Consider the following 115,343-nt stretch of genomic DNA (forward strand, 5'->3'; position numbering starts at 1 on the left):
GCGGCTGTTCGAGGAACACGGCTACCACGCGACGTCCGTCCAGGAGATCGTGGCCGGGGCCGGGTTGACGAAAGGCGCGTTCTACCACCACTTCGACACCAAAGAGGACGTCCTGCACGAGATCCACGACCATTTCGTGGACCACCAGCTCGACCTCCTGCGCGGCGTCGTCGCCAGCGGCGGCCCGCCGGACGAGCTGCTGCGCCGCGTCATGGTCGAGGTGCTGATCGAGCCGATCAGCGTCTACCGGGCGGAAATCGCCATCTTCATGCAGGAGTACCGGTTCCTGTCCGGCCGGACGTTCGCGGAGATCCGGCGCAAGCGGACGGAGTTCGAACGGCTGGTCACCGAGGTGCTCGAAAAGGGCATCGCGAACGGCGACTTCGCCGCGCCGGTGCCGCCGAAACTGCTGGCGTTCGCGGTGATCGGCATCGGGGCCTGGGCGTACCACTGGCTCGATCCGCAGGGGGCGGTGACACCGCGGGAAGTCGGCGAGGCGTTCGGCAGCCTCGTCGTCGACGGCCTGGGCGCCGCCGCTGTCCAGGAAAGCCGTCGGGAGATCTGACTACCAACCGGTTGGTTCATTGACCGGCCAAGGCAACGAGAACGAGGTCACTATGGGTTCTGCAACAGCACAGCGTCCGGAGCCGCGCCAGTTCGTCGGCGGGCAGTGGCGCACCGGAAACGGCGCCGAAGCCATCGCCGTCTTCGATCCGGCGACCGGCGCGCGGCTCGGCGAGGTCGCAGCGGCCAGCGAGTCCGATGTGGACGACGCGGTCCAGGCCGCGGCGGACGCGTTCGGCCCGTGGTCGGCGCTGTCGCTGAGCCGCCGGGTCGCCTACGTCAACCGGTTCAAGGCGTTGGTGCAGCGCGATGCCGAGGCGCTCGCCGAGACCGTCTCGCTCGACCAGGGCAAGACGCTGGACGAGGCGCGCGGCGAGGTCACCCGGCTCGTGGACGCGATCGAATGCGCCGCGGCGGCACCGATGATCTACCAATCGGCCAGCGGAAATGTCGCGGCCGGCCTCGACGCCCGCCGCGTGCGAGTCCCGCTCGGCGTGTGCGCCGCGGTCACCCCGTCCAACTTCCCGGTGATGAACCCCGGGCAGTTCGCCGCCTGGGCGCTCGTGTGCGGCAACACGCTTGTGCTCAAAGTGTCCGAACAGGACCCGTACGCGTCGACGCACCTGATCAAGATCCTCGAAGAGGCCGAGCTGCCGCCGGGGGTGCTGAACCTGGTGCACGGGCGCGCCGACGCGGTCAAGCGGCTCATCGCCAGCCCCGAGGTCGCCGCGGTCTCCTGCATCACCTCGACGCCGACGGCGCGGTCCATCTACGCGGCCGCCGCGGCCGAGGGCAAACGGGTCCAGGCGAACGGCGGCGCCAAGAACCCGATCGTGGTGGCCGAGGATGCCGACCTGGAACGGGCGGCGGCAGGCATCGTCTCGTCGGTCTTCGGGATGGCTGGGCAGCGCTGTCTCGCCGATACGCGCGTCATCGCCGCCGAGAGCGTTTACGACTCGCTGGTGGAGATGGTCGTCGCGCGGGCGTCGGAACTCGTTGTCGGCAGCGGTCTCGATCCGCGCACGACGATGGGGCCGGTGGTGAGCGCACAGAGCAAGCAACGTCTCGAAGCGACAGTGGACGCGGCGATCAGCGGGGGAGCGAAGGCGGTTTTGGACGGCCGGGGCGTGCGGCCGGTCAGCGGCACGCCGGACGGGTACTTCCTCGGCCCTACGGTGCTCGTGGACGTCGAGCCGGGTTCTCCCGTCGACCGCGACGAGACCTTCGGCCCGATCGTCAACATCCACCGGTCCGCCTCGTTCGAGGACGCGGTGGAGCTGGCGAACGACACCGAGTTCGGCAACGCCGCGACTGTCTACACCCGGTCGGGCTCCATCGCCCGGGAGTTCGAGCAGCGCTCGACGGCGGGCAACGTCGGCATCAACACGTTCCCGGCCCCGCCGATGAACTTCACCATGGGCGGCGCCGGTTCGTCGTTCTACGGCGACCTGCACATCTGTGGCGACGGGCCGCTGGACTTCTACACCGACCACAAGCTCGTCCTGTCGCGGTGGTGAACCAGATGAAGGTGATGGCGGTCAGCTGCTCGCCGAGCGTCGGCGGGCGGACCGCGGCAGCGCTGCGGGCAGTACTGGACGGCGCGGCGAGCGTCGGAGCCGGCACCGAGCTGGTCCAGTTGGCAGAACACAAAGACCCGGCTGAAGTCGTGGCGCGGATGGCGGACGCGGATGCCTTCGTCTTCGGCGCACCGATGTATCGCGCGTCGTACGCGTCGCCGTTCAAAGCACTCCTGGACGTCACGCCGCGGGGCGAATACGGCACCGAGGAGGCACCACTCACCGCTCGTGCCGTCGCGATCGTCGCGACGGCAGGCAGCGACCACCACTTCCTGGGCTTGCAGGCGATGCGCGGAGTGCTGGTGGATTTCTTCGCCGCGCACGTAGTTTCGCCCGGCTTGTACCTGAACGCCGACAGCTACACCCCGGACCAGACCCTCACCGCGGATACGGCCGGATCGGCCCGCACCCAGGGAATCGCGCTCGTGGAGCTGGCCAGGGCGATCGCATCGTCCGAAGGGCTCCGCAACGTCACCCCGAACGCCTGACCACCGACTGAGAGGCGAGCAATGCGACAGCTGCTCAGCACCAACGCCGCCGGAATAGCGGCGGGAACTGTTGCCGGGAACATGGTTTTCACCGCGGCGTCGGCCATCGACGTCGCCACGATGAAGCGAGTGTCCGAAGCGGACACCATCAAGGACGAGACCCGCGTGATTCTCCAACGGATCGAACGGACGCTCGCCGAAGCCGGCTGCACGCTGCGGGACCTGGCGAAGGTGACGTGCTTCGTCAGCGAGGAGGAACACCGGCTCGACTTCGCGGCGGCGTGGCGCGATCTCCTCGCGCCAGGGCCGTATCCGTCGCGCGCGATGGTGCGCATGGACCTGGTGAGCGACTGCCGGGTGCAGGTGGACGCGATCGCCGTACTCCCGGCGGGCGAAGGAAAGGACCGACGGTGACTGCTTTTCTCACCTACCCCGGCAGTGACCCGGAGTTGCGGCGCAAGTTCGGTCTCGGCGGCGCGGCGGTGATCGGGGATCTGGTCTTCCTCGGCGGGATGGCGCTGGACCTGACCACGCTTACCCGGCAGCCCGAGGCGGTCACCATCGCCGACGAACTGCGGATCTGCCTTGCCGGGATCCTCAAGACGCTGGAACAGGCCAACGGCACTCTCGCGGACATCGTGAAGGTGAACTGTTACCTCTCCGACGACCGGTACCGCGCGGAGTTCCGCGAAGCGTTCAAGGAGGTCTTCGCGCCAGGCCCCTACCCGAAGTGCCTGACGATCGTCGCCGGGCTGGCCGGGGACTGCCGGGTCGAGATCGAAGTGGTGGCGGTCAAACCGCCGGGCGGACGGGCCGCGGTGAACCCCGGCTTCTTCGACAGCGACCGGTTGGGTCGTTCGATGGGCGTGACGGCGGGCGGTCTCGTGTTCGCCGAAGCCGCCGCTCTGGACTGGGCGACGGGCGACCGGCTGCCCGAGGCGACGACGCTGGCCGAGGAGACCGGGATCTGCCTCGACCGGCTGTCCGCCGCGCTGGCGGAGGCCGGATGCACGCTCGCGGATCTCGTGAAGCTCAACTGCTACCTCGTCTCCGACAACGACCGGGCCGAGTTCTGGACCGCGTTGAACGAGCGGCTCGCACCGGGCCCGTATCCGCCGCGCATCACCCAAGTGACCTGTTTGGACGGTGCGGCCCGGGTCGTCGTCGACGCGGTCGCAGCGATCCCGGAAGCCAGGAACACGAGCGCGTAACGGGTCGGCGGCCGGGCTCCCCGAAGCGTTGACACCTGCGGAAACGCCCAGTAGCTTCGTTCAAACCAACTGGTACGTATGTAGTGCCTCGCCGCGATTCCCGGCCGCCGGTTTCCCGTCCCGCCGCAGCTGCGCCGGACGTCCCCACCATGGGAAGGACCCGCCGATGAAGCGAATGCTGGCGGCGCGAGTGCTTTTCGCGCTGCTCACCCTCGTGATCATCTCGATAGTCGTCTTCGCCGCCACCCAGGCGCTTCCCGGCGACGCCGCGCTCGTCCAGCTCGGCAAGCAGGCCACCCCCGCGGCGCTCGAAAGCCTCCGCGCCCGGATGCACCTCGACCAGCCGCTCGTCGCGCAATACTGGCTGTGGCTCACCGATCTGGTGCACGGGCACCTCGGCAACTCCCTGGCCACCAACATGAGCGTCGGCGCGCTGATCGGCGACCGGGTGGCCAACACGCTCGTCCTGCTGGTCGTCACCGGGGTCATCGCGCTCCCGCTGGCGACCGCGCTCGGCATCCTGACCGCGATCCGCCGGGACCGCGCGGCGGACCACACCGCGAGTGTCGTGATGCTGGTGATCGTGGCGATCCCCGAGTTCGTGTTCTGCCTGTTGTTCGTCGCTCTCTTCGCGACGAACGTGCTGCACGTGCTGCCGGCGGTGTCGCTGATCGATCCGGACCAGCCGCTCTTGTCCCAAGCCAGCGCGTTCGTGCTGCCGGTGCTGACGCTGGTCATCGTCAGCCTGCCGTACATCGCCCGCACAGTGCGCGCCTGCATGCTCGAGGCGCTCGAAAGCGACTACGTGGCGATGGCGCGGTTGAAGGGCGTGCCCGAACGGCAGGTCATCGTCAAGCACGCGCTGCCCGCGATCGCCGGTCCGGTGTTCCAGGTCAGCGCGCAGACCCTGGCGTATCTCGCGGGCGGGATCGTGGTGGTGGAGACCGTGTTCCAGTTCCCGGGCATCGGATTCGCTTTCGTGCAAGGGATCCAGAGCCGCGACCTGCCGGTGGTCCAAGCACTGGCGCTGATGCTCGCCGCGGTCTACGTGATTTTGAACAGCGTCGCGGACCTCGGAACTGTCGCGATGACACCGACCCTTCGCAAGGGGGCACGATGACGGACGTCGAAACGGCCGAAGCCGCGGTCGGCGAGCGCACCAGGCACAAACAACGCGGCGGATTCGGCCTGCTCGTGCGAGCCGCGTTGCGCCGCACCGAAGGACGGATCGGCCTCGCCCTGGTGGTTCTCGTCGCGGCGGTCGCATTCCTGGGGCCGTTCTTCAGCCCGCACTCCGCTTCGGAACTCATCAGCGCGCCGTATGCGCTGCCCGGCGACGGGACGGTCCTCGGTGCGGACGGGCTGGGCCGGGACGTGCTGAGCCGATTTCTCAACGGCGGCAACGTGATCCTCGCGCTGGCACTGCTCGCGACCGCGGTCGGCGTCGGGGCCGGAGTGGTGCTCGGCCTCATCGCGGGCTACCGCCGCGGTGTCCTCGGCCAGGTCATCATGCGGATCCTCGACATCGTGCTGTCGTTCCCGTCGCTGCTGCTGGCACTGCTGTTCCTGTCCATCATCGGCGTCAACTGGTGGATCATCGTCGTGACCATCGCGATCTCGCACATCCCGTATGTGGCGCGCGTGGTCGAAAGCGGTTCGCTGGCGGTGATCGGGCGCGGATTCGTCCAGTACGCCGAAATGATCGGCGTGCCGCGGCGGCGGATCCTCGTCCGGGAGATCCTGCCGAGCATCGTCGCGCCGCTCACCGTGCAGTTCGGCATCCGGGTCACGTGGTCGATCGGCATCATCTCGTCGCTCGCCTACCTCGGCTTCGGCCGCCAGCCGCCCTCGGTCGATTGGGGAATGATGATCAGCGAAAACCAGTCCATGCTTCTGTCCAACCCGCTGCCGGTGCTGCTGCCGGTCGCTGCCATCGCGGTCATCACCGTCGGGGCGAACCTGCTGACCGACGCGTTCGGGCAGGCCGCCGGCCTCAGCGGACGGCGAGGGCAGTCGGCATGACGGCGGTCGCGGAGACGGTGAAACAGGCGATCGAGGTCGCGGACCTGCGGGTGGATCTCGCGGACCGGGACGTGAACGTGGTGCGGGACATCGGGTTCAGCCTCCGGCCCGGCCAGATCCTCGGCGTCATCGGCGAATCCGGGTCCGGGAAGACGACGGTCGGCTCGGCGCTGCTCGGCTACGCGCGGCCCGGCACCCGCATCACCGGCGGTTCCGTCGTGGTCGACGGGGTCGACGTCCTGTCGCTGCGCGGCCCGGCGCTGCGCAAACGGCGCGGCGAGCTGATCTCCTACGTGCCGCAGGACCCGTTCTCCTCGCTCAACCCGTGCCGCCGCCTCGGTGCGCAACTGGCGGAAACGCTGGCCGTGCACGGGGTCGATTCCAAGGCGGAGCAACGGGAACGGATCGAGCGCATCCTCGAAGACGTGCGCCTTCCGTCCACTAAGGAATTCCTGCGGCGCTATCCGCACGAGATCTCCGGCGGGCAGCAGCAGCGGATCGTGATCGCGATGGGCTTCATCTGCAATCCGAAGGTCGTCGTGCTGGACGAGCCGACCACCGGCCTCGACGTCACGACCCAGGCGCACGTGCTGCGGATGGTGCGGGAGCTGTGCGAACGGCACCGCACCGCCGGGATCTACGTCAGCCACGACCTGGCGGTCGTCGGCGGACTGGCCGACCGGATCGGGGTGATGTACTACGGACGGCTCGTCGAGGCGGGACCGGCCGATGCGATCGTCCGCGCCGCCGGGCATCCCTACAGCCGCGGGCTGATCCAGGTCATCCCCGATCCGCACCGGCGGCGCGTGCTGAGTTCAGTGCGCGGCAGGGTGGCCCCGCTGGACGAACGGCCCGACGGGTGCGTTTTCGCGGCCCGCTGCGACCTGGCGGAACCGGAGTGCCGGACCGGCGAGATCCAGCCGGTGGCACTCGAATCCGGCCACGTCGCGATGTGCCGCCGGACCGAGGTCGTGCGCAGTTCGCCGCCCGCCAACGCAGCCCTCGCCGCGCGCGTAAGCGCTCCTGCGGAAGCCGGTCAGGGCTTCCTGTCGGTGCGCGAGCTGACCGCTTCGTACTCCGGCTACCAGGTGCTGAAGGACATCGGCCTGGACGTGCCGCGCGGCTTGGTGACCGCGCTGGTCGGCGAATCGGGTTCCGGCAAGACGACGCTGGGCCGGTGCATCGCGGGACTGCACGAAGAGGCGACCGGGGCGATGACCGTCGGCGGGAGCCCGTTGCGGTTCGGCGCCCGGAACCGGTCTCGCGAGGAACGCCGGACGGTGCAGTACATCTTCCAGAACGCGTCCGAGGCGCTGAACCCGCGCCGGTCCGTCCGGGACTCGATCGCCGAACCGCTGATCACGCTCGGTTCGGTCGCCGGTTCGGCCGAGCTGGACGAGCGGGTGGACGCCTTGCTCGACGACGTCGCGCTCAACCCGCGGCTGGCGACGAGGCGTCCGTCCGAGCTCTCCGGCGGCGAACGGCAGCGGGTGACCATCGCGCGCGCCCTCGCGACTGATCCGAGCCTGCTGGTCTGCGACGAGATCACGTCCGCGCTCGACGTTTCGGTCCAGGCGTCGATCTTGCTGCTGATCGAACGGCTGTGCGCGGAGAAGAACCTGACGTTGCTGTTCGTGACGCACAACCTGGCGGTCGTCCGGGCGATCGCGGACCGGGTCGCGGTTCTCGATACCGGGGTCATCGTGGAGGAGGGCGCGGTCGACCAGGTGCTGGACTCGCCGCAGCACGCGTACACGCAAGCTCTGTTGAAGGACACTCCGGCGCTGGATCTGGACTGATCGCGACTATCGGCGTGCGCGCCGCGGAAAGCGGGATTTCATGCAAAGAGGTGTTTCGGCGAGACTCAGCCGTCGCGGCTTTCTCGGCGGGATGGCGGCGTCGGCGGTCGTGCTGGCCGGGTGCTCCGGCGGCGCGCCGGAGGCGGATTCCGCGGCGTCAGGGGTGCCGAGCGGGCCGCGCAAACGGGGCGGCACTTTCCGCTTCGCCAGCGCGTCGTTCAACGAAGCGACCGGAGCGGACCCGGAACTGCTGGGCGGCGGATCGAGTTTCCCGTGCTACGACCAGCTGGTGAAGTGGGACGCGAACCAGCGTCTCCAGCTGGAGCTGGCCGAGGAATTCGCGCCCGACCCCAAGGACGCCTCGACGTGGACGATCCGCGTCCGCGACGGCGTCGAATTCCACAACGGCAAGACGCTGGGCGCGGACGACGTCATGTTCACCATCAACCGGATCCTCGACCCGAAGCTCGGCGCCGCGGCGGCCGCGCTGCTGGGCGCGATCGACCCGGCCGGCCTGAAGAAACTCGACAAGCGCACGGTCCGGCTGAAGCTCAAGTACCCGAATTCCCAGCTGCCGGACGGATTCACCAGCTTTTGCGGAGTCGTCCCGGTCGGCTTCGACCCGCGCAACCCCGTCGGGACCGGCGCGTTCCGGCAGGAGAGCTTCATCCCGCACCAGCAGTGGGCGGGCACCCGGAATCCGCACTACTGGCGGCCGGATTCCGCGCCGTACCTGGACCGGGTCGAGCTGATCGGGCTTTCCAGCCCGGTGGCCGCGGTCAACGCGATGCTGAGCGGTCAGGTGGACGCGATCGACACCGTGCTGATCTCGCAGCTGCCGCGGCTGAAACAGCGCAAGGACCTGGTGGTGGTCGAGTCGCAGACCGGGTCGGTCCAGTTCGTCTCGATGAACTGCCGCAAGGGACAGCTGTTCGAGGACCCGCGGGTGCGCAAGGCGTTCAAGCTGATGCTGGACCGGCAGCAGCTGGTGAACACCATCTACTCCGGACACGGAGCGATCGGCAACGACGTGGGGGTGTTCCCGCAATGGGATTCGGCCTGCGATCCGGGCCTGCCGCCGCCGGCGCAGAACCTCGACCAGGCGCGTGCCCTGCTGCGGGAAGCGGGAAAGGAGGGGATGACCGTCCCGCTGCGGGTGGCGGAGCTGCTGCCGGGCATGACCGAAACGGCGCAGGTGCTGATCGAGCAGGCGAAGAAGATCGGCGTGACGATCACCCTCGACCAGGTCCGCGACAACGCCCAGTTCTACACCGGCGAATACTACAAAGCGCAGCTCCAGATCGATTACGCGTCGACCATGTCGATGTACGGCGGCGCCGAGTACTACTGGCTTTCCGACGCGGGGTACAACGCCGCGGGATATGCCGATCCCGAGGTGGATTCCCTGTTCAAACAAGGGCTGGCGGCCACCGGCGCGGGATACGACGCCCCGCTGCGGAAGGTGTCGCGAATCATCCAGGACGAAGGCCCTTGGCTGGTGTGGGGACGGCAGAACGTCTTCAGCGCCTTCACCAGGAAATTCACCGGGATCACGGCAGGCGCGGGCGGCGGTTCGCTCAACGAATACGGGCTCTGGAACGTCTCGCTGGCTTGACCGGCGCGGCAGCGGACAAGGAAGGGACACGCTTCGCATGGCTGGTCGGCTGACCTTTCACGCATTCACCGAACTCGGCTGGACCGACGGCGAGGGAGGCGCGTGGCGCAACCCGGCATTGACCCCGCCGCGGACGGTGCCGGAGCTGGAGTTCTGGACAGGACTGGCCAGGGTCGCCGAGCGCGGCCGCCTGGACTCGTTCTTCTTCGCCGACGCGATGGGGATGGGCGGATTCACCCCGAGCGACCAGGAAAGAGAGGTGCGCGACGGCCGGCTGATCCTGTGGGACCCGGCGGTCGCGATCCCGGCGCTGGCCGCGGCGACCGAGCACATCGGATTCCTCTTCACGAGTTCGATTCTTCAGGAGCACCCGTTCACCTTCGCGCGCAAGGCGAGCACGCTCGACCATCTCACGAACGGACGAGTCGGCTGGAACATCGTGACGTCCTACAGCCCGAACGTCGCGCGGAACTTCGGGATGGACGACCTTCCGCCGCGCGAGGAGCGGTACCGGTGGGCGGACGAGTACGTGGACGTCGCCTACCGGCTGTGGGAAGGCTCCTGGGAAGAAGACGCGGTGGTGGCCGATGCCGCGACGGGCGTCTACGTGGATCCGGCCAAGGTGCACCCGATCGACTACGCGGGGGAGCGGTACCGGGTCCAGGGACCGCACCTGACCTACGCCACGCCGCAACGGACGCCGCTGCTGGTACAGGCGGGCGGCTCGCCCGCCGGACGGGCATTCGCGGCCCGGCACGCGGAAATGCAGTTCATCACCGCGCCTGATCCCGAGTCGGCGGCGAAGGACATCGCGGCCGTGCGCCTGCTGGCCGCGCGAGCGGGCCGCAGACCTGACGACATCTGCTTCACCATCTCGACCGGCTTCGTCGTGGGCAGCACCGAGGAAGAGGCCCGGCGAAAAGCCGACGATCTCGACAGCTACGCCGACTTCGCCGGGAAGGTCGCGGCCATCAGCACATCGATCGGGGTGGACCTGACCGGGCTGGAACCCGATGCCCCGGTGGCCGAGCTGCTGGCCGGTGCGACGTCGAGCGGCGGCATGTCCGGGGTGCTCAAGTCGCTCATCGGCTCGCTCCCGACGGACCGTCCGCCGACGTTGCGCGATCTGATCCGCCCCCGCGGCGAACGGCACGGGGGAGTGGGCACGCCCGAGCAGATCGCCGACCAGCTCGAGCGCTGGCAGCGGGCCGGGGTCGGCGGCGTCGCGGTGGGCATGGACGTCCGCCCCGGTTCGCTGACTGACTTCGTCGACCACGTCATCCCCGTGCTGCAGGACCGCGGCCTCGCCCAGCGCGAGTACGCATCGGGGACGCTCCGGCAGCGGGTGCTGGGCTACGGCGACCGGCTTCCGGACCGGCATCCGGCCGCGCGGCACCGCCGCGGTTCGCGGACGGCAGGTGAGCGACATTCGTGAGACCCGACGCACCGGTGAACCGCCCGGACGACGCGCGCAGGTCTCCGCCGCTGGCCTGGCTGATCTGTGCGGTGGTCTTCACCGAAACCACGCTGCTCACTCTCGTCACCCCGCTGATTCCGCGCTATGCGGCCGATTTCGGCATGTCGCACGCGGAGGCCGGGCTTTTCGTCGCGCTCTACGCGGCCGGCTCCATCGCCGGTTCGGTGCCCGCCGGGATGCTGGTCGCCCGGCTCGGCGCGCGGACCACCGTGCTGATCTCGCTGGCGCTCGTCGCGGCCGGAAGCATCGGCATGGGCTACGGCAGGCAGCTCGCGCTCCTGGACATCACGCGGTTCGTCCAGGGCGTCGCCGGCACGCTCGCCTGGTCGGGCGCGTTCTCGTGGCTGGTCGAGGTCGCGCCAGCCGGGCGACGGGCGCGGACCCTGAGCATGGGACTGGCCGCCGGTTCCCTCGGCGGCATGCTCGGCCCGGTGGTCGGCGGAGCAGCCGAACTGGTCTCGCTGCAGCTGGTTTTTACCGTTCTGGCCGGCCTTTTCGGCGTTCTCGCGATCGGTGTCGGCAGGCAGCCCGCGTCCGGGAGAAGCGACCGGCAGCGGCTGCGGGAGCTGGTGTCGGCGGTCGGCAGACCGGAGGTCGCGGTGCCGGGGTGGCTCGTCGCCGCGGCCGGGGTCGCGTTCGGGACCGTCGCCGTGACCGGACCGCTCAAGCTGGCCGGTCTCGGCGCGGGCGGAGCGGTGGTCAGCGCGACGTTCCTGTGCGCGGCGTTCGCCGAGGTGGTGGTTACCCGGCTCGCCGGCAGCGCGTCGGACCGCCACGGTCACTTGGCCCCGATCCGCGTCGGTCTGGTGCTGGCCGCGGCGCTCGCTGTGCTGCTGGCGGTTCCGGCCGCCGTTTTCCCGGCCGCACTGGTGATCGTGGCGCTCGTCGCGGCGATCTCGCTGTTCCTCGTTCCGGGGTTCGCGCTGCTTTCCGCCGGGGCGCAGCGGATCGGACTGCAGCAAGGACTCGCCTTCGGTTTGACGAACATCTCGTGGGCCGCCGGAAACCTCCTCGGCGCGCTCGCTGGAGGAAGCCTCGCGGGGATCGGCGCAGTGGTGCCCGGGGTGGCGGTGGCTGTGCTGCTGGCGGTCTCCCTCGGCATCGTCCGGCGGCGCGGGCAGACCTGAGACAGCAGGAGAGGACGCGCTTGCGGAGCGGTCTGCCTACCAGCGGAAAGCCCGGAATCGCGGGTGCTGTCCCGGCTTGACTCCCCAGGTGCGCGCGGCTACCTTCTCAGTACCGACCGGTCGGTGTGAAGAGGGGACCGGGTGCCGCGAGCGGTTCGCCGGGCACGCCGAAACACCGCGAGCCTGGTCGCGGGGGGTGCACAAAGCTCATCGCCGCGCGATGAGCGTCGCCGATCGAGAGGTGAAACCCATGCCTGAACCGTTTTCCGCCGGACTGACCCGTCGGCAGGCGTTGCGTCTCGGGGCGCTGGGGGCGGGCGGGTTGCTGCTCGCCGGCTGCGCCGGAACCCCGGCGGTGCGGACCGCCACCGCGCCGACCGGGCCCCGCAAGCGCGGCGGAACCTTCCGCTTCGCCCCGATTTCGACGGCAGGCACCACGTCGGCCGATCCGCTGTCGATCAACAGCGGCTACGAACTGCGCTTCGCGATGTTCGATTCCCTGGTCGCGCCGGACCATCAGAACCGGGTGCAGCCCGCGCTGGCGGAGCTGCTCGAACCCGAGGGAACCGACCAGTCGGTGTGGACGATCCGGCTGCGCGAGGGCGTCGAGTTCCACAACGGGAAGACTCTCGACGCCGACGACGTGCTCTTCAGCCTGCAGCGGATCCTGGACCCCAAGACCCCGAGTTCGGCGTCGAACCTCCTGAAGGCGATCGACCTGAACGCGATCAAGAAACTCGACAAACGCACGCTGCGGCTGAAACTGACGAGCCCGAACTCGCAGCTGCGCCGGGCGTTCGCGCCGTCGGAGGCGGCGATCATGCCGGTGGGGTTCGATCCGAACCGCCCGGTCGGCACCGGCCCGTTCAAGCAGGTGAACTTCACCCCCGGCCAGCGCTGGACCGGCACCCGCAACGGCAGCTACTGGCGCGAGGGACGGCCCTATCTGGACGGTCTCGAGTTCATCGGGTTCGCCGACACGACCACCGCGCGGACGAACGCGGTGCTGTCCGGGCAGATCGACGGCATCGACGGGCTGCACCCGGCGCAGCTGCCGCAGATCTCCGCGCGCCCCAACCTGAACGTCCTCATCTCGCAGTCGGGTGCCTACCAGGTCTTCGAGATGCGGTGCGACAAGGGCGCGGTGTTCGAGGACCCGCGGGTGCGCAAGGCGTTCAAGCTGCTGGTCGACCGGCCGCAAATGGTCAAGGTCGCCTGGAACGGCCAGGGCGCGGTCGGCAACGACACCGGTGTGTGGGCCGAGTTCGACCCGGCGATGGACGGCTCGCTGCCGCAGCACGCACAGGATCTCGACCAGGCCCGGTCCCTGCTGAAGGCCGCGGGCAAGGACGGGATGACCGTCACGCTGCGCACCTGCCAGCTCGCGACCGGCCAGGTGGAATCCGCGAATGTCCTCGTCCAGAACGCGAAGGCGGCCGGGGTCACGGTGAACCTGGACGTGGTCGCGAACCGGGCCCAGTACTACGGGGGCCAGGACTACTACACCTCGCAGTTCAAAGTGGACTCCGACTCGACCGAGACGATGTTCGCCAACACCGCGTACTGCTTCACCGGCAAAGGGATCTACAACAACACCGGCTACGACAACCCGAAAGTCAACTCGCTGTACGTGCAGGCGCTGGCGGCGACTCCGGAGAAGTACCAGGAGCTGATGCACGAGGTGTCGCGGCTCGTCTGGGACGACGGCCCGTGGATCTCGTGGGGACGGCAGAACACGGTCCACGTCTGCAGCAACAAGTTCACCGGAGCCGTGCAGGACGCGTCGGGCCGGTTCAACGGCTACCAGTGGAGCGACATCTCGCTCGCCTGACAGCCGGGTCGACCATCGAGACGGTGCCGGGACGACGCGGTCCCGGCACCGGGAGAAGGCGGGCACATGCACGAGAACCTGGTCCCTGCCATGACGAGGCGGCGGCTGCTCGGCGCGGCCGCCGCCGGCGCGGCGGGTCTGGCGCTGGCCGCGTGCTCCGGCGGGCCGCCCGGCGAATCGGCGGTCGAAGCCGGGGACGCGGCGCCGACCGGACCGCGCAAGCGGGGCGGGACTTTCCGGTTCGCTCCCTCGGATTTCGCCGGCACGGTGTCGATGGACCCGCAAGCCTCGGACTCGTCGTTCGCGCTCGCCACGGCGCTCACCGACACGCTGATGGCCCGCGACCACTCGTGGCGTCTCCAGCCGGGGCTGGCCGAGGAGTTCGAGCCCGCGCCGGGAAACTTCAAGACCTGGACTGTCCGGGTCCGCGACGGCGTCACGTTCCACAACGGGAAACCGCTCGGCGCGGACGACGTCATCCACACCATCCGGCGCAACCTCGACCCGAAGAACCCGGGCTTCTCCGCCGGGCTGCTGGCCTCGATCGATCCGAACGGTCTGTCCGCTGTGGACAAACGGACGGTGCGGCTGGAGCTGAAATCCCCGAATTCGCAGCTTCGGGACGGGTTCGCCGAGGCGCCGACCGGCATCGTCCCGGTCGGCTTCGACCCGAAGAACCCCGTGGGGACCGGGCCGTTCAAATACCGGAGCTTCCAGCCGGAACAGCGATTCGTCGGCGTCCGCAACGAGAACTACTGGCGCGAGGACGGCCCGTACCTGGATTCGCTCGAACTGGTCGGGTTCAGCGATCCGATCACCGCGCGGACGAACGCGTTGATCAGCGGCCAGATCGACGGGATGGACCGGGTGCCGGCGAACCTGAGCGCACAGATCCGGGCGAGGAGCGATCTCGCGCTGATCGTGTCCGAGACCGGGGCGTTCGAGTTCACCGGCATGCGGTGCGACCAGGGCGCGCAGTTCGCCGACAACCGGGTCCGGCAGGCGTTCAAGCTGATGCTGGACCGCGACCAGATGGTGAAGACGCTCTACTCGGGCTTCGGCGAGCCGGGCAACGACATCGGCGCGTGGGCGCGGATCGACCCCGCGGTGGACGGCTCGATCCCGCAGCGGCGCCAGGACCTGGACCGGGCCAAATGGCTGCTGAAGCAGGCGGGAATGGAGGGCATGCGCGTCACCTACCGGGTCGGGCAGGTCGAGCCGAGCGCGATGAGCACGGCCACGCTGATGGTGGAGTACGCGAAGGCGATCGGGGTCGATCTGACCATCGAGCCGGTACAGAACCTGTCGTCGTTCTACGGTCCCGGCTACTTCAGCTCGCAGCTCAAGAACAGCTACGACTACACCCAATCCCTCTACGACAACGCGTCCTACTGCTGGCTGCCCACCGGCGGCTTCAACGGCGAGCATTTCGACCACCCGAAGGTCAATTCGCTGTACGCGCAGGCGATGACCACGACGGGCGCGAAATACACCGAGCTGATGCACGAACTGTCGCGGGTGATCCACGACGAGGGGCCGTGGCTGGTGTGGGGGAGGCACAACATCCCCGACGCCTGCCGCAAGAAGTTCACCGGAGCGCGCAAAGACGCGTCCGGACTCGGTTTCAACGGCTTCCGCTGGGACGAGATCTCGCTCGCGTGAACCTTTCGCACACGACCTGAGGAGGCGATCGGCCATGGCCGGCAGGCTGACCTTGCACGCGTTCACCGCACTGGGCTGGCTCGACGGGCAGTTCGGCTTGTGGCGGCATCCGGAACTGGTCCCGCCGCGCGCCGTCCCGGACCTGCAGTGGTGGAGCGACCTGGCTCGCACCGCCGAACGCGGCTGCATGGACTCGATGTTCTTCGCGGACGCCATGGGCATGGGCGGCTTCACCGCGGACGACCGCGAAGCGGAGGTGCGCGGCGGCCGGATGATCCTGTGGGACCCGGCGGTGACGATCTCCGGGCTCGCCGCGGCGACCGAACACCTCGGATTCCTGTTCACCAGCTCGATCCTGCAAGACCATCCGTTCACGTTCGCGCGCCGCGCCAGCACGCTCGACCAGCTCACCGGCGGCCGGGTCGGGTGGAACATGGTCACCTCCTACAGCCCGAACGCGGCCCGGAACCTGGGGTACGCCGACTTGCCTTCCCGCGAAGAGCGCTATGCGTGGGCCGAGGAATACGCGGACGTGGTCTACCGGCTCTGGGAAGGATCCTGGGAGGACGACGCGCTGCTCGCCGACGTCGCGTCGGGGGTGTACGTGGACCCCGCGAAGGTGCATCCGATCGACTTCGCGGGGGACCGCTACCGGGTGCAGGGTCCGCACCTGACTCATCCGACCCCGCAGCGCACGCCGCTGCTGGTCCAGGCGGGCGGCTCGCCGGCGGGCCGGGAGTACGCCGCCCGGCACGCCGAGATCCAGTTCATCGCGGAAACGGACGAGCGCGCGATGGCGGAGACGGTCTCCGGCGTCCGGCGGCTCGCGGTGCGGTCCGGAAGGCGTCCGGACGACATTTCGTTCGTCGTCTCGTCCCGCTTCGTGGTCGGCAGCACCGAGGCGGAGGCGCGCCGGAAGGCCGGCGAACTGTTCGAGCGCGCGGACTTCCCCGATCTCGTCGCGCACCTCAGTTCCGCGATCGGGAAGGACTTCTCCGGACTGGGCCCGGACGATCCGGTCGACCTGCTGAACGACCCGGCCGGGAGCGGCGGCATGTCCGGCAGTCTCCAGGCGCTCGTCGACGGGCTGCCGAAAGACCGGGTCCCGACCCTGCGGGAAGTGGTCCGGGCCAGCCGGAACCGCGGCCGGGTCGTGGGCACTCCGGAGCAGATCGCCGACGTGCTGCAGCGGTGGCGCGAGGCCGGGGTCGGCGGCGTCACGGTCTCCATCGAGTTGCGGCCGACGTCGCTGGTCGAGTTCGTGGAGCACGTCATCCCGGTGCTGCAGGACCGCGGGCTCGCCCAGCGCGAGTACGCGCCGGGCACGCTGCGCGAGAAGCTGATGGGATACGGCGACCGGCTGCCGGACCGGCACCCCGCCGCTCGGCATCGCCGGTGACCGTCCGCCGCGGACCGGGTTCCGCGGAACCCGGTCCGTTTTCGGAAAATCAGCCCGCCGACGCGATCACATCGATTTCCACGCGGCACGCTCCCGCGAGGCCCGCTACCGCCACCGACCGGATCGGCAGCGGACCGCCCGAGAAATAGTCGTCGAAAGCGGCGAGCATTTCCGGAATGTGCTCGGCCGCGCTGACATAACAGGTCGCCTTGAGCACTCCGGACAGCGCGCCGCCCGCCCCCTCCACGACCTCCCGGATCTGGTCGAGGACGACCTGGGTCTCGGCGGAAACCGTTGCAGTGCCGGGAAGCCGGGCGAACGTGTCCAGGTCGAGAGCCATGCCGCCGGCGAAGACGAGGCCGCCCGCGACCGCGGCTCCGGAAAGACCGAACCGGTCGGCCGCCGCCGGATCTTCGGTGAGGAAAGTGGGCATGGGATACCTCCTGCTTTCTGCGGGGGAACGGAAGGAAAACAGCCGGGATTCTCGACATCATACCAAACGGTAGGTATGTTGAGAACGGCACCGAGACCAGCAAGCGTCGGGAGTTGTGCATGGCGGATTGTTTCGAACAGCGAAAGCATCCGGGTTCCGCTGGCGGTTCGGCGAGCGGGGATTTCGCGTTCGCCTCCGGAATCGCGATCGACCCGGCGACGATGCGCCGGGTCCCGGAGGCGGGCACCGTCGGCGAGGAGACCCGCGTGGTGCTGGCCTTGCTGGAAGACCAGCTCGCGCAGGCCGGCTGCGGCCTGGGCGACATCGTCAAGACCACCTGCTACGTCCGCGAGGAGACCGATCGGATGGAGTTCGTTCAGGCTTACCGCGACGTGTTCGCGCCCGGTCCGTACCCGGCTCGCTGCACGGTCGCGCTCGGCGTCGCGGGCGACTGCCGCGTGCAGATCGACGCGATCGCCTACCGGGGAGCGGAATCGTGAGAGTCGACCTTCTGCACGCGCTGGAGAACAAGGACGACGCGCGGCCCTGGCACGAAGTCCTGGAACAGGCGCGACGACGATTCGTCCTCGCCGACCAGCTGGGCATCGACGGGATCTGGATCGGCGAGCACCACTTCGACCACATGGGCGTCGACCAGTCGCCGAACCCCGCGCTGCTGCTGGCCGACCTGGCGAGCCGCACCAGCTGGATCCGGATCGGCATCGCGGCGGTCATTCTCCCGGCGTGGCACCCGATCCGGCTCGCCGAGGACCTGGCGATGCTCGACCAGATGACCGGCGGCAGGCTGGACGTCGCGCTCAGCCGGGGCATCCTGCGAGCGGAGATCATCAACCTCAACGCCGAGGCGGACCGCTCCGACGACGCCCGCAGCAAGGCGATCTTCGCCGAACGCCTCGGCCTCCTGCGCGCCGCCTGGGCACAGGATCCGCTGAAGTGGAGCAGCGAGCGCTTCGAATTCCCGCATCCGGACACCAAATGGCCAGGCGGCCCGAGCGCGTACACGGACGAGAACGGCAAGGCGACCGGCATGGCCGTCATCCCGCGCCCCCATCAGACAGGCGGTCCGCCGCTCTACAGCGTCACCGACACCACCGGCGGTTTCGTCTCGGCGGCCCAGCAAGGATTGAAGACCATCACCTGGTTCCCGACCCGGGGGATTCTCGACGGACTCAACGCGTCCTATCGGGACGAAGCGGAGCGCGGCGGCGGAACCCCGCTGCAGAACGGATCGGCGGTGCTGCGCGGATGCCTGATCGCCCCGACCGATGCCGAAGCGCGCGAACTGGCCGAACCCGAGGTGACCAGCTCGTTCGCCTACATCGAGAAGGTGCGCGGCATCAAGGTCTGGCTCGACGAGGGCGAGGACCCGGACGATCCGGCGATCCGCGCGACCCCGCCGTTCGACCTGCTTTTCGAACGCGACCATCTGCTCGTCGGTTCGCCGGACACGGTGGCCGAGAAGATGATCCAGTCCGCGCGCGCGAACAACGCGGCGCACTGGGTCCTCGCACCGTCGCTGACCGAGAACGACCACTGCGTGGAGCGGACCATGCGGCTGCTTGCCGAAGAGGTCCTGCCGAAGGTGAGGGCAGCCGTCGATGACTGACACTGCGGCATTCGAAGTGCGTTCCACCGGCGAGTTCGCATTCGTGGGCTCTCCCGTTCCCGAGCCGCACCCCGGCGGCCGGTCGCTGGCCGAGGAAATCCGCGCGGCGATGGCAGGCGTGCAGGCCGGTCTCGAGAGTGTCGGCTGCGCGCTGACCGACGTCGTGAAGGCGACCTGCTACCTGGCCGAGGATTCGTACCGCGGCGACTTCTGGGGCGCCTGGGCGGAATGGTTCCCGGCGGACGCGCACCCGGTCCGGCTCACCCTGGTCGCCGCGCTCCCGCACCGGGACCGGGTGCGGCTCGAAGTACTGGCGGAGCGGGCATGATCCTCGAACGCTCCGAATGGGGCGACCCCGAAGCACCGCCGCTCGTCTGCGTGCACGGCGTCGGTTCGCACGCGGGGGAGTTCCGCCGCGTCGCGACCAAGCGGTGGGCGCGGCGATTCCGGGTGATCGCCTTCGACCTGCGCGGGCACGGCCGGTCCGGCTGGAATCCGCCGTGGACACACGCCACCTGCGCCGACGACCTGATCGAGTCCGTCGACGCGCTGGGCCTGGACCGGCCGGACTGGCTCGGCTTCTCCTTCGGCGGCAGGCTGCTGCTGGACCTGGCGGCGCGGCGGCCGGAGAAGATCGGCCGTGCGGTGCTGATCGAGCCGGTCATCCGGATCTCGCCGCAGCTGGCACAGCACCGGGCTGAGCAGGAGCTGACCGGCGACGTGTGGGATTCGGTCGAGGACTTCCTGGGCAGCCGGGAGAACACCGGCGAGCGGAAGATCGACCCGGAACTGCTGACCGAGGTCGGGACCCAGTTCGACCGGCTGCCGGACGGCCGGATCAAGCGGCGCACCAGCCAGGCCGCGATCGTGTCGATCTTCAGCGAGTTCGCCGCGCCCGCACCGCCGCCGGAGACCCTGACCCGCCCGGCGCAGCTGATCTACGCGCCCGAGTTCGGCCTGGTGACTCCCGAGCAGCGCGCGGCCTACGAGCCGTATCTGGCCGACATCGTGCAGGTGCCCGGTCAGCACGCGGTTTTCTGGACGGCGTTCGACGAGACCGCTGCCGCGGTGGAGCGTTTCCTGTCAACGTGAAAGGGCGGTTCGATGGACAAGTTCGACTTCGTCGTGGTCGGCGGCGGATCCGCCGGCTGCGTCGTGGCCGCCCGGCTGAGCGAAGACCCGGGCGTTTCCGTTCTGCTGCTCGAAGCGGGCGGCGACGAACGGCGGGCTGACGTCATGGATCCGGCGCGCTGGGAAGAGCTGCAGGACACCGACGCGAACTGGGGCTTCGAAACGGTGGTGCAGGCCGGGACCGGCCGGGCGCATCCCGCACCGCGCGGCCGGGTGCTGGGCGGGTCCGGCTCCATCAACTGCATGACCCATCTGCGCGGGCACCGGCTCGATTTCGACCACTGGGCAAGCCTCGGTGCGAAGGGCTGGGACCACGCGGGCGTGCTGCCGTATTTCCAGCGGTCCGAGCACGTGCCCGGCGGCGATCCCCGCTACCGCGGAACCGGTGGTCCGTTGCGGCCGCGAGCGCCCGGCGAGCCGCATCGCCTCGGCGAGGCGTTCGTCCAGGGCGCGCTGAGCGCGGGGCACCGGCGAACCGGCGACTTCAACGCCGCGGAGATGTCCGGCGTCGGCCATCCGGAATCCCTTGTCCTGGACGGTTCTCGCGAGAGCACCGCCACCGCGTATCTGCGACCCGCGATGGCTCGGAAGAACCTGACCGTGCGCACCCAGTCGACCGCGCTGCGGCTGACCGTCCGGGACGGGCGTTGCGACGGCGTCGAGTATCTGCGTGACGGTGTCCGCGAGTCGGTGTCGGCGGGCGAGGTGATCCTGTGTGCCGGTGCGGTCGGTTCGCCGCACCGGCTGCTGCTCTCGGGGATCGGACCGGCGGACGAACTCGCGGCCGCGGGCGTCGAACCGGTGTGCGACTTGCCGGGTGTCGGCCGCAACCTCCAGGATCACATCCTGCTGGCCGGGATCCGTTACCACGCGCGGCGACCGCTCACGGCCACCGGAATGGACGGGGCCACCCTGCTCGCCCGCACCGACGGCGCCGACCACGGACCGGACCTGAACCTGTGCGTGATGAACTTCGACTACCACCTGAGCTGGCAGCAGCCCGCCCCGGACAGCTTCACTTTCGCGATCGGGCACATGCGCCCGGCGAGCCGGGGTTCGGTGCGGCTCGCGTCAGCTGACCCGCTGGCCGCGCCTCTGATCGACCCGGCCTACGTCCGGGAACGCGGCGACCTGGACGAACTCGTCAGGGGAGTGGAGCTGGTCGACGAGATCGTGCGGACGGGCGCGTTCGACGAGTGGGACGGCCGGTCGGACACGACCGCGATGCTGGGCCTCGGCCGCACGGAGCTGGAGCGCGCCGTGCGCGAGTCGATCAGCAGCTACTTCCACCTTTCCGGCACCGCCCGGATCGGGACCGACGACGAAGCGGTCGTTGACCCCGACCTGCGCGTCCGCGGAATCGACGGGCTCCGCGTCGCGGACGCCTCGGTGATGCCGACGGTCGTGTCCGCCAACACCAACGCGGCCAGCATCATGATCGGCGAGAAGGCCGCCGACCTCGTGCGCGGCCGATGCCTGCGCGCCTCGTCGGTCCGTTGACCGATGCTCCGGCGAGTTTTAGGTTCCAGATACCAACCGGTCAGTCTTAACTGAGGAGGCAGCATGTCCCAGCGCCCGCCCGGTGCCCGGCCCGGCACCCGTGCCGAACTCCTGCGCGGCCCGTTCGACCCGGGCGGTCAGCCGGAACTGCACCGCGACAAGCACATGCACCTGTCGCTGTTCGCGTGGAACGTCAGCAGCGGGCTGTCGGCGAGCAAGGCCGTGCTCAGCGACCCGGAGCGGCACCAGGAGTTCTGGAAGTGGCCGTCCGCCGCGAAGCTGCTGCGCGCGACCGAGGAGGCCGGGTTCGACAGCCAGCTGCAGTACGGGATGTGGAGCGGCTACGACGGGGCGACCCGCTGGAACAACTCGCAGCTGGACTTCGCGACCGCGGCGACCGGCTCGGCGGCGATCACCGAACGGATCGGCATCTACACGACGATCCACGTGGGATACCAGATCCCGCCGCTGCTGCTGGCGAAGATGACCGCGTCGATGGACCACCTCTCCGGCGGCAGGCTCGGCGTGAACATCGTCGCCGGGCAGAACGCCGTCGACTACGCGCAGTTCGGCTTGGTCGGCCCGCCGTCGCAGCAGGTCCGTTACGCGATCGCGGACGAACTCGTGACTGCGCTGAAGCATCTGTGGTCCTCGGAAGAACCCGTCGACTTCGAGGGCGAGTACTTCCAGTTCCACGGCGCGCAGATCGACCCGCTCCCGACGAGCCGCCCGCGGCCGCTGCTGATCTGCGCGGCCGGTTCCGACATCGGTCTCGACTTCGCGACGAGGCAGTGCGACGCGCTGTTCATCACCGCCGACGACAAGGATCTCGACGGCTACGCCAGGCGTGCGGCGAAAATTCACGCGATGGCCGCCGAACACGGGCGCAAGGTACGGATCTGCGCGATGTGTTACGTCGTGATGGACGAGACCGACGCCAAGGCCGCCGAGACGACCGAATGGATGCGAAGCCAGATCGACCGCGACGCGCTGGAGGTCTGGCTGACGCGCAGCGGGCACATCATGAACAGCGAACGGCAGGAGGTCACCGAGGACCAGTTCGGCGAGGGGCGCGCGAAGAGCGGCGCGAACCAGGACCCGTACCTGGGCATCGGCAAGGAGCACTACGAGGGTCTCGGCATGGGGATGGGTGCCTACCAGCTGTTCGGTTCCTACGAGACGGTGGCCGACCAGCTGATCGACCTGTACGAGTCCGGAGTGGAGCAGGTCGCGCTGTGCTTCTTCGACCCGCACAAGGGAGTTCAGCAGATCCGTGACCACGTCCTGCCGCTGCTGCGCAAGCGCGGCTACAACCTGTGACGCCGCGGTCGGGGCCGGTCGCGATCGTCACCGGCGGCGGAAGCGGCATCGGCCGCGCCACCGTCCTGCACCTGGCCGCCGAGGGATACCGGGTGGTGGTCGCCGACCTGAACTCGCGCGCCGCCCAGGAAACGGCCGAGTCGGCGGGCGGCTTGGCCGTCCCCGCGGACGTCAGCCGGGAGCCGGATGTCGCCGCCGTGGTGGCGGCCGCGATCGACCGCTTCGGGCAGGTGGACGTCCTGGTCAACAACGCCGGGCTGGGCGGTGCGTTCGGCCCGGTCACCGAGATCGAGGTCGAGGACTGGGACTTCACCTTCGCGGTCCTGACCCGCGGCACCTTCCTCGGGATCAAGCACGCAGCGCGGGTGATGACCGCCGGGGCGAGCATCGTCAACATCGGCTCGGCCGCCGCGTACAGCGGCGCGACGCTCGCCTCGACCGCGTACTGCGCCGCCAAAGCCGCTGTCCTGAACCTGACGATGTCCGCGGCCGTCGAACTGGCTCCGCAGCGGATCCGGGTCAACGCGGTATGCCCAGGGCTCGTCCGGACCCCGCTGCTCGAGTCGGCCCGCGGCGACGCGTTGGCGGCAGCCAGCCCGCCCGGCCAGCCGTGGCCGCGCTGGGGCCGGCCCGAGGACATCGCCCGCGCGGTCGGCTACCTGGCAGGCTCGGCGGCGGAATTCGTCACCGGCCAGACGCTCGTTGTCGACGGCGGCCTCACCGCGGCGGGTCCGGGACCGGATTTCCCGGCGGCGTTCGGTCTCGATCCGCGCGCACAAGGCCTGGTCGGGGTGAACCGCGGGACGACAGGGCAACGCAGCCAGGTGCGCCGCCGGATGTCCTGACCCTTGACATCCGGCGACTTGCATATGAAATATTCCGTACGCGTCGGCTGTGTGTGGTCCCCTTGCCGGTTCCCTTGTTGGAGGGTGAACGTGAGCTTCGAACTCCCTGGCCCGACCGTCTCTTCGCTGCTGCAACGGACTTACGACGTCCATTCCGGACAGACCGCGCTCGTGCACGCCGACGGGACGGAAACGTCCTTCGGCCGCCTGCGGGACCTGGCCGCCGGCCTCGCCGGAGGGCTCGCCGGGCTGGGACTCGGCCGCGGCGACCGGGTCCTGATCGCCGCCCGCAACTGCGCGGAGTACGTCGTCGTCGACCATGCCCTGTTCTGGGGAGGTTTCGTCCGGGTCGCGGTGAGTTTCCGCTTGCATGCCCGGGAAATCGCCGAGATAGCCGAGGACTGCGCGGCTCGCGTGGTCTTCGCCGACGCGGACCGTGTCACCGAGTTGGACGAAGCGCTGCGCGCGGTCGGTGTCGAGGCGAAAGTCGTCAGCACGATGTCAGTCGGCGAGCTGGCCGCGCACGATCCTGTCCCTCCCGCTCCGGCGGAGCGGGAGGACCTGGTCTGGATGCCGTACACGTCGGGAACGACCGGACGGCCCAAAGGCGTCATGCACACGCACCGGAGCCTCCTCGCCACGATCCGCAACATGATGGTCGAACTGCCGCCGATCACCGATCGGGACACCATGCTGCAGATCGCGCCGCTCAGCCATCTGGCCGGCTGGTACGGGCTGGTGTACACCGTCCGCGGCGCCCGGCAGCTGTTCGCCGCGGAGTTCGACGCGCGCGAGGCGGTGGAAGCGATCGGAAAGTACCGGGTGACCGCCATGCCGATCGTGCCCACGATCCTGGCGATGCTGACCGACGAACTCGAACACGGCGACCACGGTGACCGCGCTGTCAGCTCGATGCGAACGATCATCTACGGCGGCTCGGCGATCGCGCCGGCGAAGCTGGCGCGCGCGATCGCCGCGTTCGGCGACGTGTTCGTCCAGAGCTACGGGCTCACCGAACTGCCCATGCCGGTGTCCAGCCTGTCGCAGGAGGACCACAGATTCGATCCGGCCGAGCCCGCGCCGGAACGGCTCGCCTCGGCGGGCCGCGTCACCCCGTACATCGAGGTGCGGATCGTCGGCGCGGACGGCAACGACGTGCCGCCGGGGGAGAGCGGCGAAATCTGGATCCGCGGCGACATGATGATGACCGGCTACTGGCGCCAGCCGGAGGAAACGGCGGCGTTCCTGCGGCCGGGTTCCTGGGCGAGCACCGGCGACATCGGCCGGATGTCCGACGGCTACCTGTACATCGTGGACCGCAAACGCGACCTCATCGTTTCCGGCGGGTTCAACGTTTTCCCGAGCGAGGTGGAGAAAGTGATCGGCGCGCTGCCCGGGGTCGCCGAGACCGCTGTGGTCGGGGTCCCGGATCCGCGGTGGGGCGAAAGCGTCCTCGCTGTCGTCGTGCGGGAACCGGGCAGCGATCTGACCGAGGAACAGGTGCTCGCCGCCTGCCGGGGGTCGATCGCGGGGTACAAGAAACCGCGCCGTGTCGAGTTCGCGGACGCACTGCCGAAGAACTCGTCCGGCAAACTGCTGCGGCGGGAACTGCGCGCGAAGTACTGGGCTGGACAGACCCGCCTGGTGGACGGCTGAGGCACTTCGGTTTTCCCGAAGCACCGCTTCGGGAAACGGAAATTGACCGCCCCGGCAGCGGCGCTTAACGTCGCCGGAGACCCGTTCCCGGACGAAGCTCTTGGTCGCTCCGATCCGCCGAGAAACCTATAGCGAGATGCGCGCGCGTTCACCGACACCGACGGGGAACTGCCCGTGCGAGGCAGCTCGCCGCCGGTGGCTGCGGTGTCAGCTCTGCCAGGCTGGCGGAGGTCGGCGAGTCCCATCCGGGTTCCGTGCATGTGAGTTGGGTTGATCTCAGCTGGTGCGTGTGTCGGTCCAGACCTGGACCTGCTGGAGCACGGCTAGCGGATCGGGCGCGGTTGAGTGCACGACGATCTCTGTGTAGTCGTCGTGCACGATCGGCAGGCCTGGGAGCGGATGTTCGCGAAGGCGGGCGACAAGGTATCCGGCGGCAAGGAGATCGAGGGATTTAGCGGTGTCGATCTCGGTTTTGTCGGCGTGCCAGTAAGAGCCGTCGTATTCGATCGCGATCGTGCGGCCGCTGCCGAGGTCGGCGGTGATGTCGACCAGCCATCGTCCTCGTCGGGTGAACGCGTCGTGGCGAATCGGCTGTCCGGATGCCGCGTTGCCGAATACCGCCTGAGCCGCGGCATGATGGTCGAGTTCGACCTTGGATTTGCCGGTTTCGCGGCAGTTCGGGCAGCTGCTGCCGGATGCCCGGGAAGTAAGGGTCGCGTTCCATTCGTGGCCGGTGTCGTTGCGGCAGATCCAGCTCGGGACGAAGGCTGTCTGGCCGCTGGGGCGCACTTGCCATGCTGACAAGGGGTTGGCCGGTGACCACTCCGCGGCGATCTCGGGGTAGTGGTAGGCGAGCGAGTCGAGGATCGTGCGGCACAGGGGGCAGCGGAGCCGCTGGCCCTTTTGCCGGTCGGCTGGGCTCTCCTGCCACTCGTGGCCGCAGCTCGGTTCGCGCCACCACACGATTTTCCGCGAGTTCGGCGACACGGTTTCCAACCGCGTGGTGCGGTTCTTCTCGGGGTGCCATTGGGCGGCGATTTCCCGGTTCATCCCGAATGCCGTCGGGTCGGCTTCGACCTGCGCGAGCCGAGCCTGACGGGTTTCGTTGCCGCGGCAGGACGGGCACCCGGATTGAAGATAGCTCTGCGGCCGCAGGCGGGGGTGATGTCCGTGGGGGCAGCGGAAACGGTAGTACCAGCCGTCGCCGACCATGATCGACGACGGGTCCGCCTCGTCGGCCCAGGCGGCGAGCAGCTCCGGCACTGCGGCGACGGGCGTGCGCTCGTACCTCTTGTTTTCGGCTTCCCAGGCGGCGTGACGTTTGAGTTCGCAGTCCGGGCATTGGCGGTGGGTCACCATGTCCCGGACACGGCGGACAAACCGCAACCCGCAGTCGGGACAGCGCCAGTGGGCGTCGCGGTTGCCCCGCACCGTGACGCTCGCCCACGCCGCGGGGTCGTTCCGTTCGTGGTCCCACCAGTCCAGGACGGGCAGTCCGGAGTCCTTGAGCAGATTTTTGTTTTTGGGGCCGGAGACGTTCGTTGTTTGCCGGTCCCGGCGGGGGTTGCTCTGGCAGCTGCAACCGAAGGAGATGTCGCCGGTGCGCTGGGCCGAGATGCGCCCGCAGTAGCGGCAGCGGACCCGGTGCGGATCATCCGCGCGCACCACGGCCGTGAGCGGTTCGAGATACTCGAAACCGTGTTCCTCCGCGAGTTTCCGCGCCGCTCCCGGCTGGGCCTCGTCGCAATGGAACGGACTGCCGGATCGCTGGCGGACCATTTCAGCCCAGTCCCGCCAGAAGCACGCTCGGCAAGTGGGTTCTCCGTACCGGTTCTTGTCGAGCGTGTATTCCAGCCGGTAGTGCGCCTCGCAGCCACAGGCCAGACATCGGGTGAGACGCCACGCTGCGGGCTTCGTGAACGGCTCGAGCGGTTCGAGGCCGCCGAGGCGCAGGATCTCGGTGATGTGGGGATCACACCAAGCCGGCCTCGTCTTGGTGGCGAACGCCGCATTTCGGGTGCACCCCGGTTCCGAGCACTCCTGCGTGGCCACGGCCATCACCGAACCGTTTCATGAGAACGGACGACTGAGCCGACCGGCCGCGCTTGCCGGGCTCCGACGAGCAGGTGATCTCGCATACACGGGACAGGGTTCACGGCATACAAGATCGCTTACGGTCTCCTGAGTGTTATCAGCTCAGCGGATATCGGATGTTGACCTGACGACCTGCTGAGACTTGGTACACCTCTGCTTCGAACTGCATCTGGCGCAGTCCCGGGTGTCTGGTGTTCCACGCTGATCGAAGCCAGCTGCTGCGGTCGGGGTCGAGGTCGGGCAGGGGCATGCCGTCCATCGTCGCGGTGATGGTGAATCCGGTGCGGGTCAGGACTGTCCATGCGGAGGCGGCCTGGGCTTGCCCCATGCTGGTGTGGCCTTGTCCTCGTGGCGTGACCGAAAGACCGTGCTCCGCGGCGAAGGTGAGGACGGCGCTGACGTCTCGCGGCGAGCCGACCCGTGCGACGGCCAGCGGACTGTGGGAGACGATGCCGCCGAAGTCGGTTGCCGCGTAGGCGATTTCTTGGGGATCGGTGGACAGCGTGCCCTCGAGTCGCAGTCCTGAGAAGGATTGTTCGGGCATTCACTGCCTCCCGCTGTCGAGGTCGTCGAGCCGTGCACGAACTTCCGCTTCAGCCGGTTCGCCGCGCTGGCTCAAGATTGTCACTGCCTGCTGCAGGTATTCACGTGCAGTATCGCGGTCGCCGGTGGCGGTCAGCACTTCATTCAAAAGCAAGAGCGTGTCAGCCTCTCCCTTGCTGTCCTGCGCGGCTCGCTGGCTCGCAAGCGCCTCCTCCAGATGCTGCACTGCGGCATCGAGGTTTTCTCCCGCGAAATTCGCTTTGCCTATCTGATGAAGCGCGAGACCTTCGCCGTACTGGTCCCCGACCGTGCGGCAGAGCGACAACGCACGGAACGCGTACTGGACTGCATCCTCATGGCGTCCTTCTTCGCCGCACACCTCGGCGAGGTGCATGAGCGTGACGGATTCGCCATGCAGGTCACTCTGCGCCTGCTGAATCGCGAGTCCTAGTTCGAACGCCTCCCTGGCCTCGGCATGGCGTCCGGCTCCCGCGTAGGCGAGGCCGACGCCGACGTGGCACCAAGCGATACCGTCCGGGTCGGGATGGTTTTCGAGTTTTTCCAGGGCGCGCAGAAAGAAGTCGAGACCCTCGTCATGCATGCCCAGCCCCAACCGGACAAGGCCTAGCCCGGTGAGCATTTCCGCTTGGGCACTGGGGTCGAGCGCCTTGTTCGAGCCTTCGAGCCCGAGTTGATAGATGCGGTCCCAGATCGTCCAAGGCTTGCGAAGGTGCAGGAACGGAAACAACGCCTGCGAGATTTGCCAGCCGATTTCCGGATACTCGCCGCGGAGCGCGCTCGCGATGACGGACGGGAAGTTTTGCAGCTCAGCTTCGCTCCACCGGAAGGCTTCTGCGTAGTCGAGTTCCACGGTGGCGACGCCGGGTTCTCGGTAGGGCGCGAGAGCCTGCGCCGCGGACCGGCACATTCGCAGGTACCACGAGAGTTCGCGCAGTTGCGCGGCATCGCGTTCGGCCGGAGGCTCTTCGTCGAGCGCGCGCTCGGTGGCGTAAACCCGGAGAAGGTCGTGGAGACGGAAGCGGTCACGGTCGATCTCGGCGACGAGGTGCCCGCCAGCGAGGATGCGGAGGAGCTCACCGGCGCGCGCGACCGGTAGGTCTGCCAGCGCGGCGACGGCCTCGACACTGATGTTCTTGCCGGGATGCAAGCCGATCAGCCGGAACACGCGAGCGGCATCGGCGGCGAGTGCTCGGTAGGACCACGAAATCACCGTTCGTACGTTGGTGTCCTCGTCCTCGACCGTCAGCGCGCCGAGCCGATTGCGTTCTTCCGCGAGGTCCTGGGCGAGATCCGACAGGCGGAGGGGGTGTGCCGCGATGCGTTCCGCGGCGACTGCGACGGCCAGGGGCAGGTGCCCGCACCGGTCGAGAACGTCCCGCGCGGCGTCTGGTTCCTGATCGACACGCATTCCGACTACGTCGCGGAGGAGCCGGAACGAATCATCCGGCGAGAAGGGATCGAGGCGGAGTTGAGTTGCTCCCGGGCGCACGGAGAGCCCGGTGAGGACGCGCCGCGTGGTCACCAGAACCATGCTGGTCGCGTCGCCGGGCAGGAGCGCTCGGATCTGCTCCGAGGACACGGCGTTGTCGAGGACGATCAGCAAACGGCGTCCGTGCGTCATCGTCCGGAACAGCGCGGACCGCTCTTCGGCGGTCGCCGGAACGTCGGATGGCGAGAGGCCTAAGGAAATGAGGAATTCCTCCAGGATTTCAGCCGGTTCGACTGGATCGCGATGGCGCGAGTACGCGCGGAGATCGGCGAAAATCTGGCCGTCCTCGAAATGGTCTGTGTGCTGATGTGCCCAGTGCAGGGCGAGCGTTGTTTTCCCGACGCCAGGAGGGCCGTGCAGGACCGCGACCGAGAGTTGGTCTTGCTGCGTTGAGAGCGCGTCGATCGCCGCGAGATGCTCGATCCGTCCGATGAAGCGGCCCGCGGCCGCGGGCAGTTGAGCCGGACGCATATGTGGTTTTGGAGTGGCGGATCGTTGTTTTGGGATGAGCGCTTTGAGTTCGCCGTCCGCGCCGAGCGCGTTGTCGCAAGCTTCGGCGAGTTCGAAACTCGCCGCTTTTGTGCCGTGCTCGACGTTGTTGAGATGGCCTCGGCTGTAATGGACTCGCTGCGCCAGATCTGCCAGCGAAAGTCCTTGAGAGGTACGCAACTCGTGAAGCTTCTTCGCGAATTCGGTTCGCATTCGCTCGGGCTGCCTCGAGTTCGTCTTCTGTATTCCCATCATGAGAAGACGGAAACCCCCTAGTCATACCCGTGCCCGCATTCGATCCTGGACGGAGTGAAGGCGAGCATCCCCCTCGCACGACCCCTCGTCTCTAGAGGGTAGCGCGACAGGACTCGGCTCACATGCGGCTTCCGGCGTTCACTCGAAAGGAGCTGGAACCAGTGGCTATCTGTAGCCGAACCGGCAGGGGAGGCCATCAGATGTCCGTGAGGGAGCGTCAGCAGGCCGCTTGATGATCACTAAGTGTGGTCGCGGTGAAACGCATGCATTTTTATCGGGGAGGAACTATGTCCATGTCCGGAACGATCAGACGTGTCGCGCTGACAGCGCTGGCCGTACTTGCGCTGAGTATGGGTGCCGCTTCGGAAACCTGGGCACGTCCGGCAGCAGTCCGGCTGCCATGCGGCTACCTCGATCCCGGGATGTACCGCCACTGCGACGGCGGCTCCGGTTCGACCGTGATGCTTGACGTCCAGGACATTTTCCGGAATCTCTACCACTACTGCGTTGGACCAGGCATCACGAATGTGCAGCCCGTCGTCCGACTGCGCGTGATCGACGCCTGGTGGAACGGCGGCGTTGGATGCCAGCCCGGCTATTACGGCCCGGCCTGACCCTGCCCGCTGCGTCGGGCCGATCGGGCTCGCCGCACCTCCTATCCCATGGAGACCCTGATGACTCAGCTCAGGTACCCGGCTGTCGGACTGATGATCGCAGGCGTCGTGCTCGCTGGATGCTCCGATGTGGCCCCGACGCGGCCTCCGGCACCGGCAACTGCCGCTGCGCCCTCGTCTCCCTGGATCCCCACACCCGAACACGAAATCGCGCCGAAGGCGTTGGCGGTCTACCGCCAATACTGGGAACTGAGCGAACAAGCAGAGGCGGCACCGCGGTCCCAGGATTGGCGTCCAGCGCTGACTCGGTTGATGGCGGATCCCGCTCTGACGTCGTTCGTCGACGAGCTGGCCAATCTGGCTTCGGTGCCTGCTCATTCGGTCGGGCAGTACCGCCGGGCTCCTTCGGTCCGCTCGGTCAGCGTTGCCGAGCCGGCTCGTGTCGTGATCGACGACTGCCTGGATGCCTCGAACGAACACCTGGTCAGCGACCGGGTGGGGGAGACGGGCAAGTACCTCGACAGCCCTGGGCAGCCTCGGCGCTATCGGCTGGAAGCCGAGGTGGTCCGGTATCCAGCGCCGTCCCGGTGGCTGGTGCAGATCGTGCGGCCGCACGTGGACCAGCCATGTTGAGCCGCGCCATCGGCGTGCTTCTGCTGCTGATTCTCCTTCCGACTCCGGCTGCCGGACAGGAGGGCGGGTGTACGTCGACCGGCACGCGCGGGCGCTGCTGGGTCTCCGCGACCGACCCTGGCCGTCCGGGTGGTCCCGCTCCCGCGCCAAGTCCTCCATCACCCGGCACCGGAGGGCAAGGGCCGCGGCCGAAGTTCACCTGCGTCGAGCGGCCGTGGGCTCAGCAGCCTCCTCCGGGAGATCCGATGTGGGGTGGGCACGACCCGCGCGAGGGGTCGCTGAAGTTCCAGATGTGCCGAGGCGACGGAGCTGCGCTGCCTTGGCCGCGGGTGGTGTTCGCTCCCAACGGCCAGCCTGCCGCCGCTCCGCAGGTTTCGCCCGCGGAACTGGCCCGGCAGGCGATCGCCGAACTGGGGCTCGAGGCACCTGATATCCAGCTCGCACCGCCGGGAGACTCGCCGCACGGCGCGACCGTCGGGTTCCCGGTCTGGATGTGGACGGCCCGTCGACCGTCGACGACTGGCCCGGTCTCGAAGACGGCAGCCGCCGGCGGGATCTCGGTGAGCGTGACTGCCGCGCTGGAGTCGATTACTTGGGCGATGGGCGACGGCGCGACGATCACCTGCACGGGCCCGGGCACCCCGTTCACCGACGACCAGGCTGGCCGACCGTCTCCGACCTGCGGGCACGTGTACTCGCGATCGTCCTCGGCCGGGTTCTCCATCGCCGCGACTGGGCACTGGCGGATCCGCTGGTCCGGAGCCGGGCAGGGCGCGGCCGACTCAATGGACCTGACGTCCCGTGCGCAGCTGGCGGTCCGGGAGATCCGGACTCTCAACACCGACGTTCGGGGAGGCTGAGATGACCGTCAAGCCCGTGCCGGACCGCCCGGCACCGCCAGCTCCGACGCCTCTGCACCCGCCGCGGCGGCACCGGTCGAAGCTGCTGATCCTCGTCGGCGTGGTGCTCGCGGCGATGTGCGCTGCAGGAACCGTTGCCGTGTTCCGATCGACCAGCGGCACGATCGCAGCCGTCGGCGTCGCTGCGCCGGTTCGCTTCGGCGAAGCGGTGACCGAGGCCGCTCTGAGGGAGGTCGAGGTCCATCCGACTGCTGGGCTTGATCCGATTCCATGGGACGACCGGGCGGAAATCATCGGTAAGCCCGCTACCTCGGACCTTGTCGTCGGCAGTCTGGTGACGCGAAGCCAGGTCGAAGGTCCGTTGCTTCCTGTCGTCGGGCAGCAGCTGGTCGGCGTCCCGTTCAAGGCCGGGCAGATGCCGGGAGGCACACCGACCACTCGATCGCTCGTCTTGCTGGTCTCGGCCGAGGCCGACGGTTGGCAGCCGGTCCGCGCGACGGTGTTGCGGGTCGGTACGCCCGACGCCAGTGGAATCCGCGTGGTCGACGTCGTCGTGCCAGCCGCGGACGGTCCCCGGCTCGCAGCCAAGGCCGCCGCCAGCGCGGTAGTGCTGATCATGCTTCCGATGGGGGCTGGATGACATGCTGATCTCGTTCTTCTCGCTGGCTGGCAGCCCGGGGGTCTCCACCGCAGTGCTGGCCCTCACCTGGTCGTGGCCGCGCGACGCTGTCGCCGTCGAGGCAGACCCGACCGGCGGGCACGCGCTGGCGGTGTTCGACCCAGACGGCGCTCTCGGCCGTCGCGGCCTCTTGGAGTTGACGGTGGCCGCCCGCAAAACCCCGCTGCACCACGCCATGTCGGCGCAGCTGGTCACCTTGCCGGACGGAACCGGCCGCCACCATCTGCTGCCAGGGTGCCGCGGCCCGTTGGAATCCGACGGCGTTCCCTGGACCTCTCTCGCGGGCCTGTTCCGCGAGTTCAAGACGGTCGATGTCCTCGTCGATTGCGGTCGGATCCGGGCGCACGGCGCGCCGCGCGCAGTCATGGCCGCCTCCGACCTGGTCGTGCTCGTTCTCCGCAACGACCGCCATTCACTGGCCCGTGCGGTGCGTTCGTTCGAACTCGTCCAGCGCGAAGCTGGGCTCACCGCGTCCGGCGACGGCAGCCTCGTCGCTGTGGTCGTCCCCGCAGTGTCTCAAGGCTTTCCGCCTGCTGAAGTCGCGAAAGTGTTCGCGGCGCACGGAGTGCCGTTGGCAGGTGTGCTCGCTAAAGACCCTGCTGCGGCCGCGCAGTTCGCCGACCAGTTCCAGCCGTCGCGGCGATTCGCTGCTTCCCCGCTGTTGTCGTCGACTCGCGCGGTCGCGCAGGAACTGGAGAGGCGCGCCTCGACACGGGAAGCCCTGTTGCGCTCCACCAACGTCGTGCGGTTCCCTCCCCGCCCCGGGCCTCCGTCGGTGCGCATGGCACCGGTGCCTGCGGTGCGGCCGATTCCAGTGCCAAGGCCGAATCACGGTGGGGAGCCAGATGATGCCGGGTGATGCGGAGATATTCGAGGGTGCTGACGAGCTGGTCGATCTGGTGCAGGAACGGTTGGCTCCGCGAGTCCAGAACGCGCTGAGGCAAGGGAGCCACGCTCCCGCTGACGAACGAGCAGTCGCCGGGAACCTTCTCGACGAAGTACTGAGCGAGGTCGGAAAAGAGTGGATCGCTCGCGGCAGGGCGCTTCCGGATCCGGATCAGGATTGGGCGATCCGGCAAGCCGTCATGGCGGAGATGTTCGGCCTCGGCCGTCTCGAACCTTTGCTCGCGGACGACGCGATCGAGAACATCGACGTGATCGGCAGCGATGCCGCGTGGCTGTCCTACAGCGACGGCCGCGTCATGCGCGGACCGCGGCTCGCACCCACCGACGACGCGCTGATCCGCTGGCTGCAACGCATCGCCGCACGCCACGGCCGGACCGAGCACGCGATCAACGCGACGCATCCGCTGCTGAACATGGAACTGCCCGGCGGCGAACGCCTCGCCGCGACCGTCGGCGTCACCGACCGGCCGCACGTCTCGATCCGCCGCCACCGGCTCGGCGCTGCTGACCTTGAGGCACTGCGCGACCGCGGGATGATTTCCACCGCGCAACTGGCATTGCTGCGCGCCGCAGTCCGCGCGGAGAAGAACATCGTGGTCAGTGGACGGCAGAAGGCAGGCAAGACGACGTTGCTGCGCGGCCTGTGCTGGGAGATTCCGCCGACTGAACGGTTCGCCACGCTGGAGACTGAGTTCGAACTCGGCCTGCATCGGCATCGCGACCGGTTCCCCGCCGTGGTCGCCTTCGAAGAACAACAGGGAAACGCCGAGCACCTCGAGAACGGTCATACGGCCGGCGGCGTCAGCCTGATGCAGCTCGTGTGGCAGGCCCTTCGCATGCACACAGCCCGGATCGTCGTGGGCGAGGTCCGCGGCAAGGAGATCGTCCCGATGCTCAACGCCCTGTCCTCAGGCGGTGCTGGGTCTCTGTCCACTGTGCACGCCCGCAGCGCGGATCAGGCGATCCAGCGGATGGCGTTGCTGTGCTTGGACGCGAATTCCGCGTGGACGCCCGAGTTCGCGCGCGACATGGTTGCGCAGTCGGTGGACCTGATCGTCCACGTCGACCTCGTTGCTCGTGATGGTGCACTCGACCGGTCGGTGTCGGAGATCGTCGCCGTCGAACCAGGAGAACACGGGCACCCGGCGCGCACCCACCTTTTCCGACGCCCGACCGGAGCCCTCCGCGCCGTCCCGACTGGGAACCTCCCGACCGAGATCGCGGACCTCGAAGCCTGCGGCTTCGACCGGAACTGGCTCACCACCAGCGGCGACGGCGACTGGATGCTCCGTCTTCCGGAGGGTCGGTCATGAATGAGCTGCTCGTCGCGCTCACTGGTCTCGGATTCGCCGCCGGACTGACCGCAGTGGTGGCAGGTTTCCGCGGAACCACGGGCCGCTCGGTGCGGTCCCGGCATCGCCGTCTGCGGTTCGCCCGACGCCACCTGGTCGCAGTCGGTGTCGGGGGAGTGCTGTGGTTGGTATCCGGGTGGCCGATCATGGGCGTCGGTGGTGCCGCGGTCGTGACCTTCCTGCCTTGGCTCGTGTCTGCCGGTCGTGTATCTGCCGCGCGCATCGCTCATTTGGAGGCGATCGAGACCTGGCTCCGCCGTCTCGCCGACCTTCTTGGTCCCGGTCACATCGGCCTGACGACTGCGATCCAGGCATCCGCTCGCGGAGCGCCGCCGGAAATCGCCTCCGAGGTGCGCACTCTCGCCCAACGGTTGCGGATCTGGGAGTTCCAACCGGCGCTGCTGGTGTTCGCCGACGACCTCGACGACCGAGTCGGCGACATCGCCGCCGCAGGCCTGTGTGTAGCCCACCACTACGGGGCAGGCGCTGCTGAACTGCTCAACACGCTGGCACGCCAGGTATCCGACGAGGTCGGCGCGCGTCGCACTGCCGAGGTCGAACGGGCCCGGCGGCGCTCGACCGTGCGAATCCTGCTCGGCATCTGGGCCATGATGTTACTCGGCTTCACCGTGCTCGGCGGATCGACCTACACCGGCGTCTATGACTCTGTCGGCGGTCAGGTGGTGCTCGCCGCTGTCCTGGCCCTCGTCGGTGCCGCGGTCGCGTGGTTGCGTCGGCTCGGCGTCGAACCGAAGCCGCCGCGGTTCCTCCGCTCGGGAGCACCACGATGACCTCCCTCTCGCTGCTGATCCTCCTGTCCATCGGTTTCGCGGCCGGCGTGACGACGGTGGCCGCTGCGTTCGTCCGAGCCCGGCCGCGGCTGGTCGACATAGTCGGCGAGCCCAGCCCTAAGAGCAGTCCAGCGCGCTTCGCATTCCTCGCAGCTCCGCTCGCCGATCTGGAGCTGGCAGGGCAGAAGCCGGAAACCTTCATGCTGCACCGGGTCGTGTTCGCGGCGATCGGTGCACTCTGGGTTCCGCTGCTCGCCGTCGTTCTCGCGCTCGGCAACGTGGCCCCGCCCGTGGTTCTCACCGGCACGCTGTCGCTGGCCACGGCCGTGATCGGTTGGATGCTCCCGGCCGCGACGCTCAAATCGAAGGTCGCTCGCGCACGGACGGAACTGCGCGGCGCACTGGCATGCTACTGCCGTCTCGTCGCGCTCGGCAGGATCGGCGACCGCGGTCCGGTCGAAGCACTCCGCTACCCCGCGAGCTTAGGCGAGGGCTGGACGTTCCGCCGCATCCGCGACGCAATGGACGAGGCCGCCCTGCTCGGCGAGATGCCCTGGGACGGCCTGCAACGACTCGGCGCCGCGACCGGCGTCCGCGAACTGAGCGACCTGACCCACGTCGTCGCCAGCGCCGGACACGACGGCGCGAGCATCATCACCTCATTGCGCGCCAAGGCCGACTCCATCGAGCAGCAACTGTCCGCCGAACGCAAAACCGGCGCGGCAGTGCGTTCCGACCGCATGGACCTCCCTCTCGCCCTCCTCGGACTCGCGTTCGTCGTCTTCCTCGCCTTCCCCGGCGTCGCCACCATGCTCACCACCTAAGGAAGGAAACCCGTCATGCCCCGGTTCGTCCTGACCTGCTGGTTGTTCGCCCACGAGCTGCTCTCCACTCGGCTGCAGGAATTCCGCCGCGACAGCGAACGCGGCGACGAGAACATCACCAAAGCGCTGTACGCCGCGCTCGCCGTCGGCATCGCCACCCTCATCGCCGGCGCGATCACCGCCTACGTCAACGGCAAGATCCCCCTGATCGGCGGACACTGACATGAGCCGCGCCGAACAGTTGCGAACAGGGGAGCGGGGCGACGACACGATCACCGCGGTCCTGGTCATCAGCACCCTGATCATCGCCGCCTTTACGGTGTTCCAGCTCGTCGCGGTCTTCCTTGGTCGCACGATCGCGCTGGAAGCCGCCCGCGACGGTGCCGATCATGCCCGTATCCCGCCCGTCAACGTGACGGGAGCCGCTCAGCAGGCTGCCGCCTACGCCCGCGTCGCCACCGGTACCTGGCTGTCGCATGTGGACGCCAGCGGACGCTCGGACGGAAACGTCGTCCGGGTAACGGTCAACGCTGAGGTCGCGTCCTTTGTGCCGTTCATGACCGTGCGGATCAGCCAGACGGCCGCCGCGCCGATCGAGCGGATCACGCCATGACAACCCGCCTCGCCGAACTGCGCACCGAGCGCGGCGACATGAACATCGAGGCCGTTATCGGCATCTCCGGCCTGATCGCGCTCCTCGGCCTCGCGCTGCTGGGTATGCGGATCGAAACCGCCCAATCCGCGGTCGACGCCGCTGCCCGGGCAGCGGCCCGCCAAGCATCGCTCGCCCACGACGGCCGTGCTGCCGCGTCCGCAGCAGAGCAGCAGTCCCGCGCCGTGCTCGCCGAGCAGTCCATCACCTGCGCACCCCTAACTGTCGGCGTCGACGCCAGCGAATTCGCTCGCCCCGCAAGCACCAACGGCACCGTCACGGCGTACATCCACTGCGACGTCCCGCTTGCCGACCTCCTCCCTGGACTGACCGGGACCAGGCCAGTCGAAGCGACCTTCAGTTCGCCGATCGACCGATACGGAGCCCGCCGATGAACCTGTTCCGCGACGAACGCGGCTCCATCTCCGTGCTGATCCTCGGACTCAGCCTCGCCCTGACCATCGCCATCGGCCTCGCCGTCGACGGCTCCCGCAAAGCACTCGCCGCCTCGCGGGCCACCGCAGTGGCCGAAGAAGCCGCCCGCGCCGGTGGCCAAGCCCTCGACCCACATGCGCTCGCTGCCGGAGGGGCCGCGCACGTCGACCCGGACGAAGCTGCTACCGCGGCGAAGCGCTACCTGGCGGCATCCGGCATGACCGGAACCGTGCAGGTCCGTTCCGGCCACATCGTCGTGGAGACGACCGACTCCCTCCGCACCGTGTTCCTCGGCGCTATCGGCATCTCCGAACTCATCGTCCACGGTCGCGGCGCGGCGGACCTGATTTCCGCCGACTGACCACGAAGGAGTCGATCATGCGTCCCGTCACCAGCATTGTCCGGTTCCTCGGCGGATTGCTCGCCTTGACCGCGATCCTCGCCGGGCCGCCGACCGCCTTCTGGACCTTCCGCGACATCCTGCTCCCGAACCACGTGCACACCATCGCGGACGTGCTCGCCGCACTAGTGACGCGCGATAGTGGCCAGGTTTTCCTGGCCCTGCTCGCCTTCGCTGGCGTCGTCGCCTGGCTGCAGCTCTCCGCCGCGATCATCGTCGAATGCGCCGGCCATCTTCGCGGGCTCCCGGTACGCCGGGTCTCCGGCCTCGGCTGGGCTCGGAAGATCGTCGCCGGAATTCTGCTGCTGATGATCGGCACCGCGACCGTCGCCACTGCCGCCGAACCAGCCGCCATGTCCCAGTCGCGCACGACCGGCTACGTCGTGCGACCCGGCGACAGCCTGATGCGCATCGCAGCCGAACAACTCGGCGACGAACGCCGTTACACCGAGATCTACGCACTCAACCACACGCGCCGCCAACCGGACGGCGAAACCCTCCGCGACGTCGCCCTGATCAAACCGGGATGGTGCCTCGACCTGCCCGAGAAGTCGGCCGTCAACGGGTACCGCGTACGGCAGGGCGACACACTGACCTCGATCGCCCGCGACCGGCTCGGCAACGCCAGCCGCTACCCGGAGATCGTGCGGCTCAACAAGAACGTGGAGAGCCCGGACCGCATCCGCGCGGGCGAGACGCTGCAGCTGCCGACCACGCCGCCAACCATCCCCGCACCGCGGCCCCCGCAGCCTCAGACGCCACCCCCACCCGCGATCACGCCGTCGGCGATGCCTCCGGCGGCGAACCCGATGCCTTCGCCGCCGATGAAGCAGGAGAGCAGCGCGCAGGCAGCCCCGCCGCCCGGCTCGACCGTCAACGCCCCGATTGTCATTGCCGGAGCCGCCGGACTCGCGGCCGCGGCGGTACTGAGCGCACTCGGCGTCCGGCGTCTCCGCGCAGGGCGCGGGCAGAGCGTGGGCGAAGTGGAAGCTGCCTTGGACCCGATCGACACTCTGGACCGCGCCTTGCGCCAGCTCGCGAACCACGCCGAAAGCCAGGGGAGCAAGCTGCCGCAAATCCGGATGGTCCGGCTCGGCCGCGAGGACGCCACCGTCTGCCTGGACGAACCCGCGGAACCGCTCCCGCCGTTCACGGCCACCGCGACCAGCGCTGAATGGCACCTGCCCGATTCCGTCCCGCTGGCCGACGAGGCCGCCGGGGAAGCTCCGTACCCGTTCCTGGCCGGCCTCGGCCACGACACGGACGGCGCCTTGATCTTAGTGAGCCTCGACCACGCCGGAGCACTTCTCCTCGACGGAGACCCAGACGACATCGCCGAGGTCGCCTCAGCCATCGCTCTCGAAATCAGCAGTTCGCCGTGGACGGAGGAGGTGGCCGTCGATCTCGTCGGAGCCGGCCAGGTGCTCCAGGACGTCAACCGCATCGAACACCATCGATCCGTTGACGACCTCCTAGAACATCTCGCCGGTGCTACCGATCGACGCCCGCACGTCGTGATCGTCCCGAAGCCGCTGGACCCGGACGATGCTGATCATCTCGCGACCAGCGACGCCGCCGCAGACATCGTGGCAGTCGTCGCAGGTGCCGATCCGGATACAGACATCCCTGGCGCATGGGAACTCGACCTACGCCAGGACCCGACCCCGGTGGAACGGCTCGACGTCCGCATCGCGTTCCAGCGCCTCCCACGAGATGAGCGACCGAAGGAGACCGGGACCGCCGGTCCCGATCCCGATCCCGTCGAGACTGTCTCCCGTCCATCACGAGCGGACCGAGGCGAGCCCGAGACACCTGGCCAGACTGGTCTCGAACCGGCGGTCCCGGAGCTGCGGCTCCTGGGCCCGGTCTCGTTGGGCGGGGTGGACTACAGCCGTGTGGAGGGAAAGAAGGTCAACCGCCTCACCGAACTGGCCGCGTTCCTGGCTCTCAACCCGGGTGTCCACGCCGACGAGATCTCGCAGCAACTGGGAACCGCGACCCAGCCGTGGTCGGCCGCCACCAGGCAGGGCTACGTCTCTCGCCTGCGAACCTGGCTCGGCCACGACCCGAACGGTGCCCTGTACCTGCCGAACGTCGATTCGAAGAACGGCGGCTACCGGCTGGCCGGCACCGTGCCCTGCGACTGGTTCCGATTCCAGCAACTTGTCGAGAACGCCGACGGCGAGGACCGGCTCGGGCAACTGCAAGAGGCGCTGGATCTGGTCGAGGGCATGCCTTTGAGCAACGTTCCCAAGGGGCGCTATGAATGGAGTTCCTGGCATCAACGGGACATGATTGACCAGATCGTCGAGATCGCCCACGGCCTTGCCATTGCCTATCGCGATGCCGGTGATCTCACGCGCGCACGCCGAGCCGCTGCTCGCGGATTGCGTGCAGAACCGGTAAGTGAATTGCTCAGCCGTGACTTGCTGCAGACAGAACTGTTGGCAGGCAACCGAGCCGCGGCGGCTGCCATCGTGGAGCGACTCCGGCAGACCAGCCTTTCGCTCGGAGTGGAGCTGGAGGACGAAACCAGCGAACTGCTCGCACAAGTTATGTAGCAAGCGGGACGCGGGCGGGATCCACCGACTGTGGAGCCCGCCCGCGTCTCAAGCCGTGGATTGGCTAGTGGGTCAGGCGGCGAGGATCCTCGGCCGCTCCGGTTCTTTCTCCAATTGGGCGATCCGGCCGGTTGCTTTCCAGCCGCGCAGGATGCGGCGCCCGTAGTTGTGGGTGTTGGCCACGCGATCGAGTTCCGCGCCTGTCGGCGCGCGGCCCCGGGCATGTTCGTGAACGAAGTGCTGCCACATTCGTTCCTCGGCTGTCGGCTGTTCGGTCTCGGACTCGAATTCCGGGCTGTGCACTGCGGTCTCGCCGGACGTCTCGGCTGTCTCGCCCGGCTGCGCGGAGCTGCGGTGCAGCGCGCGGTTGAACAGTTCGACCGCGAGGAGGAGCGCGATGGGCGGGCTTGCGGCGACGATGACGCTAAGGACAGTGAGGTTCTCGGCGGCACCGATGTTCGCGCAGAGCGAGAGCGAGATCCCGAAGCCGAAGGCAGCCGATGCGGTCCGGCGGCCGGTGTCAGCGGTGCGTTTCCAGAGTTCGACGGTCGCGATGACGAGGAGGCCGTCGACGATGCCCGGCCAGATCGCGGCGGTCGTCTGATCAGCGCCGAAGCGGAGCGCGAAGGTGCGTCCGTGTCGGTAGGAGGCGTAGGCGGCGCCGAGCGCGACGAGAGCGGTGCAGGCGCATTGCACGGCGAGGGAAGCGGTCCATCGCGGGGTTCGGGTCATGACCTGCCTCCCGGAATGTTTCGGTGGGCCAAGGGGTGTGGCTCGCCGGTGAGGGCGGCCAGAGCGGCGGCGACGTCGTGGATGGAGGCTTTGATGTAGGTGACGGTGGAGTTGTCGGAGGAGTCGAAATGCCCGGCGTAGGCGTGGGCCACGCCGAAGCCGAAGCGGCGTTCGACCCAGGTGAGGGTGGTGTGGCGGAGCCAGTGGGTGGAGATGTTCTGGTTGCGCACGAACGGGAGATGCTGCCCGGTCCGTTTCCAGAGGTGGTCGTAGCGGCGTTTGGTGATCGGCTCGCCGCTGCGATACCGCAGCAGCTGCCCGTCGGGGTGCGTCGAGCCGCGCTGGGAGCCGTGGTCGAGAAGAAGCCGCATCAGTGTCGGCGACACCGGCTGGAAGCGGCTGGTGCCTTCCTTTTCCCGGAGGTAGACGAGACATTCGTCGGGTTCGAGGTCTCGGGGGCGGAGCGCGAGTGCGCCGCCGCGGCGGCCGGCGGTCTCGGTGTGGAGGCGGAGCAGGAGGGTGTCGAGGTCGGGGTCGTCGCCGGTCTCAGCGGCGACGATGTTGATGTCGGTGAGTTCCTCGGTGGTGAGGGCTCGGCGTGGCGAGGGCAGGCGTCGGGGTTTCGCGACTTTGAGCGCGGGGTTCTGGAGTTCGGTGATGAGTTCGTCGTCGACGGCGTGGCGGTAGAGGCAGCGCAAAGCGGCGATGAAGTTCTCCATCGCGTACCTGCCGCCGCGGGAGTTGCTCCGCACCAACGCCGTCGCCCGGGATCTCTCGGCGAGCGCCTTGATCTCCGACGGGGTGGGTTCGTCGATCCGCCGGTTGCCCCACGCTGCCTCGGCCTGTGCCCAGTAGCTGGAGTAGGAGCGTGCGGTGGCGGGGGACACCGAGCGCGCCACCACCGGGATGTAGAGGGAGAAGGTCGGCATTTCGGCCGTTGGTTCCGGTTGGTTGAGCAGGTCGGCCGGGGTGAGGCCCATTTTCGAGAGCAGGAGCCGGGCGGCGTCGAGTTCGGCTTGGCTAGTGGTCATCGCCGCTGCCTCCGATCAGGGAGGCGTGCCGGGCGAGGACGATCTTGTCGAGTGCGGCAGTCGGGTGAACGACCAGGATGTTCTCTCGGGTGTCGGCGACGAGCAGTGCCTGGTCGCCGGTGTGAAGGCGGCAGGGGCGGCGGAGCCGGAGCGGGACGACGACTTTGCGTTTGGGGTCCAGGGCGAATACGCCGTGCCGGTCCGGGCGGAACACCACAGAGGTCCCGACGACGGTGGCGGCGAGCCGGACCGAGGTCCGCCACTGGAGCCGCGCGAGGAGAGTGGTCGCGGACAGCCGTCCGGAGGCATCGAGACGGGACAGCGCGTAGACCAGCTCCGCCTGCCGGGCAGGAGCCGGGGGAGCAGGCAACGGGAGCCGTTCGTTGTCCGGAGCAAGCGCCGCGAGAGTCCCGGCGGGCCCGGCTCCTGGGATGAGCCGTGGTACGACGGCGGTCATGCGGACCACCGTCCCGAGACCGTGACAAGGCTGGTCAACGAGGAAAGCCGACCACCCTTGTGCTGGGTGATCGGCTGCTGCGAGACTTGGGGAAATCTCACCAGTTTTGGTGTCCGAGGGGGGACTTGAACCCCCACGTCCGTTAAGGACACTAGCACCTCAAGCTAGCGCGTCTGCCATTCCGCCACTCGGACTTGCTGATGAAGAGAGTATACGACGCCGGAACCCATGTTTTCAGGGGGGTAGGTAACCATCGTGACGGGTGGCGTGAAATAATCATATGTTCGGATCATCCGCGAGTCTCCGCAAGAATTACCAGGTCAACCGGCCTTTGGTGATCGTTTGCGCCTGGGCGGAGGCTACGCCCGCTGTCCGCACCGCGTGGGCAGAGCATCTTCAGCGAGGATCTCGCTGAAGATCAGGTGCCCGTTGTCCGGGATGCGGCAACCGCTAGGCGCGACGCAGCAGTTGAGCCCGCGTGAGGTCCTCCACCGAGATGATTTCCGGGTGCGCGGGCTTGCGCGAGCGGACAACGCGCTCCGGCGCTGCCTGACGGAACCGCACCACTTTTCCGGCCGCCACGTCCTCCGGGTCCACCGGCATCTCCTGTTGCGTCCAACGAAGTCCTTCGCTGTCGTCGGCCGCGCCTGGTTCCGGCCCTTCGACCAAGTCGGCACTCACCGGGACTCGAACCGCGGCCGCGGCGGCGTGTCATCCATCAGCTTCCCGTCGAGCATCGGGTCCGCGCACAGCGACAGCATCTGGCGGCGAGGGCGTCGGAGACGCTGAAGAACTCCCGCCCAAGGCGGACACCTCTCCAGAAGAGGAGCCGCCGCTGGTACCCCCGGTTCTAGGCTGACCCGACCTGTCGACCGCCAGTGCCGACGGCGAGAATCGTCTTTCGGACTTGCCTTTGGAGCGCTTTCCGGAGATCTGCATTCGAGGGCGGCGGACCGGAACGAGACGCCCGCGCCGACATCGACCGGCGTGTCCGCGATCAGGCAACGCCTCGACGGCTCGTGCCGATCAAGCCCCGTTCGCCGCCGGCTCCGCAACGCCGGCTTGCCTCATCGCGCGTACTGGCCAATCATCGCGCCGTCGCGGGGAGGGAGAACCTCGGCGGCCCGAGCCAGGTGACTGTGCTGAACCGGCGATCTGATCAACAGTGGTGCCCCGTAAGGAGTTCCTTGTTCGGCGGCCCCGCGCTCCGGGGACCGGCGCCTCGGCCGTCGATCGTGCGCCGCCGCCCCTAGCGAACCCTCTAGGGGTGGAGTTCAAAACGTACTGATCGGTATGTTTTGCCGGGTTTCGGAACACACCGCCCGGGGGTATGGCACATGGGGATTTCCGAGGGCGTCGCGGTGGTCGGGATGTCCTGCCGGTTCCCGGGGGCTTCCGATCCGGACGCGTTCTGGCGGCTGCTGCGGGCGGGCGCCGACGCGGTGACCCCGGTGCCCGACGGCCGGGTGGACCCGGGGACGGGGCGGGGCGGGTTCGTGGACCGGGTCGGGGACTTCGATCCGGCGTTTTTCGGGATCTCTCCGCGCGAGGCCGCGGCGATGGACCCGCAGCAGCGGCTGATGCTGGAGCTGGGCTGGGAGGCGTTCGAGGACGCGGGCCTGCTGCCGGGCGGGGACGCCGGTGTCTTCGTCGGCGCGATCCGGGAGGACTACGCGGATTTGCGGCGTGCGCACGCCATCAGCGCGCATTCCATGACCGGTCTGCAGCGCGGGATGATCGCCAACCGGGTCTCGTACGCGTTGGGGCTGCGCGGTCCCAGCTTCGTGATCGACGCGGCGCAGGCGTCGTCGCTGGTCGCAGTGCACACGGCCTGCGCGAGTCTGCTGGCGGGCGAGTGTGCGGTGGCTCTCGCGGGCGGCGTCACGCTCAACCTGAGCGCGGACAGCGCGCTGACGGCGGTGCGGTTCGGCGGGCTTTCGCCGGACGGCCGGTGTCAGGTGTTCGATGCGCGGGCCAACGGTTACGTGCGCGGCGAGGGCGGCGGGCTGGTCGTGCTCAAGCGGCTGGCCGACGCGGTGGCCGACGGGGACCTGATCCGCTGTGTGATCCGGGGCAGTGCGGTGACCAACGACGGCGGAGGTGCGAGCCTGACCGCGCCGGAGCAGGGTGCGCAGGAGGAATGTCTTCGGCTGGCTTGTGAACGGGCGGGCGTCGACCCGGCCGGGGTGCGTTACGTGGAGTTGCACGGCAGCGGCACCAGAATCGGCGATCCGGTGGAGGCGGCGGCTCTTGGCGCGGTATTCGGCGCGGGGCGCGAGCAGCCGTTGCTGGTGGGGTCGGTCAAGACCAACATCGGGCATCTGGAAGGCGCGGCGGGCGTGGCCGGTCTGCTCAAGACCGTGCTCGGACTTGAGCGCGGAGAGCTGCCGGCGAGCCTGCACTTTCGCGAGCCGAATCCGGAGATTCCGCTGGAGGCGTTGAAGATCCGCGTCCAGGACCGTGCGAGCGCCTGGCCGGGGGCCGGGGTGGCCGGGGTGAGTTCGTTCGGCATGGGCGGCACCAACTGTCACGTAGTGCTGGAGAAATGGACCGGGGCCGCGCCGCCGTGCGGGTCGCGGGTGGCGCCGTGGGTGCTTTCGGCCAAGACCGGTCAGGCGTTGCGGGATCAGGCGTTGCGGCTGCGGGAGCACCTTGAGGCGCATCCGCAGCTGGACCTGGCGGCTGCGGCGCGGTCATCGGCCACGACGCGGTCGGTCTTTGACCATCGCGCGGTGCTGATCGCGCCGGACCGGGACCGGGTGCTCCCCGGGTTGGCCGCTCTTGCCGAGGGTGTTCCGTTTCCGGGGCTGACGACGGGAGTCGCGCGGCGCACGGGCAAGGTGGCGTTCGTCTTCCCGGGGCAGGGCACGCAGTGGGCCGGGATGGCCGCGGAGTTGCTGGACTCGTCGCCGGTTTTCGCCGGGCGGATGCGCGAATGCGCCGACGCGCTGGCACCGCACGTGGACTTCTCGCTTCTCGACGTGGTTCGCGGCGAAATGCGGGACGTCGAGGTCGTCCAGCCTGCTCTGTTCGCCGTGATGGTTTCGCTGGCCGCACTGTGGCGTTCCCTCGGCATCGAGCCCGATGCCGTGGCGGGCCATTCGCAGGGCGAGGTCGCGGCGGCTTGTGTGGCGGGGGCCTTGTCGCTCGAGGACGCGGCGAAGGTCGTGGCTTTGCGCAGCCGGGCCGTTCGTGACCTCTCCGGAGAGGGGGCGATGGCGGCGGTGGCGCTGCCGGAGCGGGAAGCGGCGCGCAGGATGACCGATCGCCTCTGGATCGCCGCGGTGAACGGGCCGGACTCGACGGTGGTGACGGGCGACGTGGCGGCGGTGGAGGAGTTCGCGGCGGCTTGTGCGCGCGAGGGCATCCGGATCCGGCGGGTCGACGTCCGGTATGCGTCGCATTCGCCGCTGATGGAACCGCTTCGCGAGCCGCTCCTCGACGCACTGGCCGGCATCCGGCCGGCGGACACGGACGTCGCGTTCGTTTCGGCGGTGACCGGCGGCGTGCTGGCCGGTTCGGAGCTGGACGCGTCGTACTGGTACCGGAACCTGGTGCAGCGGGTCGAATTCGAGCAGGCGACCCGGTCGTTGACGGCGCTCGGTTGCGACATCTTCGTCGAGTCCAGCCCGCACCCCGTGCTCACCGCACCGGTGCAGCAGGTCGCCGAAGGCGCGCTGGCGGTCGGTTCGCTGCGCCGGGACTCGGGCGGGCTGGAGGAGATCCTGGCCTCGGCCGCCCAGCTCCACGTGCGCGGGCAGGCCCCGGACTGGGGCCGGGCGTTCGACGGGGGCCGGGTCCGGCTGCCCACCTACCCGTTCCAGCGCCAGCGGTACTGGCTCGGCGAAGCCGCGTCCGAGCCCGAGGCGCACGAGGCGCCTCGGGACACGCTGGGTCTCGTGCGGGCGCACACTGCCGCGGTGCTGGGACATCCGGCGCCGGATGCCGTCGCGGTGGACGCGACCTTCCGGGAGCTGGGAATCGATTCGCACCTCGCGGTCGAGTTGCGCAACCGGCTCGCCGCGGACTCCGGAAACGACTTGCCCGCCACGGTCCTGTTCGACCATCCCACCTGTGCCGACCTGGCGGCCCACCTGGCCGGCGGCTGCGGCGAGAACGCGCCCGCGGTCCGGTCGGCGGCGGAGGACGATCCGGTCGTGGTGGTGGGGATGGCCTGTCGCTTTCCGGGCGGCGTGGGTTCGCCGGAGGACCTGTGGGACTTGGTGGCCGAGGGCCGGGACGCGGTGTCCCCGTTCCCGGCGGATCGGGGCTGGGGCGAGGGGTCCGGCGGTTTCGTCGACGACGTGGCGGGGTTCGACGCGGACTTCTTCGGGATTTCGCCGCGCGAGGCGCTGGGGATGGATCCGCAGCAACGCCTGGTTCTGGAGTGTTCCTGGGAGGCGCTGGAGCGGGCCGGGATCGATCCGTCGTCGGTGCGGGGCAGCGATCTCGGCGTCTTCGTCGGGGTGATGGGCGGGGAAGGCGCGGGGCTCACCGGGCGCGCCGCGAGTGTCGTGTCCGGGCGGGTCGCGTACGTGCTCGGGGCCGAAGGCCCGGCGCTGTCGGTGGACACTGCTTGCTCGTCCTCGCTGGTGGCGTTGCATCTCGCGGCGCGGTCCGTGCGCGACGGCGAGTGTTCGACGGCGCTGGCCGGCGGCGTGACCGTGATGTCGTCGCCGGAGCTGTTCGAGGAATTCGCGCGCAACGGCGGCTTGGCGGGCGACGGGCGGTGCAAGTCGTTCGCGGACGCCGCCGACGGCACCGGGTGGGCCGAGGGCGTGGGTTTGGTGGTGGTGGAGCGGCTTTCCGAGGCCCGCCGCCGCGGCCATCGGGTGCTGGCGGTGATCCGGGGGAGTGCGGTCAATCAGGACGGCGCCTCGAACGGGCTGAGCGCGCCGAGCGGTCGTGCGCAGCGGCGGGTGATCCGGCAGGCGCTGGCGAACGCTGGTCTGTCGCCTGCCGAGGTGGATGTCGTGGAGGCGCACGGGACCGGGACCCGGCTGGGCGATCCGATCGAGGCGCAGGCGGTGCTGGCGACCTACGGCCAGGACCGCGACCGGCCGGTGTTGCTGGGGTCGGTGAAGTCGAATATCGGACACGCGCAGGCGGCCGCGGGCGTGGCCGGTGTGGTCAAGATGATTCTGGCGATGCGGCACGGTGTGGTCCCGGCGAGTTTGCACATCGACCGGCCGTCGTCCTTTGTGGACTGGGAGTCGGGCGCGGTCGAGTTGGCGGGGGAGCAGGTGCCGTGGCCCGAGGCGGGACGGGTGCGGCGGGCGGCGGTGTCTTCTTTCGGGGTCAGCGGGACCAACGCGCATGTGATCCTCGAGCAAGGGCCGGTCGCTGAGGTCGCTGACCGGCCGGACGGTGGCCTGGTGCCGTGGGTGGTGTCGGCTCGGTCCGCGGATGCGTTGCGGGAGCAGATTCGGCGGCTGGCCGGGTGCCTGGGGCCGGCGCTCGATGTCGGTTATTCGCTGGTGCGTGGTCGTGCTGTTTTCGACCATCGCGCGGTGCTGCTCGGGGAGCGGGTGGTCGAAGGCGTTGCCGGGCCGGTGGCCAAGACGGTTTTTGTTTTCCCGGGGCAGGGTTCGCAATGGGTGGGCATGGCGGCGGAACTGTGGGATGCGTCCCCGGTTTTTGCCGAGTGGATGGATCGCTGTGCCGCCGCGCTGACGCCGTGGGTTGACCTCAGGGATGCGCTCGGCAGTGAGCGGGTCGAGGTGGTTCAGCCTGCGTTGTGGGCGGTGATGGTTTCCCTGGCCGGGTTGTGGCGGTCGTTTGGCGTCGAACCCGACGCGGTGGTGGGCCATTCGCAGGGTGAGATCGCTGCGGCTTGTGTGGCGGGGGCGTTGTCGCTTGAGGACGGCGCGAAGGTTGTGGCGGCGCGGAGCCGTCTCATCGCGGAGCGGCTTTCGGGCCGGGGTGCGATGGCGTCGGTGACGCTTCCCGAAGGCTACGTCCTGGACGACCGGTTGTCGGTGGCGGTGGTGAATGGCCCGGCTTCCGTTGTGGTGTCGGGCGATCCGGCAGCCATCGACGAGCTTCTCCGGACCGTTCCGGGCAAGCGGATCGCGGTGGATTATGCGTCGCATTCGGCGCAGGTGGAGTCCGTGAGGGATGAGCTTCTCGCCGCGCTGCAGGGACTTACCCCGGGTCGACCGACGATTCCGTTCTGCTCCACCGTGTCCGGCACTGCGGCCTTCGACGCCGAGTACTGGTATGAGAATCTCCGTCGGACGGTGCAGTTCGAGCAGGCCGTGCAGTCGCTGGGCGACGGTGTGTTCCTGGAGATGAGCCCGCATCCGGTGCTGACGATGCACATCGAGGGCACCGCGATCGGCTCGCTGTGCCGCGGGGACGGCGGGCTTGAGCGTTTTCTGACCTCGTTGGCCGAGGCGTACGTGCGGGGCGTCGACGTCGACTGGACGCCCTTGGTAGCGGGTGGACAGCTGGTCGAGTTGCCGGCCTATCCCTTCCAGCATCGCCAGTACCGGCTCGACGCCAGGCCGGCGACCGGCTCGGCACACCCGCTCCTGACGACCGCGGTCGAGCTGGCCGACGGAGCCGGATCCTTGTCCACCGGCCGGATCTCGCTGCGCGCGCAACCCTGGCTCGCCGACCACGTCGTGGCGGGAACCGTCTTGTTCCCCGGCACCGGTTTCCTCGAACTGGCGGGCCACGCGGGCGCCGGGCTGGGCGCGGCGACCGTTCGGGAGCTGACCGTCGAGGCGCCGCTCGAACTGTCCACAGAAGACGTCGTGGACGTACAGGTGCTGGTGGGCGCGGTCGAGGACTCCGGCTGCCGGTCGGTGAGCGTGCACGCGCGGCCGGCCGGCGACGCGGAGTGGCGCAGGCACGCGAGCGGGTCGCTGGCCGTGACCGAGCCGCCGCGAGGGTTCGCCCAGCCGGTGTGGCCGCCGGAAGACGCGGTCCCGCTGGAGATCCGGTACGACGTGCTGGCCGAGACCGGCTTCGAGTACGGAGCCGCGTTCCGGGGACTGCGTTCGGCCTGGCAGCGCGGTGAAGAGCGGTTCGCCGAGGTCGACCTGCGGCCCGAGCCGGGCGGGTTCGCCTTGCATCCGGCGTTGCTCGATGCGGCGCTCCACCCGCTGCTGCTCGACGGCGACGGCTTGCGGGTGCCGTTCGCATGGGGCGGAGTGCGTTGCGCGGCAACGGATGCGACCACCCTGCGAGTTCGGGTGACACCGGCGGGGGAAGACGCCTTCGCCGTCGTCTTGACCGACACCGGCGGCAAGCCGGTGGCCGCCGTCGACTCCTTGACGCTCCGCCCGATGGGCCAGGCCCGTCGCACTCTGTACGAAGTGGACTGGAAGCCCGCGCCGTCCGCCGGGAAACCGGCGACAGCCGAGGTTTTCGTGTGCCCGCAGCCGGACGAAGAGCTGGGGCCAGCGGTTCGCGAGGTGCTGACGCGGGTCCTCGGCGCGATCCGGGACTGGCTGGCGAACGAGCACTCGCCGGACGAACGGCTGGTCCTGGTGACCCGGAACGCGACGGGCGCCGACCCGAACCTGGCCCACGCCCCGGTGTGGGGGCTGGTCCGCTCGGCGCAGGCCGAGCACCCCGGCCGGTTCGTCCTCCTCGACCTGGACGAGTCCGCCGCCGTGCCGGACGCGGTGCGGCTGGACGAACCGCAGCAGGCTGTCCGCGACGGCGCGGTCCTGGTGCCGAGGCTGCGGAAGCTGATCGCCGAGCCGGGTCCCGAGCTGGACGGGACCGTGCTGGTGACCGGTGCGAGCGGAACGCTGGGCGGCTTGCTCGCCCGGCATCTCGTGACCGCGCACGGCGTCCGGCGGCTGGTGCTGGCGAGCCGTACCGCGACGGCCGGGCTGGGCGCCGAGCTGGCGGAACTGGGAGCGGCGGTCGAGGAAGTCGCCTGCGACGTCTCCGATCGCGACCAGGTGCGCCGATTGCTCGCGGACCATCCGGTCGACGCCGTCGTCCACGCAGCCGGCGCGCTCGACGACGGCCTGATCGAGTCGATGACACCGGAGCGGCTCGACGCGGTGCTGGCTCCGAAGGCGGACGCCGCCTGGTATCTGCACGACCTGGCGAAAGACGTCTCCCAGTTCGTGCTGTTCTCGTCGATGGCGGGGGTGGTCGGCACGGCGGGACAGGGCAACTACGCGGCGGCGAACGCGTTCCTGGACGCACTCGCGGCCCATCGGCGCGCCCGCGGCCTGCCCGCGGTGTCGATGGCCTGGGGCCTGTGGGACCAGCGGAGCGGCATGACCAGCGGGGTAGGCGAGATCGAGCGCCAGCGGCTGGCGCGCGACGGAATGGCGCCGCTGCCCACCGCGCGGGCGCTGGAGCTGTTCGACGCCGCACTGGGCGCCGGTCGCGCCGCGGTGGTCGCCACCAGGATCGATCCGCGCGCCTTGCGCACGGACTCGGCCGTGCTGCGCGAACTGGCCGGACCCGCGTCGGCGGACCGCGGCCGGGCGCTCGCGGACCTCCCCGAGGACGAGCGGTACCAGGCCGCCCTCGACCTGGTCCGCACCCACGCGGCCGCCGTGCTGGGACACCCGTCGCCGGCGGCGCTGGCGCACGGACGTCCGTTCCGGGAACTGGGATTCGACTCGCTGACCGGGGTCGAGCTGCGGAACCGGATCGCGGCGGACAGCGGCATCTCGCTGCCCGGCACGCTGGTCTTCGACTGCCCGACGCCGGAGGCGGTCGCCGACCGGCTGCTGGCCCGGGCGCCGGACGAGAAGCCCGCCGTGCGCCGGGCGTCCGACGAGGACCCGGTCGTCCTGGTGGGGATGGCGTGCCGTTTTCCGGGCGGGGTGGGTTCACCGGAGGACCTGTGGGATTTGGTGGCCGAGGGCCGGGACGCGGTGTCCCCGTTCCCGGCGGATCGGGGCTGGGGGACCGGCTTCGGCGGCTTCCTCGACGACGTGGCGGGCTTCGACGCGGAGTTTTTCGGGATCTCGCCGCGGGAAGCACAGGCGATGGACCCGCAGCAGCGGCTGGTCCTGGAATGCTCCTGGGAGGCGCTGGAACGGGCCGGGATCGATCCGTCGTCGGTGCGAGGCAGCGATCTCGGCGTCTTCGTCGGCGCGATGCGGGGCGACTACCGGACCGACGGCGACTACGGCTTGACCGGCGGCGCCGGGAGCGTGGTGTCCGGCCGGGTCGCGTACGTGCTGGGGGCCGAGGGACCGGCGGTCTCGGTCGACACGGCGTGCTCGTCGTCGCTGGTCGCGTTGCATCTGGCGGCCGAGTCGGTCCGGCGCGGCGAGAGCACGGCGGCGCTGGCCGGCGGGGTGACCGCGATGGCGTCGCCGGTGCTGTTCGAGGAGTTCGCCCGGCAGGGCGGGCTGGCGGCGGACGGCCGGTGCAAGTCGTTCTCCGGGGCCGCCGACGGCACCGGGTGGGCCGAGGGCGTCGGGGTCGTGGTGGTGGAACGGCTTTCCGACGCGCGCCGCCGCGGTCACCGGGTGCTGGCGGTGCTCCGGGGGAGCGCGGTCAATCAGGACGGCGCGTCCAACGGGCTGACCGCGCCGCACGGGCCGAGCCAGCAGCGGGTGATCCGGCGGGCGCTGGCGAACGCCGGGCTCCGTCCGTCCGACGTGGACGTGGTCGAGGGACACGGCACCGGGACCCGGCTCGGCGACCCGATCGAGGCGCAGGCGGTGCTGGCGACGTACGGCCAGGACCGTGATCGGCCGATGTTGCTGGGTTCGGTGAAGTCGAACATCGGCCACGCCCAGGCCGCCTCCGGGATGGCCGGCCTGATGAAGATGGTGCTGGCGATGCGGCACGGAATCGTCCCGGCCACCTTGCACGTGGACGAGCCTTCGCCGGTCGTGGACTGGGAAGCGGGCGCGGTGACGCTGGCCCGGGAGCCGGTCGCGTGGCCCGAGGCGGGGCGGCCGCGCCGGGCTGGGGTGTCGTCTTTCGGGATCAGCGGGACGAACGCGCATGTGATCGTCGAGCAAGGCCCGGCTCCCGAGGAGGGCGACCGGCCGGACGGCGGTCTGGTGCCGTGGGTGGTGTCGGCTCGGTCGGATGTCGCTTTGCGGGAGCAGGTTCGGCGGTTGGCCGGATGCTCGGGGAGCGCGCTCGATGTCGGCTATTCGTTGGTGCGTGGTCGTGCTGCCTTTGATCATCGCGCGGTGGTGCTGGGGGAGCGGACCGTCGAGGGCGTCGCGGGGCCGGTGGCCAAGACGGTTTTTGTCTTTCCGGGTCAGGGTTCGCAGTGGGTCGGGATGGCGGCGGAACTGTGGGATACGTCGCCGGTTTTCGCCGGGTGGATGGATCGGTGCGCCGCCGCGCTGACGCCGTGGGTTGACCTCAGGGATGCGCTCGGCAGTGATCGGGTCGAGGTTGTTCAGCCTGCCTTGTGGGCGGTGATGGTGTCGCTGGCGGGGCTGTGGCGGTCATTCGGTGTTGAGCCGGATGCGGTGGTGGGTCATTCGCAGGGTGAGATCGCGGCAGCCTGCGTTGCGGGTGCGCTGTCCCTAGAAGATGGCGCGCGGGTGGTGGTGGAGCGGAGCCGTCTGATCGCGGAGCGGCTTTCGGGTCGGGGTGCGATGGCGTCGGTCTCGCTCCCGGACGGTTACGTGCTGGACGACCGGTTGTCGGTGGCGGTAGTGAACAGCTCGGATTCCGTTGTGGTGTCCGGGGATCCGGACGCCGTTGACGAGCTTCTGCGGACTGTTCCGGGCAAGCGGATCGCGGTGGATTATGCGTCGCATTCGGCGCAGGTGGAGCCGGTGCGGGACGAGCTTCTCGCCGCGCTGCGGGGAATCACTCCGAAGACTCCCGAGATCCCCTTCTGTTCCACGGTATTCGACACGGCGGCTTTCGACGCGGAGTACTGGTACCAGAACCTGCGCCAGACGGTGCAGTTCGAGCGTGCTGTGCAGTCGCTGGGCGATGCGGTGTTCCTGGAGATGAGCCCGCATCCGGTCCTGACGATGCACATCGAGGGCACCGGCTCGTTGCGCCGGGGCGACGGCGGGCTTGAGCGGTTCCTGACCTCGCTGGCCGAGGCGTACGTGCGGGGCGTGGACGTCGATTGGATGCCCTTGCTCGAAGGCGGCCGTCAGACAGACCTGCCCACCTACGCCTTCCAGCACCGGCGTTACTGGCACCGAACCGAATCGTCCACAGTGGACGACTGGCGGTACCGGATCGTCTGGCGGCAGGTGCCCGAAGCGCGGCACGCCTTCCCCGGACGCTGGCTCGCCGTAGTGTCCGAGGACGGTGCCGACCTGGGGCCGGACGTGGAGACCGTCGCGCTGAGCGAGCTTTCCGAACGGCTGGAGGCGGGCGAACCGGCCGGTGTGCTGTCGATGCTCGGAGTGGACGACACCCTGACGCTGGTCCGGGTGCTGGAGGACGAGAAGGTCGACGCGCCGCTCTGGCTGGTGACGTCCGGGGCCGTCGCGGCGGCGCCCGGAGACGTCGTCCGCCAGCCGGAACAGGCGCAGCGCTGGGGTCTCGGGCTGACTGTCGGGCTTGAGCACCCCCGGCGCTGGGGCGGCCTGGCCGATCTGCCCGAGGACGTGGACGACCGGGTGCTCGGCAGGCTGGCCGCGGTGCTCTCCGGCGACGAGGACCAGGTGGCGGTGCGGGCCGGCGGGACCTACGCGCGGCGTCTCGTGCGCGCACCGCGTGCCCAGCCGGGGCGCGTCTGGCGGCCCCGGGGAACCGTGCTGGTCACCGGGGGAACCGGCGGGCTCGGCGCGCACGTGGCCCGGTGGGTGCTCCAGAACGGCGCCGAGCGGGTGGTCTTGGCCGGACGCCGGGGTCCCGATGCCCCCGGCGCGGGCGCGCTCGCGGCCGAACTGGGCGAGCAGGTCGCCTTCGCCGCCTGCGACGTGGCCGACCGGGACGCGGTCCGGGAACTGCTCGCGTCGCTGCCGGATCTGACGGCTGTGGTGCACGCCGCCGGAGCCGCCCAGCACAGCACGCCCGTGACCGAGATCGGCGACGCGGCCGAGGTGATGCGGGCGAAGGTCGACGGCGCGGCGAATCTCGACGCCCTGCTGGACCACGACAACCTGGACGCCTTCGTGCTGTTCTCGTCCGGCGCGGGCGTGTGGGGCGGCGGCGGGCAGGGCGCCTACGCGGCCGCGAACGCCTACTTGGACGCGCTCGCTCAGCAGCGCCGGGCCGCGGGCGGCAACGCCACCTCGATCGCCTGGGGCACCTGGGCGGGCGACGGAATGGCGCGCGGCGGTGTTGGCGAGCAGTTCCGGCGGCTCGGACTGTCCGAAATGGACCCGCAGCTGGCGGTGCGCGCGCTCCAGGAGCTGGCCGAACCGTGCCAGGTCGTCGCCGACATCGACTGGCCGGTCTTCGGGCCCGCCTACTCGGCCGCCCGCCAGCGTCCCTTGCTGGCCGAGGTCTTCGAGGAGCCCGAATCTCCTCGCCCGGTCGTCGGCGACGCCCTCCCGCTGGTTCGCGCGCAGGTGGCCGCCGTGCTGGGGATGGATTCCGGCGACGCGGTCGACGTCCGGCGTGCGTTCCGGGAGCTGGGGTTCGACTCGGTCACGGCCGTCGAACTGCGCAACCGGCTGAACCACGCGACCGGGCTGAGCCTGCCGCCGACGGTCGTCTTCGACCACCCGAACTGCGCCGCGCTCGCCGCCCACCTGACCGGGACCGGGCCGGAACCGGCGACGGCCGCCGCGCCGGTCGGCGAGCCGATCGCGATCGTGGCGATGAGCTGCCGGTTCCCCGGCGGAGTCGAGTCGCCCGAGGATCTGTGGCGGCTGGTCTCCGAGGGGACCGACGCGATCTCCGGCTTCCCGTCCGACCGCGGCTGGACCGTCTCCGGCAGCGGCGGGTTCCTCTACGGCGCCGCCGAATTCGACGCGGGCTTCTTCGGGATCTCCCCGCGCGAGGCGACCGCGATGGACCCGCAGCAGCGGCTGATGCTGGAGTGCTCGTGGGAGGCCTTCGAGCGGGCGGGCATCGATCCGGCGTCGGTGCGCGGCAGCCGGACCGGGGTGTTCGTCGGCGCGCTGGCCCAGGACTACGGCCCGCGGATGCACCAGGCGCCGGCGGACTTCGCGGGGTACCTGGCCACCGGCAGCACCGGGAGCGTCCTCTCCGGCCGGATCGCCTACACCTTCGGGCTGGAGGGCCAGGCGGTCACCATCGACACCGGCTGCTCCTCGGCGCTGGTGGCGTTGCACAACGCCTGCCAGTCGCTGCGGCAGGGCGAGTGCTCGATGGCGCTGGCCGGCGGCGTCACGGTGATGTCGAGTCCCGGCGCGTTCGCGGAGTTCGCCAGGCTGGGCGGGATCGCCGCGGACGGCCGCTGCAAACCGTTCGCCGACGCCGCCGAGGGCACCGGCTGGAGCGAAGGCGCGGGCATGCTGCTCGTCGAGCCGCTGTCCGAGGCCCGCCGCAACGGGCACCCCGTGCTGGCGGTGATCCGGGGCAGCGCGGTCAACCAGGACGGCGCGTCGAACGGGCTGACCGCTCCGAGCGGGTCGGCGCAGCAGCGCGTGATCCGGCAGAGCCTGGCCACTGCGGGTCTTTCGCCTGCCGACGTCGATGTCGTGGAGGGACACGGGACTGGGACCCGGCTGGGTGATCCGATCGAGGCGCAGGCGGTGCTGGCGACGTATGGCCAGGATCGGGCCGAACCTGTGGTGCTGGGGTCGGTGAAGTCCAACCTCGGGCACACCCAGGCCGCTGCGGGGGTGGCCGGAGTGATGAAGATGGTGCTGGCGATGCGGCACGGGGTGGTGCCGGCGAGCTTGCACATCGACCAGCCTTCGTCCTTTGTGGACTGGACGGCCGGTGCGGTGTCGTTGGCGCGCGAGTCGACGGGGTGGCCTGAGGCCGACCGGCCGCGCCGGGCGGGGGTGTCGGCCTTCGGGGTCGGCGGCACCAATGCGCACGTGATTCTTGAGCAGGGGCCGGTGGCCGAGGTCGCTGAGCGGTCCGGTGGTCTGGTGCCGTGGGTGGTGTCGGCCCGGTCCGCGGATGCGTTGCGGGAACAGATCCGGCGGCTGGCCGGGTGCTCGGGGTCTGCGCTGGATGTCGGTTACTCGCTGGTGCGTAGTCGTGCCGCTTTTGACCATCGCGCGGTGGTGCTGGGGGAACGGACGGTAGAGGGTGTTGCCCGGCCTTCGGGGAAGACGGTGTTCGTCTTTCCGGGGCAGGGTTCGCAGTGGGCAGGGATGGCGGCGGAACTGTGGGATACGTCGCCGGTTTTCGCGGGGTGGATGGATCGGTGTGGTGCGGCACTGGAGCCGTGGGTTGACCTGCGGGACGCGCTCGACAGCGATCGGGTCGAGGTTGTTCAGCCTGCCCTGTGGGCGGTGATGGTTTCACTCGCCGGACTGTGGCGGTCTTTTGGTGTTGAGCCGGATGCGGTGGTGGGTCATTCGCAGGGTGAGATCGCCGCTGCCTGTGTCGCGGGAGCACTGTCGCTTGAGGACGGTGCTCGGGTTGTGGTGGCGCGGAGCCGTCTCATCGCGGAGCGGCTTTCGGGTCGGGGTGCGATGGCGTCGGTCACTCTTCCCGCAGGTCACGTTCTGGACGACCGGTTGTCGGTGGCGGTTGTGAATGGCCCGGCTTCTGTTGTGGTGTCCGGAGACCCGGAAGCGGTTGACGAGCTTCTGCGGATCGTTCCCGGCAAGCGGATCGCGGTGGATTATGCATCACACTCGGCGCAGGTGGAGTCAGTGCGGGACGAGCTTCTCACCGCGCTGGAGGGAATCACGCCGACCGTGCCTGAGATCCCGTTCTGTTCCACCGTGTCCGGCACGGCGACGTTCGACGCGGAGTACTGGTATCGGAATCTCCGTCAGACCGTGCAGTTCGAACGGGCCGTCGAGTCGCTCGGCGATGCGGTGTTCCTGGAGATGAGCCCGCACCCGGTGCTGACCATGCACATCGAGGGCACCGCCATCGGCTCGCTGCGCCGCGGCGACGGCGGGCTTGAGCGATTCTTGACCTCGCTGGCCGAGGCGTATGTGCAGGGTGTCGAGGTCGACTGGATGCCCCTCCTCGAAGGCGGCCGTCACACAGACCTGGCCACCTACCCCTTCCAGCGGCAGCGCTACTGGCTGAACGCCGACGACACAGACGCGACCCTGCACGACCACCCGTTCATCACCGCGGCGACCGTCCTCGCGGACTCGGCCGCGACGGTGTTCACCGGCACGCTCGCCCCGGACCGGATGCCCTGGCTCGCCGAACACGCCGTCGGGAACACGGTGTTGCTGCCCGGCACGGCTTTCCTCGATCTCGCGCTGTGGGCAGGCGACCAGGTGGGTGCTCCGAGAGTGGCTGACCTGGCGCTCGAGTCCCCGTTGGAGCTGCCGGGCTCCGTCACGGTCCAGCTCACCGTGGACGCCCCGGACGCGTCCGGGCACCGGGCGGTGCGGATGCACTCCCGGACGGCGGACGACGCGCCGTGGACCCGGCACGCGTCCGGCGTCCTCACCGCCGAGAGCTACGCTCCGAGCGAACCGGTGCCGTGGCCGCCCGCGGACGCGGAACCCCTTGAGGCGCAAGCCCTTTACGACAAGCTCGCCGACCTCGGCTACCGCTACGGGCCTGCCTTCGGCGGTCTGCGCGAGGCGTTCCGGGCGGGCACCGAACTCTACGCTGAAGTGGCGCTTCCCGAGCAGCTCCGCCCGGAAGCACGCCGGTTCCGGCTGCACCCCGCGCTGCTCGACGCGGCGTTGCACGTCCTCGGCGCCGACCGGACCAAGCCCGCTCTGCCGTTCTCGTGGAGCGGGGTCTCGCTCACCGCGCCGGGAGCCGCCGCGCTCCGGGCAAGGATCTCGTTGCGCGACAACGACGTCGTCTCGGTGCGGCTCGCCGACGACCACGGCAACGAGGTCGCGCAGGTGGACGCGCTGGCGTTGCGCGCCCCCGCCGACCGGCTGTTCCGGGTCGAGTGGAGAACGGCCCCGCAAGGAGCGCCGGAGGGGTCGCACACGGTCGTCACGGACCTGGCCGAGCTCCGGGACATCCCCGCGACTGTCTTCCTGAAAGCCCGGTACACCGGGGAAATCGTGCGGGAAGCGACCGCCGGGATGCTGGCGGTCCTGCAGGAGTGGCTGGCCGACGGCCGGTTCGGGGCTTCGCGGCTCGCGATCGTGACCGAGGGCGCGGAACTCGCCCGCGCGGCGGTACAGGGCCTGGTGCGGTCGGCCTGTTCGGAGCACCCGGACCGGTTCGCCCTCGTCGACCTGCGCGACGGCGGCCTCCCGGTGCACGCTGTGCTGGCGGCGCTGGCCACTGGGGAGACGGAATGCGAAGTCCGGGACGGGAGTGTCCGCGTGCCCCGCCTGACCCGGGTGACCGGAGAAGGAGCGACCGCGGCCTGGGACCCGGCGGGCACGGTGCTGATCACCGGCGGCACCGGGGTGCTGGGCGGGCTGGTGGCCCGGCATCTCGTCGCGGAGCACGGGATCCGCAGCCTGGTCCTGGTCAGCAGGCAGGGGCACGCGCCCGAACTCGTGGCGGACCTCGAAGCCGCCGGTGCGCTGGTGACGGCGGCCGCCTGCGACGTGTCCGACCGGGACGCCCTTGCTCGCGTTCTCGCCGGGATACCGGCCGAGTTCCCGTTGCGGGGGGTGGTGCACGCCGCCGGTGTCGTGGCCGACGGGGTGATCGGTTCCCTTACGCCGCAACGGATGGACACTGTCCTGGCACCGAAGGCCGACGCGGCGTGGCACCTGCACGAGCTGACGAAGGACCTCTCGCAGTTCGTGCTGTTCTCCTCGGCGGCCGGGGTGTTCGGCACGCCGGGACAGGGCAACTACGCGGCGGCGAACGGGTTCCTGGACGCGCTGGCGCGGCACCGCCGGGCCAGCGGACTGCCCGCGGTGTCCCTGGCGTGGGGAATGTGGGAACCGCGCAGCGGGCTGACCGGCCGGCTGGGCGAAACCGACCTGGCGCGAATGTCCCAGTGGGGCGTGCGCCCGCTGTCCTCGGCGGACGGGCTCGCGCTGTTCGACGCCGCCTGCGCGATGGACGAGCCGGTGCTGGTCCCGGTCCGGTTGGACGTAGCGGGGGAAGTGCCCAGTCTGCTGCGCGGACTGGTCGCCGCCAAGCCGCCGGTCCAGGCCGAGGCCGGGCTCGCCCAGCGCCTGGCGACGCTGCCGGAGGCCGGTCAGCACCGCGCGATGCTGGATCTCGTGCGGGGACACGCGGCGGCGGTGCTCGGCCATCCCTCGCCGGACCTGGTCGAGACCGGCCGGGGGTTCCTCGACGCGGGTTTCGATTCGCTGACCGCCCTGGAGCTGCGCAACCGGCTGGCGGCGGCGACCGGCGTGCGGCTGCCCACCACGGTGCTGTTCGACCACCCGACGCCGGTCGCGCTGGCCCGGCTCCTGCACGGCGAACTGCTGGGCGGCCCGTGGTCGCCGGTCGACGAGCTGGACCGGCTGGCGGCGCGGGTGCGGGACTCGTCCGACGACGACACCCGCCTCGCGGTGGCGGGCCGTTTGCGGGAGCTGCTGGCGGACCTCGGCGGCGGCGCGGACGCGGCGAGCCTCGACTCCGCCACCGACGATGAACTGTTCGAGCTGGTCGACGACGATCTGGGGATTCTCTAGATGGACAACGAACAGAAGCTGCGCGACTACCTCAAGCGGACCATCGCCGACCTGCAGCAGACCCGGAACCAGCTGCGCGAGGCACGGGCGGAGACGGCCGAGCCGATCGCGATCGTCGGCATGGGCTGCCGCCTGCCCGGCGGGGTGGCGAGCCCGGCGGAGCTGTGGCAGCTGGTCGACGGGGGCGTGGACGCCGTTTCGGAGTTCCCCGCCGACCGCGGCTGGGACCTCGACGCCCTCTACGACCCGGATCCCGGCCGCACCGGCACGAGCTACACGCGCCACGGCGGCTTCCTGCACGACGCGGCGATGTTCGATCCCGGCCTGTTCGGCGTGCCCCCGCGCGAGGCGCTGGCGATGGACCCGCAGCAGCGGCTGATGCTGGAGACGGCCTGGGAAGCGTTCGAGAACGCCGGCCTCGACCCGCTTTCCTTGCGGGGCAGCGAAACCGGCGTCTTCACCGGGGTGATGTACCAGGACTACGCCGGCCGCCTGCACCGGATCCCGGACGGGTTCGAGGGACAGCTCAGCATCGGCAGTTCGCCCAGCGTCGTGTCCGGCCGGGTGTCCTACACCTTCGGCCTCGAAGGCCCGGCGGTCACCGTGGACACCGCGTGCTCGTCGTCCTTGGTCGCCCTGCACCTGGCGAGCCAGTCCCTGCGCCGCCGGGAATGCGCGCTGGCACTGGCCGGCGGCGTGGCGGTGATGGCCGCGCCGGGCACTTTCATCGACTTCAGCCGGCAGGGCGGGCTTTCGCCGGACGGCCGGTGCAAGGCGTTCGCGGCCGCGGCGGACGGTGCCGGATTCGCCGAGGGCGCCGGGGTGCTGGTGGTCGAACGGCTGTCGGACGCCCGGCGCAACGGCCATCCGGTGCTCGCGCTGGTGCGGGGGAGCGCGGTGAACCAGGACGGCGCGAGCAGCAGGCTGACCGCGCCGAGCGGACCGGCGCAGCAACGCGTGATCCGCCAGGCCCTCGCCGACGCGCGGCTCACGCCCGCCGACGTCCAGGTGGTCGAGGCGCACGGAACCGGCACCACCCTCGGCGATCCCATCGAGGCGCACGCCCTGCTGGCGACCTACGGGCAGGACCGGGCCGAGCCGCTGTGGCTGGGTTCGGTCAAGTCCAACCTCGGGCACACCCAGGCGGCCGCCGGGGTGGCGGGCGTGATCAAGATGGTCATGGCCATGCGGCACGCCACGCTGCCGAAAACCTTGCACGTGGACCGGCCGTCGGCGCAGATCGACTGGTCGGCGGGCGCGGTCGAGCTGCTGACCGAACCGCGCCCGTGGCCGGATCCGGTCCGGCGGGCCGCGGTCTCGTCGTTCGGCGCCAGCGGCACCAACGCGCACGCGATCCTGGAACACGCTCCTCCTCTGGAAGAAACCGGCGGCCGGGTCCGGTTCGCCGGGCCGGTGCCGTGCTTGCTGTCCGCACACAGCGCGGCGGCGTTGCGTGCCCAGGCCGAGCGGCTTTCGGCGCACCTGGCCGGTACCGACGCCGACGTGCTGGACGTCGCGCACACGCTGGCGGGCCGGGCGATGCTAGGCGAGCGGGCCTTCGTGGTCGCCGGCGACCGGGACGCCTTGATCTCCGCCCTCGACCGCGTCCAGGGCGAGGCAACGACCGAGGCCGGAGTCGCGTTCCTGTTCTCCGGCCAGGGATCCCACCGGGCGGGCATGGGACGTGAGCTGGCCGCGACGTTCCCGGTCTTCGCCCGCGCCTGGGACGAGATCGGTGCTCATCTCGACCTCCGGACCGACGCCGGGTCGCTGGAGCAGACCGGGTTCGCGCAGCCCGCGCTGTTCGCGCTCGAGGTCGGGCTGTTCCGGTTGCTGGAGTCGTGGGGACTGCGCCCGGACGCGATGCTGGGCCATTCGGTCGGCGAGATCGCGGCGGCGCACGCGGCGGGCGTGCTGTCCCTTGTGGACGCTTGTGCGCTGGTGTCCGCGCGGGGCAGGCTGATGCAGGAACTCCCCGCGGGCGGGGCGATGGCGGCGGTGCGGGCCACCGAGGAGGCGATCCGGCCGCTGCTGGGCGAGGGTGTCGAAATCGCGGCGGTCAACGGTCCGTCGTCGGTGGTGCTCTCCGGGGACGAGGACGCTGTGCTGGCGCTGGCCGCGCGGTTCGAGGACTCGAAGCGGCTGCGGGTGAGCCACGCGTTCCACTCGGCGCGGATGGAGCCGATGCTGGCGGAGTTCCGCCGGGTCGTCGAGGGCCTTTCCTTCCGGCAGCCCGGGATCCGGATGGTGTCCGGTGAGGTCACGGACCCGGAGTACTGGGTGCGCCAGGTCCGTGAACCCGTCCGGTTCGCCGACGGGATGCGGGCACTGCTGGACCTGGGTGTCCGGTCGTTCGCGGAGCTGGGGCCGGACGGGGTGCTGTCGGCGATGGGCCAGGACTGCGTGGGTGAGACGGACGCGGCTCTGGTGCCGGTCTTGCGCCGGGACAGTCCGGAGCCGCATTCGGTCGTCGCCGCGGTGGCCCGGCTGCACTCGCGGGGTGTCCCGGTCGACTGGACGAAGTACTTCGCGGACACCGGGGCGCGCAAGGTGGAGCTGCCCACGTATGCGTTCCAGCGCACCCGGTACTGGCTCGACGCGCCCGAGGAAGCCGACGACGTCGCTTCGGTCGAGCTGGCCGGGGCCGACGGTCTGCTGCTGACGAAGAAGGTGTCGCTGCGGTCGCATCCCTGGCTGGCCGACCACGTCGTGCTGGGATCGGTGCTCCTGCCCGGCACCGCGTTGCTGGAGCTGGCGATGCAGGCCGGGGACCGGGCGGGCTGCGGCCGGGTCGGCGAACTCACCCTGCACGCCCCGGTCGTCCTGCCCGCCGCCGGCGAGGTCGAGCTGCAGGTGCGGGTGGACGATCGGCGAGCGCTGAACCTCTACTCCCGCAACGGCTCCGACTGGATGCACAACGCCAGCGGCGTGCTGTCCGATGGCGTGTCCGAGAATTTCCGGCTCACCGACTGGCCGCCATCGGAGGCCGTCGCTCTCGACGTCGACGGCCACTACGAACGACTCGCCGACGCTGGATTTCGCTACGGGCCCGCGTTCCGGGGTTTGCGGGCGGCTTGGCGGCGCGGCGACGAAGTGTTCGCCGAAGTCGCGGTGCCGGACGCCCGTCTCCCGGCGGTGCTCGACGCTGCTCTGCACGCGATCGGGCTGGGTCCGCTCGGCGACTCGGGCCTCGCGCAGCTGCCGTTCGCCTGGCACGACGTCGAGCTGTACGCCACCGGCGCTTCGGCGATCCGTGTCCGGATCACCACGGCCGGACCCAGTGCGGTCGCCCTTGAGATCGCCGACAGCACCGGGCTTCCGGTGGCCTCGATCGGCTCGCTGACCCTGCGACCGGCCACCCCGGCCACGAAGCACGACAGCATGTACCGAGTCGAGTGGGTTCCGGTGCGGGCCGGATCGCCCGCCACGGACGTGGTTCTGACCCGCTGCGAGACCGGAACCGACCTTCCCGAGGGAGGAGGACAGGCGGCCCGCCGCGCGCTGGAGCGGGTGCAGCAGTGGCTCGCCGAAGAGCGGCCGGAACGGCTCGCGTTCGTCACCGAGGGTGCGGTGGCCGTCGGCGGCCAGGACATCACGGACCTGGTGAACGCTCCGGTGTGGGGCCTGCTGAGGTCCGCGCAGACCGAGCACCCGGACCGGTTCCTGCTGGTGGACGTCGACGACGACCCGGAGTCGGAGCGGCTGCTGCCGGAACTCCTCGGCTCCGGCGAACCGCAGCTGGCGATCCGCGCCGGGATCGGTTACGCGCCGAGGCTCACCCGGTTCGCCACCGGCAGCAGGCGGCTCGACGTCTCCGCGCCGGGCACGCTGGACGGCCTCGCGTGGGTCCCGGCGCCGGAGGCGGAGCGGCCGCTCGGCCCCGGCGAGGTGCGCGTCGAGATGCGTGCCGCGGGCGTGAACTTCCGCGACGTGCTGGTCACCCTCGGCATGTACCCGGGCAAGGCGGCGATCGGCTGCGAAGGGGCCGGGGTGGTCCGCGAAGCCGGTCCGGCCGTGACCCGGTTCCAGCCGGGCGATCGGGTATTCGGCCTGTTCGCGGGCGCTTTCGGCCCGCTCGCCGTGACCGATCAGCGGCTGCTGGCCCCGGTTCCGGCCGGCTGGACGGACGAACAGGCCGCCGCGGTGCCGCTGGTGTTCCTGACCGCCTACTACGGACTGCACGACCTCGCCGGGCTCCGGGCCGGGGAGCGGGTGCTCGTGCACGCGGCGGCGGGCGGGGTCGGGATGGCGGCGGTGCAACTGGCCCGGCATTTCGGCGCCGAGGTGTTCGGCACCGCCGGTCCTGGCAAGCAGGCAGCGTCCACTTTGGACGACGAGCACTTCGCGTCGTCGCGGGAGCTGGGCTTCGAGGAGAAGTTCGGCGGCGAATTCGACGTCGTGCTCAACTCGCTGGCCCGCGAGTTCGTGGACGCGTCGCTGCGGATGCTCAAGCCCGGCGGCCGGTTCCTCGATATGGGCAAGACCGACATCCGTGCCGAGGCCAAGCATCCCGGCCTCCTCTACCGCGCCTTCGACCTGTTCGAAGCGGGCACCGACCGGCTCGGCGAAATGCTCGGCGAGATCGTCGGCCTGTTCGACCGGAGTGTGCTCAGCCACCTGCCCGTGACCGCCTGGCCGCTCGGGCGGGCCGGGCAGGCGTTCCGGTTTCTCGCGCAGGCGAAGCACGTCGGCAAGGTCGTGCTGACCGTCCCGGAACCGCTCGACCGCGACGGTGCGGTGCTGATCACCGGCGGCACCGGGGCGCTGGGCAGCCTGGTCGCCCGGCACCTGGTGACCAAGCACGGCTTCCGGCACCTGGTGCTGGCCAGCCGCCGCGGCGAAGCCCCCGAGCTGTGCGCGGAACTGACCGCGCTCGGCGCCGAAGTCACCGCGGTCGCCTGCGATCTGGCCGACCGCGCGGCCGTCGCGCGGATGCTGGCCGCGATCCCGCACCGGTTGACGGCGGTGGTGCACGCCGCCGGAGTTCTCGACGACGCCACCGTTTCCGCTTTGACGCCGGGACAGCTCGACGAGGTGCTGCGGCCCAAGCTCGACGCCGCCTGGCACCTGCACGAGCTGACCTCGGACCTCTCGGCGTTCGTGCTGTTCTCCTCGGCGGCCGGGGTCCTCGGCGGTCCGGGCCAGGCCAACTACGCGGCGGGCAACGCCTTCCTGGACGCCCTCGCCCAGCACCGCCGGGCCAACGGCCTGCCGGGCGTGTCCCTGGCTTGGGGGTACTGGGGGCAGTCCGGCGGCATGACCGGCCAGCTGGACGAACGAGATCGCGCGCGCATCGCCGGATCGGGCATCGCGGCCCTGTCCGAGGAGGAAGGGCTGGCCCTGTTCGACGCCGCGCTCGGCACGGAAGAGGCGGCGCTGGTCCCGGTCCGGTTCGACGAGGCCGCGTTGCGTTCGGAGTCGCCGTTGCTGCGGCGTCTGGTGCGGAGCCAGCCTCGCCGCGCCGCCGCGGAAGCCTCAATGTCCACTGTGGACAGCTCGGAGCCCGCGCTGCTGGACCTGGTGTGCGAGCACGCGGCGATGGTGCTCGGGTTCGGCTCGGCGGCGGAGATCGACCGCGGCAAAGCCTTCCGGGACCTGGGTTTCGACTCGCTCACCTCGGTCGAGCTGCGCAACCGGCTGGCCGCCGCCACCGGTCTGCGGCTGCCGTCCACGCTGGTGTTCGACCAGCCGACCCCGGCGGCGCTGGCCGCGTTGCTGCAGCAGGAACTGCGAGGCGGACAGACCGAGACGGCGCCCGCCGTCCGGGCAGCGGCCGCCGACGAGCCGATCGCCATCGTGTCGATGGACTGCCGGCTGCCCGGCGGGGCGGACTCGCCCGAGGACCTGTGGGAGCTGGTCGCCTCCGGCCGGGACGCCGTCGCGGGGTTCCCGGCCGACCGCGGCTGGGACCTCGGCGCCCTTGGCCCCAGCGGGGGCGGGTTCCGGTACGACGCCGCCGAGTTCGACGCGGGCTTCTTCGGGATCTCGCCGCGCGAGGCGCTCGCGATGGACCCGCAGCAGCGGATGCTGCTCGAAGGATCGTGGACGCTCTTCGAACGGGCCGGGCTGGATCCCGCGTCGCTGCGCGGCGCGCCGGTCGGCGTCTACGTCGGCGCGATCAACAACGGCTACGCCGAAAGCATGGGCAGCGCCCGCGAAAGCGTCGAAGGCTACCTGTCTACTGGCACGATGAGCAGCGTCGCCTCGGGACGGCTGGCTTACACGTACGGGTTCGAAGGCCCGGCGATCACCGTGGACACCGCGTGCTCGTCGTCCCTGGTGGCGATCCACCTTGCGGCACAAGCACTCCGCCAGGGTGAGTGCTCGCTGGCCGTGGCGGGAGGGGTGACCGTCTCGGCGACCCCGGACATCTTCCTCGAGTTCGGCAAGCAGCAGGCGCTGTCCGCGGACGGCCGGTGCAAGGCGTTCTCGGCGGACGCCGACGGGTTCGGGGTGGCCGACGGGCTCGGCCTGGTGCTGCTCGAACGGCTCTCCGACGCCCGCCGCAACGGCCACCGGGTGCTGGCGGTGCTCCGGGGGAGTGCGGTCAACCAGGACGGGGCCTCCAACGGCCTGACCGCGCCGAGCGGGCCCGCGCAGCAACGGGTGATCGGCCGGGCATTGGCGAACGCGGGCCTGCGACCGTCCGAAGTGGACGTTGTGGAGGCACACGGAACGGGCACCCGGCTCGGCGACCTGATCGAGGCGCAGGCGCTGTCGGCGGCGTACGGGCCGATCCGGGTGGGCTCGGTCAAATCCAACATCGGGCACGCCCAGGCGGCCGCAGGTGTGGCCGGGTTGATCAAGATGGTGCAGGCGCTGCGTGCGGGGGTGCTGCCGAAGACCCTGCACGCCGACACCCCGCTGCCAGAAATGGCGGAGCTGCGGTTGCTGCGCGAGCCCCAGGACTGGCCGGACACCGGAAGGCCGCGCCGGGCCGGAGTGTCGTCGTTCGGGATCAGCGGCACCAACGCGCACCTCGTGGTGGAACAGGCCCCCGTCGAAGACCCGCCCGCTCCGGTCGCTCCGGCGCTGGTGCCGTGGGTGGTGTCGGCCCGCAGCGCGCGGGCGCTGGCGGCTCGGCTGGACCAGCTGCGGTCGCACGTGCTGGCGCACCCCGGGCTCAGTCCCGCCGACGTCGGCTTCAGCCTGGCGACCGGCCGGTCGGCGATGCGGCACCGGTCGGTGGCGATCGGCGAGACCAGCGAGGAACTGCTCGCGCACCTCGGCGCGGTGACCGGGGACGCGCCGGCGTCGACCGGGGCGGTCTTCGTGTTCCCGGGCCAAGGCTCGCAGTGGACCGGGATGGCGACGGAATTGCTGGAGTCCTCGCCCGTGTTCGCCGAGCGGATGCGGGAGTGTGCGGCGGCCATCAGGTCCATTTCGGACATTGACGTCCTGGCCGCGTTGCGGGACGAATCGGCGCTGGAGCGGGTCGAGGTCGTGCAGCCCGCGTTGTTCGCGGTGATGGTGTCGCTGGCGCAGCTGTGGCAATCCTGTGGGGTACGGCCGGCGGCGGTGATCGGCCACTCGCAAGGCGAGGTCGCGGCCGCCTGCGTGGCCGGTGCGTTGTCCCTCGCCGACGCCGCCCGGGTCGTCGTGACGCGCAGCCGGTTGTTCGCGGAAACTCTGGCGGGCAAGGGATCCGTGCTCGCAGTCGCCCTTTCCTCGGAGCAGGTCACGCACCGGCTGGCCCGGTGGGACGGCCGGCTGTCGGTGGCCGGGATGAACGGGCCCGCGTCGTCGACGGTGTCCGGCGACCTGGCCGCGCTGGCCGAGTTCGCCGGCGAATGCGCGACGGCCGGGGTGCGCACCCGGATGGTGCCCAGTGCGATCGCGTCCCATTCGGCGCAGGTGGACGGGATCCGCGACCGGCTGCTGACCGCATTGGCCGAGGTGACCCCGCAGGCCGCCGAGGTGCCGTTCTACTCCGCGGTCACCGCGTCCCTGTCCGACCCGGCGGCCCTGGACGCCCGGTACTGGTTCCGCAACGTCCGCGAGCCGGTGAACTTCGAAGGCGCTGTCCGAGCGGCGATGGCCGACGGGCACACCGTGTTCGTCGAGTCCAGCCCGCATCCGGTGCTCACGATGAGCATCGCCGATATCGGAGCCGTCGCGATCGGTTCGCTTCGCCGCGGCGACGGCGGGCTCAAGCGGTTCCTGACCTCGCTGGCCGAGGCCCACGTCCACGGGGTCGACGTCGGCTGGGAGTTCCCGGCCGGAGCCAGCCTCGTCGACCTTCCGACATACCCCTTCGAGCGCGAACGGTACTGGCCGGACGGCACCTCCTCGGCCGACGTGCGGTCGGCCGGCCTGGACGCCGCGGACCACCCCTTGCTCGGCGCGACCGTGACCCTGGCGGAGTCCGACAGCGTCGTCTGCACCGGATTGCTGTCGCCGGGGACCCAGCCCTGGCTGGCCGACCATGCGGTGTCCGGCACGGTGCTGTTCCCCGGCACGGGCTTCGCCGAGCTGGCCAGGCACGCAGGCGACCAGGTCGGCTGCGGCACGGTCGACCGGCTGACCCTGACCGCGCCGCTCGCCCTGTCCACTGCGGACAGTGTCCAAGTGCAGGTCACCGTAGGCGCGCCGGATCCGTCCGGGGCCCGGCCGGTGTCCGTCCACTCCAGACGGACGGACACCGATTCCTGGACCCGGCACGCCACCGGAGCCGTGACGTCCGAGCCGCCGCGATCCTTCGAGCTGACCGACTGGCCGCCCGCCGACGCGGTCGAGCTGGACCTGGACGGGCTCTACGAGCGCCTGGCCGAGGCAGGCCTGGCCTACGGAGAAGCGTTCCGCGGACTGCGCGCGGCCTGGCAGCGCGGCGACGAGCTGTTCGCCGAGGTGTCGCTGCCCGCCGAGATCCGCGACGCGGGCCGCTACGGCCTGCACCCGGCCGCCTTCGACGCCGCACTGCACGTACTGGGAATCGCGGCCAAGGACACGCTGCTGCCGTTCGAGTGGTCCGGGATGTCGTTGCACGCCAACGGTTCATCGACGCTCCGCGTACGGCTGGCTCCGGCGGGAACCGACGCGTTCTCGATGGAACTGGCCGACGCCACGGGTTCGCCGGTGGCGTCGGTGGAGTCGCTGTCGTTCCGGCCGCCCACGGGCGTGCGACCGGACTCGCTCTACCGGCTGGACTGGGCGCCGGTGCGGGCTGCCGGTCCGGCGGCCGAGGTCGTCTTCACCGAGGACTTCGGCGGTGCCGCGGACGCGCTCGGCCTGATGCAGTCCTGGCTGGCCCGGGAGACCCGCGCGCGGCTGGTGTTCGTCACGAGGTCGGCAGTGGCGGCGCGGCCGGGCGAGGACGTGCCCGACCAGGTTCGTGCCCCGGTCTGGGGGCTGGTGCGGTCCGCGCAGGCGGAACATCCGGAGCGGTTCGGCCTGCTGGATCTGGACGGAGACCTGCCGGAGCGCGCGGTCGCCGCGGCTTTCGGCGCCGGCGAGACGCAGCTGGCGGTCCGCGGCGGCGAACTGCTGGCGCCCCGGCTGGAACGGGTCGCCGACGAGCCGCCGCCTGCTGGCTCCTGGCGGCTGCACAGCGGCAACGGCGCCCTGCGAGACCTGTCGTTCGCCAGCGCGCCGGAGGCGGAGCGACCGCTGGCCGCCGGTGAGGTGCGGGTCGCGGTCCGGGCGGCCGGGATGAACTTCCGGGACGTGATGGTCGCGCTGGGCCTGGTGGCCGAGGGCGACCGCGCGATCGGAGCCGAAGCCTCGGGAGTGGTCGTCGAGACCGGCGCGGACGTCACGGGCCTGGTGCCGGGCGACGCCGTGCTGGGCCTGTTCTCCGGCGCGTTCGGCCCGGTGGCGGTCACCGACCACCGGATGCTGGCCCCGCTCCCGGAAGGCTGGTCCTGGGCCGAGGCCGCGGCGGTCCCGGTCGCGTTCCTGACCGCCTGGTACGCGCTCACCGACCTCGCCGATGTCCAAACAGGACAGTCGGTGCTGATACACGCCGCGGCCGGCGGGGTGGGCATGGCCGCCGTGCAGATCGCCCGGCACCTGGGAGCGGAGGTGTACGCGACGGCGAGCCCGGGCAAGTGGGACACGCTGCGCGCGCTGGGACTGCCCGACGACCATATTGCCTCGTCCCGGGACCTCGGCTTCGCCGCCAAGTTCCCGCAGGTCGACGTCGTGCTCAACTCGCTGGCGAACGAATTCGTCGACGCCTCGCTCCGGCTGCTGCGGCCGGGCGGCCGGTTCCTGGAGCTGGGCAAGACCGACCTCCGTGAACCAGCCGGAGTCGCCTACCGCGCGTTCGACCTGGCCGAAGCCGGACCTGGGCGGATCAGCCGGATGCTCGCCGACGTGCTGGAGCTGTTCGGGACGGGACAGCTGGTTCCGTTGCCCGCCAGGCTGTGGGACGTCCGCCAGGCGCGGGAGGCGTTCCGGTTCATGGCGCAGGCCCGGCACGTCGGCAAGGTGGTGCTGACCGTGCCGCCGCCGCTCGATCCGGAGGGCACGGTGCTGATCACCGGGGGCACCGGCACGCTCGGCCGGCTGATCGCCCGGCATCTGGCGGCCGAATACGGCGTGCGGCACCTGGTGCTGACCGCGCGCCGCGAGGACCACCCGCCGGTCGACGTGGACGCCGAGGTGGTCGTCTGCGACGTCGGCGACCGCGCCGACCTGGAACGGCTGCTCGCGCGGATCCCCGCCGAACGCCCGCTGACCGCGATCGTGCACGCGGCCGGAGTGCTGGACGACGGCGTCGTCGAGTCGCAGACACCGGACCGGCTGGACCGGGTTTCCCGGCCGAAAGCCGAAGCGGCCCGGCATCTGCACGAGCTGACCCGCGACCTGGACCTGGCCGCGTTCGTGCTGTTCTCCTCCAGCACCGGCGTCCTCGGCTCCGCTGGACAGGGCAACTACACCGCGGCTAACTCCGCGCTGGACGCGCTCGCGGCGCACCGGCAGGCGCGAGGACTGCCCGCGGTCTCGCTCGCCTGGGGCCTCTGGGCGGACGAAAGCGGGATGACCGCCACCGCGGACACCGCGCGACTGGCCCGATCCGGAGTCACCGGTCTGTCCGCCGCCGAAGGGCTGGCGCTGTTCGACGCCGCGCTGGCGACCGGCCTGCCGCTGGTGATTCCCGCGAAGCTGGCGCCGCGAGCGAGGGCGCCACGACCAGCTGTCCGGTCCGATGTGGACGGTCTCAGCCGCCGGTTGGCCGCGATGCCCGTGGCCGAAAAGGAGAAGACCCTGGTAGAGCTGGTGCGCGGCCACGCGGCCGCCGTGCTCGGCCACGCCGGGCCCGAAGCGGTGGCGCCGGAGCAGGAATTCCTGGCGGCCGGATTCGACTCGCTGACCGCGATGGAGCTGCGCAACAGCCTCAACGCGGCGACCGGCCTGCGGCTTCCGGTCAGCGCGGTGTTCGAGCACCGCACCCCGGCCGGGCTCGCCGGCCGCCTGCTGGCCGAAGTCGGCGCTGGGACACCGGCGCCGACGGACCTGCTCGGCGACCTGTTCCGCCAAGCCGTCGCGGACGGGCGCATGCCGGAAGCCCTCGAGCTGATCAAGGCGGCCGGGAGCTTGCGGCCCGCCTTCGGCACGGCGGCGCAGTCCCCGCGACCGGTGCCGCTGGCCGCCGGGCCGAAGCCGACCGGCCTGCTCTGCTTCCCGTCGCCGATGGTGATGGGCGGGGTCCAGCAATACGCCCGGCTGGCCGCGCACTGGCGTGACGTGCGGGAGGTCCGGGCGGTGCCGGTGCCGGGCTTCGCCGACGGAGAACCGCTGCCGGCCACAGTGGACGCGCTGGCCGCCGTGCTGGCCGAAACCGTGCTGAGCCAAGGCGATCCGCGCGCACAGGTGCTGGTGGGCTACTCCTGGGGCGGCCTGCTCGCGCTGGCCGCCGCGAACGCGCTGGAGCAGCGAGGCATCGTGCCCGCCGGGGTGGTCCTGCTCGACACGCACCTCGGCGAGGCCGGCGAGCTTTTCGGGAACCTGCTGCCGGAACTGCTGTGGCGAGAACCGCTGTTCGGCCCGTTCACCGGCACCCGGCTGTCGGCGATGGGCCAGTACCTCCGGCTGTTCGGCGGGCACCGGCCGCCGGAGACCGCCGCACCCGTTCTTTTCCTGCGGCCCGAGGGCTCGGCCGGCCTGACGCCGGGCTGGCAGGCCGTGGCGGACGTGCCCGGCGACCATTTCACGATGGTTCAGGAGCACGCCGGCGACACCGCGCAAGCGATCGAAAAATGGTTGGGAGAGCTGGATGAAGGTTCTGTTCACGACGTTCGCGGCGAGCGCGCACCTCTACAACCTGGTGCCGATGGCGTGGGCGCTGCGCGCGGCCGGGCATGACGTCCGGGTCGCCGCCCAGCCGGATCTCACCGACGCCATCGTCGGCAGCGGATTGCCGGCGGTGCCGGTCGGTCCGGCGCTGGACCTGGGCGGGCTGAGCCGGGCGGCTCAGGAACGGCCCGCGAACACGACTGTCTTCGGCTCGGAGTTCGACATCACCGAGACCCGGGAAGACCGGCTCACCCTGGACTACGTGCGCGGCGTGTTCTCGACGTGGCGCTCGATCGGGCTGGAAAAGCTCGCTCGCGACGCGGTGCTCGACGACCTGGTCGGGTTCGCGCGGTCCTGGCAGCCGGATCTGGTTGTGTGGGACGCGTTGACGTATATGGGCCCGATCGCCGCGCGGGCCTGTGGCGCGGCGCATGTGCGGATGCTGTTCGGGCTCGATCACTGGGCCCGCATGCGCGGTCTGTTCACCGAGCTAGGCGGTGCCGGGGGTGAGGATCCGATGGCGGAGTGGTTGTCGGGCAAGCTGGAGCGGTACGGCTGCGTGTTCGACGAGGAGTTGGTCCTCGGGCAGCGGACGCTTGACCCGTTGCCGCCGTGGACCCGGTTCCCGGTCGGGGTGGATTACCTTCCGGTGCGGCATGTGCCGTACAACGGTCCGTCGACGGTGCCGTCGTGGCTGTCCGAGCCGCCCTCGCGGCGGCGGGTCTGCGTCACTCTCGGCCTTTCCCGGCGCGATCTGTGGGGTACGGACCAGTTCTCGGTCAGCGACCTCTTCGACGCGGTGGCCGGTCTGGACGTCGAGGTGGTCGCGACGTTGACCGCCCGGCAGGCCGAGTCAGCCCCGGCAGTGCCGGACAACGTCCGCTTGTTCGATTTCGTCCCGCTGGACGCGCTGCTCCCGACGTGCGCGGCGGTGGTCCACCACGGCGGCGCGGGCACGCTCGGGAACGCGGTGGTGTACGGGGTGCCGCAGCTGGTGATCCCGGGCAATCTGTGGGACAAGGCGGGTTTGGCGGACCTGCTGGCCGGGCAGGGAGCGGGTCTGGTGCTCGACCACGAGCAGGTCACCGCCGATCGGCTCCGGGCGCAGTTGCTGCGGCTGCTCGACGAACCGTCGTTCGCCACGTCTGCGGAGAAAACGCGCGCGCAGGTGCTGGAAACCCCCGCGCCTGCCCGGATCGTGCCGGAGCTGGAACGGCTAGCGGGCGTCCAGCACTGACGGCTGCTGCTCGGCGGCGGAGACACCCCAGAACAGGGGAGCGGCGCCGTCGAGCAGCAGTCCCGCCGCCCACCTCGGCTCCACCAGCAGGACGTCGCTGTCGCATTCGACGGTCCACTGTGGACAGCAAGCCAGCAGGACGAGCAGGTCGCTATCGGCCTCGGGCACGACATCGGGTTCGGTGACCACCGCCAAGGTCACCGTGGCCGCCAGCGGATGTCGCGTTCGCAGCGACAGACCCAGCGGATGCGGGGCGAGGTCGAAGGCGAGGCTCCCGTCCAGCTCCCGCGCCTTGACCAGCCATCGAGTCAGGACACCGGCCCACTGCGCGGTCGAGCCGGTGGCGAACCGGGCTGGCTCGGACTCGGCAGCCAGCGGCACGGACAGCAGCGCCAGCAGGCAGTCCCGGATCATGCGAGCAGTCCAGCGTCGAGAAAAGCCTGCGCCACCGGAGGATCCGCGAACACCCCGTTGTCCCGGAGCATCCGCAGCGTCGGCTTCGCGTTGCGCAGCATGCCGTCGCGGGTCCGCTCCGACGCGGACATCCCGGCCACGATCCGCGCCGGGTCGGCGAAGTCGCCGGGCATGCTCCGCAGCACGCTGAGCAGCGCGGGTTCGTCCGGCCAGAGGAACGCGTGGATCACCCGGGGCAGCAGCCCGCCGATCTTGCGGCGCAACGGAAACGGCATGCGCGGCCACAGCAGTTCGAACAGCTGCCGGAAGAACGCGTGGTGCAGGCCCTCGTCCGCGGCGTGGTCGCGCGCGAGTTCGCGAACGGCAGGCTGCACGGACGGATCCTTCGGCAGCTTGGTCAGCGTGCCGGTGATGAGAGTTTCCGAAACGATCGCGAAGAACAGCTTGACCAGCGGCCGGTACACGGGCAGTTCGGCCGAGTACAGCGCGGCGAGTTCGGTCAGGAACCGCGGCCGGTGGTCGATCGGGACCACCCCGGTCTCGGCGAGCACCGCCGACTTCAGCTTGTTCGACATCTCCGCGTGGCCGGCTTCGTCGGTGTAGATCCGCAGCACGTCGTCCTTCATCGGGGCGGGCAGCCACGGCAGGAAGCCCGGCGACCGCAGCAGCGCGCAGATCTCGTTGACCGGCCCCATTTCCAGCCGGACGGTGAACTCCAGGTGCAGGTACAGGCTGTGGACGAGGAGCGCCGAACGGACGTCGTCGGAGGCCGCGCGCACTTCCGGGCAGGCCGACAGCGGGCACAGTTCCGGGGAGAAGTAGTGCCCGCCCGCGGTGAACGGGGAGTCGCGGCGGGGCTTGGAGCGCACCCAGGACCGCCGGTCCCACTCGGTGAACCTGGACCGGTATTCGCCTGGCGTCAACGGATTCACCTCCACTCACACTGCACCACGCGCGGCGGGCGGCCCCAACCCCTATGTTCGTTGTCGCTGCCCGCCGGCCTGGATACGCTGCGCCGCAACGGAGGGAGCACACATGTGCGGGGTGGCCGGCTGGGTGTCGTTCGACCGGGATTTGACCGTGGAGCGGCAGGCCATCGAGGCCATGACGCACAGCATGCGGCAACGCGGCCCGGACGAATGGGGGATCTGGACCGGAAGGCACGCCGCCTTCGGCCACCGCCGGCTGTCCATCATCGACCTGCCCGGCGGCACCCAGCCGATGTCGGTCGACACCCCGGACGGCGAGGTCGTGCTCACCTACAGCGGCGAGACGTACAACTTCGTCGCCCTGCGCGACGAACTTCGCCGGCGCGGGCACCAGTTCCGCACCGCGAGCGACACCGAAGTCGTGCTGCGCGGGTACTTGGAATGGGGCGAGGCGGTCGCCGAACGGATGGTCGGCATGTGCGCGATCGGCCTGTGGGACGGCCGGACCGGACGCCTGGTCCTCATCCGCGACCGCCTGGGCACCAAACCGCTGCACTACCTCCCGACTCCCGACGGCGTCCTGTTCGGCTCCGAACCGAAGGCGATCCTCGCGCACCCGCTGGCCGCGCCGGCGGTCGACACCGACGGAATCCGCAGGCTGCTGCTGGGCTTCCCGACCACCGACGAAGGCGTCTGGTCCGGCGTGAAGATCGCGCGCCCCGGCACGGTGATCACCGTGGACCGCTCCGGCCTGCGCGAACACACCTACTGGCGCCTGACCGCCGAGCCGCACACCGAGGACCGGGAAAGCACGATCCGGACCGTCCGGGCGATGATCGAGGACAACGTCGCGCACGAACTGGTGGCCGACGTGCCCAGGGGAGTGCTGCTGTCCGGCGGCCTCGACTCCAGCGTGCTCACCGGACTGGCCGACCGCAGCCTGCGCCCCCGCGGCGAGGCCGTCCGCACGTTCTCGGTGGACTTCCCCGACCAGACCGAGAACTTCAAGCCCGACACCATCCGGGGAAGCGCCGACGGCCCCTACATCGCCGACGTCGTCGAGCACGTAGGAACCGATCACCACCAGCTGATCCTCGACCACCGCGCCCTGTCCGACCCGGCCGTGCGCCGGGAAGTCGTGGCCGCCTGGGACGCCCCGTACGGCATGGGCGACATGAACAGCTCGATCTTCCTGCTGTTCAAGGCGCTCAAGGAACACGTCACGGTGGCGCTGAGCGGGGAGGCCGGCGACGAGATCTTCATGGGCCACCTCTGGCACCACGCCGAATCGGTCTACTCCGGCGGCAATTTCCCGTGGTTCGTCGCCTGGCCCCAGCTGGACACCTCGTCCTACATGACCCAGGAGTTCATCGAGCTGGTCGACCTCCCGGGTTTCACCAGGGACAGCTACCACGACGCACTCGCCGAAGTCCCGCACCTCGACGGCGAAGACACCCGCCGGCGCAAGCAACGCGAAATCGCCTACCTCGGCCTGACCCGCTTCATGCGCACCCTGGAAGACCGCCTGGACCGGATGGCGATGCGCGCGGGCGTGGAGACGCGGGTCCCGTTCTGCGACCACCGCCTGGTGCAGTACCTGTACAACGTCCCCTGGGCAATGCACACCTTCGACGGCCACGAAAAAAGCCTCCTCCGCGCGGCAGCCCGGGACGTCCTCCCGGACTCCGTCGCGGGCCGCCGCAAGAGCGGGTACCCCTCGACCCAGGACCTCCGGTATGTGGCCGCGCTGCAACAGCAAGTGCGGGACGTCCTCGCGGAGGCGAACACGGACGCGTTGTTCATGTGCGATCCGGCGAAGGTGGCGGAAGCAGCCGCCCGCAACCCGGCCGAGGTGGACCCGGCGGCGCGGTTCACCTTCGAGCGGATCCTCGATGTCGCGGTCTGGCTGGACGTCGCCAAGCCGAGCCTCAAACTCTCCTGACCCCCATCGGCCGTTTCCCGGCCGGGTCAGGTCCCCCGGGTCGCCGGAAGCCGCGTGCCGGGCACTGCGGTCGCGGGCTGAAGACGGGCCGGGCGGTCGCGACGACCGCGGGACGTTCTCCGGCGAGCCGGTACCCGCCGTCCGCGCCGCGCCGGAATTCCTCGACCACTGCCGCGCACCGAACGTCGGCCGACTGAGTATCCGGCACACACCGCCCGAACGAGGGCCGATCCTCGCTGAACTGCCTGCCGACGCTGTCGTGCCAGACAGCACGTTCGCGGTCACCGTGCCGCTATCCGTTCAGATCGGCGCGCAGCAGGTCTCGCTCGGACGCGTGGAAGCGTGGCTGATCGATCCGGTGGTGACCTGAACGTCGAAACCGCGATCCGCGGCATCTGCGCGAACAGCGCCGGAGCTTTGAACAGACAGAATTGGAGCACGCACGTGCCGGTCATCGGGTACGCGCCGCCATGTCCACCACGGACCTGGCCCCTCGACCGGCGCCTGTGCACGGTCCTGGACCAGGTCGGCGGAAGACTGCGGGAGATTCTCGGTCGTGATCACACTCCGCGTGTGCGGTGTTCGACTGGTCCTACCCGTCTTTCCCTCCAGAGCGGACGGCGCGGCGGCGCTCGCCGCGTACCGGCAGCTGCCGGTTGGCGGGAGCGTCATCGGTCCGGTTCGGTCGCGGCGGCAGCCCTTGAATCACGGGGCAATTCTCAGACCGTGCGAGCCTGGCCCTGGCCTGCCGCAAGAACGATCTCGGCGAGGGCGACGGGTCGGCTGGCGGCGACCTCGTGTCCGGCGTCAGGGAGTTCGTGCAGCGCGGATCCTGGAAGCATCTGCTGCAGAGCGACGGCGAGATCGTGGCTGGAGAGGCGGTCGTCGGCGCCGCGGATCATGACGACCGGGGCGCTGATCCGCCGGATGTCCTCGCCGGGGTATCCGGTCGCGCTGGTGTCGTCAATCCACATGGTCACGTTCTCCCTGACCAGCCGATCGAAGTCAGGCTCCGGGTTCTTCGCGGTGTAGGCCGCCTCGGAGTACGGGCCGTTCGGGTTGCGGTCGCGCCACCATCGCGGGGTGACCTGCGCCAGGAACGCGCGGCTCGCCTCCGGCAAGGTCCAGTCCGAACCGATCGTGAACAGCGTCCCGACCCTTTCCGGCTGATGCGCGGCGAGCCGGAGCCCCGCGATGCCTCCGTCGCTGAATCCCGCCACGTCGGCGCGCGCGACGCCAAGCTCGTCCAGGACAGCGAGCGCGTCCCGCTCGAGGCGCTGATAGCTCAACGGCACGTCGCCCAGGGTGGAGCGACCGTGTCCGCGGCTGTCCAGGCAGATCACCCGGCGGTCACGGGCAAGGAGGGGCACGAGCTCGGCGAAGTCAGCGGTGCTGCCCATTCCGCCGTGGAGGAGCAGAAGCGGGGGCGACGTCCCTCGCCCGGACAGTTCAACGGACAGAGCGGCCCCTGCGACAACGACGGTTCGTACATCCATGGCGACAACTGTTCCAGCCCCCACTGACATTTATCGTCCGGATGCCAGAAATCGTGTCTCGTCGGCGCCGGTGTGGCGCCAGTCAACCCGCATCGGCATGTCCGCCTCCGACGGCGGGAGGCCTGCCTCGGGATCGCGATCACCGAGGCGTTCCGGGCCTTGGTGACGCGCCGGGCTCGCTGCGCGGTCGCGATCCACGCCTACGAGGACGACCGGTTCCGGTTGCTCGAGAACGGCGCCGGGCGATCCGCTCCAGGTCGATTTTCCCGCGCGCGGCCTGGTCGACGGCCCGTAGCCGGCTTTCGCCTTGACCCGCCACAGCTTCTGGCCGGGCAGGTCGGCGAGCTGCGGCGCGTGCGGCCGCCCCACCGTCGCGCCGGCCCGATACCGGCCTGCGCTTCGATCAGCGCCGCGTTCGCCGCCCGGATCGTGTCCAGCCGCAGGTAGTTCGCATTGACGTGCGCGGAGCCGGTCACGGGCGAGCGCGAGCATCCCTGGTTTGAGCACCGGCCGCCAGCCTGTGTTGCACGCTTCGGCGACCAGCAGCGCCGCGAGGGTGACGTTCAGGTCCGACAGCCGCGCCTCCCGCCGGTGATCGACGCGTACGCCTGGTCCGTACCGGTCCAGGAGAACACCTCCAGCAGCACCTCGGGCAGGTCCGCGCGCGGCATCATCAGGTGCGTGAGGCCGCGCAGGTTCGCCAGGCTCGGCGGATCCGCCTCGGCCTGCAGCGCCTTCAGGCGCAGGCGGACGGCATCGTCGAAGCTCGCCACGGCGTTGGCGGTCCAGCGGACCGCGAAGCCGTCGGATCTGTCGCGCGGATCCGGCGAGTTCGTTTGGCGGGGCCTGGAGCCGTCCGGGCGGCGCTCTATCCGCCTGCGCCTGGTTGACGCTCTCCACGACCGCCGCCGGGGCTGATCCCGGGCGCGATGGCGCCCTGGGACCTCCGAATCTCGGCCTCCTCCAAACGCCGCCGAGTCGCGCCGTCGCCTCCCAACCTGGGCAGTGGACTGCGCCTCTGCCAGTTGTTTGACGGTCCGAGCTAGCCGCAACGTTCGGAGCGGACAGCCGCCCGGAGCTGCTCCGCTGGGAACAGCCCGGGACGGCACCCCCGCTAAACCCTCACAGCAACGCCTTCGTCTCAGCCGCCAACGCGGTCCGCAGCTCCCAGCTGTCCGACCCGATCGGGCTCAGGACCACGTGTTCCACCCCGGCCTTCTGGTACCTCGCGATCTGCTCCGCCAGGTGCTCGGGCGGGCCGCTCACCACGATCTCGTTCGCTTGCTCCTCGGGGAGGCCGAACTTGTCGGACAGCAGGCGCGCGAGTTGGCGGTGTTCGGGGGCTCCTGGGGTTGAGGTGATGGCGGTGAAGAGCTGTACGCCGGCGGCGGGGGTGGGGTTGCCTGCTTCGTCGGCCAGGCGGGCGATCGTCTCCATGTTCTGCTGGATCTGGTCTGGGGTCAGCAGCGCAGGCAGCCAGCCCTGGCCGTAGCGGGCGGTTCGGCGGAGGGCGGCTGGCGAGTGGCCGCCTACCCACACCGGGGGCATCGGGACGCAGGGCAGGAGGGTGACCTCGACGTCGTTGTCCGGGAGCTGGGTCGGGTCGCCGGACAGGAGGCGGGGGAGGGCTCGCAGGAGGGCGTCGGTTCGGTGGCCTCGTTTCGGCAGAGGCGCTCCCGCGGCGGCCCATTCGTCGGGGCGGTCTCCGCCTACGCCGACGCCCAGCAGCAGGCGGTCTTCGCTGAGGAAGTGCAGGGTGCCGATCTGCTTGGCGACCCACGCGCTCGGGCGCAGGGCCAGTTGCAGCACGGCGAAGCCCACGTCGATCCGCTCGGTGGCGGCCGCGGCGGCGGCCAGGGTCAGCGAGCTTTCGAGGGTCGCGTCCTGCGTGCTGAGGTGATCTCCGCACCAGAAGGAGTCCAGGCCGAGATCTTCGATCCGGCGCGCGACCTCGCCCGGATGGGGAACCGCCCCGTCATTGAGTGCGGAATGGTTGATCCCGACTTTTACCGTCATGCTCATCTGCTCCAAAAAAATGGGTGGCTGGATCCGCCCACAGAATGTAGAACCTCTAGTATGGTAAAGGTCAAGGAAGTCGCCTGATGAGGTGACACAAGGACTTCCGCGGAACCGCGCCAAGTCGGTTCGGAGTTCTACTAATGGGGAGACATCGGATGTCAAGACGGAAAAGCGTGCGAATAATTCTCGCGCTCGTGGTGTGCTTGCTGGCCGGATGGGGACTGCCGGTTACTGCGGCGGCGGCCGCGGTGGGCCAAGTGGTGGACACTGATCGCGGGCCGGTGCGCGGGGTTGTCACGGAGAAGATCCGGTCGTTTCAAGGGATTCCGTATGCGGCGGCGCCGGTGGGGGCGCGTCGTTGGGCGTCGCCTGCGGAGCCGGCGTCGTGGACGGAGCCGTTGGACGCGTCCCGGGCGTCGGCGGCGTGTCCGCAGCCGGGGGTGGCTGGCGACGAGGATTGTCTTAAGCTCAACGTTTTCACTCCGGCTGAGCCGAGCGGGGCGAAGCGGCCGGTGCTGGTTTGGTTCCACGGCGGGGGATTCGTGGTGGGATCGGGGGCGTTGTACGACCCGGCGCGGATGGTGGAGCGCGGGGATGTCGTTGTGGTCACCGTGAATTACCGGTTGGGCGTTCTTGGGTTTCTTGCGCATCGGTCGTTGGAAGGCTCTGGGGATTTCGGGTTGGAGGACCAGCAGGCGGCGTTGCGGTGGGTGAAGCGCAATGCGGCGGCGTTCGGCGGGGACCCGGATCTGGTGACTGCGTTCGGCGAGTCGGCGGGGGCGACTGGGCTGTGCGGCCAGCTGGTGTCGCCGGGGGCGGCTGGGTTGTTCCGGCGGGCGATTCTGCAGAGCGGGCCGTGTGCGGTGCCGTTCCGGGCCAGGGAAGAGGCTGAGTCGGAGGGTGCGCGGGTGGCGGACGCTGCGGGGTGTGCGGGGGAGGATCCGGCGGGGTGCCTGCGCGGGCGGTCGGTCGCTGAACTGCTTGCGGCGTCGGGCGGTCAGGTCTGGCAGCCGGTCGTCGGGACTCCAGTGCTGCCGGTGCAGCCTGCGGATGCCTTGCGGTCCGGGGACTTCCATCAGGTGGATCTGCTGGTGGGCGGGAATCGGGACGAGGCGCGGTTCCTGGTCGGTCCTCGTTACGACGGGGCGGGGAAGCCGGTGACGGCGGAGCAGTATCCCGAGCTGATCCGGCAGGGTTACGGGGCGAACGCGGACAAGGTGCTGGCGCGGTATCCGCTGGGGGACTATCCGACTCCTAGCCTGGCGCTGGCGGCGGTGAATACCGATTACCAGGACGCTATGCCGAGAATCTCGGTGTGCCCGACTTTGTGGACTGCCCAGCTCGCCGCGCGTCATGCCACGGTCCGTGCTTACGAGTTTTCGGATCGGACGGCTCCTCCGCGTAAGGAGATTCCGGGATTTCCCGGCGGCGCGCAGCACACGGCGGAATTGCAGTACTTGTTCCGGTACGCCGAGGCTGGCGCGGAATTGACGGCGCCGCAACGTGCTCTGGGCGACGCTATGATCGGGTACTGGACTTCCTTTGCCCGCACGGGTGTTCCCGCTTCGCCGGGTGCTCCGGTCTGGCCTCGGTTCGGCGCCAGTTCGGATGTGCTCGCGTTCTCCGGCGGGATCGGGCTCGTTGATCTCGCGGCCGAGCATCAGTGCGGGTTCTGGTCGTCGCTGGGGGTTCCGGGGAGCTGAACGAAACGGCCGGCCCGGCATAGACCGGGCCGGCCGCTTCAGCGTCGGGCTATTTTCCGGGGGCGCCTTCGAGGACCACCTCGTACAGGTCCTGATCGCTTTCCACCAAGCCGGTCAAGTCGGCGAGCAGTTCGGCGAAACGGTCGCCGCGGGCGGCTTGTTCGAAGGCTTCCGCCGATTCCCATTCCGCGACATTGAAATAGACGTCGGACTGTTTCTCCGAGCGGGAGAGCTGGTACCGGATCAGTCCGGGCTGTTCTTCCATGTACCGGCCCGCTCGTTCGTAGAGCTTTTCGTAGGTCTCGGGGGAACCGGTCACGGTCATTTTGTTCACCAGCACGATCATGGCGTCTCCTTCAGCGCAGTTGGTCGATGACGTGCCCGAACTGGTCCATGAAGGGTTCCAGCACGGTGAAATAGGTGAAGCCGAAGCGTTCCCGGCGTTCGAGGACCCCGTCCGCCAGTTCGCGGTCCGAACCCGCGAGCAGGCCGGGGAGGTGGAGCGCCTCGTCGTCGGTCATTCCGTCCGGGCGGCCGCGGATGCCTCTTGTCGCGGCTCGTGGGTCGGCGGTGCGGGCCACCGTGTGCACCAGGACGTTCAGTTCGGGGCGGCGGCCGAGGTCGGCGGCGGTTTTCCTCAGGTAGTCGACTCGTTCGGCCATCGCGGGTGCGTCGACGAGGGTCAGTTCGCCGGACGCTTTGCCGGGGTCCTGGCGAAGGCCGCTGAATCCGACGATGTCCGCGTTTTCGGCGGCGAAGCGGAGCATCCGGTCGCCGTTGGCTCCGATCAGCAGCGGTGGGCGCGGTTTCTGCACGAGATCTAGCCCGAAGCCCGGGTCTTCCAGGAACGAGCCGACCTCGGTGACCAGTCTTTCCAGACGGTCGACGCGGTCTCGTGCGGTGCCCCAGGGCAGGCCGGCGGCCTCGAACTCGCCGCGGACGTAGCCGGTGCCGAGGCCGAGTTCCAGCCTGCCTTCGGTGAGCCGGTCGATCGTGGCGATGTCGCGGGCCAGCAGGAGCGGGTTGTGGAAACCGCCGTTGAGCACGAAAGTGCCGACTCTCGGCCGTTCCGTGGCTTCGGCTGCGGAGACGAGCGCGGGCAGCGGGGCCATGGCCGCGGCCGCGGCGGCGGGGGAGGACGGCAGGCGGAGATGGTCGGACAGCAGGAGCACGTCGTAGCCGAGCGATTCGGCTTTCCGGCATTTCGCGGCGAATTCCCGGCGCGATCCGGTGGCGAGGAGATTGATTCCGAAACGAAGAGCGGGCGCGGACCCGCCCGATGCCGATGTCAAGGCGACCTCCGGTCGTGGTTCCCGGGAAACGATCAGGGCTGGCTCGCGAAGCTGGGGATGAGGGCGGGCTGCTGCCGGCTCTGGTCGTCCAGCTCCGGGTCCATCCGCAGGATCGCCTCGTGCAGCCGGCTGATCCGCGCGGACGGGGTGAGGCCCAGCTCCCCGGCGAGGTCGGTGCGCAGCCGCCGGAACACCTCCAGCGCCTGCACCTGCCTGCCGGACCGGTACAGCGCGAGCATGAACAGGGCCTGGAGGTTCTCGTTCATCGGATCCTGCGCGGCCGCGGCCCCGAGTTCGCTGAGCAGTTCGCGGTGGTACCCCAGGCGCAGCTCGGCCTCGTAGCACTGCTCGGCGGTGGAGGCCCGCGCCTCCTCGAGGCTGCGCACCTGGCCGCGCAGGATCGGGCCGAGGTCGACGTCGGACAGCGCCGGGCCGTTCCAGGCGGCGAGCGCCTCGCGGCTGCGCTGCGACACCAGCAGGTCGTCCCTGGCCTGGCGGGCGGCACGGGCCCGGGCCGCCGATTCCCGGAACCGCTCGAGGTCGAAGGTTTCCGGCGGGACGACCATGGCGTAGCCGCGGGCGATGGTGGCCAGGTGCTTCCTCGCCGCCGACAGGGAACCCAGGTCCGGGTCCGCGGCCAGCGTGCGGCGGATCTGCAGCACATAGGTCTGCAGGGTCTGCGCCCACGTCCTCGGCGGGCGGCCCTCCCACAGTTCGCTCATGCAGGTTTCGGTCGACACCGGTTTGTTGGCGTTGAGCAGCAGCAGCGCGACGAGCTGGCGTTGTTTGGGCGCGGTCGGCAGGTACGATTCCTTCCCGTTCGTGATGCGAAGGCCGCCAAGTACGTAGAAACGCAAGTTTTCCCCCAAAGGTATATCACTAACTGAACATGCCGGTCCTATTTCGCGAAGCTCTGATCCAGTGCCGCGACAGTGCCGAAACGTCAAGCTTCGCCGATTGGCGGAAATAAGGTTAAACAGCGGAACACGATGCCGCCCGTGTTCAATTGCGCGTGTCTACAGACGGTGACGAGCCTAGCACGGGTTTGAGCGGAGAGTCCAGGGAACGGGACGCTTCGGACAGGCCGTCGAAACATATTCACGCGGAATTGGCGGAGCGGCGGCGCGAAGTGCCACTGCGCTGTCCGGGGGAATTCGACAGCGCAGCGGCACGACGGGCCGGTGACCGGCTATTCAGCTGGACGCGGGGGAAATCTGCTCTTCGGTCTGCGGCGCCGCGGCGGGTCCGCGGGAACGCAACAGCACGAGCGAGAGCAGCGCCGCGGCGAGCGCGACGCAGGCGGCCAGAAGGAAACCGTTCTGGAAACCTTCGGCGAGGTACTGCGGATTGTGCTCCGCGCCCGCGCCGAAGCCCGCGGTCGTGGCGGCCGCGATCGACGCGATGATCGCGAGGCCGAGCGCGCCGCCGATCTGCTGGGTCGTGTTGATCAGCCCGGACGCGAGCCCGGCCTCCTGCGGGCGGGTGCCGCTCATCGCCGCGATCGTCACGGCGACAAGGGAAAGCCCCATGCCGGTGCCGCAGAGCAGCGACGGCCCGAGGACGTCGACCGCGTAGCTGCCGCCCGCCCGCACCGCCGCGAACCAGCCCAGCCCGGCGGTCAGCAGCGCGAGCCCGGTGACCGCGGCCCATTTCGGGCCCAGCTTGCCGACGAGTTTCCCGGCGAGCTGGGAGGAGGCGACGATGGTCGCGGTGAGCGGAAGGTAGGCGAGGCCGGCCACCAGCGCGCTGAACCCGAGCACCTCCTGCAGGTACACCGCGATGAAGAAGAACATCGCCAGCAGCGTCATGCTCAGCAGCACGTTGAGCACGTTCGCCGAGGTCACCGCCCAGTTGCGGAAAATGGAGAACGGGACCAGCGGGTTCTTGACCCGTTTCTCGGTGACGACGAAGGCGGCGAAGAGCACGACCGCGACGGCCAGCCGCACGATCGTCCCGGTGGATCCCCAGCCGGACTTTTCCGCGTCCACGAGGCCCCAGACCAGCAACGCCATGCTGCCGGTGATGAAGACCGCGCCGGGCACGTCGATTCCCGCCGCGTCGTCGGCGACGCTCTCGCGCAGCAGACGGGGAGCGAGCGCGATGGCGATGACGCCGACCGGCACGTTGATGAACAGCACCCATTCCCAGCCGAGCCAGCTGGTGAGCACGCCGCCGAGCAGCACGCCGCACGCTCCGCCCGCGCCGACCGCGGCGCCCCAGATGCCGAGCGCCCGGTTGCGCTCCTTGCCTTCGGAGAACGTGGTGGTGAGCAAGGAAAGCGCGGCGGGCGAAGTGAGCGCGGCCCCGAGTCCCTGCACCGCTCGCGCGCCGTAGAGCCATTCCGAACTCTGCGCGAAACCGCCGAGCAGCGAGGCGAGGGTGAACAGGCCGAGTCCGAGCATGAACATCCGGCGGCGGCCGACGAGGTCCGCCAGCCGCCCGCCCAGCAGCAGGAAGCCGCCGAATACGAGCACGTACGCGTTGACCACCCAGGAAAGCTCGGCGGCCGACATTTTCAGGTCGGCCTGAATCGAGGGAAGCGCGATGTTCACGATCGAGCTGTCGACGACCAGCATGAACTGGGCGGACGCGAGAAGCGTCAGGGCCAGCATCTTGCTCGGCGACCGTACGGATTTCGATTCACTCGGAGAATTCTCCGTCGAACCGCGGATTCCGGCTTCTTCCGCGCCCCTTCCCTGCGGATTCGTCATCGACGCACCGCCGATCCGCGCTCGGTCGCGTAGCCGGCAATCGGCCCGTGCATGGAGTCCTCCCTCGTGTCGGATATCGGCAAAACCGTTGTGCCATAAGCAAAACGGAGTCTTTCATCTCTAGTTATGTCGAGGTCAAGCCGACCATTCGAGTGTGAGTCAAGTCACAAGCAATGCCGCTATTCTCGCGGTGCGCAGGACATTTCAGCCGCGATGTACCGCGGCTCCAGGAAAGCCTCAGTGCGGGCTGCCAGCATTGGCCTTACCCGGTTCGCGATGCCGCGTCTGGAAAAGACTCACGGGGACGGAGGCAGCCTTGCCCGAAGACGAATGGCAGACCAGTGTGCACGCCGAGACGATCGGGGCGCCCGCTGATCGCATCTTCGCCACAATCGACGACATCGAGAACTGGCCCCTGGTATTTCCGCCGATGGTGCACGTGGAAAGGCTCGGCGACGGCGCGGCCGGAGAACGGTTCCAGGTCTGGGCCACCGCGGGCGACCAGGTGAAAAGCTGGGTCACCGGGCGGGCGGCGGGGAAAGGGCCGACCACCGTGCGGTTTTCCCAGCTGACTTCGCCGCCGCCGCTCGCCGCGATGAACAGCGAATGGTCGGTCGAACCGGGGCACGGCTCGAGCACGGTCCGCATCCGGCACGAATATCGCGCGCTGACCGGTGACCCGGAGAGCTTGGCCTGGATCGAGCGAGTGGTCGGCGAGAACAGCGCGCACGAGCTGGCCGCGCTGAAAACGGGAGCTGAACAGGAAAAGGAAAGCGGCGGCACACTGTCCTTCGCGGACAGTGTGGTGGTCGACGGCTCGCGGGCCGACGCGTACGCGTTCATCCGGGACGCACAGGACTGGCCTGCCCGGTTGCCGCACGTGGCACGGGCCGACGTCGCCGAACCGGCCCCGGACGTGCAGATCCTCGAAATGGACACCACGGCCAAGGACGGTTCCGCGCACACCACGCGATCGGTGCGGATCTGCCTCGCCGAAAAGAAGATCGCGTACAAGCAGCAGGTGCTGCCCGCGCTGCTTTCCGCGCACGTCGGATGCTGGTTCTTCGACGAGACCGAAGCCGGGGTGCGGATCACCTCGCAGCACTCGGTCGTGATCGATCCGCGGCGGGTCGAATCGGTGCTCGGCGCCGGCGCGACGATCGAGCGCGCCAAAGAGTTCGCCCGGTCGGCGCTGAGCGGCAACAGTCAGATCACCTTGGGGCTGGCCAAGGAATTCGCCGAACGCGCCGCGAAGGCCCGCTCATGACCGCCACGACCGGCGACGGAACGGTCGCGATGGTGGACGCGGTGGTCTACGCCGAACTCCAGCAGTTCTATGCCGCTCAGATGCAGCTGCTCGACGACGGGGCGGCCGAGGAATGGGCGCGCACGTTCACCCCGGACGGGGTGTTCGAACAGAACGTGCTTCCCCAGCCGTGGCAGGGCCGGCACGAGATCGCGGCGAAGATGCGTGGCGCGGTCGAGAAGGTGGCGGCGAAACAGCTCGAACGGCGGCACTGGATCGGGATGGTGACCGCGCGGCCCGCCGGTCCCGGCGTGGTGCGCACCCGCTACTACGCGACGGTCGTGCAGACGCCGGCCGGCGGCTCCGCGGAGGTGCACCTCAGCACCCGCGCGGAGGACGTGCTGGTGCGGTCCGGGGATTCCTGGCTGGTCGAGCACCGTTCGGTGTGGCACGACGGCTCGACCGCGGAAGGATGACCATGCCTGTCGACCCCGACACATTCCGGGAGATCTTCGGTTCGCTGCCCACGGCCGTCGCGGTCGTCACCTCGGTGGGCGACGACGGCGAACCGTGCGGCCTGACGATGAACACGGTGACCGCCGTGGCCAAGACCCCGCCGCTGCTCCTGGTCTGCCTCGACGAGAATTCGCAGACGCTGCAAGCGATCCGGTACTCGCGGGCGTTCGTGGTGAACTTCCTGGCCGGGAACGGCAGCGCGCTGGCCGACCGGTTCGCCCGGAAGGGCCGGGGGAAGTTCGCCGGGTTCGACTGGCTTCCCGCGCCCTTGAGCGGCGGCGCGCCGATCTTCTCCGGGCACGTGCTCGCGCACGCGGAATGCTCGGTCCGCGAAGAAATCCGGGTCGGCGACCACTCGGTCGTGATCGGCCTGCTCGACGACGGCGAGGCGTACGACCGGCCCCCGCTCGTCTATCACCGCAAGAACTATTCCGCGTGGCCGGCGGGCGACGCCCGCGCGATTCCGGCCGGGCGCTGACATCCCCCGACAACCTCAGGAGGACTCATGAAGTTCGGCATCAATCTCGCGCCCAACGTCACGCCGGAGGAAAAGAGCGGCGGGCAGGTGTTCGCGGAATTCCTCGAACTCGCGGAGCTGGCGGAAAAGCTCGGCTTCGAGCACGTCAAAACCGTCGAGCACTATTTCACCTCGTACGGCGGCTACAGCCCCGACCCGGTGACCTTCCTCGCCGCGGTGGCCGCGCGGACCGAGCGGATCCGCCTGGTGACCGGCGCGGTGCTGCCCGCGTTCACGCATCCGCTGAAGCTGGCCGGGAAACTGGCGATGCTGGACAACATTTCGCGCGGGCGGCTGGAGGTCGGCTTCGGCCGCGCTTTCCTTCCCGACGAATTCGCCGCGTTCCAGATCTCCATGGACGAAAGCCGGCCGCGGTTCGACGAGGGCGTCGAAGCGTGCCGCCGGCTGTGGGCCGAGGAGAACGTGGTGTGGGACGGCCAGTTCTACCAGTTCGGCCCGGTGACCATGCTGCCGAGGCCGTTCCAGGAGCCGCATCCGCCGATCCTGGTCGCGACCGCGCGCACGCCGGAGTCGGCCGAGGCCGCCGGAGTCGCCGGTTACGGCGTGATGATGGTGCCCTCGATCAACAAGGTCGAGAAGGTCCAGGACATGCTCGCCTTGTACCGCAAGGCTTACGCCGGCGCCGGGCACCCGGGCGAGGGCCAGGTCCACATGACCTACAACACCTACCTTTCCGAGGACCCGGAACAGGCCAGGACGCTGGGCAAGGAGTACGCCGAGAACACGCACGAGAAGCTCCTCAGCGCGGTGACGTCGTGGGCCACCACCCGCAGCGAGCAGTACCGCGGCTACGAGCAGATCGCGCAGAAGGCCAAGTCGAGCAGCTTCGAGGACCAGATCCGCGAGACCAAGGTGCTGGTCGGCACGCCGGACGAGGTCGTGGACCAGGTGCGCCAGATCCGCGAATGGTTCGGCGAGATCACGATCAGCCTGCAGCCGACGGCCGGGAACATGCCGCTCGAGGAATCGGTGCGCACCATGCGGCTGTTCGCCGAGCACGTGCTGCCCCGGTTCGCCTGAGCGGCGGGGGAGGAGGCGAACCGTGACTGACGAGGTGCCGGCGTTGATCGTCGGCGGCGGACTGGCCGGGCTGACCGCCGCGCTCTTCCTCGGGCTGCACGGGGTCCGGCCGCTGCTGGTGGAAAAGCATCCGAGCACATCGGCCGTGATGAAGGCGCGGGGCCAGTACCCGCACGTGATGGAGGCGCTGGCGATCGGCGGCGTCGCCGACCGGGTCCGGGCGGCCGGCCCCGGCGGCAGCGAGGACTTCTACATGGTCGTCGCGAAGTCGCTGGCCGGTCCGGTGCTGCACAGCATCATGACCAACGGCGAAATGTCGATGCGGCACGTGTCGCCGCAGGAATGGGCGATGGCGAGCCAGGAACGGACTGAGCCGATCCTGGCCGAACGGGCCCGCGAACTCGGCGCCGAACTGCGGTTCTCCACCGAACTCGTTTCGTTCGACCAGGACGCCGACGGGGTCACCGCGGTGCTGCGGGAGAACGGCGTGGAACGGACGGTGCGGGCCGGCTACCTGGTCGGCGCGGACGGGCGGCGCAGCCCGGTCCGCGAAGGCGCGGGCATCGGTTCGCACGGCCGGGGCGTGCTGGGACATCTGCTGCGGGTGTTCTTCGACGCTGACATGTCCGGTCCGCTCGCCGACCTCGAAGGCGTCGCGGAAGGCGAACGGTTCGCGCTGTTCCATTTGCTGGAAGACAGCATGCCCGGCGTTTTCTACACCACGGACGTGCCGGGGCGGTACGGCTACATCCGAGGGCTGACCGACGAGCCGGTCGACTGGCGGGACTGGCCGCCGGAGCGCGCGGCCGGGCTGGTCCGGCGCGGGCTCGGGATGCCGGAGCTGGAGCTGGCGGTGACCGGGGTCGGCGAGACGCCGCTGGTGGAAAGCATCGCGGACCGGTTCACCGAGGGCAGGGTGCACCTGATCGGCGACGCGGCCAAGGTCGTCCCCGCCCCGGGCGGGCTCGGCGGCAGCACGGCGATCATGGACGGGTTCTACCTCGCGTGGAAGCTGGCTGCGGTGCTCCGGGGCGAGGCCGGTCCGGGCTTGCTGGACAGCCACGACGCGGAACGCAGGCCGGTCGCCGAGATGATCGCCGAGCAGCAGTTCGCGAACACGCTGCAGCGGCTCGCGCCGGGGCTGGACGACGGCACCGCGGCGGAGATCATCAGCCCGGTCACGCAGGTCTTCGGCTACCGGTACGCGCACGGCGCGGTGGTGCGGGAGCCCGGCGACGAGGGCGAATTGCTGGAGGATCCGACGAAGCCGACCGGACGTCCGGGATCACGGGCGCCCGATGTTCCGCTGGGGCCTGGTGCCGAGGCGGATTCGACGATCGGGTTGTTCGGGCGCGAGTTCGTGCTGCTGGCCGGGCCCGCCGAGACACGGCTGCTGGACTCGGTGCCGGAGATCGCCGAGAGGCTGGGAATTCCCTTGCGGGGCTTCCGGATCGGCGCATCCGTCGCCGACCGGTGGGCGCGGGCGTACGGGGTGACCGACGCCGGTGCGGTGCTGGTCCGCCCGGATCGGTTCATCGCGTGGCGGGCACCAAGGCAGTCCACACCAGCGGAGTTGGAGCGGGCGTTGCGCACTGTCCTGGACCGAGGTGCGGAATGATCCTCGTGACGGGAGCGACCGGCACGGTCGGCGGCGCGGTGCTCGCCCGGTTGAGTGCGGACGGCGTGCCAGCGCGGGCGCTTACCCGCTCCCCGGAGAAGGCTGACCTGCCGCCGGGAACGCAGGTGGTCGGCGGTGACCTGGGCGTGCCGGAGAGCCTGCCGCCGGCGCTCGACGGGATCGAGAGTGTGTTCCTGATGTCGCCGGGGCACTGCAAGGCGCTCCACGACGCGAACCTGATCAACGCGGCCGTGGAAGCCGGGGTGAAGCGGATCGTGCAGCTGTCTTCGGCCGGAGTCGCCGAAGCGGACGGCTCCGGGCAGGACAACGCGCTCGCGGTCTGGCACCGCGACGCGGAGGACGCGCTGCGCGGCTCCGGTCTGGAATGGACGATCCTGCGTCCGGGCGAGTTCATGTCGAACGCGCTGGCGTGGGCGGGATCGATCAGCGCGGACGGGACCGCCGCCACTCCGGCGCCGGACCTGGTGCAGGCTCCGATCGATCCGGCCGACATCGCCGCGGTGGCGGTGGAAGCGCTGTGCGCGTATGGCCACGCGGGCAAGACGTACGACCTGAGCGGGCCGGAGCAGCTCAGCGCGGCGGGCCAGATCGCGGTGCTCGGCGAGGTGCTGGGCCGGGTCATCGAGGTCCGGCGGGTTTCCCTGGCGCAGCACCGGTCCGCGATGCTGCGGAAGCATCCCGAAGAAACGGTGGCCGGGGTGCTGGAATCGCTGGAACAGGCGCTGGCCCGTCCCGGAAACGTGCGCGCGGAATGCGTGCCGACCGTTTCCGAGGTGCTCGGCCGCTCGGCGGCGACTTTCCGGGAATGGGCCGTGCGGCACGCGCCCGCGTTTTCCTGAGCGCGTTTTCTACAGCGGCGCCTTAGTTTTCCTGTACCGGCCGCTGAAAGAATAAATGCGGGGCCGGAACTGTCCGGTCCGGTTTCGGCTGGCAGCGCGGCTGGCCGGCATTCGGCTGGCCGCCGCGAGGCGGTCCGTTAAGGGAAGGTGTGGACAATCCATGTCGAACGCCCGACGAGTCGTGATCACCGGGATCGGGGTCATGGCTCCGGGTGGCGGCGGCGCCAAGGAGTTCTGGGACCTGATCTCCGCCGGCCGTACCGCGACCCGCCGGATCACGCTGCTCGACCCCGAACCGTACCGGTCGCAGGTGGCCGGCGAATGCGATTTCGACCCGGCGGCGCACGGCCTCGGGCCGCAGGAGATCCGCCGGATGGACCGGGCCGCGCAGTTCGCGGTGGTCGCCGCGCGCGAGGCGGTGGCCGACAGCGAACTGGAATTCGCGTCGCTCGATCCCGGCCGGATCGGGGTCGCGCTCGGCAGCGCGGTCGGCTGCACGATGAAACTCGAAGAGGAATACGTCGTCATCAGCAACGGCGGCCGGATGTGGCTGACCGACCACGAATACGCGGTTCCGCATTTCTACGACTATTTCGTGCCGAGCTCGCTGGCGGCGGAGGTCGCGTGGACGGTCGGGGCCGAGGGACCGACCTCGGTCGTTTCCGCCGGGTGCACCTCGGGGCTCGATTCGGTCGGCTACGCCGCGGACCTGCTCCGCGACGGCGACGCCGACGTGGTGATCACCGGGGCGACGGACGCGCCGATCGCCGGTATCACGCTGGCCTGTTTCGACGCGATCAAGGCCACCACCCCGCGCAATGACGAACCGGGCACCGCGTCGCGGCCGTTCGACCGCAGCCGCAACGGATTCGTGCTGGGCGAAGGGTCCGCGATGTTCGTGCTTGAGGAGTACGAACACGCGCGGCGGCGCGGAGCGCACATCTACGCCGAGATCTCCGGGTACGCGTCGCGCTGCAACGCCTACCACATGACCGGACTGCGGGCGGACGGTCGGGAAATGTCGGCCGCGATCACCGCGGCGCTCGACGAGGCCCGGCTGCCGGGAACGGCGATCGACTACATCAACGCGCACGGCTCCGGGACCCGGCAGAACGACCGGCACGAGACCGCCGCGTTCAAATCGAGCCTCGGCGAGCACGCCTACCGCACCCCGGTCAGCTCGATCAAGTCGATGGTTGGGCATTCGCTCGGCGCGATCGGCTCGATCGAGATCGCCGCCTGTGCGCTGGCCATCGAGCACGGGATCGTGCCGCCGACGGCGAATCTGCACGAGCCGGACCCGGAATGCGATCTGGACTACGTGCCGCTCGCGGCGCGGGAACGGCGGCTCGACGCGGTGCTCAGCGTCGGGAGCGGGTTCGGCGGGTTCCAGAGCGCGATGGTGCTGACCCGCCCGGAAGGGGCGGCGTCGTGAGCGGCAACCCGGTGGTGACCGGAATCGGCGTCACCGCGCCGAACGGCATGGGCGTGGACGAATTCTGGTCCGCCACGCTGGAAGGCCGCGGCGCGATCGGCCCGATCACCCGCTTCGACCCGGCCCGGTACCCGTCCTCGCTGTTCGGCGAGATCCCGGACTTCCGGGTGCGGGAGCACCTGCCGAGCAGGCTCGTGCCGCAGACCGACCGGATGACCCAGCTCGCGCTGGTCGCCGCGGACTGGGCGCTGGCCGACGCGAAGGCCGTGGCGGGCGAGTTCGACGAGTTCTCGATGGGCGTCGTCACCGCGAGCGCGTCCGGCGGCTTCGAATTCGCCCAGCACGAGCTGGAGAAGCTGTGGAGCAAGGGCAGCGAGTACGTCAGCGCCTACCAGTCGTTCGCGTGGTTCTACGCGGTCAACACCGGCCAGATCTCGATCCGCAACGGGATGCGCGGTCCCAGCGGTGTGGTGGTGACCGACGAGGCGGGCGGGCTGGACGCGGTGGCGCAGGCGACCCGGCAGCTGCGCAAGGGAGTGCGGCTGGTGGTCACCGGCGGAGTGGACGGTTCGCTGTGCCCGTGGGGCTGGGTGGCCCAGCTCGCGACGGGTTCGCTGACCCGGGCCGTCGACCCGGAGCAGGGCTACCGGCCGTTCAGCGCGGAGGCGGACGGTTTCGTGCCCGGAGAAGGCGGGGCCATCCTCGTGGTCGAGGACCGGGAAGCGGCCAAGGAGCGCGGAGCCCGGTGCTACGGCGAGATTTCCGGGTACGCGGCGACTTTCGACCCGAAGCCGGACAGCGGACGTGAGCCGGGGCTGCGGCGGGCGATCGAACTGGCGCTGGAACGAGCCGAGGCGACTCCGGACGAGATCGACGTGGTTTTCGCGGACGCGGCGGGAATCCCGGACCTGGACCGGATCGAGAGCGCCGCGATCACCGCGGTGTTCGGGCCGCGCGGGGTTCCGGTGACCGCGCCGAAGACGATGACCGGACGGCTCTACTCCGGGGCGGCGTCGCTCGACCTGGCGAGCGCGCTGCTGTCCATCCGGGACCAGGTCATCCCGCCCACGCTGTACGTCGCGGAGCCGGCCCCGGAACACCCGATCGACCTGGTGCGGGACGCGCCGCGGGAGGCCGGGGTCGGCGCCGCGCTGGTGCTGGCCCGCGGCCGCGGCGGATACAACTCGGCCATGGTCGTCCGGGCAACGCAGTGAACGACTGAGCGGAAGGACCCCGAAATGGCGGAATTCACCCTGGACTCCCTCAAAAGCCTGCTGCGCGAGGTGGCCGGCGAAGAGGAGGGCATCGATCTGGACAGCGAGATCGCGACCGCGACCTTCGAACAGCTCGGGTACGACTCCCTGGCGCTGCTGGAGACGTCCGCCCGGATCAAGCACGACTACGGCGTGGTGCTCGCGGACGACGACGTCACGTCGGTCGGCTCCCCGGCCGAGCTGGTGGACCTGGTGAACAAAGGCCTGAACGTCACGGCCGGCTGAGCGGGCCCGCCGAGCAGGAAGGAGCTTCACGTGACGGGAACTCTGATGCACCGCGCCGCCGCGGACCCCGCCGAGTGGGTCGTCTGCGCCGGCTGCCGCGACCTGATCTACGGCAAACGGCTGTCCCGCTCCCTCGGGGTGTGCCCGGAATGCGGGCGGCACGGCCGGGTGGCCGCGCCGGAACGGCTCGCCCAGCTGCTCGACCCGGGTTCGGCGGAGCTGCTCGGATTCCGGGCCGCCGACACCGATCCGCTGGGCTTCGTCGACTTCAAGCCGTACCCGCGGCGGCTCGCGGAAGCCCGCCGCGAGACCGGGCTCGACGAGGCGGTGCTCTGCGCTCGCGGGACGATCGAGGGCCAGCCGGTGGTCGTGGCGGCGATGGACTTCCGGTTCCTGGGCGGCAGCCTCGGCTCGGCGGTCGGCGAACTCATCACCCAGGCCGCCGAGGAAGCGCTGCGCACCCGCACCCCGCTGCTGGTGGTGACCGCCTCCGGCGGCGCCCGGATGCAGGAGGGCGCGCTGTCGCTGATGCAGATGGCCAAGACCAGCCAGGCGTTCGCGCAGCTCGACGAGGCGGGCGTGCTCACCGTTTCGCTGATCACCGACCCGACGTTCGGCGGGGTCGCCGCCTCGTTCGCGTCCCTGTCCGACGTGCTGGTGGCCGAACCGGGCGCGCGGATGGGCTTCGCCGGGCGGCGGGTGATCGAGCAGACCATCCGCCAGGATCTGCCGCCGGACTTCCAGACCGCCGAATTCCTGCTCGCGCACGGGCTGGTCGACCTGATCTGCCCGCGCGGCGAGCTGCGCGGCACGATCGGCAGGCTGCTGTCGGCGGGCAACCGGCACGTCGCGGCTTCCGGTCCGGCGGCGGAGATCGGCGACGCGCTGGTGCGGGACCCGGGAGCGCTCGAAGCGCGGGATCCGTGGCAGGCGGTGCGCTCGGCGCGGGCGCTGGACCGGCCGACCGCGCGGGACTACTTCCACCGGATCCTGGACGAGTTCGTCGAACTGCGCGGCGACCGGCTGTCGGCCGACAGTCCTTCGCTGGTCGGCGGTTTCGGCCGGATCGGCGGACTTCCGGTGCTGGTGCTCGGCCACCAGAAGGGGCACGACGCGGCCGAACTCGCCGCGGCGGGCTTCGGGATGCCGCAGCCGAGCGGTTACCGGAAGTCCGCGCGGCTCATGCGGCTCGCGGCGAAACTCGGGCTGCCGGTGCTGGCCCTGGTGGACACGCCCGGCGCGCATCCCGGCGTGGAGGCCGAGGAACAGGGCCAGGCCATCGCGATCGCGGAGAACCTGCGCCTGATGGCCGGGCTGCCGGTGCCGATCGTCGCGGTGGTGACCGGCGAAGGCGGCAGCGGCGGCGCGCTCGCCCTCGCGGTCGCGGACACGGTGCTGATCTGGGAGCACGCGGTGTACTCGGTGATCAGCCCGGAAGGCTGCGCGGCGATCCTGTGGAAGGACGCGCAGTCCGCCCCGGAAGCCGCCGCCGCGCTCGGCGTGAGCGCGGAACGGCTGCTGGGCCTCGGCGTCGTGGACGCGGTGATCCGGGAACCCGCCGGCGGCGTCCAGGCGGATCACCATCTCGCCGCTGAGCGCCTGCGCGCCGTGCTGCTCGGCGAGCTGGCCCGGCTGGGCGAGCAGGAGCAGATGGAACTCCTCACCCGGCGGCACGCCCGCTTCCGCCGGTTCGGCGCGGCGCATCGCGGGACGGAGTCCCGCCGAGAGGACGGGGGCCTGAGCGCATGACCGACCACGAGAACACGACGGACCACCCCGAACTCCTGCGGCTGGTGGACGCGGTGTGCACCCACGCGTCCGGGCTGCTGTCCGGGGTGCGGCAGCCGCCGGCGGTCCTGCGGCTGCGTGCGGGGGACGTCGCGGTGGAGCTGGAATGGCCGGTCGCGGCGAGCGGCGAAGCGGTGGTGGCCGCGCCTTCGGCGGTGACTCCGGCCGAGGAGACCGTGGACGATCTCGAATACCTGCTCGCGCAGACAGTCGGCGTCTTCTACCACGCTCCCGAGCCGGGCGCGCCGCCGTTCGTCAGCGAAGGAGACCTGGTCGCGCCGGGGAAACAGGTGGGCATCATCGAGGCGATGAAGATGATGATCCCGGTGGAGGCCGACCGGCACGGCCGGGTCGCCGCGGTGCTGACCGAGAACGGGGCGTCGGTCGAATACGGGGCCCGGCTGTTCGCCCTCGCGCAGGATGGCTGACGAGTTTCCCTTGCCCGGTAACAGAAACGACGAGGAGCGGCCGTGTTCGGTTCGGTACTGATCGCAAACCGGGGCGAGATCGCCCTCCGGGTGGCCCGGACGTGCCGGGAGCTCGGCATCCGGTCGATCGCCGTGTATTCCGCCGCCGACGAGGATTCCGCGGTGGTCCGGTTCGCCGACGAGGCCGTGCGGATCGGGCCGGCCGCGGCGAAGGCGAGCTATCTCTACATCCCGGCGGTGATCGAGGCGGCGCTGAAAACCGGGGCCGAGGCGGTGCACCCCGGTTACGGTTTCCTTTCCGAGGAACCGGATTTCGCCGAGGTCTGCGCGAGCAACGGGCTCACCCTGATCGGGCCGCCCGCCGACGTGATCCGGAAACTCGGCGACAAGGTCGAGGCCAGGACGCTGATGGCGGGCACCGGGATGCCGTTGCTGCCGGGCAGCCTCGAACCGGTGGCCGCGGCCGACGAAGCCCGGCGGATCGCCGACGGCATCGGGTATCCGGTGATCCTCAAGCCGGCGGCGGGCGGCGGCGGGAAGGGCATGCAGGTCGTGTCCGAACCCGGCGAGTTCGCCTGGAAGTACGGCGAGACGACCCGGACCGCCCTCGCGCTGTTCGGCGACGCGCGGGTGTATCTGGAGCGGTACCTGAACCCGGCGCGGCACGTGGAGATCCAGGTGCTGTGCGACACCCACGGCAACGGCGTGCACCTGGGGGAACGGGACTGCTCGGTGCAGCGGCGGCACCAGAAGCTGGTCGAGGAGACTCCCGCGCCGGGCCTCGACCCGGAACTGCTCGCCGAGATGGGCCGGGTCGCCGTGCGCAGCGCGCTCGCGGCGGGCTACGTCGGCGCGGGCACGTTCGAGTTCCTGGTCGGGCCGGACGGCGCGTTTTCGTTCATGGAGGTCAACAGCCGGATCCAGGTCGAGCACCCGGTGACCGAAATGGTCACCGGCCTCGACCTGGTGCGCGAGCAGATCCGGATCGCGGCCGGGCTGCCGCTGGGGTTCTCCCAGCAGGACGTGGCGCGCCGCGGCTGCGCGGTCGAATGCCGGATCAACGCCGAGGACCCGGATCGCGATTTCGTCCCGGCCCCGGGGACGCTGACCGAGTTCGTTCCCGCGGGCGGCCCGTTCGTGCGGGTGGACACGCACGGCTATCCCGGATACCGCGTGCCGGGGGCGTACGACTCGCTGCTGGCGAAGCTCGTGGTGTGGGGGCCGGACCGCCCGCAGGCGCTCGCCCGGATGCGGCGGGCGCTGGGGGAGTTCCGGATTTCCGGGCCGGGGATCAGCACTACGGCCGGGTTTCTGGAGGAGCTGCTGGACCATCCGGCGTTCCGGTCGGCCACGCACAGCACGTCGCTGGTGGACGAGATCCGGGCGGCGTCGCGAGTTGCTTGAGTACGCGCAGGGCCCCGCGCGGGGTTTGGTCGTCCGTGAGGGGAACCCTGAGGGACTCTGATTCCCTCAGGGTTCCCCTCACAGCCCTCCGGATGGTCATGCGGGCAACTCGGCGGTTCTGGCGTCCTTTGTGGATGGTCCAGCCGGAGTGCGGCCATGCAGCTCAAGTCCCTGGCATGGGACTCTGGTTCCCTCAGGGCGGCCGTCACGGACTCGTCCAAAGCTCTCCAAAACCTCGATCAGGCGTGGCAGACCGGAAGACCGCCGTGGTGGGTGACCATCTCCCCGAAAATCCCGACCACGTCCAGCGGCACCCCGGGCTCGGCGCCACGGTGTTCGGCGAACGCCCGGTGCAGGTTCGCCACCAGCCGTTCGGAGTCCAGCAGTCCCGCGAACTCGCCGAGATCCGTCTTGGCGGCGGCTTCGAGCGGGGTGTGCCCGGCGGCGATCGCGTCCGCGGCGATTCCTTGCAACCAGCGGAGATACCGGGCGTTCGCGTCGAGCACCTCGGGGCCGGCCACCGGCCCGTGCCCGCAGACCACCGTCGACGCGGGCAGTTCGCGCAGCCGTTCCAGGACCGCCAGCGAGGCGGAGACCGAGCCCATCAACACGAACGGCGTGCAGCCGGACAACGCGATGTCGCCGGTGAACAGCACGCGTTCTTCGGGCAGCCACACCACGACGTCGTTGGTGGTGTGCGCGGTCCCGAAGTGCAGCAGCTCGATCCGCCGGTCGTCGCGGTGCAGGACGAGACGCTCGGCGAAGGTCGTGGTCGCCGGTTTCAGCACCACTTCTCCCCATTGGACGCCGGGCCACAGATTCTGCAAGGCGAGGCCGTTTTCGATCGCTTCGGCGCGGCCCAGTTCGTGCGCGATGATTTCCGTGTCCGGGCCGAAAACGAAATTCCCGAAGGTGTGATCGCCGTGGCTATGGGTATTGACAATGGTGCGCGGCCGGACGTGGGTCACGGTGCCGATGGCGGAACGCAGCGCGCGGGCCCGCGATTCGGTGGCGGCGGTGTCGATCACCGTGGCGTCCTCGGCGGACCGGATTACGCCGGCGTTGTTCAGGCACCATCCGCCGTCCGGTTGCACATATGCGAAAACGCCGTCCGCGATTTCCGAGAGACCCGGGCGTGTCACATTCCCTCCAACACCGGAAGGGCGTGGCCTTTGCGGTCGAGACTGACGTGGCGGCGGCGCACGAGCCAGCCGTCGCCGTGCCGGAGAAGCACGTCCTGGCACACCGTGCTCGCCCACACCTGGCTGGTCTCTTCCGGCAGGGTTTCCACCACCAGCACATAGGAACGCGCGACGATCGTGCCGTCCGGGCGCCGCTCCGCGTGCAGGCCGGTCAGCAGGTGCCGGTGCACGGCTCCGCGCTGGCGGCGCGCGTCGACTCCGGCCCTGGTCAGCCGTTCGATCGCGGCGCGGCCTTCGAGCGGTTCCGGCAGGGCGGTGGAGGCGAAGACGCCGTCTTCGGCGAAGGTGTCGAGCCATTCCGCGACCCGGTTTTCGTCGAGCAGGAACATCTGCCGCGCGTAAAAGTGCTGAATGTCCAGGAGAACGTCGCCGGAAACCGGATTCAGCGCTGAGGCAAGACTCGTCATGGCATTCCTTTGCGGTCGACGGAGCGTCCGCGACGATGGTCCCAAAACCCGCTGGAGCGCCGGTAAACGCGCGGACCACGGCGAATGCGGTCCTTACCGGTCTTCTACCCGGAACTCACCGGCGCCGGGGAAGCTGGGAGGCGAAGATTCGCCCGAGGAGAAAGGACCGCGATGACCCGGGGAGAGAAGCAGCACGCGATCGTGACCGGAGGGACGAGCGGCATCGGGCTGGCGGTGGCGGCCGCGCTCGCGTCCGACGGGTTTCGCGTGTTCCTGTGCGGACGGGACAAGCAACGCGTCGTCGACACGGTGGCGGATCTGCGGGCGAAGGGCTTCGACGCCGACGGCACCGCCTGCGACGTGCGGGACGGCACCGCGGTCAAGGACCTCGTGCGCAGTGCGACCGAGCGGTTCGGCCCGGTCGACGTGCTGGTGAACAACGCGGGCCGGCCCGGCGGCGGGCCGACCGCGCAGCTGACCGACGAGGTGTGGACGGACGTCATCGACACCAACCTCAACAGCGTTTTCCTGGTCACCCGCGAGGTGCTGAACGCGGGCGGGATGCTCGGCCGCGGCCGGGGCCGGGTCATCAACATCGCTTCGACCGGCGGGAAACAGGGCGTGGTGCTCGGCGCCCCGTATTCGGCTTCCAAACACGGCGTGGTCGGTTTCACCAAGGCGCTCGGCCTCGAACTGGCGAAGACCGGTGTCACCGTGAACGCGGTCTGCCCGGGATACGTGGAAACCCCGATGGCCGGGCACATCCGCGGGAATTACGCGCGGATCTGGGACACCACCGAGGACGACGTGCTCGAACGGTTCGAGGCGAAAATCCCGCTCGGCCGCTACACGACCCCGGAAGAGGTCGCCGGCCTCGTTTCCTATCTGACCACCGACACCGCGGCTCCGATCACCGCGCAGGCGATCAACGTCTGCGGCGGGCTCGGGAACTACTGATGGCGGCCCCGGAGACCGAGGCGGCCCCGACGCGCGTCGTCCACGAGCAGACCGTCTCCCTGCCCGCCGACGCGGTCTACGCGCTGATCGCCGACGTGACCCGCTGGCCGGTGCTGTTCGGGCCGACGGTGCACGTCGAGCACCTGGAACAGGGCGAGGGCACCGAGCGGTTCCGGATCTGGGCCACCGCCAAGGGCGAGGTGAAGAACTGGACCTCGTTCCGCAGGCTGGACCCGGTGCGCCGGACGATCGACTTCCGCCAGGAGGTGTCGCAGCCGCCCGTGGCCCGGATGGGCGGGTCCTGGCGGATGGAGGACCTGGACGGGCGGCGGACGCGCGTGGTGTTCGGGCACGAATACCGGGCCATCGACGACGATCCGGCCAGCCTCGCGTGGATTGCCGAGGTGGTGGACCACAACAGCAAGGCGGAGCTGGCGTCGCTGGAGGAATCCGCCCGGCGGGGCTTGGGGCTGGAAGCGCTGACACTGTCCTTTGCGGACACTCGCACGGTGCCGGGCGACCCCGCCGCGGTCTGCGAATCGGTGTACCGGCAGCAGGATTGGCGCGGCTTGGACCTGGCCGTGCTGCCGACGCTGATCGCCGCCAAACGGTCTTCGCCGCCGCCCGGGATTTCCGCCTGCCTTGAGCGATGGACCTTCGACGAAACGGCTGAGGGAGTCAGGATGTCGTTGCGGCACACCGTCGTCGCGGAGAAACCGGAACTCGCCGAGCCGGCGGTCACGCGGCTGCGCGCGCAGGCCGCCGAGCGGCTGAAGGCGGTGCGCGCGTGACCGCGGTGGTGGTGACCGGAGCCGGGTCGGGCATCGGCCGCGCGGTCGCCCACAGCTTCGCGGACGAAGGTGCGAACGTACTGGCGGTCGGGCGGACGGACAGCAAACTGGCCGAGACCGCCCGGAACCGGCCGGAGATCCGGACGCTCGTCGCGGACATCACCGCCGACGGCGCCGCGGACCGGATCGCGGAGGCCGCGGCCGCGGAGTTCGGCCAGATCGACGTGCTGGTGAACAACGCGGCCGTCGTGACGCGGGCCCCGCTCGGCGGCATCGACGCGAAGCAGGCCCGCGAACAGGTGGAGACGAACCTGGTCGCTCCCTTGCTCCTGACCCAGGCCTGTCTGCCCTGGCTCCGGCTCAGCCAGGGCACCGTCGTCAACGTCAGCACGTCGGGCGCGGTCCGGGGCTGGCCGATGAACTCGGTGTACGGCGCGAGCAAGGCCGGGCTGGACTTCCTGACCCGGACCTGGGCGGTCGAACTCGCGCCGGACGGCGTGCGGGTCGTGTCCGTCGCGCCCGGCCCGGTCGAGACCGAGATCGCGGAGAACGCGGGGTTTTCGCCGGAGCAGATCCGCCGGCTGCGGGAGACACAGCGCGCCAAGGTGCCGCTGGGCCGGATCGGCCGTCCGGAGGAAATCGCTTGGTGGGTGCGGACGCTGGCTCGTCCGGAGGCCGGTTTCGCGACCGGCGTCGTCCTGGCGGTGGACGGCGCGGCGAGCGTCGCGATGTGACCCGCGGACGCGGGAAGGGGCCGGGAGCAACGAAGCTCCCGGCCCTTTCCCGCGCTCTCCGCAGAAGAGGTCAGGCCACCGCCGCGGCCCCGTCCTGGACGACGGTGGCGATGTGCGGGTCGCCCTTGATGAGCGGGAACACCTTGCTCACCCGGGCGTGGAACTCCGGGTCCTTCATCGCCCGGTCAAGGGATTCGCGGTCGGTCCACTCGGCGACGTTGAAGTAGACCTTCGGGTCGTTGACGGCGCGCAGGAATTTGTAGCTGACCAGGCCCGGTTGCTCCAGCATGAACTCGGCGACCTTCGCGTACGCCGATTCCAGCTCCTCGGCCGATCCGGTGAGGATGAGCTTGTTCATGAAGACGACCACAGCGCGGCTCCTTCGGCAATTCCGCTCGGAACGGGACTGCGACCATCACAGCACCGGCGGGTGAGGCCTCGGTGGAACCGCGGTAAGGCGGGCGGCCAGCGACGCCTGGGTCAGGCTCCGACCATCGTCACGATGCCGGACACCACGATCAGGCCGACGATCGCCCGGTCGAACACCGCGCGCGGAACCCGGCCGACGAGGCGCCCGCCGAGGATGTTCCCGGCCAGCGCGGCCAGCACCAGGACCGGCAGCCGGGCGGCCAGACCGGTGGTGTCGAACTGGCCCGCGGTGACCAGCAGGAGCAGGGACAGGCAGTTCGTCACCACGAAATAGCCCGCGAGATCGCCGACGAACGTTCGCGGCGGGACCTTCGCGGAGGCCAGCAGGACGGCCGGGGGCGCGCCGTTGAGGGAGGTCGTGGTGGAGAGGTAACCGCCGAGCAGCCCGGCGACGGTTTGCCGGACCGGGGTCGCGGGGTGGGCTTGGCGGGTCGGGCGGAGCAGAAGGCGCAGTCCGGAAAGGACGACGACGGCCCCGGCCAAGAGACGCAGAGCGTGCGGCGGGAGCAGGTGCAGGGTGAGTGCCCCGGCGGCGGCTCCGGGGAGGCTGGCCGCGCCGAGGACGGCCACGCGGCGCCAGTCGATGTAGTTGCGTTCGCGGTGGAGCACGGCGAGCCGGGTGATCATCGTGGTGATCAGGTTGATCACCACCACCTGCGGCAGCGGGAGCCCGATGAGCAGCAGCAGGGGAGTGCCGACCAAGGACGCGCCGAACCCGCTCAAGCCGCCGATGAAGCCCGCGAAGGCGACGGCCACTGCGGCGAGGATCATGCGACGACCGCCTGGCCGACCAACGCGAGGGACAGCACGGCGAGGATGCCGAGCACGATCCGGCGGACGTCCCCGCCGCCGTGGCGGTACAGCCAGGTGCCGATGCCGACCCCGGCCAGCGCGATGGGGAGGAACAGCGCGGTCTGCAGGAGGACGTCGCCGGTGAGCAAGCCTCCGGCGCCGGCGGTGCCGACCGTCATCAAGTCGGCGGCCAGGAAGAAGACCACCAGGCTCGCGCGGTTCACCGCCATCGGCAGCGGGGACGCCAGGTACATCAGGACGACCGGCGGGCCGCCCATTCCGCACGCGCCGTTGAGAATTCCGAAAGCGGTGCCCATCCCTCCGCACGCGGCGCGGCCGGGCAGCCGCCGGGTCCGGCGGCTGAAAGCCAGCGCCAGCGCGGAAATTCCGACGACCAGTCCGACGGTCAGCCTGGTCGCGCGTTCCGGCAGCGCCGCCAGGAACCAGATGCCCATGGGCAGCCCGGCGAGCGCGCCGAGGAGGAGCCAGCGCACGGACGGGCGGTGGGCGTCGGGCCAGGCCTTGGGCAGCAAGGTCACGCTGGAGGCTACTTCGAGCAGGAGCGTGCTCGGGACGACCGCGGGCGGCGGCAGGACCAGGCACAGGCAGCTCACCCACACCAAGGACGCGCCGAAGCCGGAGTAGCCGCGGATCAGGCCTCCGGCCAGCAAGGCGGCGATGGCGAACGCCATCGCCGCCGGGGGCAGCTGCCAGAAGCTCATCGGCGGGCCGGGGGAGACGGGTGCATCTGACCTCCCTGCGCGGAACGGACGGCTTCACCTTGGGGCACGCCTGGTCACCGCGGTAGGTCCAGAACCGCGGCATCCAGGGGCGCCAGACCGGTCAGGTCGAGGCGACTCCGGCCTCGCCCCGGGTCGCGTCCGTCTCGGTGGTGGCCGCCGGTCCGGCCGGACGGCGCTTCCGGAACTGGTACGCGATCAGGATCAGCGCCAGCGTCACCGCGCTCAGCCAGAACTGCGACCGGGTCGTCGGAAGGAACGCCATCGCCAGGATGACGGCCGCCATCAGCGCGATCGTCGCGTAGCTGAGCCACGGGAACAGCCACATCTTCAGGCTCAGCGCGCCCGGATCGGTGTTCTGCAGCCGCTTGCGCAGCCGGACCTGGGCCAGCGCGATCGCCAGGTACACGAACAGCGCGACCGCTCCGTAGGAGTTCACCAGGAACTGGAAGATCAGGTTCGGCGAGGTGTAGGCCGCGATGACGGAGACGTAGCCGATGACCGTGCCCGCGATGATGGCCCGGCGGGGGACACCGCTGCGGGAGAGCTTGGTGAACATCTTCGGCGCGTCGCCGTTGCGGGTGAGGGCGAACAGCATCCGCGACGACGTGTACAGCGCGGAGTTGAGGCACGACAGCACGGCGGTGAGGACGATCGCGTTCATGATCGTCGAGACGGCCGGGATGCCGAGCACGTCCAGGACCGCGGCGTACGGGCTGACGGCGGTGTCCGGCGAGTTCCACGCCTTGACCGACACGACCACGAAGACCGAACCGACGTAGAAGAGCACCACGCGGAACACGATGGAGCGCATGGCCTTGGCGATCGCGCGACGCGGTTCCGCGGACTCGGCGGCGGCGATGGTGACGATCTCCGCGCCGGTGTAGAAGCCGACGCACGGGACCACCGCGGCCAGCACCGCGCCGATGCCCATCGGGGCGAACCCGCCGTGCGAGACCAGGTTGCCGACGCCGCCGTGCGAGCCGGGCCAGACGCCGAACAGGTACAGCGCGCCGACCACCAGGAACACGAGGATCGCGATGACCTTGATCGAGGAGAACCAGTACTCGAACTCGCCGTAGGACCGGGCGGAGACCAGGTTCGTGGCGGTGAGCAGCAGGAGCAAGCCAAGGCTGAGCACCCACAGCGGCACGTTCGGCAGCCACAGCTGCAGGATCCGGCCGCCGGCCACCGCTTCCACGGCGACCACGATCACGAAGAAGTACCAGTACATCCAGCCGACCGTGAAGCCGGCGCGGTTGCCCATCGCCTCCCTGGCGTAGACGTAGAACGAGCCGAGCGCGGGCCGCGCGACGGTCATCTCGGCCAGCATCCGCATGATGAGCACGGTGATCAGCCCGGCGATCAGGAACGAGACCACCGCCGCGGGCCCGGCCGACTGGATGACCACGCCGCTTCCGACGAACAGGCCGGCGCCGATGACGCCGCCCAGTGCGATCAGATTCATGTGGCGTTGCTTGAGGCCCGGTTTGAGACCGCTCTCGGCGGCTGTTTCCGGTGCAGAACCCACGTCTCCTCCTTCCGGCGGCGCCGGGGGACCTCGGTGTCCCCGCGCCGGCCGCCGCCGCGATGTCGCTGAGAGCTGCTGTGTGGTTCCCGTCACCGTAGGAAGGAACAGGCCCCGCCGCGAGAGCCAGATGCTAGCCATGCTCCGGTACCAGAACGGCCTGGTTCCGGACAGCAGGACGGGTGCCGGGCACCCTCGGAACAAAGGGGTACCCAGCGCCCGTCGTGGCTATCCCTGTCTGAAAAGTCCGTGAAGGACTCCTTGAGGGAATCAGGTTCTGATGCCAGTTAAGCTGCGTGGCCGCACGCTGGCCGGGCCATCCACAAAGGACGCCAGAACCGCCGAGTCGCCCGGTTTATGCCCGCATGGCCAGCTCCGGAGGGCTGTGAGGGGAACCCTGAGGGAATCAGAGTCCGTCAGGGTTCCCCTCACGGGCGGCCGAACCCGGCGCGAGCCCGGCCCGCCAAGAGCGGCACTGGCCCTGGTCAGCCCGTTCGACCTGGGCAAGACGAGCCTCAACGGTGACCGCGTCAGGGCTGGATCGCCTTCTCCACGTCGGTGAGCATGCCGTCGACGCCGTGCAGCAGCTCGTCCAGCACGTCGGTGTCGGCCACCAGCGGGGGCGAGATCATCAGCATGGTCGCGCCCCGGTCGTCGCCGCGGAGGATGACTCCGGTGCGGCGGAACGCCTCCGGCAGGACCTCCCGCAGCACCGTCAGCGACTCCTGGTCGGTCAGCTCGCGGCCGCCGTCCCGGTCGGCCGTCAGCTCGATCGCGTAGAAGAAGCCGGTGCCGCGGACGTCCTTGACGCACCGGTGCGCGTCCTTGAGCGACTCCAGCGCCGCGTGCAGCTTCGGGCCCTCGGAGAGGACGTGCTCGGGCACCTTCTCGTCGCGCATCGCGCTGATGTTGGCGACCGCGATCGCCGTCGACACCGGGTGGCCGCCCCAGGTAGCGCCGTGGGTGAAGACGCCGCCCTTCGGCGAGTCGTACAGCTCGGTGACCAGCTGCTCACGCACGATCACGCCGCCGAGCGGGGCGTAGCCCGAGGTGGAGCCCTTGGCGAAGGTGATCACGTCCGGGACGACGCCGGTGAAGCCGTGGCCGAAGAAGTGGCCGAGCCTGCCGAACGAGCAGATCACCTCGTCCGACACCAGCAGGATGCCGTACTTGTCGCACAGCGCCCGCAGCGCCGGCCAGTAGCCCTCCGGCGGGACCAGCGCGCCCCGGCCGTTCTGGACCGGCTCGGCGAAGACCGCGGCGACCGTCTCCGGGCCCTCTTCGAGGATGACCGCCTCGATCGCGCGGACGCAGTCGAGCTGGTCGGCCGGGCCGCAGTCGCCGGTGAGGCCGAGGGTGTTCGGCACGTGCCGGATGCCCGGCAGCAGCGGGCCGAACGGCTCCTTGATCTTGGGCAGGCCGGTGACCGACAGCGCGCCCATGGTCGTGCCGTGGTAAGCCATCTCGCGGCTGATGATCTTCGTCCGCTCGGGGGCGCCCTGGCTGCGGTGGTACTGCCGGACGAACTTCAGCGCGGTTTCGACCGCCTCCGAACCGGAGTTCACGAAGAACGTGGTGCCGAGGTCGCCGGGGGCGAGGTCGGCGATGATCCGGGCGGCCTCGATCGACGGCGGGTGCGCCGAGCCCCAGTTGCTGGCGTAGGCGAGCGTGCCGACCTGGTCCGCGGCGGCCTTGGCGATGTCCGCGCGGCCGTGGCCCATGTTGACGCAGAACAGCCCGGCGAGGCCGTCGAGGTGACGGCGGCCCTCGGTGTCGATCAGATAGCTGCCCTCGCCGCGGACGAACACCGGGAATTCGCTCTGCCAGGTGTCCTTGCGCGTGAAGTGCGGCCCGAGGTGTCGGCGGGCACTGGCCCGCAGCTCCGTGACGTTCACCTGGCGACCTCCTGTGTGTGCGAGAACGGGAATGTGTCGACGATCGCAGTGAATCTGGCACTGGCCCAGAGCCAGAAAGCGGCCGATCACTGGATCCAGATCCGGGGCCGGGCAAGAAAAAACCGGCCGGGCGCGCGGCCCGGCCGGTTTCTTCGCCGGTGATTACACGTAGTCCTGGTACTTCTCCAGGAACCGCACCGGCTTCGACAGCGCGTCGCGGCGGAACGGGTCGCCCAGCTCGCGGGTGCACATGACCTCGATGACCGTGGTCCGGCCCTCGTTCATCTGCGCGTCGACGGCCTTCTGCAGCGCCGGGCCGACGTCCTCCAGCTTGTCCACCACGATGCCGTCCGCGCCCATCGCCTGCGCGATCCCGGCGAAGCTCTCGCTTTCCAGCTCCCCGGCGACGAAGCGGCGGTCGTAGAAGTCGACCTGGTTCTTCTTCTCCGCGCCCCACTGGCGGTTGTGGAACACGACGGCGGTGACCGGGATGTCGTGCCGCACCGCGGTCATGATCTCGCCCATGCTCATGCCCCACGCGCCGTCCCCGGCGTACGCGATCGCCGGGCGGTCCATCGCGGCGGCCTTCGCGCCGATGATGGTCGGCAGCGCGTACCCGCAGTTGCCGAAGGACATCGGCGCGAAGAAGGAGCGGGGCTCCTCGAACCGCAGGTAGCTGTGCGCCACGGAGTTGATGTTGCCGATGTCAGTCGACACCATCACCCGCGCCGGCATGGCCTTCTCCAGTTCGCGCAGGACCTGGCGCGGGTGCAGCCAGTTGCCCTCCTCCTGGTCCTGCTCGGCGATCATGTCGAGGGAGTAGGGGTCCTTCTCGTGGGTCCACTCGGTGAGTTCCTCCTCCCACGCGTCCTTCTCGGCCTTGATCCGCCCGGCGCGCTCGTCGCGGGTGGCGTCGCTGGCGAGCGTCCGGTCCGCGAGCCGTTCGGTCAGCGCCGAGGCGGCGGCCTTCGCGTCGCCGCAGATGCCGACGGTGATCTTCTTGACCAGGCCGAGCATCTTGTGGTCGGCGTCGATCTGGATGATCTTCGCGTTCTTCGGCCAGTAGTCCATGCCGTGCTGCGGCAGGGTGCCGAACGGGCCGAGCCGGGTGCCGAGCGCGATCACCACGTCCGCCTGCGAGATGAGCTTCATCGCGGCCTTCGAGCCCTGGTAGCCGAGCGGGCCGCACCACTGCGGGTGGCTGGCCGGGAAGCTGTCGTTGTGCTGGTAGCTGTTGACCACCGGCGCGCCGAGGCGTTCGGCGAGCGCCTTGCACTCCTCGACGCCGTCGGACATGACGACCCCGCCGCCGGAGATGATCACCGGGAATTCGGCTCCGGCCAGCAGTTCGGCGGCCTGGGCGAGGCTCTTGTCGCCGCCGGGGCCGCGGTCGAGCCGCTGCGGCTCGGGGATCTCGGTCTCGATCTCGCCGTAGAAGAAGTCGCGCGGGATGTTCAGCTGGGTCGGGCCGAGTTCCGCGTGCGCCCGGTCGAAGGCCCGCGCGGTGTACTCGGCCATCCGCTTCGGGTTGTTGACGTGCGCCTGGTACTTGGTGAACTCCTGGAACATCGGCAGCTGGTTGGCCTCCTGGAAGCCGCCGAGCCCGGTGCCCATCGTGCCTGCCTCGGGCGTGATCATCACGACCGGGCTGTGCGCCCAGAACGCCGCGGCGATCGCGGTGACGCAGTTGCTGATGCCGGGGCCGTTCTGCCCGATGACCACGCCGTGGCGGCCGCTGACCCGGGCGTAGCCGTCGGCCATGTGCGCGGCACCCTGCTCGTGCACGACCGGGACGAGCCGGATGCCGGCCGGCGCGAAGATGTCCATCGCGTCCATGAACGCCGAGCCCATGATGCCGAAGATGTCGGTGACGCCGTTGGCCACCATCGTCTCGACGAAGGCCTCCGACGGGGTCATCTTCGCCGGCCCGCTGACGACGGTGCGGCCGTCGCCCGTCTTCCTCTCCGCCATGGTTGAACTCCTTCGACGCTGAAAGTCTTGGTTTTCGGTACGTGAGGTTCGTGAAAGCTGAACGCGATGGACGATAGGACGCCGCGTGCGGGAGGTCAACCGGCAGTTGATGGAAAACGAGACAGGATGTGCTAGTTTTCGGAACGTGAGTGAGTTGCGGAAGACCGGAGCCGTGGAACTCGTGCGCGAGCCGGACGGCGGCGGCCTCGACGGGGACACCCCGACCATGCGGCTGTTCTCGCTGCTCGAGCTGATCGCGGCGAAGGACCAGCTGGTGACGCTGCAGGGACTGGTCGAGGAGACCGGCCTGCCGAAGCCGACGCTGCACCGGATGCTGCAGCAGCTGGAGGGCGCCGGGCTGCTCGTGCGCCAGGCCGACGGGCGGCATTACGGCACCGGCGACCGGCTGCGCCGTCTCGCGGAGAACCTGCTGCTCAACGCCACGCATCACGGCGCGCGGCGCGCGGTGCTCAACCATCTGGTCGACGAGCTGGGGGAGAGCTGCAACATCACCGCGCTGTCCGGCAGCGAGATCGTCTACCTCGACCGCGTCGAAACGCCCGAGCCGCTGCGGTTCTACCTGCGCCCCGGTTCGCGGGTGCCGATCCACTGCTCGGCCAGCGGCAAGATCATCCTGTCCCAGATGAGCCCGGCGCAGCGGCGCAAGCTCCTGGCGCACGCGCCGCTCAAGCAGTACACCGCCAAGACGGTCACCGACCTCGACGCGCTGGAGGAGGAGTTCGCCCGCATCCGGCGCGACGGATTCGCCCTCGACGACGAGGAATTCCTGCCCGGGCTCGTGTGCGTGGCGGTGCTGGTGCCCAGCCGGACCGGCCGGTCCAACCTGGCGGTGGCTGTGCAGGCCCCGGTCATGCGGCTCACCGCCGACAAGGCTTTGCAGGCGCTTCCCGCGCTCCAGCGGGCGGCCGAAGCGATCAAGGAGGTCGAGGCCGAAGGGGCGGCCGACGACGCCGACAGCATCTCGTCCTGACGGAGGTCTCTCGATGAACTCGTTGCCCGGCAACGGCCCCGACGCCCGGATCGCCGTGCGCGACGCGTTCGGGCTCGACTCGAACCTGGTGGTCCCCGGCTTTTCCGAACCGGACGAGCACGTGCCGGACCTCGACCCGGCCTACCGGTTCAACCCGGACGTGACCCTCGCTCTGCTGGCCGGGTTCGCGCACAACCGGCGGGTGCTCGTGCAGGGACTGCACGGCACCGGCAAGTCCACCCACGTCGAACAGGTCGCCGCGCGGCTGAACTGGCCGTGCCTGCGGGTGAATCTCGACGGCCACCTCAGCCGGCTCGACCTCGTCGGCAAGGACGCGGTGGTGCTGCGCGACGGCAAGCAGGTCACCGAATTCCGCGAGGGGATCGTGCCGTGGTCGCTGCGGCGGCCGGTCGCGCTGATCCTCGACGAGTACGACGCGGGACGGCCGGACGTCATGTTCGTCATCCAGCGGCTGCTCGAACGGGACGGCAAGTTCACCCTGATCGACAGCAACACCGTGCTGCGCCCGCATCCGGGCTTCCGGCTGTTCGCCACCGCCAACACCGTCGGGCTGGGCAATCTCAACGGCCTCTACCACGGGGTGCAGCGGCTCAACCACGCGCAGATCGACCGGTGGAACATCGTCGCGGCGCTGGATTACCTGCCGCCGGAGGAGGAAGCCGCGATCGTGCGGGCGCGGGTGCCGCGGCTGGCCGGGCCGCTCGCCGAGGCGATGGTGGCGGTCGCCGGGCTGACCCGCGAGGGGTTCCGGGCCGGCGACCTGTCCGCGCTGATGTCGCCGCGCACGGTCATCACCTGGGCGGAGAACTGCGAGATCTTCAGCGACCCGGCGACTGCGTTCCGGTTGACCTTCCTCAACAAATGCGACGAGGCGGAACGGCCGGTGGTCGCCGAGTACTTCCAGCGCTGTTTCGACCGGGAACTCGCCGCGGCGTGAGCACGTCGGAAACCCGGCATCGCCAGGAAGTTGAGGAATTGTCCGCGGCGGCGATCCGGGCGGTCAGCGGTGCGCCGGACGCGCATTTCCGGGGTGGTCGCTTGCATCGCGGCACCCGGCTGGCCCCGATGCCCGCGCCGCATTTGCGTGCGGAGGACGAGGATCTGCGGTCTTTTCGCGGCGCGGCGGACGGCATGGCGCTGCACCTGGCGCGGTCCGATCGGGAGCTGCACCGCAGGCTCCGGCCTCGCGGCGGCGTCGAGCGGCTGCTGTTTGAGCTGCTGGAGCAGTTCCGGGTGGAATCGCTGGTACCGGCCGGTTTTCCCGGGGTGACGGCGAATCTGCGGCGGCGGCACGAGCGCTGGTCGCTTTCGGCGCACCACAATGGACTGACCGAGACCGCGCGCGGCGTGCTGCTCTACACCGTTGCGCAGGTCGCGCGGGCGCGGATCACCGGCGAGCCGGTCGTGGAGGAGACCGAGGACCTGATCGAGGCGACCCGGGCGGCGATCGCGCCGATGCTGGGGACGCACTTGGCCGGGCTCCGCCGCCACCGGGCCGACCAGGCCGCGTTCGCTGAATCGGCGCGGGCGCTTGCCGAAGCGGTCGCGGCACTGCTGGAACCGGAGGAAGACGAGTCTTCCGAGGACGAGCCGGAAACCGCGGCTTTCGCGCTGCTGCTTGACTTTGACGATGAAACAGGCACCGAGGAAGGCGGCACGGCGGGCCTCGGCGACCACAAAGGACCGGTCGCGGCCGGGTCCTATCAGGTTTTCACCACCGCGTACGACCGCGAGGACCGGGCGGGACCGCTGGTGCGGCCGGAATTGCTGCGGGAACTGCGCGAGCGGCTGGACGCCCGGGTCGCGAAGCAAGGGGTCAACGTGGCCCGGCTCGCCCGGGAACTGACGGCGGTGCTCGCCCGGCCGCAGCGGTCCGGGTGGGACGGTGCGCAGGAGGAAGGCCAGATCGACGGCCGTGCGCTCGCCCGCTTGATCGCGGCGCCCGCGGACCACCGGGTGTTCCGGGTCGAACGGACCGAGCCGGTCGCCGACGTGCTGGTCACCTTCCTGATCGACTGCTCGGGTTCGATGAAAGCGCACCGGGAAACCGTTGCGGTGCTGGTGGATCTCTTCGCCCGCGCGCTCGATCTCGCCGGGGCCAGCTCCGAGATCCTCGGCTTCACCACCGGTGCCTGGCACGGCGGCCGGGCGCGGCGGGACTGGATGCGCGCCGGGCGGCCGAAGCAGCCGGGACGGCTCAACGAGCGCCGGCACCTGGTGTTCAAGGACGCGGCGACACCGTGGCGACGCGCTCGGCGGGACATCGCTGCGCTCCTCAAGGCCGATCTGTTCCGCGAAGGCATCGACGGCGAGGCCTTGGCGTGGGCGGCCGAACGGGCGCGGGCGTGCGACGTGCGCCGCCGGCTGGTTTTCGTGCTGTCGGACGGCAGCCCGATGGACGGGGCGACCGCGCTGGCCAATGAGGAGCGTTACCTCGACCGTCATCTGGTGCAGGTGGCGGACGGGCTGGAACAGAGCGACACCGAGGTGTACGGCATCGGGGTCGGGCTCGACCTCAGTGCGTATTACCGCCGCAGCCTGGCCTTGGATGCGGCGGAGGGGACGGGGTTTCGGGTCTTTCGCGAGGTGCTGGGGCTCGTGAGTGCGAATGCCGGTTCTAACCCAATGCCGCGTAGCTTAAGCCGGCGCTGACGGTGCCGGGGGCGGGTTTGCGGTCCGTGAGGGGAACCCTGAGGGAATCTGATTCCGTCAGGGTTCCCCTCACGGATGTGAAGATACGGTCAGACGGGCATCAATCGGGCGTTTCGGTGCGGTTGGCGTCCATTGTGGACGAAAGCAGGCCGAGGCGACGCGGCTTAGGTTCCCAGCATTGGGTTAGAACCGGCATTGCCGCTCACGAGGAGTACAGCGCGCGGCACAGCTCCCGGAACTCCTGCGCCCGCCGGGTGAGGCGGACGCCGCGCATCGTGGCGAGGACGATCTCCAGCGACGGGACTTCGTCGGTCAGCGTGAGCGGCACGACGCGGGCACCGGCGTAAGTCGTGTCGTCCGGCGGACGCTGGTTGAGCAGTGCGAAGCCGTGCCCGGAAGCGACCAGCGCGCGCACCGTCTCGTACCCGCTGGTGCGGTGCCGGACTCGCGGCGCGACCCCGGCGTCGCTGAGGATCGACTGCAGGTACTCCCGGCTGTGCGGCAGATCGAGCAGCACCATCGGCTCCTCGGCCAGCTCCTGCAACGACACTTTGCGGCTCTTCCGCCGCGCGAGCCGATGGTCTTCGGCGACGAGCGCGTACGGGGAGGCGGTGCCGACCACCTCGCGGTCGATGTCGTCGTCGAGGTCGTAGCTGTACAGCATCGCCAGTTCGGTTTCGCCGGATCGCAGCGCGCCTTTGAGCGCCTTGTGCTCGCCCTCGCGCAGGGACACGTGGACGCGCGGATGCCGGGCCTCGAACTCGGCCAGCAAGCCCGGCAGACGGAACGGCGCGAGGGTGGTGAAGCAGCCGACGGTGAGCGTGCCGACCAGATCGGTGCCGGATTGCCGGGCGGTCTCGACGAGTTCCGCGCCGTGCGCCAGGAAATCCAGCACCCGCTTGTAGAACTGCTCGCCCGCGGTGGTCAGGCTGAGCCCGCGGGCGTGGTGGCGCAGCAGGAACTGCACGCCCATTTCCTTCTCCAGCTGCGCGATGGCGGTCGAGACGGCCGACTGCGACACCATCAGTTCCTTCGACGCGGCCGTCATGCTCAGGTGCCGTGCCGCCGCCTCGAAGTAGCGCAGCTGCACGAGGGTGAAGGAAGGCTCGCTCATGCCGACATCCTGCCTCAGCGGCAGCAATCGGGATGCTGCGGTCGCGGCGCGGGCGTGTCCAGCGCGGGGTTGGCGTCGAAGAATCCGCTCGGTTTGAGGGTGAATCCGGTGTGGTCGACGGGCA

Annotated in this window: 86 protein-coding genes and 1 tRNA gene (2 of these 87 only partly in view); 58 read left to right on the top strand and 29 right to left on the bottom strand. The window is 70.1% G+C overall.

Annotated elements, in window-relative coordinates:
- The 14 genes from ACFSVL_RS32000 to ACFSVL_RS32065 all read left to right on the top strand — a co-directional run.
- Positions 1-565: the 3' portion of a TetR/AcrR family transcriptional regulator gene (locus tag ACFSVL_RS32000; RefSeq protein ID WP_378309415.1), read on the top strand. The gene continues 80 nt to the left of window position 1, outside the view; only the last 565 of its 645 coding nucleotides appear in the window; its start codon lies beyond the left edge, outside the window; the stop codon is at positions 563-565.
- Positions 566-617: 52 nt separating this feature from the next.
- Positions 618-2,081: an aldehyde dehydrogenase family protein gene (locus tag ACFSVL_RS32005; protein WP_378309417.1), complete on the top strand. Its 1,464-nt coding sequence runs from the start codon at positions 618-620 to the stop codon at positions 2,079-2,081.
- A gap of 5 nt (positions 2,082-2,086) precedes the next feature.
- Entirely contained in the window at positions 2,087-2,629 is a 543-nt protein-coding gene (locus tag ACFSVL_RS32010) for a flavodoxin family protein (RefSeq protein ID WP_378310103.1), read from the top strand.
- Positions 2,630-2,650: 21 nt separating this feature from the next.
- Entirely contained in the window at positions 2,651-3,043 is a 393-nt protein-coding gene (locus ACFSVL_RS32015; protein ID WP_378309419.1) for a RidA family protein, read from the top strand.
- A complete protein-coding gene (locus ACFSVL_RS32020; RefSeq protein ID WP_378309421.1) occupies positions 3,040-3,840 on the top strand; it encodes a RidA family protein in 801 nt (266 codons plus the stop codon). Before ACFSVL_RS32015 ends, ACFSVL_RS32020 begins: the two co-directional genes overlap by 4 nt.
- Positions 3,841-4,006: 166 nt before the next feature.
- On the top strand, positions 4,007-4,960 hold the full coding sequence (locus ACFSVL_RS32025; protein WP_378309423.1) for an ABC transporter permease: 954 nt from the start codon (positions 4,007-4,009) through the stop codon (positions 4,958-4,960).
- Complete coding sequence (locus tag ACFSVL_RS32030; protein ID WP_354741914.1) at positions 4,957-5,862, top strand: ABC transporter permease; 906 nt, start codon at positions 4,957-4,959, stop codon at positions 5,860-5,862. Before ACFSVL_RS32025 ends, ACFSVL_RS32030 begins: the two co-directional genes overlap by 4 nt.
- Positions 5,859-7,661 (top strand): ABC transporter ATP-binding protein, encoded by a 1,803-nt coding sequence (locus ACFSVL_RS32035; protein ID WP_378309425.1) that lies wholly within the window; start codon positions 5,859-5,861, stop codon positions 7,659-7,661. Before ACFSVL_RS32030 ends, ACFSVL_RS32035 begins: the two co-directional genes overlap by 4 nt.
- Before the next feature lie 40 nt (positions 7,662-7,701).
- Entirely contained in the window at positions 7,702-9,276 is a 1,575-nt protein-coding gene (locus ACFSVL_RS32040; protein WP_378309427.1) for an ABC transporter substrate-binding protein, read from the top strand.
- Between the two features lie 37 nt (positions 9,277-9,313).
- Positions 9,314-10,711 (top strand): NtaA/DmoA family FMN-dependent monooxygenase, encoded by a 1,398-nt coding sequence (locus ACFSVL_RS32045; protein WP_378309429.1) that lies wholly within the window; start codon positions 9,314-9,316, stop codon positions 10,709-10,711.
- The gene (locus ACFSVL_RS32050; protein ID WP_378309432.1) at positions 10,708-11,880 is read left to right on the top strand and encodes an MFS transporter; all 1,173 of its coding nucleotides are present in this window, start codon (positions 10,708-10,710) and stop codon (positions 11,878-11,880) included. Before ACFSVL_RS32045 ends, ACFSVL_RS32050 begins: the two co-directional genes overlap by 4 nt.
- A gap of 250 nt (positions 11,881-12,130) precedes the next feature.
- Positions 12,131-13,711, top strand: coding sequence for an ABC transporter substrate-binding protein (locus ACFSVL_RS32055; protein ID WP_378309434.1), 1,581 nt, complete (start codon positions 12,131-12,133; stop codon positions 13,709-13,711).
- Positions 13,712-13,777: 66 nt separating this feature from the next.
- Positions 13,778-15,373: an ABC transporter substrate-binding protein gene (locus ACFSVL_RS32060; RefSeq protein WP_378309436.1), complete on the top strand. Its 1,596-nt coding sequence runs from the start codon at positions 13,778-13,780 to the stop codon at positions 15,371-15,373.
- A 34-nt stretch (positions 15,374-15,407) separates the two neighbouring features.
- Positions 15,408-16,772 (top strand): NtaA/DmoA family FMN-dependent monooxygenase, encoded by a 1,365-nt coding sequence (locus tag ACFSVL_RS32065; RefSeq protein WP_378309438.1) that lies wholly within the window; start codon positions 15,408-15,410, stop codon positions 16,770-16,772.
- A 49-nt stretch (positions 16,773-16,821) separates the two neighbouring features.
- Here the strand turns inward: ACFSVL_RS32065 and ACFSVL_RS32070 are convergent, their stop codons facing one another.
- Complete coding sequence (locus ACFSVL_RS32070) at positions 16,822-17,205, bottom strand: RidA family protein (RefSeq protein ID WP_378309440.1); 384 nt, start codon at positions 17,203-17,205, stop codon at positions 16,822-16,824.
- 119 nt (positions 17,206-17,324) lie between these two features.
- On the opposite strand from ACFSVL_RS32070, the gene ACFSVL_RS32075 reads away from it, so the two are divergent.
- From ACFSVL_RS32075 to ACFSVL_RS32110, 8 genes are all read left to right on the top strand, one after another.
- Entirely contained in the window at positions 17,325-17,705 is a 381-nt protein-coding gene (locus tag ACFSVL_RS32075; protein ID WP_378309442.1) for a RidA family protein, read from the top strand.
- On the top strand, positions 17,702-18,832 hold the full coding sequence (locus ACFSVL_RS32080) for an LLM class flavin-dependent oxidoreductase (RefSeq protein WP_378309444.1): 1,131 nt from the start codon (positions 17,702-17,704) through the stop codon (positions 18,830-18,832). The genes ACFSVL_RS32075 and ACFSVL_RS32080 overlap by 4 nt, the downstream gene beginning before the upstream one ends.
- Positions 18,825-19,160: a RidA family protein gene (locus ACFSVL_RS32085; protein ID WP_378309446.1), complete on the top strand. Its 336-nt coding sequence runs from the start codon at positions 18,825-18,827 to the stop codon at positions 19,158-19,160. The genes ACFSVL_RS32080 and ACFSVL_RS32085 overlap by 8 nt, the downstream gene beginning before the upstream one ends.
- Positions 19,157-19,924, top strand: a complete 768-nt coding sequence (locus ACFSVL_RS32090) for an alpha/beta fold hydrolase (RefSeq protein WP_378309448.1) — start codon at positions 19,157-19,159, stop codon at positions 19,922-19,924. The genes ACFSVL_RS32085 and ACFSVL_RS32090 overlap by 4 nt, the downstream gene beginning before the upstream one ends.
- Positions 19,925-19,936: 12 nt before the next feature.
- Positions 19,937-21,463 carry a GMC family oxidoreductase gene (locus ACFSVL_RS32095; RefSeq protein WP_378309450.1) on the top strand — a complete coding sequence of 509 codons (1,527 nt, stop codon included), beginning with the start codon at positions 19,937-19,939 and terminating at the stop codon, positions 21,461-21,463.
- 63 nt (positions 21,464-21,526) lie between these two features.
- Complete coding sequence (locus ACFSVL_RS32100; protein WP_378309451.1) at positions 21,527-22,783, top strand: LLM class flavin-dependent oxidoreductase; 1,257 nt, start codon at positions 21,527-21,529, stop codon at positions 22,781-22,783.
- A complete protein-coding gene (locus ACFSVL_RS32105; protein WP_378309453.1) occupies positions 22,780-23,628 on the top strand; it encodes an SDR family NAD(P)-dependent oxidoreductase in 849 nt (282 codons plus the stop codon). Before ACFSVL_RS32100 ends, ACFSVL_RS32105 begins: the two co-directional genes overlap by 4 nt.
- Before the next feature lie 90 nt (positions 23,629-23,718).
- Positions 23,719-25,284 carry a class I adenylate-forming enzyme family protein gene (locus ACFSVL_RS32110; RefSeq protein ID WP_378309455.1) on the top strand — a complete coding sequence of 522 codons (1,566 nt, stop codon included), beginning with the start codon at positions 23,719-23,721 and terminating at the stop codon, positions 25,282-25,284.
- A 276-nt stretch (positions 25,285-25,560) separates the two neighbouring features.
- On the opposite strand, the gene ACFSVL_RS32115 is transcribed toward ACFSVL_RS32110, so the two are convergent.
- From ACFSVL_RS32115 to ACFSVL_RS32125, 3 genes are all read right to left on the bottom strand, one after another.
- The gene (locus tag ACFSVL_RS32115) at positions 25,561-27,336 is read right to left on the bottom strand and encodes a zinc-ribbon domain-containing protein (RefSeq protein WP_378309457.1); all 1,776 of its coding nucleotides are present in this window, start codon (positions 27,334-27,336) and stop codon (positions 25,561-25,563) included.
- Between the two features lie 139 nt (positions 27,337-27,475).
- Positions 27,476-27,922 (bottom strand): FAD-binding protein, encoded by a 447-nt coding sequence (locus ACFSVL_RS32120; RefSeq protein WP_378309459.1) that lies wholly within the window; start codon positions 27,920-27,922, stop codon positions 27,476-27,478.
- On the bottom strand, positions 27,923-30,133 hold the full coding sequence (locus tag ACFSVL_RS32125) for an ATP-binding protein (RefSeq protein ID WP_378309460.1): 2,211 nt from the start codon (positions 30,131-30,133) through the stop codon (positions 27,923-27,925).
- 335 nt (positions 30,134-30,468) lie between these two features.
- Between ACFSVL_RS32125 and ACFSVL_RS32130 the strand changes: the two genes are divergently transcribed.
- From ACFSVL_RS32130 to ACFSVL_RS32190, 13 genes are all read left to right on the top strand, one after another.
- Entirely contained in the window at positions 30,469-30,789 is a 321-nt protein-coding gene (locus tag ACFSVL_RS32130; protein WP_378309462.1) for a DUF6355 family natural product biosynthesis protein, read from the top strand.
- A 312-nt stretch (positions 30,790-31,101) separates the two neighbouring features.
- A complete protein-coding gene (locus ACFSVL_RS32135) occupies positions 31,102-31,422 on the top strand; it encodes a hypothetical protein (protein WP_378309464.1) in 321 nt (106 codons plus the stop codon).
- 245 nt (positions 31,423-31,667) lie between these two features.
- On the top strand, positions 31,668-32,282 hold the full coding sequence (locus ACFSVL_RS32140; protein ID WP_378309466.1) for a hypothetical protein: 615 nt from the start codon (positions 31,668-31,670) through the stop codon (positions 32,280-32,282).
- Between the two features lie 16 nt (positions 32,283-32,298).
- Complete coding sequence (locus ACFSVL_RS32145) at positions 32,299-32,922, top strand: flagellar biosynthesis protein FlgA (RefSeq protein ID WP_378309468.1); 624 nt, start codon at positions 32,299-32,301, stop codon at positions 32,920-32,922.
- Between the two features lies 1 nt (position 32,923).
- Positions 32,924-33,820: a hypothetical protein gene (locus tag ACFSVL_RS32150; protein WP_378309470.1), complete on the top strand. Its 897-nt coding sequence runs from the start codon at positions 32,924-32,926 to the stop codon at positions 33,818-33,820.
- On the top strand, positions 33,807-35,180 hold the full coding sequence (locus ACFSVL_RS32155) for a CpaF family protein (RefSeq protein ID WP_378309472.1): 1,374 nt from the start codon (positions 33,807-33,809) through the stop codon (positions 35,178-35,180). The genes ACFSVL_RS32150 and ACFSVL_RS32155 overlap by 14 nt, the downstream gene beginning before the upstream one ends.
- Positions 35,177-36,010 carry a type II secretion system F family protein gene (locus ACFSVL_RS32160; protein WP_378309473.1) on the top strand — a complete coding sequence of 278 codons (834 nt, stop codon included), beginning with the start codon at positions 35,177-35,179 and terminating at the stop codon, positions 36,008-36,010. Before ACFSVL_RS32155 ends, ACFSVL_RS32160 begins: the two co-directional genes overlap by 4 nt.
- Positions 36,007-36,834: a type II secretion system F family protein gene (locus tag ACFSVL_RS32165; protein ID WP_378309475.1), complete on the top strand. Its 828-nt coding sequence runs from the start codon at positions 36,007-36,009 to the stop codon at positions 36,832-36,834. The genes ACFSVL_RS32160 and ACFSVL_RS32165 overlap by 4 nt, the downstream gene beginning before the upstream one ends.
- A gap of 15 nt (positions 36,835-36,849) precedes the next feature.
- Complete coding sequence (locus ACFSVL_RS32170) at positions 36,850-37,056, top strand: hypothetical protein (RefSeq protein ID WP_378309477.1); 207 nt, start codon at positions 36,850-36,852, stop codon at positions 37,054-37,056.
- Position 37,057: 1 nt separating this feature from the next.
- The gene (locus tag ACFSVL_RS32175) at positions 37,058-37,447 is read left to right on the top strand and encodes a hypothetical protein (protein ID WP_378309479.1); all 390 of its coding nucleotides are present in this window, start codon (positions 37,058-37,060) and stop codon (positions 37,445-37,447) included.
- Positions 37,444-37,881 (top strand): hypothetical protein, encoded by a 438-nt coding sequence (locus ACFSVL_RS32180; protein WP_378309480.1) that lies wholly within the window; start codon positions 37,444-37,446, stop codon positions 37,879-37,881. The genes ACFSVL_RS32175 and ACFSVL_RS32180 overlap by 4 nt, the downstream gene beginning before the upstream one ends.
- Positions 37,878-38,282, top strand: a complete 405-nt coding sequence (locus ACFSVL_RS32185; protein WP_378309482.1) for a pilus assembly protein TadG-related protein — start codon at positions 37,878-37,880, stop codon at positions 38,280-38,282. Before ACFSVL_RS32180 ends, ACFSVL_RS32185 begins: the two co-directional genes overlap by 4 nt.
- Positions 38,283-38,299: 17 nt before the next feature.
- Positions 38,300-40,882 carry a LysM peptidoglycan-binding domain-containing protein gene (locus tag ACFSVL_RS32190; RefSeq protein WP_378309484.1) on the top strand — a complete coding sequence of 861 codons (2,583 nt, stop codon included), beginning with the start codon at positions 38,300-38,302 and terminating at the stop codon, positions 40,880-40,882.
- A gap of 72 nt (positions 40,883-40,954) precedes the next feature.
- Here the strand turns inward: ACFSVL_RS32190 and ACFSVL_RS32195 are convergent, their stop codons facing one another.
- From ACFSVL_RS32195 to ACFSVL_RS32215, 5 genes are all read right to left on the bottom strand, one after another.
- On the bottom strand, positions 40,955-41,614 hold the full coding sequence (locus ACFSVL_RS32195) for a DUF2637 domain-containing protein (protein WP_378309486.1): 660 nt from the start codon (positions 41,612-41,614) through the stop codon (positions 40,955-40,957).
- Positions 41,611-42,645 carry a tyrosine-type recombinase/integrase gene (locus ACFSVL_RS32200; RefSeq protein ID WP_378309488.1) on the bottom strand — a complete coding sequence of 345 codons (1,035 nt, stop codon included), beginning with the start codon at positions 42,643-42,645 and terminating at the stop codon, positions 41,611-41,613. Before ACFSVL_RS32200 ends, ACFSVL_RS32195 begins: the two co-directional genes overlap by 4 nt.
- Complete coding sequence (locus tag ACFSVL_RS32205) at positions 42,635-43,102, bottom strand: hypothetical protein (RefSeq protein WP_378309490.1); 468 nt, start codon at positions 43,100-43,102, stop codon at positions 42,635-42,637. The genes ACFSVL_RS32200 and ACFSVL_RS32205 overlap by 11 nt, the downstream gene beginning before the upstream one ends.
- A 107-nt stretch (positions 43,103-43,209) precedes the next feature.
- Positions 43,210-43,296, bottom strand: a tRNA-Leu gene (locus ACFSVL_RS32210).
- A 256-nt stretch (positions 43,297-43,552) separates the two neighbouring features.
- Positions 43,553-43,783 (bottom strand): hypothetical protein, encoded by a 231-nt coding sequence (locus tag ACFSVL_RS32215; protein WP_378309491.1) that lies wholly within the window; start codon positions 43,781-43,783, stop codon positions 43,553-43,555.
- Positions 43,784-44,439: 656 nt separating this feature from the next.
- Here ACFSVL_RS32215 and ACFSVL_RS32220 point away from each other — a divergent pair.
- From ACFSVL_RS32220 to ACFSVL_RS32230, 3 genes are read left to right on the top strand one after another with little or no spacing between them, the layout of a single operon-like run.
- Complete coding sequence (locus ACFSVL_RS32220; protein ID WP_378309493.1) at positions 44,440-60,663, top strand: SDR family NAD(P)-dependent oxidoreductase; 16,224 nt, start codon at positions 44,440-44,442, stop codon at positions 60,661-60,663.
- Positions 60,664-72,969, top strand: a complete 12,306-nt coding sequence (locus ACFSVL_RS32225) for an SDR family NAD(P)-dependent oxidoreductase (protein WP_378309495.1) — start codon at positions 60,664-60,666, stop codon at positions 72,967-72,969.
- Positions 72,881-74,137: an activator-dependent family glycosyltransferase gene (locus tag ACFSVL_RS32230; RefSeq protein ID WP_378309496.1), complete on the top strand. Its 1,257-nt coding sequence runs from the start codon at positions 72,881-72,883 to the stop codon at positions 74,135-74,137. The genes ACFSVL_RS32225 and ACFSVL_RS32230 overlap by 89 nt, the downstream gene beginning before the upstream one ends.
- Here the strand turns inward: ACFSVL_RS32230 and ACFSVL_RS32235 are convergent.
- Entirely contained in the window at positions 74,117-74,551 is a 435-nt protein-coding gene (locus ACFSVL_RS32235; protein ID WP_378309498.1) for a hypothetical protein, read from the bottom strand. The two genes, ACFSVL_RS32230 and ACFSVL_RS32235, sit on opposite strands and share 21 nt — an antisense overlap.
- Entirely contained in the window at positions 74,548-75,474 is a 927-nt protein-coding gene (locus ACFSVL_RS32240; protein WP_378309500.1) for a diiron oxygenase, read from the bottom strand. Before ACFSVL_RS32240 ends, ACFSVL_RS32235 begins: the two co-directional genes overlap by 4 nt.
- Before the next feature lie 112 nt (positions 75,475-75,586).
- Between ACFSVL_RS32240 and asnB the strand changes: the two genes are divergently transcribed.
- Positions 75,587-77,422 carry an asparagine synthase (glutamine-hydrolyzing) gene (asnB, locus tag ACFSVL_RS32245; RefSeq protein ID WP_378309502.1) on the top strand — a complete coding sequence of 612 codons (1,836 nt, stop codon included), beginning with the start codon at positions 75,587-75,589 and terminating at the stop codon, positions 77,420-77,422.
- Between the two features lie 719 nt (positions 77,423-78,141).
- On the opposite strand, the gene ACFSVL_RS32250 is transcribed toward asnB, so the two are convergent.
- The 4 genes from ACFSVL_RS32250 to ACFSVL_RS32265 form a co-directional block, all read right to left on the bottom strand.
- Positions 78,142-78,948, bottom strand: a complete 807-nt coding sequence (locus tag ACFSVL_RS32250) for an alpha/beta fold hydrolase (RefSeq protein WP_378309503.1) — start codon at positions 78,946-78,948, stop codon at positions 78,142-78,144.
- The gene (locus ACFSVL_RS32255; RefSeq protein ID WP_378309504.1) at positions 78,949-79,425 is read right to left on the bottom strand and encodes a hypothetical protein; all 477 of its coding nucleotides are present in this window, start codon (positions 79,423-79,425) and stop codon (positions 78,949-78,951) included. It abuts the gene before it with no gap.
- 56 nt (positions 79,426-79,481) lie between these two features.
- A complete protein-coding gene (locus ACFSVL_RS32260) occupies positions 79,482-79,691 on the bottom strand; it encodes a hypothetical protein (RefSeq protein ID WP_378309506.1) in 210 nt (69 codons plus the stop codon).
- Between the two features lie 349 nt (positions 79,692-80,040).
- Entirely contained in the window at positions 80,041-80,934 is an 894-nt protein-coding gene (locus tag ACFSVL_RS32265) for an LLM class flavin-dependent oxidoreductase (RefSeq protein WP_378309508.1), read from the bottom strand.
- Positions 80,935-81,092: 158 nt separating this feature from the next.
- Here ACFSVL_RS32265 and ACFSVL_RS32270 point away from each other — a divergent pair, with 158 nt between their 5' ends.
- Positions 81,093-82,640 carry a carboxylesterase/lipase family protein gene (locus tag ACFSVL_RS32270; protein ID WP_378309510.1) on the top strand — a complete coding sequence of 516 codons (1,548 nt, stop codon included), beginning with the start codon at positions 81,093-81,095 and terminating at the stop codon, positions 82,638-82,640.
- Positions 82,641-82,689: 49 nt separating this feature from the next.
- Here ACFSVL_RS32270 and ACFSVL_RS32275 read toward each other — a convergent pair whose 3' ends face one another.
- From ACFSVL_RS32275 to ACFSVL_RS32290, 4 genes are all read right to left on the bottom strand, one after another.
- Positions 82,690-82,986 (bottom strand): antibiotic biosynthesis monooxygenase family protein, encoded by a 297-nt coding sequence (locus tag ACFSVL_RS32275; protein WP_378309512.1) that lies wholly within the window; start codon positions 82,984-82,986, stop codon positions 82,690-82,692.
- Positions 82,987-82,996: 10 nt separating this feature from the next.
- The gene (locus ACFSVL_RS32280; protein WP_378309514.1) at positions 82,997-83,932 is read right to left on the bottom strand and encodes a TIGR03621 family F420-dependent LLM class oxidoreductase; all 936 of its coding nucleotides are present in this window, start codon (positions 83,930-83,932) and stop codon (positions 82,997-82,999) included.
- A gap of 32 nt (positions 83,933-83,964) precedes the next feature.
- A complete protein-coding gene (locus tag ACFSVL_RS32285) occupies positions 83,965-84,789 on the bottom strand; it encodes an AfsR/SARP family transcriptional regulator (RefSeq protein WP_378309516.1) in 825 nt (274 codons plus the stop codon).
- A 336-nt stretch (positions 84,790-85,125) separates the two neighbouring features.
- The gene (locus ACFSVL_RS32290) at positions 85,126-86,544 is read right to left on the bottom strand and encodes a DHA2 family efflux MFS transporter permease subunit (RefSeq protein ID WP_378309518.1); all 1,419 of its coding nucleotides are present in this window, start codon (positions 86,542-86,544) and stop codon (positions 85,126-85,128) included.
- 415 nt (positions 86,545-86,959) lie between these two features.
- Here ACFSVL_RS32290 and ACFSVL_RS32295 point away from each other — a divergent pair, with 415 nt between their 5' ends.
- The 12 genes from ACFSVL_RS32295 to ACFSVL_RS32350 all read left to right on the top strand — a co-directional run bounded on the left by ACFSVL_RS32295 (position 86,960) and on the right by ACFSVL_RS32350 (position 98,995).
- Positions 86,960-87,910, top strand: coding sequence for an aromatase/cyclase (locus tag ACFSVL_RS32295; protein ID WP_378309520.1), 951 nt, complete (start codon positions 86,960-86,962; stop codon positions 87,908-87,910).
- On the top strand, positions 87,907-88,365 hold the full coding sequence (locus ACFSVL_RS32300) for a nuclear transport factor 2 family protein (protein WP_378309522.1): 459 nt from the start codon (positions 87,907-87,909) through the stop codon (positions 88,363-88,365). Before ACFSVL_RS32295 ends, ACFSVL_RS32300 begins: the two co-directional genes overlap by 4 nt.
- 2 nt (positions 88,366-88,367) lie before the next feature.
- Positions 88,368-88,883 carry a flavin reductase family protein gene (locus ACFSVL_RS32305; protein WP_378309523.1) on the top strand — a complete coding sequence of 172 codons (516 nt, stop codon included), beginning with the start codon at positions 88,368-88,370 and terminating at the stop codon, positions 88,881-88,883.
- A 27-nt stretch (positions 88,884-88,910) separates the two neighbouring features.
- Complete coding sequence (locus tag ACFSVL_RS32310; RefSeq protein ID WP_378309525.1) at positions 88,911-89,963, top strand: LLM class flavin-dependent oxidoreductase; 1,053 nt, start codon at positions 88,911-88,913, stop codon at positions 89,961-89,963.
- Between the two features lie 22 nt (positions 89,964-89,985).
- On the top strand, positions 89,986-91,581 hold the full coding sequence (locus ACFSVL_RS32315; protein ID WP_378309527.1) for an FAD-dependent monooxygenase: 1,596 nt from the start codon (positions 89,986-89,988) through the stop codon (positions 91,579-91,581).
- Entirely contained in the window at positions 91,578-92,441 is an 864-nt protein-coding gene (locus ACFSVL_RS32320) for an NAD(P)H-binding protein (RefSeq protein ID WP_378309529.1), read from the top strand. The genes ACFSVL_RS32315 and ACFSVL_RS32320 overlap by 4 nt, the downstream gene beginning before the upstream one ends.
- A 160-nt stretch (positions 92,442-92,601) precedes the next feature.
- The gene (locus tag ACFSVL_RS32325; RefSeq protein WP_378309531.1) at positions 92,602-93,876 is read left to right on the top strand and encodes a beta-ketoacyl-[acyl-carrier-protein] synthase family protein; all 1,275 of its coding nucleotides are present in this window, start codon (positions 92,602-92,604) and stop codon (positions 93,874-93,876) included.
- A complete protein-coding gene (locus ACFSVL_RS32330) occupies positions 93,873-95,090 on the top strand; it encodes a ketosynthase chain-length factor (RefSeq protein WP_378309533.1) in 1,218 nt (405 codons plus the stop codon). Before ACFSVL_RS32325 ends, ACFSVL_RS32330 begins: the two co-directional genes overlap by 4 nt.
- Before the next feature lie 24 nt (positions 95,091-95,114).
- Positions 95,115-95,375, top strand: coding sequence for an acyl carrier protein (locus tag ACFSVL_RS32335; RefSeq protein WP_378309535.1), 261 nt, complete (start codon positions 95,115-95,117; stop codon positions 95,373-95,375).
- Between the two features lie 45 nt (positions 95,376-95,420).
- A complete protein-coding gene (gene accD / locus ACFSVL_RS32340) occupies positions 95,421-97,124 on the top strand; it encodes an acetyl-CoA carboxylase, carboxyltransferase subunit beta (protein ID WP_449224396.1) in 1,704 nt (567 codons plus the stop codon).
- Positions 97,121-97,591: an acetyl-CoA carboxylase biotin carboxyl carrier protein gene (locus ACFSVL_RS32345; RefSeq protein ID WP_378309539.1), complete on the top strand. Its 471-nt coding sequence runs from the start codon at positions 97,121-97,123 to the stop codon at positions 97,589-97,591. The genes accD and ACFSVL_RS32345 overlap by 4 nt, the downstream gene beginning before the upstream one ends.
- A 42-nt stretch (positions 97,592-97,633) precedes the next feature.
- A complete protein-coding gene (locus tag ACFSVL_RS32350) occupies positions 97,634-98,995 on the top strand; it encodes an acetyl-CoA carboxylase biotin carboxylase subunit (protein ID WP_378309541.1) in 1,362 nt (453 codons plus the stop codon).
- A gap of 239 nt (positions 98,996-99,234) precedes the next feature.
- On the opposite strand, the gene ACFSVL_RS32355 is transcribed toward ACFSVL_RS32350, so the two are convergent.
- Positions 99,235-100,137 carry an MBL fold metallo-hydrolase gene (locus ACFSVL_RS32355; protein ID WP_378309543.1) on the bottom strand — a complete coding sequence of 301 codons (903 nt, stop codon included), beginning with the start codon at positions 100,135-100,137 and terminating at the stop codon, positions 99,235-99,237.
- Positions 100,134-100,604, bottom strand: coding sequence for a nuclear transport factor 2 family protein (locus tag ACFSVL_RS32360; RefSeq protein WP_378309545.1), 471 nt, complete (start codon positions 100,602-100,604; stop codon positions 100,134-100,136). The genes ACFSVL_RS32355 and ACFSVL_RS32360 overlap by 4 nt, the downstream gene beginning before the upstream one ends.
- Positions 100,605-100,775: 171 nt before the next feature.
- Between ACFSVL_RS32360 and ACFSVL_RS32365 the strand changes: the two genes are divergently transcribed.
- The 3 genes from ACFSVL_RS32365 to ACFSVL_RS32375 are packed head-to-tail and all read left to right on the top strand — an operon-like array spanning position 100,776 to position 103,086.
- Positions 100,776-101,561: an SDR family NAD(P)-dependent oxidoreductase gene (locus tag ACFSVL_RS32365; protein WP_378309547.1), complete on the top strand. Its 786-nt coding sequence runs from the start codon at positions 100,776-100,778 to the stop codon at positions 101,559-101,561.
- The gene (locus ACFSVL_RS32370; protein ID WP_378309549.1) at positions 101,561-102,352 is read left to right on the top strand and encodes an aromatase/cyclase; all 792 of its coding nucleotides are present in this window, start codon (positions 101,561-101,563) and stop codon (positions 102,350-102,352) included. The genes ACFSVL_RS32365 and ACFSVL_RS32370 overlap by 1 nt, the downstream gene beginning before the upstream one ends.
- The gene (locus ACFSVL_RS32375) at positions 102,349-103,086 is read left to right on the top strand and encodes an SDR family NAD(P)-dependent oxidoreductase (RefSeq protein WP_378309551.1); all 738 of its coding nucleotides are present in this window, start codon (positions 102,349-102,351) and stop codon (positions 103,084-103,086) included. Before ACFSVL_RS32370 ends, ACFSVL_RS32375 begins: the two co-directional genes overlap by 4 nt.
- Before the next feature lie 70 nt (positions 103,087-103,156).
- Here the strand turns inward: ACFSVL_RS32375 and ACFSVL_RS32380 are convergent, their stop codons facing one another.
- From ACFSVL_RS32380 to xsc, 6 genes are all read right to left on the bottom strand, one after another.
- A complete protein-coding gene (locus tag ACFSVL_RS32380) occupies positions 103,157-103,456 on the bottom strand; it encodes an antibiotic biosynthesis monooxygenase family protein (RefSeq protein WP_378309553.1) in 300 nt (99 codons plus the stop codon).
- A gap of 110 nt (positions 103,457-103,566) precedes the next feature.
- Positions 103,567-104,286 carry a sulfite exporter TauE/SafE family protein gene (locus ACFSVL_RS32385; RefSeq protein ID WP_378309555.1) on the bottom strand — a complete coding sequence of 240 codons (720 nt, stop codon included), beginning with the start codon at positions 104,284-104,286 and terminating at the stop codon, positions 103,567-103,569.
- On the bottom strand, positions 104,283-105,029 hold the full coding sequence (locus ACFSVL_RS32390; protein ID WP_378309557.1) for a sulfite exporter TauE/SafE family protein: 747 nt from the start codon (positions 105,027-105,029) through the stop codon (positions 104,283-104,285). Before ACFSVL_RS32390 ends, ACFSVL_RS32385 begins: the two co-directional genes overlap by 4 nt.
- A gap of 121 nt (positions 105,030-105,150) precedes the next feature.
- Positions 105,151-106,515, bottom strand: coding sequence for an amino acid permease (locus ACFSVL_RS32395; protein WP_378310105.1), 1,365 nt, complete (start codon positions 106,513-106,515; stop codon positions 105,151-105,153).
- A gap of 590 nt (positions 106,516-107,105) precedes the next feature.
- Complete coding sequence (locus ACFSVL_RS32400) at positions 107,106-108,470, bottom strand: aspartate aminotransferase family protein (RefSeq protein ID WP_378309559.1); 1,365 nt, start codon at positions 108,468-108,470, stop codon at positions 107,106-107,108.
- Positions 108,471-108,632: 162 nt separating this feature from the next.
- Positions 108,633-110,441 (bottom strand): sulfoacetaldehyde acetyltransferase, encoded by a 1,809-nt coding sequence (xsc, locus tag ACFSVL_RS32405; protein WP_378309561.1) that lies wholly within the window; start codon positions 110,439-110,441, stop codon positions 108,633-108,635.
- 145 nt (positions 110,442-110,586) lie between these two features.
- On the opposite strand from xsc, the gene ACFSVL_RS32410 reads away from it, so the two are divergent.
- The 3 genes from ACFSVL_RS32410 to ACFSVL_RS32420 are packed head-to-tail and all read left to right on the top strand — an operon-like array spanning position 110,587 to position 114,105.
- A complete protein-coding gene (locus ACFSVL_RS32410; RefSeq protein WP_378309563.1) occupies positions 110,587-111,432 on the top strand; it encodes an IclR family transcriptional regulator in 846 nt (281 codons plus the stop codon).
- 13 nt (positions 111,433-111,445) lie between these two features.
- Positions 111,446-112,390 carry an AAA family ATPase gene (locus tag ACFSVL_RS32415; protein ID WP_378309565.1) on the top strand — a complete coding sequence of 315 codons (945 nt, stop codon included), beginning with the start codon at positions 111,446-111,448 and terminating at the stop codon, positions 112,388-112,390.
- Positions 112,387-114,105: a cobaltochelatase CobT-related protein gene (locus ACFSVL_RS32420; RefSeq protein ID WP_378309567.1), complete on the top strand. Its 1,719-nt coding sequence runs from the start codon at positions 112,387-112,389 to the stop codon at positions 114,103-114,105. Before ACFSVL_RS32415 ends, ACFSVL_RS32420 begins: the two co-directional genes overlap by 4 nt.
- Before the next feature lie 202 nt (positions 114,106-114,307).
- Here ACFSVL_RS32420 and ACFSVL_RS32425 read toward each other — a convergent pair whose 3' ends face one another.
- On the bottom strand, positions 114,308-115,219 hold the full coding sequence (locus ACFSVL_RS32425) for a LysR substrate-binding domain-containing protein (RefSeq protein WP_378309569.1): 912 nt from the start codon (positions 115,217-115,219) through the stop codon (positions 114,308-114,310).
- 14 nt (positions 115,220-115,233) lie between these two features.
- On the bottom strand, positions 115,234-115,343 hold the 3' end of the coding sequence (locus ACFSVL_RS32430; protein ID WP_378309571.1) for a primary-amine oxidase. Its footprint extends 1,828 nt past the window's final position; 110 of the gene's 1,938 nt are visible here — the last part of the coding sequence; its start codon lies beyond the right edge, outside the window; its stop codon occupies positions 115,234-115,236.

The organism is Amycolatopsis silviterrae (assembly GCF_042684085.1).
In the GTDB taxonomy this organism is placed as follows: domain Bacteria; phylum Actinomycetota; class Actinomycetes; order Mycobacteriales; family Pseudonocardiaceae; genus Amycolatopsis; species Amycolatopsis silviterrae.

What these genes read in the sequence shown, in the direction of transcription:
- ACFSVL_RS32265 (WP_378309508.1), bottom strand. Translation starts at nt 80,934, where the DNA reads ATGACGGTAAAAGTCGGGATCAACCATTCCGCACTCAATGACGGGGCG.
- ACFSVL_RS32135 (WP_378309464.1), top strand. Translation starts at nt 31,102, where the DNA reads ATGGCGGATCCCGCTCTGACGTCGTTCGTCGACGAGCTGGCCAATCTG.
- ACFSVL_RS32290 (WP_378309518.1), bottom strand. Translation starts at nt 86,544, where the DNA reads ATGCTGGCCCTGACGCTTCTCGCGTCCGCCCAGTTCATGCTGGTCGTC.
- ACFSVL_RS32155 (WP_378309472.1), top strand. Translation starts at nt 33,807, where the DNA reads ATGATGCCGGGTGATGCGGAGATATTCGAGGGTGCTGACGAGCTGGTC.
- ACFSVL_RS32030 (WP_354741914.1), top strand. Translation starts at nt 4,957, where the DNA reads ATGACGGACGTCGAAACGGCCGAAGCCGCGGTCGGCGAGCGCACCAGG.
- ACFSVL_RS32095 (WP_378309450.1), top strand. Translation starts at nt 19,937, where the DNA reads ATGGACAAGTTCGACTTCGTCGTGGTCGGCGGCGGATCCGCCGGCTGC.
- ACFSVL_RS32205 (WP_378309490.1), bottom strand. Translation starts at nt 43,102, where the DNA reads ATGACCGCCGTCGTACCACGGCTCATCCCAGGAGCCGGGCCCGCCGGG.
- accD (WP_449224396.1), top strand. Translation starts at nt 95,421, where the DNA reads ATGCACCGCGCCGCCGCGGACCCCGCCGAGTGGGTCGTCTGCGCCGGC.
- ACFSVL_RS32150 (WP_378309470.1), top strand. Translation starts at nt 32,924, where the DNA reads ATGCTGATCTCGTTCTTCTCGCTGGCTGGCAGCCCGGGGGTCTCCACC.
- ACFSVL_RS32010 (WP_378310103.1), top strand. Translation starts at nt 2,087, where the DNA reads ATGAAGGTGATGGCGGTCAGCTGCTCGCCGAGCGTCGGCGGGCGGACC.
- ACFSVL_RS32305 (WP_378309523.1), top strand. Translation starts at nt 88,368, where the DNA reads ATGCCTGTCGACCCCGACACATTCCGGGAGATCTTCGGTTCGCTGCCC.
- ACFSVL_RS32250 (WP_378309503.1), bottom strand. Translation starts at nt 78,948, where the DNA reads ATGTCAGTGGGGGCTGGAACAGTTGTCGCCATGGATGTACGAACCGTC.
- ACFSVL_RS32035 (WP_378309425.1), top strand. Translation starts at nt 5,859, where the DNA reads ATGACGGCGGTCGCGGAGACGGTGAAACAGGCGATCGAGGTCGCGGAC.
- ACFSVL_RS32130 (WP_378309462.1), top strand. Translation starts at nt 30,469, where the DNA reads ATGTCCGGAACGATCAGACGTGTCGCGCTGACAGCGCTGGCCGTACTT.
- ACFSVL_RS32335 (WP_378309535.1), top strand. Translation starts at nt 95,115, where the DNA reads ATGGCGGAATTCACCCTGGACTCCCTCAAAAGCCTGCTGCGCGAGGTG.
- ACFSVL_RS32220 (WP_378309493.1), top strand. Translation starts at nt 44,440, where the DNA reads ATGGGGATTTCCGAGGGCGTCGCGGTGGTCGGGATGTCCTGCCGGTTC.
- ACFSVL_RS32345 (WP_378309539.1), top strand. Translation starts at nt 97,121, where the DNA reads ATGACCGACCACGAGAACACGACGGACCACCCCGAACTCCTGCGGCTG.
- ACFSVL_RS32385 (WP_378309555.1), bottom strand. Translation starts at nt 104,286, where the DNA reads ATGATCCTCGCCGCAGTGGCCGTCGCCTTCGCGGGCTTCATCGGCGGC.
- ACFSVL_RS32310 (WP_378309525.1), top strand. Translation starts at nt 88,911, where the DNA reads ATGAAGTTCGGCATCAATCTCGCGCCCAACGTCACGCCGGAGGAAAAG.
- ACFSVL_RS32235 (WP_378309498.1), bottom strand. Translation starts at nt 74,551, where the DNA reads ATGATCCGGGACTGCCTGCTGGCGCTGCTGTCCGTGCCGCTGGCTGCC.
- ACFSVL_RS32390 (WP_378309557.1), bottom strand. Translation starts at nt 105,029, where the DNA reads ATGAGCTTCTGGCAGCTGCCCCCGGCGGCGATGGCGTTCGCCATCGCC.
- ACFSVL_RS32300 (WP_378309522.1), top strand. Translation starts at nt 87,907, where the DNA reads ATGACCGCCACGACCGGCGACGGAACGGTCGCGATGGTGGACGCGGTG.
- ACFSVL_RS32055 (WP_378309434.1), top strand. Translation starts at nt 12,131, where the DNA reads ATGCCTGAACCGTTTTCCGCCGGACTGACCCGTCGGCAGGCGTTGCGT.
- ACFSVL_RS32230 (WP_378309496.1), top strand. Translation starts at nt 72,881, where the DNA reads ATGAAGGTTCTGTTCACGACGTTCGCGGCGAGCGCGCACCTCTACAAC.
- ACFSVL_RS32425 (WP_378309569.1), bottom strand. Translation starts at nt 115,219, where the DNA reads ATGAGCGAGCCTTCCTTCACCCTCGTGCAGCTGCGCTACTTCGAGGCG.
- ACFSVL_RS32085 (WP_378309446.1), top strand. Translation starts at nt 18,825, where the DNA reads ATGACTGACACTGCGGCATTCGAAGTGCGTTCCACCGGCGAGTTCGCA.
- ACFSVL_RS32185 (WP_378309482.1), top strand. Translation starts at nt 37,878, where the DNA reads ATGAACCTGTTCCGCGACGAACGCGGCTCCATCTCCGTGCTGATCCTC.
- ACFSVL_RS32040 (WP_378309427.1), top strand. Translation starts at nt 7,702, where the DNA reads ATGCAAAGAGGTGTTTCGGCGAGACTCAGCCGTCGCGGCTTTCTCGGC.
- ACFSVL_RS32075 (WP_378309442.1), top strand. Translation starts at nt 17,325, where the DNA reads ATGGCGGATTGTTTCGAACAGCGAAAGCATCCGGGTTCCGCTGGCGGT.
- ACFSVL_RS32090 (WP_378309448.1), top strand. Translation starts at nt 19,157, where the DNA reads ATGATCCTCGAACGCTCCGAATGGGGCGACCCCGAAGCACCGCCGCTC.
- ACFSVL_RS32360 (WP_378309545.1), bottom strand. Translation starts at nt 100,604, where the DNA reads ATGACGAGTCTTGCCTCAGCGCTGAATCCGGTTTCCGGCGACGTTCTC.
- ACFSVL_RS32175 (WP_378309479.1), top strand. Translation starts at nt 37,058, where the DNA reads ATGAGCCGCGCCGAACAGTTGCGAACAGGGGAGCGGGGCGACGACACG.
- ACFSVL_RS32365 (WP_378309547.1), top strand. Translation starts at nt 100,776, where the DNA reads ATGACCCGGGGAGAGAAGCAGCACGCGATCGTGACCGGAGGGACGAGC.
- ACFSVL_RS32065 (WP_378309438.1), top strand. Translation starts at nt 15,408, where the DNA reads ATGGCCGGCAGGCTGACCTTGCACGCGTTCACCGCACTGGGCTGGCTC.
- ACFSVL_RS32125 (WP_378309460.1), bottom strand. Translation starts at nt 30,133, where the DNA reads ATGCGAACCGAATTCGCGAAGAAGCTTCACGAGTTGCGTACCTCTCAA.
- ACFSVL_RS32025 (WP_378309423.1), top strand. Translation starts at nt 4,007, where the DNA reads ATGAAGCGAATGCTGGCGGCGCGAGTGCTTTTCGCGCTGCTCACCCTC.
- ACFSVL_RS32060 (WP_378309436.1), top strand. Translation starts at nt 13,778, where the DNA reads ATGCACGAGAACCTGGTCCCTGCCATGACGAGGCGGCGGCTGCTCGGC.
- ACFSVL_RS32415 (WP_378309565.1), top strand. Translation starts at nt 111,446, where the DNA reads ATGAACTCGTTGCCCGGCAACGGCCCCGACGCCCGGATCGCCGTGCGC.
- ACFSVL_RS32140 (WP_378309466.1), top strand. Translation starts at nt 31,668, where the DNA reads ATGTGGGGTGGGCACGACCCGCGCGAGGGGTCGCTGAAGTTCCAGATG.
- ACFSVL_RS32005 (WP_378309417.1), top strand. Translation starts at nt 618, where the DNA reads ATGGGTTCTGCAACAGCACAGCGTCCGGAGCCGCGCCAGTTCGTCGGC.
- ACFSVL_RS32165 (WP_378309475.1), top strand. Translation starts at nt 36,007, where the DNA reads ATGACCTCCCTCTCGCTGCTGATCCTCCTGTCCATCGGTTTCGCGGCC.
- ACFSVL_RS32200 (WP_378309488.1), bottom strand. Translation starts at nt 42,645, where the DNA reads ATGACCACTAGCCAAGCCGAACTCGACGCCGCCCGGCTCCTGCTCTCG.
- ACFSVL_RS32100 (WP_378309451.1), top strand. Translation starts at nt 21,527, where the DNA reads ATGTCCCAGCGCCCGCCCGGTGCCCGGCCCGGCACCCGTGCCGAACTC.
- ACFSVL_RS32395 (WP_378310105.1), bottom strand. Translation starts at nt 106,515, where the DNA reads ATGAATCTGATCGCACTGGGCGGCGTCATCGGCGCCGGCCTGTTCGTC.
- ACFSVL_RS32225 (WP_378309495.1), top strand. Translation starts at nt 60,664, where the DNA reads ATGGACAACGAACAGAAGCTGCGCGACTACCTCAAGCGGACCATCGCC.
- ACFSVL_RS32160 (WP_378309473.1), top strand. Translation starts at nt 35,177, where the DNA reads ATGAATGAGCTGCTCGTCGCGCTCACTGGTCTCGGATTCGCCGCCGGA.
- ACFSVL_RS32180 (WP_378309480.1), top strand. Translation starts at nt 37,444, where the DNA reads ATGACAACCCGCCTCGCCGAACTGCGCACCGAGCGCGGCGACATGAAC.
- asnB (WP_378309502.1), top strand. Translation starts at nt 75,587, where the DNA reads ATGTGCGGGGTGGCCGGCTGGGTGTCGTTCGACCGGGATTTGACCGTG.
- ACFSVL_RS32275 (WP_378309512.1), bottom strand. Translation starts at nt 82,986, where the DNA reads ATGATCGTGCTGGTGAACAAAATGACCGTGACCGGTTCCCCCGAGACC.
- ACFSVL_RS32195 (WP_378309486.1), bottom strand. Translation starts at nt 41,614, where the DNA reads ATGACCCGAACCCCGCGATGGACCGCTTCCCTCGCCGTGCAATGCGCC.
- ACFSVL_RS32320 (WP_378309529.1), top strand. Translation starts at nt 91,578, where the DNA reads ATGATCCTCGTGACGGGAGCGACCGGCACGGTCGGCGGCGCGGTGCTC.
- ACFSVL_RS32045 (WP_378309429.1), top strand. Translation starts at nt 9,314, where the DNA reads ATGGCTGGTCGGCTGACCTTTCACGCATTCACCGAACTCGGCTGGACC.
- ACFSVL_RS32070 (WP_378309440.1), bottom strand. Translation starts at nt 17,205, where the DNA reads ATGCCCACTTTCCTCACCGAAGATCCGGCGGCGGCCGACCGGTTCGGT.
- ACFSVL_RS32370 (WP_378309549.1), top strand. Translation starts at nt 101,561, where the DNA reads ATGGCGGCCCCGGAGACCGAGGCGGCCCCGACGCGCGTCGTCCACGAG.
- ACFSVL_RS32120 (WP_378309459.1), bottom strand. Translation starts at nt 27,922, where the DNA reads ATGCCCGAACAATCCTTCTCAGGACTGCGACTCGAGGGCACGCTGTCC.
- ACFSVL_RS32325 (WP_378309531.1), top strand. Translation starts at nt 92,602, where the DNA reads ATGTCGAACGCCCGACGAGTCGTGATCACCGGGATCGGGGTCATGGCT.
- ACFSVL_RS32270 (WP_378309510.1), top strand. Translation starts at nt 81,093, where the DNA reads ATGTCAAGACGGAAAAGCGTGCGAATAATTCTCGCGCTCGTGGTGTGC.
- xsc (WP_378309561.1), bottom strand. Translation starts at nt 110,441, where the DNA reads ATGGCGGAGAGGAAGACGGGCGACGGCCGCACCGTCGTCAGCGGGCCG.
- ACFSVL_RS32170 (WP_378309477.1), top strand. Translation starts at nt 36,850, where the DNA reads ATGCCCCGGTTCGTCCTGACCTGCTGGTTGTTCGCCCACGAGCTGCTC.
- ACFSVL_RS32190 (WP_378309484.1), top strand. Translation starts at nt 38,300, where the DNA reads ATGCGTCCCGTCACCAGCATTGTCCGGTTCCTCGGCGGATTGCTCGCC.
- ACFSVL_RS32015 (WP_378309419.1), top strand. Translation starts at nt 2,651, where the DNA reads ATGCGACAGCTGCTCAGCACCAACGCCGCCGGAATAGCGGCGGGAACT.